This is a genomic window from Gemmatimonadaceae bacterium (assembly GCA_035606695.1).
Classification (GTDB): domain Bacteria; phylum Gemmatimonadota; class Gemmatimonadetes; order Gemmatimonadales; family Gemmatimonadaceae; genus JAQBQB01.
Genome location: DATNEW010000022.1, coordinates 1 through 82,730 on the forward strand (window position 1 = coordinate 1; position 82,730 = coordinate 82,730).

81 protein-coding genes, 6 tRNA genes and 1 rRNA gene are annotated in these 82,730 nt (G+C 66.2%); 67 read left to right on the plus strand and 21 right to left on the minus strand.

Translation table 11 applies throughout. From position 1 onward, the window contains the following. The 7 genes from VN706_09380 to VN706_09410 form a co-directional block, all read left to right on the plus strand. The coding region (locus VN706_09380) for a SelB C-terminal domain-containing protein (GenBank protein HXT15831.1) at positions 1-1,616 on the plus strand (1,616 nt) is incomplete at its 5' end. A gap of 464 nt (positions 1,617-2,080) precedes the next feature. Beyond that, positions 2,081-2,230: a hypothetical protein gene (locus tag VN706_09385; protein ID HXT15832.1), complete on the plus strand. Its 150-nt coding sequence runs from the start codon at positions 2,081-2,083 to the stop codon at positions 2,228-2,230. Positions 2,231-2,681: 451 nt separating this feature from the next. Continuing rightward, the gene (gene clpB / locus VN706_09390) at positions 2,682-5,291 is read left to right on the plus strand and encodes an ATP-dependent chaperone ClpB (protein HXT15833.1); all 2,610 of its coding nucleotides are present in this window, start codon (positions 2,682-2,684) and stop codon (positions 5,289-5,291) included. Positions 5,292-5,597: 306 nt separating this feature from the next. Further along, the gene (tadA, locus tag VN706_09395; GenBank protein HXT15834.1) at positions 5,598-6,080 is read left to right on the plus strand and encodes a tRNA adenosine(34) deaminase TadA; all 483 of its coding nucleotides are present in this window, start codon (positions 5,598-5,600) and stop codon (positions 6,078-6,080) included. 16 nt (positions 6,081-6,096) lie between these two features. Further along, positions 6,097-6,186 (plus strand) — tRNA-Ser (locus VN706_09400). Between the two features lie 103 nt (positions 6,187-6,289). After that, positions 6,290-6,673 carry a hypothetical protein gene (locus tag VN706_09405; protein HXT15835.1) on the plus strand — a complete coding sequence of 128 codons (384 nt, stop codon included), beginning with the start codon at positions 6,290-6,292 and terminating at the stop codon, positions 6,671-6,673. Positions 6,674-6,733: 60 nt separating this feature from the next. Next, a tRNA-Ser gene (locus VN706_09410) sits at positions 6,734-6,820 on the plus strand. Positions 6,821-6,864: 44 nt separating this feature from the next. Here VN706_09410 and VN706_09415 read toward each other — a convergent pair. The 4 genes from VN706_09415 to VN706_09430 form a co-directional block, all read right to left on the minus strand. Next, the gene (locus VN706_09415) at positions 6,865-7,275 is read right to left on the minus strand and encodes a hypothetical protein (protein HXT15836.1); all 411 of its coding nucleotides are present in this window, start codon (positions 7,273-7,275) and stop codon (positions 6,865-6,867) included. Positions 7,276-7,358: 83 nt separating this feature from the next. Next, positions 7,359-9,734 carry a PAS domain S-box protein gene (locus VN706_09420; protein HXT15837.1) on the minus strand — a complete coding sequence of 792 codons (2,376 nt, stop codon included), beginning with the start codon at positions 9,732-9,734 and terminating at the stop codon, positions 7,359-7,361. 167 nt (positions 9,735-9,901) lie between these two features. Beyond that, positions 9,902-10,270: a hypothetical protein gene (locus tag VN706_09425; GenBank protein ID HXT15838.1), complete on the minus strand. Its 369-nt coding sequence runs from the start codon at positions 10,268-10,270 to the stop codon at positions 9,902-9,904. A 67-nt stretch (positions 10,271-10,337) separates the two neighbouring features. Continuing rightward, positions 10,338-10,568: a winged helix-turn-helix domain-containing protein gene (locus tag VN706_09430; protein ID HXT15839.1), complete on the minus strand. Its 231-nt coding sequence runs from the start codon at positions 10,566-10,568 to the stop codon at positions 10,338-10,340. Between the two features lie 116 nt (positions 10,569-10,684). Between VN706_09430 and VN706_09435 the strand changes: the two genes are divergently transcribed. The 6 genes from VN706_09435 to VN706_09460 all read left to right on the plus strand — a co-directional run bounded on the left by VN706_09435 (position 10,685) and on the right by VN706_09460 (position 15,924). Next, the gene (locus VN706_09435; protein HXT15840.1) at positions 10,685-11,479 is read left to right on the plus strand and encodes a Crp/Fnr family transcriptional regulator; all 795 of its coding nucleotides are present in this window, start codon (positions 10,685-10,687) and stop codon (positions 11,477-11,479) included. A 64-nt stretch (positions 11,480-11,543) separates the two neighbouring features. Then, entirely contained in the window at positions 11,544-12,098 is a 555-nt protein-coding gene (gene pyrR, locus VN706_09440; GenBank protein ID HXT15841.1) for a bifunctional pyr operon transcriptional regulator/uracil phosphoribosyltransferase PyrR, read from the plus strand. Continuing rightward, positions 12,095-13,060: an aspartate carbamoyltransferase catalytic subunit gene (locus VN706_09445; GenBank protein ID HXT15842.1), complete on the plus strand. Its 966-nt coding sequence runs from the start codon at positions 12,095-12,097 to the stop codon at positions 13,058-13,060. The genes pyrR and VN706_09445 overlap by 4 nt, the downstream gene beginning before the upstream one ends. Beyond that, a complete protein-coding gene (locus VN706_09450) occupies positions 13,053-14,354 on the plus strand; it encodes a dihydroorotase (GenBank protein ID HXT15843.1) in 1,302 nt (433 codons plus the stop codon). The genes VN706_09445 and VN706_09450 overlap by 8 nt, the downstream gene beginning before the upstream one ends. Then, positions 14,351-15,004 carry a class II aldolase/adducin family protein gene (locus VN706_09455; GenBank protein HXT15844.1) on the plus strand — a complete coding sequence of 218 codons (654 nt, stop codon included), beginning with the start codon at positions 14,351-14,353 and terminating at the stop codon, positions 15,002-15,004. Before VN706_09450 ends, VN706_09455 begins: the two co-directional genes overlap by 4 nt. Continuing rightward, the gene (locus VN706_09460) at positions 15,001-15,924 is read left to right on the plus strand and encodes a zinc finger protein (protein ID HXT15845.1); all 924 of its coding nucleotides are present in this window, start codon (positions 15,001-15,003) and stop codon (positions 15,922-15,924) included. The genes VN706_09455 and VN706_09460 overlap by 4 nt, the downstream gene beginning before the upstream one ends. Before the next feature lie 18 nt (positions 15,925-15,942). Here VN706_09460 and rpsT read toward each other — a convergent pair whose 3' ends face one another. Next, on the minus strand, positions 15,943-16,182 hold the full coding sequence (gene rpsT / locus VN706_09465; protein HXT15846.1) for a 30S ribosomal protein S20: 240 nt from the start codon (positions 16,180-16,182) through the stop codon (positions 15,943-15,945). Between the two features lie 250 nt (positions 16,183-16,432). On the opposite strand from rpsT, the gene VN706_09470 reads away from it, so the two are divergent. The 19 genes from VN706_09470 (at position 16,433) to VN706_09560 (ending at position 38,000) form a co-directional block, all read left to right on the plus strand. Further along, a complete protein-coding gene (locus VN706_09470; GenBank protein HXT15847.1) occupies positions 16,433-17,116 on the plus strand; it encodes a site-2 protease family protein in 684 nt (227 codons plus the stop codon). Between the two features lie 27 nt (positions 17,117-17,143). Beyond that, positions 17,144-17,884, plus strand: coding sequence for a segregation/condensation protein A (locus VN706_09475; GenBank protein ID HXT15848.1), 741 nt, complete (start codon positions 17,144-17,146; stop codon positions 17,882-17,884). Next, positions 17,859-18,449: an SMC-Scp complex subunit ScpB gene (gene scpB / locus VN706_09480; GenBank protein HXT15849.1), complete on the plus strand. Its 591-nt coding sequence runs from the start codon at positions 17,859-17,861 to the stop codon at positions 18,447-18,449. Before VN706_09475 ends, scpB begins: the two co-directional genes overlap by 26 nt. After that, the gene (locus VN706_09485) at positions 18,449-19,168 is read left to right on the plus strand and encodes a pseudouridine synthase (GenBank protein HXT15850.1); all 720 of its coding nucleotides are present in this window, start codon (positions 18,449-18,451) and stop codon (positions 19,166-19,168) included. The genes scpB and VN706_09485 overlap by 1 nt, the downstream gene beginning before the upstream one ends. Before the next feature lie 239 nt (positions 19,169-19,407). Next, positions 19,408-20,382, plus strand: a complete 975-nt coding sequence (locus tag VN706_09490) for a MoxR family ATPase (protein ID HXT15851.1) — start codon at positions 19,408-19,410, stop codon at positions 20,380-20,382. A 71-nt stretch (positions 20,383-20,453) separates the two neighbouring features. Beyond that, positions 20,454-21,443 (plus strand): DUF58 domain-containing protein, encoded by a 990-nt coding sequence (locus VN706_09495; GenBank protein HXT15852.1) that lies wholly within the window; start codon positions 20,454-20,456, stop codon positions 21,441-21,443. 125 nt (positions 21,444-21,568) lie between these two features. Continuing rightward, positions 21,569-22,477: a hypothetical protein gene (locus VN706_09500; GenBank protein ID HXT15853.1), complete on the plus strand. Its 909-nt coding sequence runs from the start codon at positions 21,569-21,571 to the stop codon at positions 22,475-22,477. Further along, positions 22,474-23,466, plus strand: coding sequence for a VWA domain-containing protein (locus VN706_09505; GenBank protein HXT15854.1), 993 nt, complete (start codon positions 22,474-22,476; stop codon positions 23,464-23,466). Before VN706_09500 ends, VN706_09505 begins: the two co-directional genes overlap by 4 nt. After that, positions 23,463-25,169: a VWA domain-containing protein gene (locus VN706_09510; GenBank protein ID HXT15855.1), complete on the plus strand. Its 1,707-nt coding sequence runs from the start codon at positions 23,463-23,465 to the stop codon at positions 25,167-25,169. The genes VN706_09505 and VN706_09510 overlap by 4 nt, the downstream gene beginning before the upstream one ends. Further along, on the plus strand, positions 25,166-27,559 hold the full coding sequence (locus VN706_09515; GenBank protein ID HXT15856.1) for a BatD family protein: 2,394 nt from the start codon (positions 25,166-25,168) through the stop codon (positions 27,557-27,559). Before VN706_09510 ends, VN706_09515 begins: the two co-directional genes overlap by 4 nt. A gap of 32 nt (positions 27,560-27,591) precedes the next feature. Beyond that, complete coding sequence (gene mutL, locus VN706_09520) at positions 27,592-29,370, plus strand: DNA mismatch repair endonuclease MutL (protein HXT15857.1); 1,779 nt, start codon at positions 27,592-27,594, stop codon at positions 29,368-29,370. Positions 29,371-29,389: 19 nt separating this feature from the next. Continuing rightward, a complete protein-coding gene (miaA, locus tag VN706_09525; GenBank protein HXT15858.1) occupies positions 29,390-30,283 on the plus strand; it encodes a tRNA (adenosine(37)-N6)-dimethylallyltransferase MiaA in 894 nt (297 codons plus the stop codon). Next, complete coding sequence (gene bshA, locus VN706_09530) at positions 30,280-31,461, plus strand: N-acetyl-alpha-D-glucosaminyl L-malate synthase BshA (protein ID HXT15859.1); 1,182 nt, start codon at positions 30,280-30,282, stop codon at positions 31,459-31,461. The genes miaA and bshA overlap by 4 nt, the downstream gene beginning before the upstream one ends. Further along, positions 31,458-32,288 carry an undecaprenyl-diphosphate phosphatase gene (locus tag VN706_09535; GenBank protein HXT15860.1) on the plus strand — a complete coding sequence of 277 codons (831 nt, stop codon included), beginning with the start codon at positions 31,458-31,460 and terminating at the stop codon, positions 32,286-32,288. Before bshA ends, VN706_09535 begins: the two co-directional genes overlap by 4 nt. Before the next feature lie 20 nt (positions 32,289-32,308). Then, positions 32,309-33,037 (plus strand): biotin--[acetyl-CoA-carboxylase] ligase, encoded by a 729-nt coding sequence (locus VN706_09540; GenBank protein ID HXT15861.1) that lies wholly within the window; start codon positions 32,309-32,311, stop codon positions 33,035-33,037. Next, the gene (locus VN706_09545) at positions 33,034-33,816 is read left to right on the plus strand and encodes a type III pantothenate kinase (GenBank protein HXT15862.1); all 783 of its coding nucleotides are present in this window, start codon (positions 33,034-33,036) and stop codon (positions 33,814-33,816) included. The genes VN706_09540 and VN706_09545 overlap by 4 nt, the downstream gene beginning before the upstream one ends. 212 nt (positions 33,817-34,028) lie before the next feature. Continuing rightward, complete coding sequence (locus VN706_09550; GenBank protein ID HXT15863.1) at positions 34,029-34,313, plus strand: co-chaperone GroES; 285 nt, start codon at positions 34,029-34,031, stop codon at positions 34,311-34,313. 51 nt (positions 34,314-34,364) lie between these two features. Next, positions 34,365-35,999 carry a chaperonin GroEL gene (groL, locus tag VN706_09555; protein HXT15864.1) on the plus strand — a complete coding sequence of 545 codons (1,635 nt, stop codon included), beginning with the start codon at positions 34,365-34,367 and terminating at the stop codon, positions 35,997-35,999. Positions 36,000-36,080: 81 nt separating this feature from the next. Further along, a complete protein-coding gene (locus VN706_09560; GenBank protein HXT15865.1) occupies positions 36,081-38,000 on the plus strand; it encodes a Xaa-Pro dipeptidyl-peptidase in 1,920 nt (639 codons plus the stop codon). A gap of 12 nt (positions 38,001-38,012) precedes the next feature. Here VN706_09560 and VN706_09565 read toward each other — a convergent pair whose 3' ends face one another. The 4 genes from VN706_09565 to VN706_09580 are packed head-to-tail and all read right to left on the minus strand — an operon-like array spanning position 38,013 to position 41,036. Then, the gene (locus VN706_09565) at positions 38,013-38,228 is read right to left on the minus strand and encodes a hypothetical protein (protein ID HXT15866.1); all 216 of its coding nucleotides are present in this window, start codon (positions 38,226-38,228) and stop codon (positions 38,013-38,015) included. After that, the gene (locus VN706_09570) at positions 38,225-38,746 is read right to left on the minus strand and encodes an ABC transporter permease (protein ID HXT15867.1); all 522 of its coding nucleotides are present in this window, start codon (positions 38,744-38,746) and stop codon (positions 38,225-38,227) included. Before VN706_09570 ends, VN706_09565 begins: the two co-directional genes overlap by 4 nt. Further along, a complete protein-coding gene (locus tag VN706_09575; GenBank protein ID HXT15868.1) occupies positions 38,743-38,874 on the minus strand; it encodes a hypothetical protein in 132 nt (43 codons plus the stop codon). Before VN706_09575 ends, VN706_09570 begins: the two co-directional genes overlap by 4 nt. 23 nt (positions 38,875-38,897) lie before the next feature. Beyond that, on the minus strand, positions 38,898-41,036 hold the full coding sequence (locus VN706_09580; protein ID HXT15869.1) for a right-handed parallel beta-helix repeat-containing protein: 2,139 nt from the start codon (positions 41,034-41,036) through the stop codon (positions 38,898-38,900). A gap of 145 nt (positions 41,037-41,181) precedes the next feature. Here VN706_09580 and VN706_09585 point away from each other — a divergent pair, with 145 nt between their 5' ends. Further along, positions 41,182-43,584 (plus strand): BTAD domain-containing putative transcriptional regulator, encoded by a 2,403-nt coding sequence (locus VN706_09585; GenBank protein ID HXT15870.1) that lies wholly within the window; start codon positions 41,182-41,184, stop codon positions 43,582-43,584. On the opposite strand, the gene VN706_09590 is transcribed toward VN706_09585, so the two are convergent. Genes VN706_09590 through VN706_09610 form a run of 5 tightly spaced genes read right to left on the minus strand, consistent with a single transcriptional unit; the run spans position 43,581 to position 47,462 of the window. Next, the gene (locus VN706_09590; GenBank protein ID HXT15871.1) at positions 43,581-44,390 is read right to left on the minus strand and encodes an MBL fold metallo-hydrolase; all 810 of its coding nucleotides are present in this window, start codon (positions 44,388-44,390) and stop codon (positions 43,581-43,583) included. The genes VN706_09585 and VN706_09590 overlap by 4 nt on opposite strands. Continuing rightward, positions 44,387-45,634: a putative sugar nucleotidyl transferase gene (locus VN706_09595; protein HXT15872.1), complete on the minus strand. Its 1,248-nt coding sequence runs from the start codon at positions 45,632-45,634 to the stop codon at positions 44,387-44,389. The genes VN706_09590 and VN706_09595 overlap by 4 nt, the downstream gene beginning before the upstream one ends. After that, positions 45,631-46,689 (minus strand): sugar phosphate nucleotidyltransferase, encoded by a 1,059-nt coding sequence (locus VN706_09600; GenBank protein ID HXT15873.1) that lies wholly within the window; start codon positions 46,687-46,689, stop codon positions 45,631-45,633. Before VN706_09600 ends, VN706_09595 begins: the two co-directional genes overlap by 4 nt. After that, positions 46,686-47,102 (minus strand): response regulator, encoded by a 417-nt coding sequence (locus VN706_09605; GenBank protein HXT15874.1) that lies wholly within the window; start codon positions 47,100-47,102, stop codon positions 46,686-46,688. Before VN706_09605 ends, VN706_09600 begins: the two co-directional genes overlap by 4 nt. Positions 47,103-47,108: 6 nt before the next feature. After that, a complete protein-coding gene (locus VN706_09610) occupies positions 47,109-47,462 on the minus strand; it encodes a roadblock/LC7 domain-containing protein (GenBank protein ID HXT15875.1) in 354 nt (117 codons plus the stop codon). Positions 47,463-47,601: 139 nt separating this feature from the next. On the opposite strand from VN706_09610, the gene VN706_09615 reads away from it, so the two are divergent. The 7 genes from VN706_09615 to gatB are packed head-to-tail and all read left to right on the plus strand — an operon-like array spanning position 47,602 to position 56,242. Further along, complete coding sequence (locus VN706_09615) at positions 47,602-48,207, plus strand: hypothetical protein (GenBank protein ID HXT15876.1); 606 nt, start codon at positions 47,602-47,604, stop codon at positions 48,205-48,207. 4 nt (positions 48,208-48,211) lie between these two features. Beyond that, positions 48,212-49,486: a serine--tRNA ligase gene (gene serS, locus VN706_09620; GenBank protein ID HXT15877.1), complete on the plus strand. Its 1,275-nt coding sequence runs from the start codon at positions 48,212-48,214 to the stop codon at positions 49,484-49,486. Between the two features lie 11 nt (positions 49,487-49,497). Beyond that, a complete protein-coding gene (locus VN706_09625; GenBank protein HXT15878.1) occupies positions 49,498-50,667 on the plus strand; it encodes a HAMP domain-containing sensor histidine kinase in 1,170 nt (389 codons plus the stop codon). 52 nt (positions 50,668-50,719) lie between these two features. Then, positions 50,720-53,059 (plus strand): UvrD-helicase domain-containing protein, encoded by a 2,340-nt coding sequence (locus tag VN706_09630; protein ID HXT15879.1) that lies wholly within the window; start codon positions 50,720-50,722, stop codon positions 53,057-53,059. Next, complete coding sequence (gene gatC / locus VN706_09635; GenBank protein HXT15880.1) at positions 53,059-53,370, plus strand: Asp-tRNA(Asn)/Glu-tRNA(Gln) amidotransferase subunit GatC; 312 nt, start codon at positions 53,059-53,061, stop codon at positions 53,368-53,370. Before VN706_09630 ends, gatC begins: the two co-directional genes overlap by 1 nt. Then, a complete protein-coding gene (gatA, locus tag VN706_09640; GenBank protein ID HXT15881.1) occupies positions 53,367-54,776 on the plus strand; it encodes an Asp-tRNA(Asn)/Glu-tRNA(Gln) amidotransferase subunit GatA in 1,410 nt (469 codons plus the stop codon). Before gatC ends, gatA begins: the two co-directional genes overlap by 4 nt. Beyond that, positions 54,773-56,242 carry an Asp-tRNA(Asn)/Glu-tRNA(Gln) amidotransferase subunit GatB gene (gene gatB, locus VN706_09645; protein HXT15882.1) on the plus strand — a complete coding sequence of 490 codons (1,470 nt, stop codon included), beginning with the start codon at positions 54,773-54,775 and terminating at the stop codon, positions 56,240-56,242. The genes gatA and gatB overlap by 4 nt, the downstream gene beginning before the upstream one ends. On the opposite strand, the gene VN706_09650 is transcribed toward gatB, so the two are convergent. The 3 genes from VN706_09650 to VN706_09660 all read right to left on the minus strand — a co-directional run bounded on the left by VN706_09650 (position 56,212) and on the right by VN706_09660 (position 58,235). Then, the gene (locus VN706_09650) at positions 56,212-57,132 is read right to left on the minus strand and encodes a zinc dependent phospholipase C family protein (GenBank protein ID HXT15883.1); all 921 of its coding nucleotides are present in this window, start codon (positions 57,130-57,132) and stop codon (positions 56,212-56,214) included. The two genes, gatB and VN706_09650, sit on opposite strands and share 31 nt — an antisense overlap. A 31-nt stretch (positions 57,133-57,163) precedes the next feature. Beyond that, complete coding sequence (locus VN706_09655; GenBank protein HXT15884.1) at positions 57,164-57,454, minus strand: hypothetical protein; 291 nt, start codon at positions 57,452-57,454, stop codon at positions 57,164-57,166. A gap of 64 nt (positions 57,455-57,518) precedes the next feature. Beyond that, a complete protein-coding gene (locus VN706_09660; protein HXT15885.1) occupies positions 57,519-58,235 on the minus strand; it encodes a DUF948 domain-containing protein in 717 nt (238 codons plus the stop codon). Between the two features lie 147 nt (positions 58,236-58,382). Between VN706_09660 and murA the strand changes: the two genes are divergently transcribed. After that, positions 58,383-59,774 (plus strand): UDP-N-acetylglucosamine 1-carboxyvinyltransferase, encoded by a 1,392-nt coding sequence (murA, locus tag VN706_09665; protein HXT15886.1) that lies wholly within the window; start codon positions 58,383-58,385, stop codon positions 59,772-59,774. A gap of 43 nt (positions 59,775-59,817) precedes the next feature. Continuing rightward, complete coding sequence (locus VN706_09670) at positions 59,818-60,567, plus strand: polyphenol oxidase family protein (protein ID HXT15887.1); 750 nt, start codon at positions 59,818-59,820, stop codon at positions 60,565-60,567. A 20-nt stretch (positions 60,568-60,587) separates the two neighbouring features. Here the strand turns inward: VN706_09670 and VN706_09675 are convergent, their stop codons facing one another. After that, entirely contained in the window at positions 60,588-61,634 is a 1,047-nt protein-coding gene (locus VN706_09675; protein ID HXT15888.1) for a S41 family peptidase, read from the minus strand. Positions 61,635-61,636: 2 nt separating this feature from the next. After that, positions 61,637-62,491, minus strand: coding sequence for a hypothetical protein (locus VN706_09680; protein HXT15889.1), 855 nt, complete (start codon positions 62,489-62,491; stop codon positions 61,637-61,639). A 251-nt stretch (positions 62,492-62,742) separates the two neighbouring features. Between VN706_09680 and rimP the strand changes: the two genes are divergently transcribed. Then, positions 62,743-63,183, plus strand: coding sequence for a ribosome maturation factor RimP (rimP, locus tag VN706_09685; GenBank protein HXT15890.1), 441 nt, complete (start codon positions 62,743-62,745; stop codon positions 63,181-63,183). Positions 63,184-63,279: 96 nt separating this feature from the next. Continuing rightward, complete coding sequence (gene nusA, locus VN706_09690; protein ID HXT15891.1) at positions 63,280-64,617, plus strand: transcription termination factor NusA; 1,338 nt, start codon at positions 63,280-63,282, stop codon at positions 64,615-64,617. Positions 64,618-64,688: 71 nt separating this feature from the next. Here nusA and VN706_09695 read toward each other — a convergent pair whose 3' ends face one another. Further along, positions 64,689-64,985 (minus strand): hypothetical protein, encoded by a 297-nt coding sequence (locus VN706_09695; protein HXT15892.1) that lies wholly within the window; start codon positions 64,983-64,985, stop codon positions 64,689-64,691. Positions 64,986-65,044: 59 nt separating this feature from the next. Between VN706_09695 and infB the strand changes: the two genes are divergently transcribed. From infB to murI, 12 genes are all read left to right on the plus strand, one after another. Further along, positions 65,045-67,834: a translation initiation factor IF-2 gene (gene infB / locus VN706_09700; protein HXT15893.1), complete on the plus strand. Its 2,790-nt coding sequence runs from the start codon at positions 65,045-65,047 to the stop codon at positions 67,832-67,834. A 7-nt stretch (positions 67,835-67,841) separates the two neighbouring features. After that, positions 67,842-68,249, plus strand: a complete 408-nt coding sequence (gene rbfA / locus VN706_09705) for a 30S ribosome-binding factor RbfA (protein ID HXT15894.1) — start codon at positions 67,842-67,844, stop codon at positions 68,247-68,249. Next, positions 68,209-69,126 (plus strand): tRNA pseudouridine(55) synthase TruB, encoded by a 918-nt coding sequence (truB, locus tag VN706_09710; protein HXT15895.1) that lies wholly within the window; start codon positions 68,209-68,211, stop codon positions 69,124-69,126. Before rbfA ends, truB begins: the two co-directional genes overlap by 41 nt. Then, positions 69,116-70,045 (plus strand): bifunctional riboflavin kinase/FAD synthetase, encoded by a 930-nt coding sequence (locus VN706_09715; protein ID HXT15896.1) that lies wholly within the window; start codon positions 69,116-69,118, stop codon positions 70,043-70,045. The genes truB and VN706_09715 overlap by 11 nt, the downstream gene beginning before the upstream one ends. Before the next feature lie 300 nt (positions 70,046-70,345). Continuing rightward, positions 70,346-72,043, plus strand: coding sequence for a protein translocase subunit SecD (gene secD / locus VN706_09720; protein HXT15897.1), 1,698 nt, complete (start codon positions 70,346-70,348; stop codon positions 72,041-72,043). A gap of 9 nt (positions 72,044-72,052) precedes the next feature. Further along, on the plus strand, positions 72,053-73,057 hold the full coding sequence (secF, locus tag VN706_09725) for a protein translocase subunit SecF (protein HXT15898.1): 1,005 nt from the start codon (positions 72,053-72,055) through the stop codon (positions 73,055-73,057). Between the two features lie 98 nt (positions 73,058-73,155). Beyond that, complete coding sequence (locus VN706_09730) at positions 73,156-73,950, plus strand: TatD family hydrolase (protein HXT15899.1); 795 nt, start codon at positions 73,156-73,158, stop codon at positions 73,948-73,950. Positions 73,951-73,997: 47 nt separating this feature from the next. Then, positions 73,998-74,381: a RidA family protein gene (locus tag VN706_09735; GenBank protein ID HXT15900.1), complete on the plus strand. Its 384-nt coding sequence runs from the start codon at positions 73,998-74,000 to the stop codon at positions 74,379-74,381. 5 nt (positions 74,382-74,386) lie between these two features. Next, positions 74,387-75,442, plus strand: coding sequence for a selenide, water dikinase SelD (gene selD / locus VN706_09740; protein ID HXT15901.1), 1,056 nt, complete (start codon positions 74,387-74,389; stop codon positions 75,440-75,442). 7 nt (positions 75,443-75,449) lie between these two features. After that, positions 75,450-75,547, plus strand: a tRNA-Sec gene (locus VN706_09745). 54 nt (positions 75,548-75,601) lie between these two features. Then, positions 75,602-76,138, plus strand: a complete 537-nt coding sequence (locus tag VN706_09750) for a hypothetical protein (protein HXT15902.1) — start codon at positions 75,602-75,604, stop codon at positions 76,136-76,138. Continuing rightward, positions 76,138-76,941 (plus strand): glutamate racemase, encoded by an 804-nt coding sequence (gene murI / locus VN706_09755; protein HXT15903.1) that lies wholly within the window; start codon positions 76,138-76,140, stop codon positions 76,939-76,941. Before VN706_09750 ends, murI begins: the two co-directional genes overlap by 1 nt. Here murI and VN706_09760 read toward each other — a convergent pair. Continuing rightward, positions 76,882-77,661, minus strand: a complete 780-nt coding sequence (locus tag VN706_09760; GenBank protein ID HXT15904.1) for a UDP-2,3-diacylglucosamine diphosphatase — start codon at positions 77,659-77,661, stop codon at positions 76,882-76,884. The genes murI and VN706_09760 overlap by 60 nt on opposite strands. A 63-nt stretch (positions 77,662-77,724) precedes the next feature. Here VN706_09760 and VN706_09765 point away from each other — a divergent pair, with 63 nt between their 5' ends. The 11 genes from VN706_09765 to VN706_09815 form a co-directional block, all read left to right on the plus strand. Further along, positions 77,725-78,156: a thioesterase family protein gene (locus VN706_09765; protein ID HXT15905.1), complete on the plus strand. Its 432-nt coding sequence runs from the start codon at positions 77,725-77,727 to the stop codon at positions 78,154-78,156. After that, positions 78,153-78,806, plus strand: a complete 654-nt coding sequence (locus VN706_09770; GenBank protein HXT15906.1) for a hypothetical protein — start codon at positions 78,153-78,155, stop codon at positions 78,804-78,806. Before VN706_09765 ends, VN706_09770 begins: the two co-directional genes overlap by 4 nt. Then, entirely contained in the window at positions 78,778-79,272 is a 495-nt protein-coding gene (gene lptE, locus VN706_09775; protein ID HXT15907.1) for an LPS assembly lipoprotein LptE, read from the plus strand. Before VN706_09770 ends, lptE begins: the two co-directional genes overlap by 29 nt. Further along, on the plus strand, positions 79,269-79,619 hold the full coding sequence (locus tag VN706_09780; GenBank protein ID HXT15908.1) for a hypothetical protein: 351 nt from the start codon (positions 79,269-79,271) through the stop codon (positions 79,617-79,619). The genes lptE and VN706_09780 overlap by 4 nt, the downstream gene beginning before the upstream one ends. A gap of 35 nt (positions 79,620-79,654) precedes the next feature. After that, entirely contained in the window at positions 79,655-80,107 is a 453-nt protein-coding gene (locus tag VN706_09785) for an adenylyltransferase/cytidyltransferase family protein (protein ID HXT15909.1), read from the plus strand. Positions 80,108-80,123: 16 nt separating this feature from the next. Beyond that, the gene (gene rph / locus VN706_09790; GenBank protein ID HXT15910.1) at positions 80,124-80,825 is read left to right on the plus strand and encodes a ribonuclease PH; all 702 of its coding nucleotides are present in this window, start codon (positions 80,124-80,126) and stop codon (positions 80,823-80,825) included. A gap of 54 nt (positions 80,826-80,879) precedes the next feature. Then, complete coding sequence (locus VN706_09795; GenBank protein ID HXT15911.1) at positions 80,880-81,491, plus strand: non-canonical purine NTP pyrophosphatase; 612 nt, start codon at positions 80,880-80,882, stop codon at positions 81,489-81,491. Positions 81,492-81,626: 135 nt separating this feature from the next. Then, a tRNA-Pro gene (locus tag VN706_09800) sits at positions 81,627-81,700 on the plus strand. Positions 81,701-81,793: 93 nt separating this feature from the next. Then, a tRNA-Arg gene (locus VN706_09805) sits at positions 81,794-81,870 on the plus strand. Positions 81,871-81,954: 84 nt separating this feature from the next. Next, a tRNA-Lys gene (locus VN706_09810) sits at positions 81,955-82,027 on the plus strand. A gap of 480 nt (positions 82,028-82,507) precedes the next feature. Continuing rightward, positions 82,508-82,730: ribosomal RNA gene (locus tag VN706_09815) — 16S ribosomal RNA — on the plus strand; the annotation flags it as partial.

Sequence of the window (82,730 nt, forward strand, 5' to 3'; positions counted from 1 at the left end):
CAGGGATCGACCTCGCGCTGCTCGTCGTCGCGGCCGACGAAGGGGTCATGCCGCAAACGCGCGAGCATCTCGCGATTCTTCAACTCCTGGGCGTGCGGCGCGGCGTCATCGCACTGACGAAGCGCGACCTCGTCGATGACGAATGGTTGGCGCTCGTGGAAGACGAGGTGCGCAGCGCGAGCGCGCAGGCGCTGCCCGGTGCGGCGATCGTCGCGACGTCGGCGACGACCGGCGAGGGAATCGATGCACTGCGCGCGGAGCTTGCGCGGCTGGCGGGTTCGCTCGTTCCGCGCGACGACAGCGATCTCTTTCGCCTCCCGATCGATCGGGCCTTCACGATCAAAGGCACGGGCACGGTCGTCACGGGCACGGTCTGGTCGGGCCGTCTGTCGCGAGACGAAACGGTTCGCATTCTTCCCGGCAACAAGACGGCGCGCGTGCGCGGCGTTCAGGGACATGGCGCACAACTCGAGCGCGCGCTTCCCGGGTCGCGCTCGGCGATCGCGCTTGCCGGCGTGGACGTCGAGGACGTGCCGCGCGGCTCGACGCTCGTGTGCGACGCTGACTGGCATGCCACGCAGCATGCGCGCGCGGACGTCACGCTCGTTCCCGATGCCGACATCGAGCTGCGTCCGCGTGCCTGGCTGCGTGTGCACGTCGGCACGTCCGAGGTCGGCGCGCGCATCGTCACGCGCGCCGCAAGCGGTGGGACCTTCGCCGCGCGCATCATCTTCGATCAAGCGGTGGTCCTGCGCGCCGGCGACCGGTTCGTCGTGAGGACGAGTGCGCCGCTGAACACGATCGCCGGCGGCGTGATCACGGACCCATACGCGCTGAAACGCGCGAAGCTGTGGCCTGTCGGGCTTGGCGTTGCCGATCGCCTGGCGCGTCTGGTGTCGGAAGCGGGTGGGCAGGGCGTACCGTTCGCGAGCATTCCGGTACGCGCCGGCGTGTCGCCGGTTGCGGCGCGCGCGCTCGTCGCCGAGCCGGCTGTGGGCGCAGAGCTGGTGGCTGGAAAGCTCGTGGTCTCGCGCGAACTTCTGCAGGCGCTCGACGCTGCTGCTCAGGCTGCGGTGGCGGAGTATCAGCGCATGCATCCGCTCGAAGGCGGCGCGCCGGCGCAGGTGTTACGGACGGGGTTGGCGGCAGCGCCGGACATTGCGGACTGGGTGATCCAGCAGGGTCTGGCATCCGGGCGTCTGAAGAGCACGAGCGGGCTGATTCATGAACCAAATTGGTCCCCAACATTATCCGGCTCAAACGAATTGCTCGCCGGGCGTGTTTTGAGCGAACTCGACTCGGCAGCGATCGAACCGCCGTCGGTCCAGGAATTGAGTGGTACGATCGGGGAGGATGTGACGGCGATTCTTCGCTATCTGGAGCGCCAGGGCGAGGTCGTGCAAGTCGAGGCGGAGCGGTACTATAGGGTGCAACACTTGAAGTCGCTTATCGATCGGTTGCGGGCGGCGATGGCGGGCGGGGTCGAGGCGTCGCCGTCGGAGATCCGTGAGGCTCTGGGGGTTTCGCGGAAGTATTTGGTGCCGTTGTTGGAGTATTGTGACCGGGTGGGGTATACAAACCGGCATGCAAACGGTCGAGTCTGGGTAGGCACGTAAATTCCATTGGGACAAGGGTATTCTACGCCACGGCTCGCTTGACACACCCTTGTCCGAACCGTACCTTCGAGGCACGTGGCAGTATCTCGTTCACCCATTCAGGAGCTCTTGTAACGGTCCTGTTTCGTTAGCGCGGAGACAACATGTTTCACCGCTGGGCAGCACTAGTGCTCGTGCTCGCCCTTTGTGCGATGTCGCCAAAGAATGCGGCGGGACAGACTACATCGTCCCGAGGGCACGGTGCGCAGGGCAAAGTCGGATCCAACTATCCGAATCCCTTCAATCCGGACACACGAATCAACTTCAGTGTAGGCGCGGACGATTGCACGCCAGGCACTGAGCAACACGTGGTGACCATGAGGCTGCTGAATATTCTTTCACAGCCTGTGGCGTATCCTGTGATGTTAGCGGCGGACGGGTTCTCGAGCTTCCCTTCGGGGCTCCGGAATCAGCCGATTCTGAACGTGACGCTTGCTTGTGGCAATTACGTCGCGTACTGGGACGGCACGGTCAGTCGCACGGGAAAAGAGGCTCCATCCGGCACGTACGGCGTCCAGTTGTTCATCGACAACGTCTTGCAGCCGGGAATTACGAGAGTCTTCCACTCGAAGTAAGACGAACTTGACGGAAGGATATTGGACACGCGCCCGGGAAGTTGGTCCCGGGCGCGTGTCTTTTTTTACCACGGACGAACGTCGGACGACTGCTTTACCACGGACGGACGTCGGACGATCACGGAAAGGCACGGAGACGGCGTGAACTGCCGTTGACTGCAGTTTCATGATTTTTTAACAAAACCCTCGGGACGTTCCGAACCTCGAAGCATCCTAGGGGTTTTCTAAAAGAGCTCACGTCAAACGCAGCTTCAAACGATAAACGCCGTCTCCGTGCCGATCGGCTGTTGTCCGCCCTTTGTCCGTGGTCAGCGACCCGCCACGACAAGCCTCCGCGCGAGTCCGTGGTGCCGAAGAGGCAGAGGCCCTACCTTGTCGAGCATAGGCCGATCGCTCGAATTCGGCCGGAATGGCGCAACGGAAAGGCATCGCGGTTGCTCCTCAAGGCGACATGATCAATCCAGAGAAACTCACCGTAAAGGCCGGCGAGGCGTTCAACGAGTCCGTCAATCTCGCGCGCCGCAACGGCAATCCCGTCGTCTACGATCTCCACCTGCTGTCGGCGCTCCTCGACCAGGATGAGAGTATCGTCGTGCCGGTGCTCCAGAAGCTCGGCGCCAGCGTCGCTCAGCTGCGCGAGCAGGTCGCGCGCGAGACGGGGCGCTACCCCAAGCAGAGCGACGCACAGCCGACGCTCTCGCGCGAGCTGAATCAGGTCTTCGACAAGGCGGAGTCCGAAGCGAAGGCGCTGGGCGACGAATACATCTCGACCGAGCACCTGCTGCTCGCGCTCTCCGATACCAAGAACACGGAAAGCAAGCTCCTGCTGAGCGGCGTCGGCGCGACGCACGAGGCGTTGCTCCGTTCGCTCGAGCAGGTGCGCGGCACGCATCGGGTGACCGACCAGAATCCGGAGAATCAGTACCAGGCGCTCGAGCGCTACACGCGCGATCTCACCGACGCGGCGCGCAAAGGCAAGCTCGATCCCGTCATCGGCCGCGATGAAGAGATCCGGCGCGTCATTCAAGTTCTCTCACGGCGCACGAAGAACAATCCCGTGCTCATCGGTGAGCCGGGCGTCGGCAAGACGGCGATCGTCGAAGGCCTGGCGCAGCGCATCGTGAACGGCGACGTGCCCGAGGGCTTGAAGAACAAGCGGCTCGTGTCGCTCGACATGGGCTCGCTCATCGCCGGCGCCAAGTTCCGCGGCGAGTTCGAGGAACGGCTCAAGGCCGTGCTCAAGGAGCTCACGGAAAGCGAAGGGCTGTTCATCACGTTCATCGACGAGATGCACACGATCGTCGGCGCGGGCAAGGCCGAGGGCTCGATGGACGCGGGCAACATGCTCAAGCCGCTGCTGGCGCGCGGCGAGCTGCGCGTGGTCGGCGCGACCACGCTCGACGAGTATCGCCAGCACGTGGAAAAGGATCCGGCACTCGAGCGCCGCTTTCAGCCCGTGTACGTCGGCGAGCCGAGCGTCGAGAGCACGATCGCGATTCTGCGCGGCCTCAAGGAGCGGTACGAGGCGCACCACGGCGTCCGCATCACCGACGACGCGATCATCGCGGCCGCGACGCTGTCGCATCGCTACATCGGCGACCGGTTCCTACCTGACAAGGCGATCGACCTGATCGATGAAGCCGCCTCGCGCCTGCGCATCGAGATCGACTCGATGCCGCAGGAGATCGACGAAGTCGAACGGCGCATCATGCAGCTCGATATCGAGCGGACGGCGTTGTCGAAGGAAAAAGACCGGCCCGCCATCGAGCGGCGCGAAGAGATCGAACGCGAGCTCGCCGAGCTGCGCGAGCGCTCCAACAGCATGAAGGCGCAGTGGCAGCAGGAAAAAGAAATGCTCGGCGGTGTCGGCAAGATCAAGCAGGAGATCGAGCAGGCGCGCATCGAGGCGGAGCAGGCGACTCGGCAAGGCAATCTGCAGCGTGCCGCGGAGATCACCTACGGGCGCATCCCCGAGCTCGAGCGCCGCATGAAAGACACCGAGCAAAAGCTCACGGCGGAACGCGGGCGGCCGAAGTTCCTGAAAGAGGAAGTGACGGCCGACGACATCGCGGAAGTCGTCGCGCGCTGGACGGGCATTCCCGTGACGCGCATGCTCGAGAGCGAACGCGATCGGTTGACGAAGCTCGACAAGGAGTTGGCGCGGCGCGTGATCGGACAGCAGGAGGCGGTGGAAGCGGTGGCGAATGCGGTGCGCCGTTCGCGCGCGGGTTTACAGGATCCTAATCGGCCGATCGGCTCGTTCATTTTCCTTGGACCGACCGGCGTCGGCAAAACGGAGACCGCGCGCGCGCTCGCCGAATTCCTGTTCGACGACGAGCACGCGATGGTGCGCATCGACATGTCGGAGTACATGGAGAAGCACGCCGTCGCGCGCCTGATCGGCGCGCCGCCGGGGTACGTCGGCTACGAGGAAGGCGGTCAGCTCACCGAAGCGGTGCGGCGGCGTCCGTACTCGGTCGTGCTCTTCGACGAGATCGAGAAGGCGCATCCCGACGTGTTCAACATCCTGTTGCAGATCCTCGACGACGGGCGCCTCACCGACTCGCAGGGCCGCACGGTGGACTTCCGCAATGTCGTGATCATCATGACGTCGAACGTCGGCTCGCATTTCATCCTGGAGAACGCGAAGGGCGACTGGGCCCTGGTCGAGACGCAGGTGATGGCCTCGCTGCGCAGCCAGTTCAAACCGGAATTCCTCAATCGCGTGGACGACATCATCATCTTCCATCCGCTCAGCACGGAAGACATCACGCGCATCGTCGATCTTCAGCTGGCGCGTCTCACGAAGATGCTTGCCGAGCGGAAGATCACGATCGAGGTGACGGACGACGCGAAACGCTTACTCGCCGAGGAGGGTTACGATCCCGCGTTCGGCGCTCGGCCGCTCAAGCGGTCGATCCAGCGGCTCATTCAGAATCCGTTGGCGCTTGCGGTGCTCGAGGGGAAGTTCGGGGAGGGCGACGCGATCGTGGCGCGGCCGGACGGGAAGGGGGGATTAGCGTTCTCTAATGAGCCGGCCCGGGAGACTGTCGGGGCGTAGATGGAACGGCGGCGGCAAAAAGAGGCTACCACGGACGAACGTCGGACGTCCACGGAACGGCACGGAGACGGCGTCAACTGCCGTCCACCGCCGTGTGATGATTCTTTTGGAACACCCTCCGGATGTTTCGATCGGAGAAACCTCCAGAAGGTGCTTTGGCGATCGAAACTGTGCGCGCGGTGTTAGCGGTGTTAGCGGTGTTAGCGGTGTTAGCAGAAAACGATATTGACGGCCGTTGACGGCAGTTTTTTTCGCGCCGTCTCCGTGCCGTTCCGAGTTTGTCCGCCTTAGTCCGTGGTGATAGCGATGCGTCCCGATGACGACCACTTCATGGGCCTCGCCCTCGACGAGGCCCGCATCGCCCGCGACGCGGGAGAAGTGCCGGTTGGCGCGGTGATCGTCCGTGGGACCGAGGTGATCGCGCACGCGTCGAACCGCACGCTTCGCGATCAGGATCCCACGGCGCACGCTGAAGCGATCGCCATCCGCGATGCGGCGGCCGCGCTCGGTTCGTGGCGGCTGGATGGCTGCACGCTCTATGTCACCCTCGAGCCCTGCGCCATGTGCGCGGGGGCCATCGTCCTGGCCCGGCTGGACCGGGTCGTGTTCGGAGCGTGGGATTCGAAGGCCGGGATGGCGGGTTCGATCGCCGATCTGTTGCGGCATCCCAAGCTCAACCATCGACCCGACGTGTTGGCCGGTATTCGTGCCGAAGAAGGGGGCGCGCTGCTCACGGAGTTCTTCCGGAATCGGCGCCAAGTCGTTGACGCGCCAGCGTCTACGATCTAATTTCATTGGCTCCCCCGGACAGGTGGCCGAGTGGTTGAAGGCACCGGTCTCGAAAACCGGCATACCGGTGAACCCGGTATCGTGAGTTCGAATCTCACCCTGTCCGCCTTTGTTGTTCTTTCGATGAACCCGGCGCGGCGGCGTCTGCCGCCGCGCCGGGTTCAGTTGCACTTGGCACCGTTTCCGCGACGAACGCCGCGGGAGTTCCCATGACCAGACTGTCGATCGTAATCCTTGCCCTGGCGGCGGCCGCGTGTCAGTCGTCCCAGTCCTCGCCGTCGTCGTCCGCACCCCGGCAGGCGGCGTCGAACATCACGACCTGCGACGGCGAGCCCTATCTCGATGTCAACAACAACACGGGCGCACCCGTCGACATCTACGCGTATCTCGGGACCGCGGCCGGGACATTTATCGCGTCCGCCTCGACCGGTTTCTCGCGCGTGTCGCTCGTGGGCACGCGCGCCGAGCGTGCCAATGGCAGTTTCTACGCGATGCAGAATGGTCGCAGCGTGACGAACGCTGGTGTTCCGAACTCCACGGTCTCTATCACGCGGCGATGCGACCGCGCGGCCGCGAAACCACCGGAGCACTAGAACGGTCTGAAACGGTGTGACTCCCGTCGCGCGATACGCGCGACTAGGATATCAAACTCTGGATGGGTGGCCGAGCGGTTCAAGGCGCACGCCTGGAAAGCGTGTTTCGGTGAAAGCCGATCGCAGGTTCGAATCCTGTCCCATCCGCTCAGCGCCGGCCCGAGCTCACGCTCGGGCCGGCGCGTTCACGTTCACTGCCGCTTATACAAAAACACTGATGTCCCGCTCGTCGCGGTGAACGTGTCGCCGCTCGCGGAGGCCGACGCCGACGAGCCGTCGCTCGCGAAGTGGAACGTCACATTGTTCCCGCTCACGACGTACGTGCCGCTATCGGTTCCCGCGGTCGTCGTCACCGCCCCGGCGGCGTCGGTCGTTCGAAACGACGAGGCTTCGACGAACGTCCCGGCGGCGGCCATCGTGAACACGTCGCTCACCAGCTCGACCTTGGGCGGCGTCGAGACGACGATCGGCAACGCGACGCCGCTGACGGACTGGAGCGACCACGTGCCCGTCATCGAGGCGTTGGGCGGCGCGTCCACGATGCCGGTGCCGGCACAGGCGGACGCGAGTACGAACAAGGCACCGATGAAGCGGCGGCGCATGGACGGATCCTTGGGTTGGTGGGTGGACCAAACTACAAGGACCGCGCCGCCCCCGCATCGTGTCCCAAGTGATTACTCGAGGATTACTTCATCACCGCGATCTCACCCGCCGAATCGGCGACACCCGCCTGTCGGGGACCGTCCAAGACGGCGCGGATTCGCGCCGCCAAGTCCGGAATCATGAACGGCTTGAGGAGCAGGGCGGTGTCCGGCATCACGACCCCGTAACTGGCGACCGCCTGTTCACTGTAGCCGGTGATGAACAGCACCCGGAGCGTGGGATACCACTCGCGAAGCTGCGCCACGAGCGTGGCGCCGTTCATCTCCGGCATTACTACGTCCGAGAGAACGAGATGCACCGGCGCGTTGTGGCGCTCGAGCACCGTGAGCGCGTCGTAGCCGTTGCGCGCCTCCAGCACGGTGTAGCCGAGATCGCGGAGCGCGTCGGCGATCTGATCGCGCAGCACGCGCTCGTCCTCCACGAGCAAAATCGTTTCGCGGCCGCCAGGCGTCGATGCGGCGTCCGTTCCCGGCGGTGATTGCAACGAGGGAAGGTCGGTGGCCGGCAGCAGAATGGTGAAGACCGAGCCCTCACCGGGCTCGCTCTCGACGTCGATCGTGCCATGGAACCGCTCGATGATCGAGTGCACGACCGACAGGCCGAGTCCCGTGCCCCAGCCGAGCTTGCGCGTGGTGAAATAGGGCTCGAAGAGTCGCGCGCGTGTTTCGGCGGTGATACCAACGCCCGTGTCCGTGACCGTGAGCGCGACCTGCCGCGCACCGGTCGCGGTGGCGTCGCCATCGTCCGCCGTTTCGATCGTGAGCGTCCCACCGTCCGGCATGGAATCGCGCGCGTACACCGCGAGACTCACGATCACCTGCATCATCTGCGCGCGATCGACGTACACGCCCTTTCGCGCGCGCAGCGAGATGTCGAGGTGAACGTCTTCTCCGATGAGTCGCGCGAGCATCGGCTCGGTTTCGCGAACGATGTCGTTGAGGCGGCAGTTCTGCAGTGTCACGACCTGCTTTCGTCCAAACGCGAGCAGCTCGCGAATGACGCCCGACGCCCGGAAGCATTCCTCACGCACCTGCGAAAGGCGGCGCTGCGCGCTCGTGTCGAGATCGCCCTTCTGAATGACGAGATGCACCCCCGCCATCATCGCGGTGAGGATGTTGTTCAAGTCGTGCGCGACGCCGCCGGCGAGCTGACCCACCGCCTCCAGCTTCTGCGCTTCGTGCAACTGCGCTTCGCGAAAACGTTCGGCCGTGATGTCGCGTTCGATGGCCGAGAGTCCGATGACGCCGCCCGTTGCGTCGCGAATCGGCGAGAGCGTGACGGCGACGATCAGCCGGCGGCCATCCTTCGCGAGCCGCTCGGTGACGATGTTCGAAACGTCGCCGCCATGCCGCGCGCTCTCGAGCAGCGCCGCTTGCTCGTTGGCCTGGTCGGGGGGCACGATACGAAATACTGAATCGCCGACCATTTCATCAGCCGTATAGCCGTAGATGCGTTCCGCGGCTGCATTCCAGTGCGTGACGACGCCGTCGGGCGCCTGCGCGATGATGGCGTCGTTCGACGACGCGACCAGGGTGCTGAGCCACGCGCGATCCTCGAGCTCGCGCATCTCCCGCGACAGATCGGTGAGCACGCCGAGGAGGCGAACGCCGCGCGGCGGCTGCTCGCTGCGCGAGTCGTCAGCGTCGAGAAACCGCACGCCGCCGCGAATGCCCACCCAGATGGCGGGCCCCGACGGGCGACTGACGCGGAACACGCCGTCGAGGGCGCCGCTGCCCCCGGGATCGAGCGATCGTTCCACGGCAAACCGAAAGCGCTGACGATCCTCGGGTTCGATCGCCGACTCGATCATGTCGATCGTGACGTCGGCAGTCTCGGACAGGCCCAGCAGCTCGCGGCCGCGTGAGTTGATGTCGATGTGATCGGTGTCGAGCGCCCAATCCATGGTGCCGGCACGTGCCGCGTCGACGATGAGCCGAATGCGATCGGCCGCGTCGCGCAACGCGGCGTCGGATCGCTTTTGCTCGTCGATGTTCGACGCGATGCCGATCCACCCCTTCACTCGGCCGCGGCGGTTGCACACGGGCTCCGCGCGAACGCGGAACCACTCGTGCGATCCGTTGTTCAGGCGAAGCCGAAACTCCGTGTTCAGAATTTCCTCACCGGCCCGCGCCTCGGCCCAATCGTTGGCGACGCGCGCGCGGTCGGCTTCGTGCACGCACGTGAGCCAGCCGCCGCCCTGCATGTCGGCCTGCATCTGACCGGTGACGAGCGTCCAGGTTGGCGCGACGATGCGCTCGCCGTCGGCGCTGACGCGCCACACGATCTGTGTGAACTCGCCGGCGAGACGCCAGATCTCGGAGTCGGAAATGCGATCGGATATGCGGCGCGACGGGCCCGACACGATTGGTCGGCCCGACGGGACTTCTTTGGATGACACGCGGCCTTCTGAGGCGGAACGCGCACAGCGTGCGCAGGGCGTGCGATAGCCGGCGGCGGCTAGGGTAGGAACAACGAAGAACTCCGCCTCGCCTGCACTATGAGACGCAAACGGGATTTGCGCCAGTTGCGTTTTGTCCGAACGTTTTGAGTTCGGATGGCGTCGTGTCAGCGGCGCGCGACGAGAAACGACGGAATCTCGGGGCTCGGCGTCGCCGACGTGCCTCCGAGATCGTGCCATGCGGCTTGCACCAACTCGGTGATCAAACGTTCTTCCTGGCCGTAGAGGCGGCGGCCCAGGTCAATGGTCGCCAATCGGCGGAGGACGTCCTGTATCTCGTGAACCGGCAGATCGGCCTTCGCGACGTTCGCGATGCGATGCCGATGCTTGCGAATCCAGCGCTGCGACTGCGGCCACATGGCGCGCGCATACCGCTCGTAATCTTCGCCCGGGATGGCGCGCGGAAAGCGCGAATCGAGCGGAGCGGAGTCCGATGTCGGCCAGAACGTGATTGGTTGGCGGCGGCGCCAGGTCATCGGGGGCTCCAGAGAAGGTCGGTCTGCCACAGAGTGTCGGCAGGTCCCCGTGCCAGTTTGAGGGCGATTACGCCCAGCGCGCGAGCGACCAGGTGCCGCGGCCGGTGCGCCGAAATCGGCCGGAGGAGTCGTCGTGGAGCACGCCGTTCAGCCGTGCCGGTGGGTCGTCGGACAAGCCGAGCCGGGCATAGACGTGGGCGGCGAGGGCGGAGAAGTGCATGGCGGAGCCTTGCTCCTCGAGCACGGAGGCGGCCGCATCGAGAAGCCGCTGCCGCTTGGTCGGAACGGAACGATCCATGAAAATGCAAACGGCCGCTTAGGTGAACAAATGGCGTAGACGGATGCACGAGCTTGAACTATGTTGACCTCAATCGAAGGCAACTTCAAGTGCGCCAAGAACTTAGGAGGGCCGCTGTGTACGCTACCGTACCTACTGACGCTTCGCTGAGCAAGAATCGCTTGGTGGCCGCGTTGCCCGAGGCGGAGCGCGAGTTGCTGGAGGCGAACGCCACGTTCGTCGAATTGCCGCGTAAGCGCCTGTTATACGACGCCAACCAGCCGATCGAGGCCGTGTACTTTCTCATCGACGGAATCGCGTCGGTGCTGAGTGTCATGGTCGACGGCACCGCGGTGGAAACCGCGACGATTGGCCGCGAGGGCATGATCGGGATGGCGCGCTTCCACGGCGTCGACATGACGCCCGAGCAGGCGATGATGCAGGTGTCGGGACGAGGCTACCGCGTCGACGCGGAAACGTTCGCCGCGCTCCTGCCGCAGCTGCCCGCCCTCACGGCGCTGCTGCACCGGTTCTCCGTCGTCATGTTCACGCTCGCCGCTCAGAATTCCGGCTGCAACCGCAAGCATTCGATCGAGCAGCGGTGCTGTCGCTGGCTGCTGATGGTGTACGAGCGACTCGAGCGCGACACGTTCGACCTCACGCACGATTTCATCGCGCAAATGCTTGGCGTGCGCCGCGCGAGCGTCACCGAGACGCTCGGCCTGTTCGAGAAGCGCGGCTTCATCGAGATGGGCCGCGGGCGCATCAAGGTGATCGACCGGGCGGGACTGGAAGGCTGTTGCTGCGAGTGCTTCTCCGTCATTCAGAGCGTCGTCAGACGGCTGCTGCGCGGCGAAGCGATGCGGAATCCGCTCGCGGGCGTGAAGACGTCCGAGGACGGCGAGTCGACACTGGGCCCGCCGTTCGGCTGATCGGCATCTTCCAGCACGAGCCTCGCTACCATTGGCCGCCCGATTGTCGCATATTGGGCGCACCATGGCAGCGGCAAAACCACAAACGGTGCTCGATGCGCGCGCGTTCGATCGAACGCTCCGGCGCATGGCCGACGAGATCGTGGAGCTGAACAACGGCACCGAGAATCTCGTCATCGTTGGGATTCAGCGCCGCGGGGTTCAGCTCGCGGCGCAAATCGTATCCACGATCTCCGATCGCGAAGAGACGGACGTTCCCCACGGCTCGCTCGACATCACGCTCTACCGCGACGATCTGCAGACCGTCGGTCCGCGGCCGGTCGTGGGACAGACGCGCATTCCCGTCGATGTCGAGGGGAAAAACGTCATCATCGTGGACGACGTGCTCTACACCGGACGCACGATTCGCGCGGCGCTCGACGAGCTCGCGGACTTCGGGAGGCCGGGGCGAATAGCCCTGGCCGTCTTGATCGACCGCGGCGGCCGGGAGCTGCCGATTCAGCCGGACGTCGTCGGCAAGACGATCGCGATTCTCCCGACGCAGCGCGTGGACGTCCTGGTCGAGGAGCTGGACGGCAAGAACGGCGTGATCGTGACCGACAAGGAGTCCGCGCCGTGACCCTGTCGCTCGGCAAGGATCTGCTGGGACTCGAGCCGCTGTCGCGCGAGCAAATCCAGTTGATTCTCGATACCGCCGAGCCGTTCAAGGAAATCAGCCAGCGCGCGATCAAGAAGGTGCCGACGCTGCGCGGCGCGACGATCGTGAATCTGTTCTTCGAGGCGTCGACGCGCACGCGCGTGTCATTCGAGTTTGCTGAAAAGCGTCTGTCGGCGGATGCGGTGAACGTGGCGGCCTCGGGCTCGAGCGTGTCGAAAGGCGAGACGCTGGTCGATACGGCGCGCAATCTCGAGGCGATGCGCATCGACATGGTCGTGATTCGCCACGGCGCCTCGGGCGCGGCGCAGTTCCTGGCGGAGCGGATCGAGTCGAACGTGATCAACGCGGGCGACGGGACGCACGAGCATCCGACGCAGGGCCTCCTCGATTTATTGACACTTCGCGACCATTTCGGCCGTATCGACGGCCTCAAGGTCTGCATCGTCGGCGACGTGCTGCACTCGCGCGTGGCGCGCTCGAACATCTGGGGGCTCACGAAGATGGGCGCCGAGGTGGGGGTGTGTGGCCCCCGGTCGCTGTTGCCGAACGCGGTCGAGGAGCTGCCCGTTACGGTGTTTCGCCGCGTCGAGGAGGCGATCGAGTGGGCGGACGCGCTCAACATCCTGCGGCTGCAGCTCGAGCGCATGACGGCGGGATACATCCCGAGCCTGCGCGAATACAATCGTGTCTTCGGTGTCTCGCGCGAGCGGCTGGAGCGCGCGCCGAGGGACGTTCTCATTCTTCACCCCGGCCCCATGAATCGCGGCGTCGAGATCGACTCCGACGTGGCCGATGGACCATTCAGCGTGATCCTCGATCAGGTAACGAACGGCGTGGCGGTGCGCATGGCCGTGCTGTACATGCTGTCGGGCGGCAAGCCCGAGTTGGCGGAGGCGGCGAAGGGCCGCGGCGGCAATGAGTAAATCCTTATTGCTGCGCCGCGGGCGCGTGATCGATCCGTCGCAGTCGCTCGACGAGACGGCGGACGTGCTCATCGTCGACGGCAAGATCGAAGCGGTCGGCGTACGGATTGCGGACGAGACGCGGAACCGCGACGACCTCGAGACGATCGACTGTACGGGGCAGGTGATCTCGCCGGGGTTCGTCGACGTGCACTGTCACCTGCGCGAGCCGGGGCGCGAGGAAGTCGAGACGATCGCGACGGGGGCGCGTGCCGCGGCTGCGGGCGGATTCACCGCCGTCTGCGCCATGCCGAACACCGATCCGGTCACCGACAATCAGGCGGCGGTGGGATTCATCATTCGCCAGTCGCAGATCGCCAATGCGGCGCGCGTGTATCCGATCGGCGCGATCTCCCTGGGCCAGAAGGGTGAATCGCTCGCGGAATTCGGCGAGATGATCGGCGCGGGTGCCGTGGCGTTCAGCGACGACGGCAAGCCGGTGGCGAGCGCGCATCTGATGCGCACGGCGCTCGAGTACGCGCGCACGTTCGGCGTGCCGGTCGCCGACCACTGCGAGGAGCCGACGCTCGCCAAGGGCGGCGCGATGAACGAAGGCGTCGTCAGTGCGCGGCTCGGGCTGAAAGGGGTGCCGAGCGAGGCGGAAGAGATCATGGCGATCCGCGACATTCTGTTGGCGCGGCGCACCGGCGGCCACGTGCATCTCTGTCACATGAGCACGCGCGGTTCGGTCGAGCTGATTCGGTGGGGGAAGGAGCGCGGGATCAACGTCACCGCCGAAGTGTGCCCGCATCACATTTCTCTAACAGAGGACGCGGTCGAGGACTACGACACGAACGCGAAGATGAATCCGCCGCTGCGCACGGCGGCGGACGTCGCCGCGCTGCAGGAGGCGGTGAAGGACGGCACGATCGATCTCATCGCCACCGATCACGCGCCGCATCACTACGACGAAAAGGAGCGCGAGTTCGCGGATGCCCCCAACGGCATCATCGGGCTGGAGACGGCGCTCGCGGTGAACATCACGTGGCTCGTCGAAGCGGGCATCATCGATCTGCCGCTGCTCGTCGAGCGCATGTCGTGCGCGCCGGCGAGAATCTTCAAGCTGCCGGGCGGCACGCTGCGCCGCGGCACCGACGCCGACGTCACCGTGTTCGATCCGACGATGGCGTGGCTCGTCGAGCCGTCGCGCTTCAAGTCGAAGGGGCGGAACACGCCGTACGCGGGCCAGACGCTCACCGGCCGCACGCGCTGCACGATCGTCGGAGGCCGCGTCGCCTACCGCGCCGACGCGTGACGCGCGACGAGGCGGCGCGCGGCATCGTGCGCGTCTGCCGCCGCTTGTATGAGCGCGGGCTGATCGCGGGGCCGGATGGCAACGTGTCGGTGCGGCTCGACGACGGATCGATTCTCGCGACGCCGAGCATGATGTCGAAGGTGAATGTCACCGAGGACGATCTCGTGCGGGTCGCGTCCGACGGACGTGTGCTCGATCCACAGGGGACAGCGTCGAGCGAGCTGCGCATGCATCTGCGCATCTACGAGCGACGCGCGGACGTGCGTGCGGTCGTCCATGCGCATCCGCCGACGGCAACGGGGTTCGCCGTGGCAGGCGAGGGGTTCGTAGCGCCCGTGCTGCCTGAAGTTATCTTGCAGATGGGCGAGGTACCCGTTGTGCCGTACGCCACACCGGGAACCGACGCCCTGCCCGATGTTATGGAGCCGTATCTCGCGCGACACGACGCATGGCTGCTCGCGAATCACGGTGCGACGACGGTGGGACCGACGCTCGAGGTGGCGCATCAACGCATGGAGAGTCTCGAGCACGCGGCAAGGATTCTGCTCACCGCGCGGTTGCTCGGGAGCGTGAACGAGTTGAGCATGGACCAGGCGCGCGCGCTGCACGGGATGTATGGGCTGCGTTCGCCGGATGAGGATCGACGATGACGGATGCGAACCGCCCGGCGCAGGAACTGCCGGCACTGATCGAAGAACGCCGCCGCTACGAGTCGTGGCTGGCCGCGCTCGACGCGCGCCGTGACTCGACGCCGCAGCACGTGTTCGATCGCGTGCACTCCGACTACGAGGGTCGGCTGCGCCAGGTTGACGAACAGCTGAGCGCGCACCGGCATTCGATTCAGGAAGAAAAGACGAGTCTCGAGTCGCGCCGCGCGCTGCTCGAGGCCGAGGAGCAGTTGCGTCGCGATGAGCGCGCGGAGTTGGAGTTGCGCGCGCACGTCGGTGAGATCGCCGGGAACGAAGCAGACGACGCGTTCCGCACGGTCGATGAATCGATCGAGCGGCTCGGCGTGGAGAAGGCCGAGCTCGTGAAGCGGATCGAGGAGTTGAGCGGGTTGCTGGACAGTCCAGCCGCGGCGGCGAGTACGCCGCCAGCCGCGCCAAGCGTCGAAGCAGCGAGTACAGCGAGTACGGCAGCGAGTACGCCGGACGCGTCGTCGTCCGAGCCGCCGGATCTGGCGGAGACCGAGTCGCTGCACGACGCGCTCGCGGAGTCGGATGCGCCGTTGCACGCGCCGTTGCACGCGCCGGTCACGGAGGAGAAAGTCGTGCTCGACGGCAACGCGCTGCATACGCCCGGCGGTTCGTTCGACGAGCTCGCGTTTCTCAGCACAGTGGTCAACGAGGGCGATTCGCGACGAACGGCTCCGGTCGAGGCGTCACCAGCGCCGGCGCCCTCGAGCGAAGGGCCGCTGGGGGCCAACGTGCCGGGGCATACGCCGATCGTGCTGCGCGCGTCGGGTGCAATCGAGCAGTCAAAGACGCTCAAGTGCAGCGAGTGCGGCGCGATGAATTATCCGACGGAGTGGTACTGCGAGCGGTGCGGGGCCGAGCTGGCGGCGCTGTAAGCGCCGCGTTGACGGTGACTACGCCGTCGCGGCCTTGCTCAGCCTGCTCTTGTTGCGGGCGGCGTTGTTCTTGTGGATCAAGCCCTTCCGCGCGGCGCGATCGAGCAGCCTGGTCGCGGCGAGCTTCTGCTCGGCGGTGGCACCCGGGGCCTGTGCCTTCTTGAGCGCAGTCCGCAAGGCGGAACGTTGCGCACGGTTGCGCACGGTCGCCGCGCGCGACTTACGCATGTTCTTTTTGGCGGATGCGATATTCGGCACGAAATAGTCTCGAAAACGAGGAAAACACGAAAAAAACGAAGAAAAACTCGCCCATGTGGCGAGCTGATTTGCGGACGTGGAAACTAGATTTCGATAGCGCGAAAGTCAAGGCGCTATAACGCTTTGCTAACGCTTGCCCACGTTGGCCGGCGCTTTGACACGTGTTCCGCGGTCCACTACGTTTCGCCCATTCCGATCCTCGGCCGGCATGGGCGTCGATCGCTTGTCCCGGCCCCCGCCTCGTACCGACTTGGACTTTCGGCTGATTCTGTTGATCGCGCCGGTGATGCTGTTCTCGGTCATCGCGCACGAAATCGCGCATGGGTACGCGGCGCTCCGTCAGGGCGACACCACCGCGCGCGACATGGGCCGGCTGACGTGGAATCCGATCAAGCACATCGATCTCTGGCTCACGATCATCCTGCCGGTGATCCTGTTCCAGACGATGCACATGGCGATCGGCGGCGCGAAGCCGGTGCCGGTCGACCCGCGGAATTACCGCAACTATCGTCGCGGCGACATCATCGTCTCACTCGCCGGCGTCGCGACGAATCTCGTCATCGCGATCGCGTGCACGATCCTCGCGGCGCTGATCGGACTCGCCGCGCACGCCGCCGAAGGGCTCGTACCGGTCGCGGCCATCGCGCAGGCGATGATGCTCTGGGCCATTTACCTTAACCTCGGCCTCGTCGCGTTCAATCTCATTCCGGTGCCGCCGCTCGACGGGTCGCACGTCGTCAAGTATCTGCTGCCTCCGGCCTGGGCGGCGCAGTACCAACGCATAGGATTCGCCGGCATCGTCCTGCTGATCCTGATGGTGAAGTTCAATTTTCTCGACTGGTGGTTCAAACCCGTCGAGCTCGCGGCACAGGGCTTGTTCCATTTCATCTCGCGCCTCGTATTGCCCGAGACGACCCAGGACTGGTTCCGTTAGCCAACGCACGCTCGCCTTTGCCTTTCCATGACGGCTGCCTACGCTCCAGATCCGAACGCTCCGGAAGCCACCTTCCTGGTCGACGTCCCGAGCTTCTCGGGACCGCTCGACCTGTTGCTCTCGCTCATTCGCGAGGAGCAGGTGGACATCTACGACATCCCGATCGCGCGCGTGTGCGAGCAGTTCGTGCTGCGCATTCGCGAGCTCGGGCTGAACGAAGCCGCGGAGTATCTCGAGATGGCGGCTCGGCTGCTGCGCATCAAGGCGCAGATGCTGCTGCCGCGCGCGGACGTCGAGGCGTGGGAAGATCCACGCGCCGAGTTGGTGCGGCGGCTGCTCGAGTATCAACAGATGCGCGAGGTGGTCGATCTCCTCGAGCGGCGCGGCGAAGAGCGGCGCAACCAATTTGCGCGCGCGTATCTGCCGCAGGCCCCGGCGCCGCCGATGGCGCCATTGGCACTCTCGCTCTCGGAATTGCTCGCCGCGGTCGATCGCGTGTTGCGCGCGGTGACGCCGGCGAACATGCACGAGGTCATTCCGCGCGCGATCGACATTCCGGGCGCGGTGAAGGTCATTCGCGCCGTGCTCGAGCTCAAGGCGCGCATTTACTGGACGGACATCGTCGAGCGCGGCGCCGAACCGTGGCAGATTCTCTCGACGCTCCTCGGACTGCTGGAGCTGGCCAAACTCGGCGAGCTTCGTGTCGCGCAGCCCAAACCATTTGCCAACGTGGAAATCTCTCGTGACGCCGCTAGCGAAGCTGCTTGAAGCGGCGATGTTCGCCAGCGCCCGCCCGATCGCAACCGACGAGCTGGCGACGCTCGACCCCGACGCCTCGCCGGCCGAGCTGCAGGCCGCGCTCGACGAAGTGCGCGAGCACTACGACGTCGAAGGACATGGCGTGGAGCTCGTGGAGGTGGGCGGCGGCTGGCAGATCCTGACGCGGGCTGAATACACCGAGGCGATCGAGCGCGCGCAGCTTGCGGCGCGGCCTGCGCGCCTGTCAGGTGCGGCGCTCGAGACGCTCGCGATCATTGCGTATCGCCAGCCGATCAGCCGCGCCGAGATCGAGGAGATTCGCGGCGTTGCGGTGGGCAGCATGCTCAAGTCCCTCCACGAGCGCGGCCTGATCGACGTCGTCGGACGCGCCGAGGGATTGGGACGTCCGCTGTTGTACGGGACGACGCCCTTGTTCCTGGAGCATTTCGCGCTGCGGCATCTCGAGGAGCTGCCGCGCGCCGACGAGTTGGCGATCGCGCTGCGCGCGCCGGAGCGTCCGGTCGCCGATCATTCGGCGGACGGCGCCACGGTCGTCGCCGAAGTGAGCGAGTGATGTCCGAGCCGATGCGCATTCAGCGCGCGCTCGCCCGCGCGGGAGTCGCATCGCGACGCAAGGCCGAGGAGTTGATCGCGGCCGGTCACGTGCGCGTGAACGGCGCCGTCGCGCAGATCGGACAGATCGTCGATCCCGACAAGGACGCGATTGCGGTCGACGGCAAGCCGATCGCGGCGCCGAAGGGCGTGGAGTGGATCGTTCTCAACAAGCCGTCGGGAGTGATGACCACGCGGTCCGATCCCGACGGTCGCAAGACGGTGTTCGACTTCGTGCCGGCGACTCCAGGTCTCACGTACGTGGGACGGCTGGACTATCTGACGGAAGGCTTGCTGCTGCTGACGACGGACGGCGCGGCGGCGCACCACCTGTCGCATCCGAGCAGCGAGATCGAGCGTACCTACGTCGCGACCGTTACGGGAAAGGGCGACGAAGCGGTGTACGTCGCGCGCGAGGGTGTGATGCTCGACGATGGTCCCGTGCAGCCGCGGCGCGTCGTGGCGCGCAAGCTTGGGCGCGACCGATGGGACTTCGAGGTCACGATCACCGAAGGTCGCAAGCATGAAGTCCGTCGCCTGTGCGCGGCGCTCGGCCTCGGGGTCGAGCGGCTGGTGCGTGTCCGATACGGGCCGATCGAATTGGGCAATTTGCCGAGCGGCGAGACGCGGAAGTTGACGTTGCTCGAGCGATCGGCGCTCAAGAAACTGGTGTCCGCGTGAAAAGCAGCGCGTCTTTCCGAGCGAGCGTAGCGAGTCGAGGGACCCCCATCTCAGCGGGGTGCTGCAGAGGACTCCGCCGTCGGGACGGGGGTCCCTCGACTCCGGCGCCGCGCGCCTTCGCTCGGGATGACACCTAGTGCATTTGCCGGTGTAGGAGCAGTTCAGAGGACAGGCTGGCTCGACGGTTGCAACTCGCATCGTCGAATCTCAACGGCAACACACCTCAACCTGCGTTCATCGTGGCAACACAAGTCTCCACGGCGGCGGACTCGCGCCTCGTTCAGGATGTCGCACGCCAGGTGGCGCGGCGTGTGGTCGGCCAGGACTACATGGTCGACCGGCTGCTCATCAGCCTGCTCACGGGCGGGCACGTGCTGCTCGAAGGCGTGCCGGGTCTGGCGAAGACGTTGACCGTGCGCACGCTCGCCGAGACGATCGATACGACGTTTCATCGCATTCAGTTCACGCCCGACCTGTTGCCGGCGGACGTGCTGGGTACGCAGGTGTACGATCAATCGTCGGGCAAGTTCTCGGTGAAGCAGGGACCGATTTTCGCGAACATTCTGCTCGCGGACGAGATCAACCGCGCGCCGGCGAAGGTGCAGGCGGCGCTGCTCGAGGCGATGCAGGAAAAGCAGGTGACGATCGGCGGCACGACGTTCAAGCTCGAGGAGCCGTTCCTCGTGCTGGCGACGCAGAACCCGATCGAGCAGGAAGGGACGTATCCGCTGCCGGAAGCGCAGGTCGACCGCTTCATGCTGAAGCTGCGCGTCGGCTATCCGACGCGCGATGAAGAGAAGGAGATCATGCGCCGCATGGCGGGCGGGGAGCCGATCGACGTGCAGGCCGTCGCGACGCCGGGGCAGATTCTCGACGCGCGCCATCGCATTTCCGATCTGTACATGGACGATCGGATCATGGACTACATCGTCGACATCGTCCTGGCGACGCGCGAGCCGCAGGCCGCTGGGCTTGGCGATCTGGCGCCGCTCATCGAATTCGGCGCGAGTCCGCGCGCGACGATCGCGCTGGCGCAGGCGTCGCGCGCGCATGCCTTTCTGCGCGGCCGCGCGTTCGTCACACCGGACGATGTGAAGGCGATCGCGCCGGACGTGCTGCGGCATCGCGTGCTCACGACGTATGAGGCCGAGGCGGAAGAAGTGACGAGCGATCAGATCGTGCAGCGGGTCCTCGCCAAGATCGAGAGCCCATGATCGCGATGGGCGATGGGCGCTCCGCGATGGGCGATGGGCGATGGGCGATGGGCGGCGCGCAGGCGTAGAGCGTGTTCGACTTTCTTCGGCGGCGCACGGCGCACAGCACGGCCAGCGGCCAGCGCGCAGCGCAAAAGCGCGCATCCCCCAACGCGCAACGCCCAACGCAAAAGTCGCCGGCGGTACCGCCTGAAGTCCTCCGCCAGGTCAAGCTGCTCGAGCTGCGCACGCGCGGGCTCGTCAACTCGCTCTTCACCGGCGAGTATCGCTCGGTGTTCAAGGGGCAGGGCATGGAGTTCGCCGAAGTGCGCGAATACCAGCCGGGCGACGAAGTGCGGTCGATCGACTGGAACGTCACGGCGCGCATGCAGCGGCCGTACGTCAAGCGCTACATCGAAGAGCGCGAGCTCACCGTCATGCTCGCGGTCGACGTGTCGGGCTCGGAGCGCTTCGGTACGCGGCGGCGCTTCAAGAGCGAAGTGGCGTCGGAGCTCGCGGCGGTGCTCGCGATGTCGGCCATCCGCAACAACGATCGCGTCGGCTGCCTCATGTTCACCGACGTGATCGAACACGTGGTGCCGCCGCGCAAGGGCCGCCGGCACGCACTGCGTCTCATCCGGGACATTCTCGCCTTCGAGCCGAAGAATCGCGGCACCGACATCGGCGGCGCGACGGAATACCTGAACAAGATGCTCTCGCACAAGGCGATCATCTTTCTCGTCTCCGACTTTCAGGGCGCGAGCGTCGAGCGGCCGCTCAAGCTGCTCGCGCAGCGGCACGACGTCGTTGCGGTCACGGTCGAGGATGCGAGCGAACGGTCGCTGCCCGACATCGGTCTCGTGCGGCTCGTCGATCCCGAGACGGGACAGACGATCGACATCGACACGAGCGATCCCGAGGTGCGCGCGCAGTTCGACGTCCAGGTGACCGACGACGCAAAGGCGCGCCGGCATCTGCTGCGGCGCTTGGCGATCGATGAGATTCCTGTCAACACCGACACGGGCATCATGGATCCGCTGCTGCGATTCTTCCGCTCGCGCGAGACCAGGCTTCGGAAATGAAAAACGTCGTCATTCCGAGCGGAGCGAGGAATCGTGTGTCACGGATGAGGGGCAGATCTCTCTGCCGGGATGTTAGATCCCTCGTCGCTGCGCTCCTCGGGATGACAATCGCTGCGCTCCTCGGGATGACAATCGCTGCGCATACAGCCCGAGCCCAGACCATTCAGGTGAAAGCCGGCGTCACCGTCGCGCCCGACTCCGTGCGCATCGGCGATCCGTTCCGCATCACCGTCGGCATTCGCGCGCCGCGCGGCGCGACGATCGACTTCCCGCGCATGACGGATTCGACGTCGACCGTGCAGTCGCTCGATCCCGTGGCCGTGCGCACGACCGGCGACACGACCGCGATCGAGCAATACGCCGACTATCGCGTCGCCGCGTGGGACATCGGATCGCAGCCGATCAAGCTCGACGACGCCATCGTGCACTTGAACGGCGTCGAGCGCCGCATTCCACTCGGCGGATATTCCGTATTCGTGCGCAGTCTCCTGCCGAAAGACAGCGCGCAGCGCGTAGCGAAGCCGCCTCGCGAATTGTTCGAGTCGAACATGTTTCCATGGTGGCTGTGGGCATTGATCGCGGCAGCGATCATTGGCATCGGCACGATCGTCTGGTGGTGGATCAAGCGGCGGCGGCGTCCCAAGCCCGTCGTGATCGTCGATCCGTACGCGCGCGCGGTGGCCGAGTTCGAGCGCATCGATGCGTTGGGGCTGCTCGATGCCGGTGAGCGCGGACGCCATGTGACGCTCGTCGTCGAAGTGCTCCGCGACTATCTCTCGGCGCGCTATGCCGTGGCGACGTTGTCGCTCACGAGCACGGAGTTACAGCGCACCGCGCGCGAGCTGCCGCACGTGCCGCAGGATCGGTTGACGCGGCTGCTCACCGAAGCGGATCTGATCAAGTTCGCGCGGCGTCCCGTGAGCTCGGAGCGAGCGCGCGAGATTGGACGTGAGGCGCGCGCGATCGTCGAGCACGAGCATCAGGCGTCGCAGCCGCCGGCGGCGACGGCATCGCCTCAGGAACGCGCCGCATGATTTCCCTTGGCTCCGTGCAATTCGCGACGCCCTGGGCGCTGCTGTTGTTGCTTGCGCTGCCGATCTGGTGGATCGTGCGCCGGCGCCGCCGTCCGGCGGCGATTGTGTTCTCGCGGGTCGCCGTTCTCGCCGCGGGCCCGCGTGCCGGTCGCGCGACGACGCTGATGTTGTTCATTCTGCGCAACCTGCTTTTGGCTTCGACCATCGTCGCATTGTCGCGTCCGCGGGCGGGCGCGCATGCTGAGGACGTGACGAGTGAGGGCATCAACATCGCGCTCGCGATCGACCTCTCGAGCTCAATGCTCGCGCAGGATTTCCAGCCGCAGAATCGGCTGGAAGTCGCGAAGGACGTCGTGAAACGATTCATCGCGGCGCGCACCAGCGATCGCATCGGCGTCGTGGCGTTCGCGTCCGAGGCGTTGACGCAGGTGCCGTTGACGACGGACTATCCGGTCGTCAACGCGGCGGTCGACAATCTCGCGGCGGGGCAGCTCGAGGACGGCACGGCGATCGGCACCGCGATCGCGACGGCAGCGAACCGATTGCGCGATGCGCCCGGCCGTTCCCGCGTCATGATTCTGCTCACCGACGGCGAGAACAATCGCGGGTCGATCGATCCACGCACCGCGGCGAAGGCGGCGGCCGTGTTCGGCATCAAGATCTACACGGTCGGTGTCGGAACCGAAGGCATGGCGCCGGTTCCGGTCGGCCGCGGACTCTTTGGCTTGCGTTACGAAAATCGGCTCGTGCGGATCGACGAGCCGCTGCTCGCCGACATCGCGAAGACGACAGGCGGCCGCTACTTCCGGGCGCGCGACGCCGCGGCGCTCGATCGCATCTATCAGGAGATCAATCAGCTCGAGCGCGAGCCGGTGCGCACGCGCTCGTACGTGCGCTACACGGAGCTGTTCCGCTGGCCGCTCTTTTTCGCGGCGCTGGCGCTCGTGACCGAGCTGTTGCTCGCGGCGCGTCGAGGACCGCTGCCATGAACGTCTCGTTCGCCGGCGTGGTCTTCGACTATCCGTATCTGCTGCCGCTCGTGCTGCTGCTGCCGCTGCTCGCGTTCTTCGTGTTGCGGCACTCGTATCGGCAGCGCAAGCGCCGGCTCGAACGGCTTGGCAATTTCGACGTGATCGCGCGGCTCATTCCCGCGAATACGCTCACGCCGCCGGGCTGGCGCATGGCGCGGCTCTGCGGCGCCAGCGCGCTGGTTGGACTCGCCGTCGCCGGCCCGCGATGGGGGGAGGAGCGCGACGTCGTGCGCTCGCGCGGCATCGACATGGTGTTGGCGCTCGACGCGTCGCTCTCGATGATGGCACAGGACGAGCGGCCCAGCCGCCTGGAAAAGATGAAGGAAGAAGTACGGCGTTTGCGCGCGCTCTCACCGGGGGATCGCGTCGCGGTGCTTGCGTTCGCTGGGCGCAGTTACGTGCTCTCGCCGTTCACCATCGACGCCGGCGCACTGGATCTTTTTCTGGACAACCTGGATCCTTCGGTGGTGGGGCAGGCGGGCAGCTCGCTCGCGCGCACCATTCGGCAGGGTGTCGACCTGGCGACGGTCAGCACGGGTGGCTCCGACAAGGCGTTGGTCGTCATGAGTGATGGCGAGGCGTTCGAGCCGCTCGATGACATCGTTACCGAATCCAAGCGGGCAGGCTCGCAGGGCATCAGCGTCGTCACCGTCGGTTTCGGCACCACGCAGGGCACGACCATTCCAATCAAGAATCCCGACGGCACCATCGGAACGAAGAAGGATGAGAATGGAAACACGGTGATCACGAATTATCATCCAGAAATTCTCAAGGCCGCGGCGGATGCCGCGAACGGCACCTTCATTCCGGCCGAGGCCACCGACAAGGCCGCACGCGTGAAGTCAGCGCTTGCCACGCTGCGTACGCAGGCGCGTGCGTCGGCGGGCGGCGAGACCAAGACGCCTCGGTATCAGTGGTTCCTGTTCCCCGCGCTCGTGCTCCTGTTGCTCGACACCGCGCTGATGGAGCGCCGCGGTCGTCGTCGCCGGCGCGCTGCGTCAGCCGAAGCCGCTGTCGCCGCGACGCTGTTGTTCGCCTTCTCGCTCAACGGCTGCGCGGGATTGTCGCGCAATCAGGCCGCCGTCACCGCCTATCATCGCGGTCAGTTCAGCAACGCCGCCTCGCTCTTCCGCGACGCGATCACCGCCGGCGACAAGTCGACGCAGACGATGTACAACTTCGGCACGTCGCTCGTCGCCGCCGACTCCACGCAGAGTGCCGCCGAGGTGCTCGGCCGACTCTCCGATGACAAGGACGAGGAGCTCCGCTTCCGCGCGCTGTTCAATCTCGGGCTCGCGCATCTCAAGCCGGGACTGGCGGCGCAGGCGGGGCAGGATAACGGCGAGCTCGATTCGACGCTCGCCGTCTACAAGAAAGCCATTCTGATGCGCCCGAACGATCTCGACGCCAAGTGGAATTACGAGCTCGCGCTCAGGAAGAAGCAGAGCGGTGGTGGCGGCGGTGGAGGAGGAGGTGGCGGGGGAGGTGGCGGCCAGTCGAACAAGTCGCCGCAAGGCCAGGCGCCGCAGCCGCAGGGTGGTCTCGGACAGCAGCAGGCGGATCAGCTCCTCGGCAGCGCGGCGCGTGAAGAGCGCGACGTGCAGGCGAAGAAGCAGAAACAAAACCGGCAAGAGCCGCCGCCGGGAGGAAAGGACTGGTGATCGGCGCGCTGGCGCTGTTCGCGCAGCTCGCGATCGTCGCGCACGCGCCGGACAGCGCCGCCGCGTGCGAGGCAATCGAGGTCAGTGTCGCGGTGCGGGCTCCTGGCCGCGTCGCGCCGCAGCTCGTCTCGCCGTCGTTCTATCCGTTCGACGTGCTCCGGTCGTCCGCCGTGCCGCACGTGACGTACGATCAGAATTCTGTGATTGCCGAATATCGGTATGTGTTGACGACGGATCGCATCGGAACGTTCTCGATCGCGCCGTTCGAAGCACGGCTGAACGGTGCGAGCACGCGCTCGCGCCTCGTGCAGATCTCGGTGCGGAGCGGTGCCCGGGCGAACGTACCGACGGTCGTTGCCCGCGCGCGCATCGACACGAGCCTCGACGTCAATTATCGAGCGCTCACGGTGCCCGAGACCGTCTATGTCGGACAGCAGGCGAACTACGAAGTCGCGGTGTTTCTGAATCAAACGGTGCGCGACCGGCTGCGCCGCAACCCCACGTTCTTTCCGCCCGACATGCAGTCGATGCTCGCCTACGATCTGCCGGCGCGTGGTGAGAGTGCGCACCGGACCGGCGGATCGCACTGCTTCGACGCGCTCGTGTATCAGCGCGCGCTGTTCCCGCTCATGCCGGGCCGCTTCGCGATCCCACCGGCGCAACTCGTCTACTCGCTGCCGTTGTCGGCCAGCTTCTTCAGCCGCGAGGAGACGCACGAGCTGCAAACGGACAGCACGATCATCGTCGCCGTCGAGCCGCCGCTGAGCGGCCGGCCCGCCGACTACGGCGGCGCGGTCGGCAATCTGCGCCTCGCGGCCAAAGTCGATACGTCAACGTCGCGCGTCGGCGATCCGGTCGTGCTGACGGTCAGCGTGTCGGGTACGGGAAACGTGAAGCTCTTTCCGCGACCGAACGTCGGCTTGGGCTGGGCGACGCTCGTCAAAGGCGACGAACGCGTCGACGTGGACACCACCGCGCGCAAGATCGCCGGTTCCAAGGAATTCGATTGGGTGCTGACGCCAAAGATCGCGGGTGAGCTCGACGTCCCGCCGATTCGCTACAGCTACTTCAATCCCGAAACCCGGCGATACGAAGTCGCGGCCACGAGCACGACGCACATGCATGTGGCGCCCGGCGCGCTCGCGTCGGCCGATACAGCGCGTACAGAGAATCTGCTGTCGCTGCGCACGCGATACCGCGGCGTCGCGGGCTCGCCGTTGCACGAGCATCCGGTCTTCTGGGCCGTGCTCGCGCTGTTGCCCGTTCCCGCGCTGACGCTCCGTTCCCGCGATCGTCGCCGGCGCGCGATACCGATGTCGGCGTCAGCGACGGCGCGACTCGCCACGCTCGCGCGCGAAAGCAATGCGGCGCGCGATCCCTGCGAGGTGCGGCGGACGTTCACGCTCGCCCTTGCGGATCGACTCGGGCTGCAACCCGAAAGCTTCACGCGCGCCGGCGGGTTGGCGCGCGCGCTTCGCCGGCGCGGTGTCTCGACCGACGTCGCGCTCGATGCCGAACGTTTTCTGCGCGAGCTCGACGAAGCGGCATTCTCGTCGTCGGGCACGCTTGCGCCCGACGCGGCGGATCGCGCGAGCCGGATCTATCGCACGGTGGATGAGGAAGCATTGCCTCGCACGCAGATCGCCGCGCCGGTATTCGGGATCATCGTCGCGATTGCCTTGAGCACCGCCGCCGCCGTGCACGCGTTCGACGGCGTGAATGCTCGCCGCCTCTTCGACGCCGGCGTCAGCGAGTACCAGCAGCACAATTTCGTCGCGGCGCGCGAGTCGTTCATCGCCGCCGCCCGTGCGGAGCCGCGAGCGCCGGACGCGTGGGCGAACGTCGGCACGGCGTCGTGGGCGGTGGCCGACACCGCGCGCAGCGTTGGCGCATGGCAGCGCGCGCTGCGACTCGAGCCGTTGGCCGCCGACCTTCGCGAGCGCGTCGAGCTGGTGCACGCGCTCCCGTGGACGTCCGCCGGGTATGTTCCACCACTGCCGCCCGCATGGGTGTTCGACGTCGCGGCGCTCCTCTGGTGTCTCGCATGGGGCGCGGCGGCCGTGCGTGCGGCGCGCGGTCAAATCGTCGGCGCACGTGAAACGGTAACGCTCGCCGTGATCGCGGTGCTCGTCGCGATCGGCGGATTCGCGCTGCAAGAGAAGATGTCCGGCCGCCACGTCGCGGTCATTCGACACACCGCGTCGTTGAGCAGCGACCCCGAGCTCGGCGGGGATCGCGGCGCAACGGCCATCATCGGCGAAGTGGTGCGTGTCGCCGGCCGACAGGGCGCGTGGACGCGCGTGGTGCTCGACGACGGCCGCGACGGCTGGCTGGAGAACCCATCGCTGATCTCCCTCGACGCCGTCGACACGTCGGCACTCGCCAATTGACCGAGCGCGCGCCGCACCGGTAGCTTTGCGCGGTGTCCGCCGCGCCGCAGTCTCCGCCAGCTTCGCCGAACTCGCGCATCGCCGTTCTGCCGAGTGCCGTCGCCGATCAAATCGCGGCGGGCGAGGTGGTGGAACGTCCGGCGTCCGTCGTGAAGGAGCTCGTCGAGAACGCGCTCGACGCGGGCGCGCACGCCGTCGATCTCGCGATCGAAGATGGCGGCCGACAGACCATTCGCGTGAGCGACGACGGCAGCGGCATGTCGCGCGAAGACGCGGTGCTCTCGATCGAGCGTCACGCCACGTCGAAGATTCGGAGCGCGCACGATCTCGTCGGCGTGCGGAGCTTCGGGTTCCGCGGCGAAGCGCTTGCCGCGATTTCGTCGGTATCGCAGCTCGAGCTGGAAACCGCGACCGATGACGGCGCGGGTACGCTCGTGCGTGTCGAGGGCGGACATGTGCGCGAAGTGACCGACGCCGCACGCCGGCGCGGAACGACCGTCCGCGTCGCGCGGCTGTTCTACAACGCGCCGGCGCGCCAGAAATTCCTGCGCGGCGCGCGCTCGGAGTGGCGCGCGATTCTCGACGTCGTCGGCACGATGGCGCTCGCTCGGCGCGACGTGCGTCTCGATGTTTCGCACGACGGCAAGCCGATGCTCAATCTCCCGGCCGCCGCCTCGCTGCGCGATCGACTGGCCGCGATTCACGGCGGCAGCGTCGCCGGACGATTGCTCGGCGTCGACGAGGTGAGCGGGACGACGCACGTGGCGGGACTCGTCGAGCGACCGGCCGACGTCGGCACGGCGACGCGGCGGATCTTTCTCTCGGTGAACGGCCGCGCGGTGCGCGACATCGGTATCGTGCGCGCCGCGGAAGCCGCGTATCGCTCGACGATTCCAGGCGGCGTGCGTCCGACTCTGTTTCTCGAAGTCGTCGTCGCGGCAGACATGGTGGACGTGAACGTGCATCCCGCGAAAGCTGAAGTACGATTCCGCGATCGCTGGCAGGTCGAGCAGACCGTCGAACGCGCGGTGCGCCGCGCACTCGGCACCTTCGACGCGGGGGCGACGTTCGGTCGGAGCGTGTGGCCCGCCGCCCTCGCCGGCACCGCCCCGGCTCCCGCGGAACCGGTCGACGTCGAGTCGCTCCAGCCGACGACGACGACGAGCGACGGATTGTTCGCCGCGTCTGATTCCGCGTCGGCGTCCGCGGCCGCGCTGCCTGAAGCGTCGCGCCCTGTCTCCGACATTCCTCCGCTCATTCAGCTGCAGCGGACCTATCTGATGTTCGAGCACGAACACGGTGTCGTGCTCATCGATCAGCATTCCGCGCACGAACGCGTGCTGTTCGAGCAGTTCATGAGAACACTCGAATGTGGCGAGCAGCCGTCGCAGCGATTGCTCTTTCCGATGACGCTGCACCTGGGGCCCGCTGAGAGCGAAGCGTTCGAGACACATCGCGAGCTCTTCGAGCGGTTGGGGTTCGAGATCGAGGGCTTTGGCGGGCACACGCTCATCGTGCGGGCCGTGCCGATGCCGCATCCACGCTTCGATCCCGAACGCTGTCTGCGCGAAACGCTCGCGACGCTCACCGGCGATCGCGAGACGGGAGCGCATGCGCGCCATGAACGACTCGCCGCGACGGTCGCGTGCAAGGCGGCGATCAAGGCGGGCGACTCGCTGTCGCCGGGAGAGATGCGCGCGCTGTTCGTCGCGCTGCGCGATACGACGCTTCCCGCGCACGACGTGCATGGCCGCGCGACGATCGTGCAACTCACGTGGGACGAGATTGAGCGACGCTTCGGCCGCAAATAACTCGACCGACCGCGGTGACGTGCTCGTCATTTGCGGACCGACGGCGGCGGGGAAGACCGCGATCGCGCTCCGGCTCGCCGAGGAGACGCCGTCGCTCGTCGTGAGCGCCGATTCGCGCCAGGTATATCGCGGCTTCGACGTCGGCACCGCGAAGCCGACGCGCGAAGAGCTCGCCGGTGTCCCGCACCGCGGCATCGACGTCGCCAACCCAACCTCGCGCTACACGGCCGCACTCTGGGCACAGCGCGCGGACGCATGGATCGCCGAGGCGATCGCGGAGGGACGGCGGCCAATCGTCGTCGGCGGTACGGGACTCTACGTGCGCGCGTTGTTCGAGGGCTTGTTCGAGGAGCCACCGCTCGACGTCGAACGCCGCCGCCGGCTCGAGGCAATCATCGGCGCGTTGCCTGTCGACGAACTGCGCCGTTGGGCGATGCAACTCGATCCCGGCCGCGCGCATCTCGGACGCACGCAACTGCTGCGGTCGATCGAGATCGCGCTCCTCACCGGACGCCGGCTGAGCGAATTGCATCGCGAGCGGCCGCGGTCGACCCGTTGGCGCCCGCGCTATCTTGTGGTGGATCCCGGCCCCGCGCTCGCCGACCGAATTGGTGCGCGCATCGACGAGATGCTCGATCACGGCTGGCCAGACGAGGTGCGGCGCTTGATGCAGACGATTCCGGCGGACGCGCCGGCCTGGAACGCGACCGGATACGACGTCGTGCGACGGTTGGTGCGCGGCGAGCTGACTCGCGACGCGGCGCGCAATCAGATCCTGATCGATACGCGACAGTACGCCAAGCGGCAGCGCACGTGGTTTCGGCATCAGCTGCCCGAAGGCTCGGTCACGCGCGTGAACCCGCTCACCGACGGTTGGCGCGCGATCGTGCGCGAGTGGAGCCGCCCCAAGTGAAGATCGGCATCACGTGCTATCCCACGTACGGCGGTTCAGGCGCGCTCGCGACCGAGCTGGGCATCGCGCTCGCCCGGCGCGGACACGAGATTCACTTCATCACCTACGCGCAGCCGTTCCGGCTGCCGGCATTCTCGCCGCGCATCTACTTCCACGAAGTGGACGTCGGACGCTATCCGCTGTTCGAGTATCCACCCTACGACCTCGCGCTCGCGGTGCGCATGCACGAGGTGGTGCTCGATCACGGGCTCGACCTGTTGCATTGCCACTATGCCATTCCGCACGCCACGAGCGCGTGGATCGCGAAGGAAATGCTGCGGACGGCGCGGCCGGACATTCGCGTCGTCACGACGCTGCACGGCACGGACATCACGATCGTCGGCCAGGATCCGTCGTTTCGGCCGATTACAAAATTCTCAATAGAAAAGTCTGATGGCCTGACCGCGGTGTCGCGCTATCTGCAGACCGAGACGCTCACCACGTTCGGGTGCACGGCCTGCCGCATCGAGGTCATTCCCAACTTCGTCGATCCCGAGATCTACGACCGCACGCGCTATACCTCGATCCTCGACGAACAGGTCTCGTCCGAGACGCGCGTGCTCATGCACGTCTCGAACTTCCGCCCCGTCAAGCGCGTGCGCGACGTCGTGAAGATCTTTCACCGCGTCCAGGAACAACTGCCCGCGGTGCTCCTCATGGTCGGCGACGGCCCCGACCGCGTGGACGCCGAAGCCGAAGCCCGCGAGCTCGGCGTCCACGAAAAAGTCTTCTTCCTCGGCAAGATCGACGCGGTCGCGCCGCTCCTTGCCGGCGCCGATCTGTTCCTGCTGCCGTCGAAGAGCGAGTCGTTCGGCTTGAGCGCGCTCGAAGCGCTGGCGTCCGGCGTGCCGGTCATCGGCTCGAATACCGGCGGGCTGCCCGAAGTCGTGAAGCAGAATGAGACCGGCGTGTTGTGCGAGGTCGGCGACGTCGAAGGGATGGCGGCCGCCGCGATCGACATCCTGCGCGACGAGCCGCGCTGGCGCGCCATGAGCTACGCCGGCGCCGCCGACGCGCGCGCACGGTTTTCGCTCGACGCGATCGTCGCCGAATACGAAGCCTTCTACGAACACGCCTTGTCTCTGCCGTCGCTCACGCAACGCGCCGGCAGCCCCGACCCCCGACCCACGCCGACGTGACGATCCCGCCGCCGCACCTCCTGCAAGCCATTCCCGCCGCGCCCGCCGTTGCCGCGACCACGCTGTCGATCGGGCAATCGATCATGCTCGGCATCGTCGAAGGGATCACCGAATTCCTGCCGGTCTCGTCCACCGCGCATCTCATTCTCGCGACCAACGCGCTGCGATTGGCCGAGACGGAATTCATGAAGAGCTTTCAGATCATCATTCAGTTCGGCGCCATCCTGTCGGTCGTGATCCTGTACTGGCAGAAGTTCCTGAACATCGAGGTACTGAAGAAGCTCGTCGTGGCCTTCATCCCGACGGGCATCATTGGATTGACGGTTTATAAAATCCTCAAGCAATATCTTCTGGGAAACATTCACGTCATCCTGACGTCGCTGCTCGTGGGCGGCATCATCCTCATCATCTTCGAGCGCTTCAGCAAGCGCGAAGAGACGGACGTGGATTTCTCCGAGATCACGTATGGCCGTGCGCTGCTGATCGGTCTCTTCCAGGCGATCGCGATCGTGCCCGGCGTCTCGCGCTCCGCCGCGACGATCGTCGGCGGCATGGTGCTGGGCATCAGCAAGCGCACGATCGTCGAGTTCTCGTTCATGCTCGCCGTGCCCACCATGCTTGCCGCCAGCGGCCTCGAGCTCCTCAAGAACCATTCGGCCGTCTCCGAGAACATTCCCGCGCTCGCGGTGGGGTTCATTATCAGTTTCCTCATGGCCATCGTCGCGATCAAGTCGTTCCTGGCCTACCTGAAGAAGCGGGATTTCCGCGCGTTCGGCTGGTATCGCGTCGTGCTGGCGATCGTGTACTTCTTCGTGTTCGTGCGGTAAACACCGGTGAAGCGTCGCCGTTGACCGACTCACCATCGCCGATCTTTCTTCCCGAAGTCACGTCCACGCTCGACGTCGCGCACGACCTCGCGGCGAAGGGCGCGGCGCCTGGTACGCTGATCGTTGCCGACAGGCAAACCGCCGGGCGGGGGCGCATGGGGCGAAGCTGGCGCTCCGAACCGGGCGCCGGCATCTGGTTGACGCTCATCGAGCGTCCGTGCGATGCGTCGGCGCTCGAGGTACTGTCGTTGCGCGTGGGACTCGCGCTCGCGCCCGCGCTCGATGCATTCGCCGAGTCGAGTGTTCGGCTCAAATGGCCGAACGATCTCTACGTGGCCGATCGCAAGCTTGCCGGAATTCTCATCGAAGCCCGGTGGCGGGACGCCAAGCCGGAGTGGATCGCGATCGGCGTCGGCATCAACCTGCGTCCGCCGGCGAGCGAACCCCGGGCCGGCGGTCTGCGCGACGGTGTCACGCGCGACGATGTCCTCGCGCGCATCGTCGCGCCGCTCCGTGCGGCCGCGGCGTGCACAGGTCGGCTCAGCGACGATGAACTCTCGGCGTTCGCCGCGCGCGATCTGGCGCGCGATCGCCGGTGCGTCGAGCCCGTGGCCGGCGTGGTGCGTGGCATCGACGCGAGCGGAGCGCTCGTGGTCGACGTAGCTTTGTCGGAGACCGGACCGGCGCAGGTCACGACGGTGCGCGCCGGATCGCTCGTGCTCGCGGAAGCCGTGAAGGAGAACTCGTGATCCTGGTTTTCGACGTCGGCAATACGGAGTTGACGATCGGCCTGTTCAGCGAGGCCGATCTGCGCGGGCATTGGCGCATCATGACCGACGTCGCGCGCACGCCCGACGAATTCGGCATTCTGCTGCGGTCGCTGCTCGCGGCCAGCGAGTTCACGCCGGACATGGTCGACGGCGTCGCGATTGGGTCCGTCGTGCCGCGCGTGACGGGCTCGTTGGCCGAGTCGTGCCGCCAATACTTCGGCGTCGGCGAGCCGCTGATCATCGACGCGCGCGCGAAGCTGCCGATCACGCTCGACGTCGACGAGCCGATGACCGTCGGCGCCGACCGGTTGATCAACACGCTCGCCGCGAGCCGGATCTTTGCGTGCGATGCGATCGTCGTGGACATGGGCACCGCGATGACCTTCGACTGCATTACCGCGGAGGGGGTTTTCCTGGGCGGCGTGATCGCGCCGGGCGTGATGACGGCGTCGGAGACGCTGACGCGCCGGACGTCGAAGCTGCCGGCGACGGAGCTCGAGATTCCGTCGCGCGTGATCGGCCGTCGTACCGAGGAATGCATTCGCGCGGGCGTGATGTTCGGCGCCGCGGAGGCGATCGACGGCATCGTCCGCCGCATTCGGGCCGAGTGGCCTCGTCTGTCGGAACCGATGGTGATCGCGACGGGCGGGTTCGCGGAGACGATGGCGAAGCTGTGCACGTCCTTCGATCGGGTCGAGCCGTATCTGACGCTGCAGGGGCTTCAGATCGCGCACACGCTGCTGAGGGGCTCAGACTGATCCGTCGCGGCTGTGGTTATCGTAAGTAACATTATGATAAATACTTACGCAGACACGGTCACGACTGGCGGAGGCCTTGACGGTCGCCCCGGACCCGCGTAGAATTCGATTCTGTTAGCACTCCCCGCTGGTGAGTGCTAACCATTCGTTCTCATCGATTTTCACCGCAGCGATAGACAGGAGGCGCATTCCGTATGGCCACCAAGACCGGTGTGAAGGTGCAACCGCTGGCCGACCGCGTCGTCGTCCGGGCCCTCGAGGAAGCCGAGACGATGCGTGGCGGCTTGTACATCCCCGACACGGCGAAAGAGAAGCCGCAGCAGGGCGAGATCGTCGCCGTCGGCCCCGGCCGCTTCGAGAAGGACAAGCGCGTCCCGATGGACGTCAAGGTCGGGGACAAGGTGCTCTATGGGAAGTACAGCGGCACCGAGGTCACCGTGGACGGCGAGCAGCTGCTCATCCTCCGCGAGTCGGACGTCCTGGCGGTCCTCGCCTAGGCCCTCGATTTTAGATCTCTAATATTCAACAACTAACATCAAGGTTCTCATATGGCTGCCAAGGAACTCCATTTCAACGTCGATGCGCGCGCGGCGCTCAAGCGCGGTGTCGACCAGCTCGCGGAAGCGGTCAAGGTCACCCTCGGCCCCAAGGGCCGGAACGTCGTCATCGACAAGAAGTTCGGCGCGCCGACCGTCACCAAGGACGGCGTCACCGTCGCCAAGGAGATCGAGCTCACCGATCCGCTCGAGAACATGGGCGCGCAGATGGTGAAGGAAGTCGCCACCAAGACGTCGGATAACGCCGGCGACGGCACCACCACCGCGACCGTGCTCGCCCAGGCGATCTTCCGCGAAGGCCTGAAGAACGTCACCGCCGGTGCCAACCCCATGGCGATCAAGCGCGGCATCGACAAGGCGGTGCAGGCGATCGTCGACGAGCTCAAGAAGATTTCCGTCCCGACCTCGGGCAAGAAGGAGATCGCGCAGGTCGGCACCATCTCGGCCAACAACGACGCCGAGATCGGCAACCTCATCGCGGAAGCGATGGAGAAGGTCGGCAAGGACGGCGTGATCACGGTGGAAGAGGCCCGCGGCCTCGAGACCGATCTCGACACCGTCGAGGGCATGCAGTTCGATCGCGGCTACGTCTCGCCCTACTTCGTCACCGATCCCGAGAAGATGGAAGCGGTGCTCGAGGATGCGGTCATCCTCATCCACGACAAGAAGGTCTCGTCGATGAAGGACCTGCTCCCGGTGCTCGAGAAGGTGGCGCAGCAGGGTCGCCCGCTGCTCATCATCGCCGAGGATGTCGAGGGTGAGGCGCTCGCGACGCTGGTCGTGAACAAGCTGCGTGGCACGCTCAAGGTCTGCGCCGTGAAGGCGCCGGGCTTCGGCGATCGTCGCAAGGCGATGCTCGAGGACATCGCGAAGCTCACCGGCGGCCAGGTGATCAGCGAGGAAGTCGGATTCAAGCTCGAGAACGCGGTGATCACCGACCTCGGTCGCGCCAAGCGCATCGTCGTCGACAAGGACAACACCACGATCATCGACGGCGCGGGCTCGGAAGACGCGATCCAGGGCCGCATCAAGGAGATCAAGGGCGCGATCGAGAGCTCGACGTCGGATTACGACAAGGAGAAGCTCCAGGAGCGTCTGGCGAAGCTCGCCGGCGGCGTCGCGGTGATCAACGTCGGCGCGGCGACCGAAGCCGAGATGAAGGAGAAGAAGGCGCGCGTGGAAGATGCCTTGCACGCGACGCGTGCGGCCGTGGAAGAGGGCATCGTCCCGGGCGGCGGCGTGGCGCTCATCCGTGCGCAGCGCGCGCTCAAGGGCCTCAAGTTCGACGAGGCCGACGAGCAGATCGGCGTCGACATCATCCGTCGCGCGATCGAGGAGCCCATCCGCATGATCGTGCAGAACGCGGGTGGCGAAGGCTCGATCGTCGTCGAGAAGGTGCGCGGCTCGAAGGATGACGCGTTCGGCTACAACGCGCTCACCGACACGTACGAGAATCTCGTGCAGGCCGGCGTCATCGACCCGACCAAGGTGACGCGGACGGCGCTGCAGAACGCGGCGTCGATCGCGGGACTGCTGCTCACGACGGAAGCGTTGATCGTCGAGAAGAAGGAGAAGGAAGCGCCGCATGCCGGCGGCCCGCCGGGCGGTATGGGCGGGATGTACTAAGCGAGACTCGGGGATCCGAGACTCGAACTGCGAAACGGGCCGCCGATTGGCGGCCCGTTTTGTCTTGTCTCATATTCCCGCATGCTCTCATATCGTCTCGCCCGCCGCACGTGGCTCATTGTGCTGGCGCCGCCGTCGCTCGCCGCCGCGCAGTCCGCGCCCAACGCCACGCCCGTCTTCACCAACGGCATGGCCCAGATCGTCCCCGCGTTCGCCGACTCCACGCAATGGATCCGCCAGGAACTGTGGGTCGAAACGAATTTCGACTCCGACCACGACGGCAAGCCCGATCGCATCCACGTCGACGTCACGCGGCCGCGACAGACTGAGACCGACGGGCTCAAGGTCGCCGTGCTGTACGGCGCGAGTCCGTACTACGCCGGCACGGCGCGCGGGCAGGTGAACTGGGACGTCCATCAGGAGCTCGATCAGCAACCGACGCCGCGCGAGCCCATGGCGAACCCGCCCTACCGCGCCGATCGATCACGAATCTCGAATGCCCTCGTGAATGAGTGGGTGCCGCGCGGCTTCGCGGTCGTCCACTCCGAGCAGCCGGGCACCGGGCGCTCGCAGGGATGTCCCACCGTCGGCGAGATCCCCGAGCGTATGCCGATGAAGTTCGTCGTCGATTGGCTCAACGGCCGCGCGAAGGGCTACACGACCGAGACCGGCAACGACGAAGTCAAAGCCACGTCGTGGTCGACCGGCAAAGTCGGCATGATCGGCACGTCGTACGAAGGAACGCTGCCGTTGGCCGCCGCGACGACAGCGGTGCCGGGGCTCGAGGTCGTCGTCCCCGTGTCGCCCAACACGTCGTACTACCACTACTATCGCTCGAATGGTCTCGTGCGTTCGCCGGGCGGTTATCTCGGCGAAGATGTCGATGTGCTCTACGACTTCATCGCCAGCGGCGACTCGACGAATCGCGCGAACTGCGATCGACTCTACAAGAACGGCATCTTCGCGGGCTCGCACGGCCAAGATCGGGCCACCGGCGACTACAACGATTTTTGGGCGGTCCGCGATCTCTTGCCGTTCGTGAAAAACATCAAGGCGGCGGTGCTGCTCGCGCACGGATTGAACGACTACAACGTCGTGCCCGAGCACAGCGTGCGCATCTACAACGAGATGAAGGCGCGCAAACTCCCGGTCTCCATGTTCCTGCATCAAGGCGGGCATGGCGGCAATCCGCCGGCGGACATGCTGAATCGCTGGTTCAGCCACTATCTCTACGGCGTGAAGAACGGCGTCGAGCACGACGCGCCGATCTGGATCGATACGTCGACTGCCGTGCGGCCCAGAGGGCGCGGTCGCCAGGCGGGACCGCCGCCTCCACCGCCACCGCCGCCGCTGCCATTCGCGTCGTTCCCGGTCCCGGGCTCGGTGCCGCTGGTGCTGCACCCGGCCGCGGGTGGTCGCGCGATCGGCGCGTTGACGACGCGCGCGGCGGCAACCGGAACCGAATCGCTCGTCGACGATGTCGCGTTCAGCGGCGCCGCCGACGCAAGTGCGAACGAGTCGTCGCACCGCCTGCTGTATGCGACGCCCGCGCTGACCGACACCGTGCACATCTCGGGCACGCCGCGCGTCACGCTGCGGATCGCATCGAGCGCGCCGGCGGCGAATCTCAGCGTGTGGCTCGTGATGCTGCCCTACGACTCGAGCCGCGTGGGATCGGAGAGCGCGAGAGGCTTGATCACGCGCGGCTGGGCAGACATCCGCAATTACAAATCTCTAACGAAGGGCGGCAACTACGGGTCGAAGGTTCCGGGTGAGCCGCTCACGCCCGGCAAGTTCTACGATCTGACGTTCGACCTCCAGCCGGACGACGAGATCGTTCCACGCGGCAAACAGCTCGCGGTCATGATCATGTCGAGCGACCGCGAGTTCACGCTATGGCCCAAGGCGGGCACGGAGCTGACACTCGATCTGGCGCACTCGTCGTTCACCATTCCGATCGTCGGCGGAGCTGGAGCGTTGCGCGCGGCGGGATTTCGCTGAGTGTGTCCTGCCTCAATCCGCGCGCAGGGTGCGGGCGGCATCCAGGCGCGTGGTTCGCCACGCCGGGACACCGCTCGCGACGATCGCAACGGCCGCGACCAGCGCGGCGGCGGCCGAACAGGGCACCAACTCCACCGCTCCCAACCCGCTGAACATCGATCGCAGCATCCGGATCGCGAGAAGCGACGCCACGCCGCCGGCCGCCACGCCAATCGCCGTCAGCGTCACCCCGTCGCCGAGCACGAGCCAGACCAGGTGGCGCGGAGCGGCTCGATGCCGCGCACGCTCGCCGCGGGCGCGATCGGCTCGAGCACGCGGACGAGCGCGCTGTCGCGCATCGGCAGGCCGTTCCGCCCCCGCACGACAAGCGTCAAGCGGCCGAGATCAAAGTTCTGGAATACTGGAATGAACATGGTCGGCCCGGGACCCGCGCGCATGCCCGCGAAGCGCAGATCGCCGCCGACGCCGACGACTCGCATCGGCGGCCGCGGCGCGCCCGTCGATCGCGGACGCACGAGATAGCGGCCGATCGGATTCTCCCGCGGCCAGAGCGCGTCGGCGAGACGCTTGGTCACGACCACGACGGGTTCTGAGCGATCGTCGTCGCGCACCTCGATGGCGCGCCCCAACAGAATCGGGATGCGCAACGCATCGAAGAATCCGGGCGACACGTCGTCGAAGAACGCGCGTACCGCGCGTCCATCGCCACGATCGAGCGAGCGGCGCGCCCGGCGGCGGCTCCTCACCGCGACGAAATACCCGAGCCGGTCGCGCCCAATACGCCGGCGGCGATCGAATCGCGGAACGACATCGACGTGCCGTCGTAGAGCGCGAGGCCGTTCAGCGAGCGCGCCGCGCTTACAACTGATGGCACCGGCCGTCGCCGGCCACACCCGGCTACAGCCGCCCCGCAAGCTCGATCAGCATCGCCGCGACGTTCGCCGGGATCTTCTTGCCGGATTGCGCCCGCACTTCGGCGACGAACGCCTGGTACTGGCCGTGTTGCAATTTAGCAATTAATGAATTGGCAATACCGGATTCGGTGACCAGGCGTGCCACGAGTGCCGTGACGCCCGCCGGCGTCACGGTCACCGTGTATGTGACCGCGGCGGTGGCCGGCAGGCCGGCGTTGTTCGTCGCCGCGGCCTGGAGCGTATGCGACCCGACGCCGGCCGCGAATGCGGGACCGGTCGCCGACGGACAGGCCTGCGTCGCGATGCCCGAGGTTGCGTCGCTCGCGGTACATACAATCGCGATGTCCTGATCGACGGTGTAGCTCGTCGGACCATCGAAGGCGATCACCGGTGGCGACGCATCACGCTTGATCGTGACGGAGCTCGAGCCCGTGCCGCCGGCCGACGTGGCCGTACAGCTGATGATCTGTCCCGGCGTGTCCGCCGTGACGCTCGACGCGCCACATCCGGTCCGCGAGGTGATCGCGGATTCCGCGTCCGACACGTTCCATGCGACGCTCACGTCGCTCGTGTACCACCCGTTCGTGCCGAGCGTGCCCGTGAGCGTGGGCGTGATGACGGGCGGTGTGCCATCCGCGATGATGTCGTAACCCATCGTGCCGCTGCTCGCGGCGGGGAACAGCGCGGCGCTGGCCGAACGCGAGAGATCCGGCCCGGTGTAACAGGCGAGAATCGTATGATGTCCGGCGGCCAACGTCTGCGTCGTGACGGACACGGGGGCGGCGGCGATCGCCGCCGAGCCGAGCGTGGCGCCCGGCGCGGCGCAGCTTCCGTCGGCGACGATCGTCATCGTCCCGCCGAAGATCGTGTTGCTGCCCGATCCGTCTGGCAGGGACACCGTCGCGGTGAACGTCACCGTCGCACCGACGCCGGTGCTCGATGCCGGCACCGCTGTCACGGTCGTCATCGTTTGGAACGTGCCCGGTATTTCGGCCGCGCCCGCGTCGCAGGCGTCACCGTGCGGCCGGCCGAACCCGCGTTGATCGCGCGACGCGCCGCAGCCTTCCAGCTCTCCCGCCGGCATGATGTCGATCGCCGGGCTGCCGGGCTGCGGCACGTGCGTCAGCGTGTTGCCGCCGTTATCGGCCAGCGGCCCGAGCTTGGGATCGACGCCGATCCGATTACCGCCCGCATCGGGCAAGCCGCAGCCCGTGCCGCCGATGACGGAAAACTGCTGATGCCCGAGCGGGCTGCCGGCGACCAGGCAATCCGTCCCGGCGTTCCCCGCGACGATCGACTCCTCGAGGTTGAGCGTCGCGGCGTCGCCGACGCTGACGCCTTCGCCGGCGTTGCTCGTGACCGTGACATAAGAGAAGTGTGAAACCCCGCCAGCCACCGAGACCGCCGCCCGGCCGTCGTTGCCGCTGATCGTCACGTTTTGCAGCGTGACGGTCCCGGTGGCCAGGAGCCCGCCCGGCGTTTCGTCGAATCCCACGTGATTGAACGCGATCACGCTTCGCTCGATGTCGGCGTCGCCCTCGAGCCACAAGCCGCCGGCGCCATGATCGCCCGTGTTGTCGCGAATCGTCGAGCCGGAGATCGTCACGCTCGTTCCCGGGTGGCTCATCAAACCGCCGGGGCCGAGCACGCCTTCATTGTTCGCGAGCACGACGTCGCCCAGCGACAGGGACGCGGGAGGGAAGACGTCAATCCCACCCGCGAAGTGATCCGACCCGGCACCGTCGCGAATCGTGAGCCCGGTGATGTTCACGGTGCCGTTCCTGACAACGACGACGCTGCCTTCGTGATTCGCGCTGAGCGCAAGCTTGGCGCTCCCGGGTCCGTTGATCGTCACCGACCGAGTAATGGCGAGCGTGCCTCCCTGATCGATCTGCCCGGGAAGGATGCTTGGGTCGAAGCTGATCGTGGGGCACGCCGCGTCGGCCACCAACTCGCTGAGAGATCCGGCGCCGGCCGCGGCGAGTGTGGTCACGGTGCACGGCGACGCGGCGGCGTCGCGGCGCGCGGCGGGGTGCATCCCCGTCCGAGTGGGGGCGTTGAGGTCCGTACACGCAACGGCGAACAGTGCGAGGGCGAGCGCCGTGGGTCGGGTGTAGCGCATTCGAGATCTCCGTGTAATGAAGGCGTGGCGCCGCCGCGCTTGCGGGGCATCCGTGGCACGCCGACATTACCGCAAGACCGTTGGCTACCCGTTGGCCGAGCGTTATCACGGCCGTTAACCGGTTCCGCAGCTCCCGCCGCACCCGATGATTGAGCTTCGAACGCTCGGCACGCTCTCGCTTCGCGCCGACGACGGCGAAGAGATTCGCACGATCCTCGTCCAGCCGAAGCGATTGGCCTTGCTCGCCTATCTGGCGCTCAAGGAACCGACCGGCTTCCAGCAGCGCGCGGCGCTTCTGCCGTTGTTCTGGCCGGAATCGGACGAAGCCCGAGCCCGTCTCTCGCTGCGGAGCGCCCTTCATGCGCTCCGTGCCGCGCTCGGCAATGACGTCATCGTTGGTCGTGGCGACGAGAGCGTCGGCCTCAATGAAGATCGCGTTCGGTGCGATGCGCTCGAGCTCGAGCGCGCACTGGCGGAAGGGCGCGTCGAGGATGCGCTCGCGCTCTACCGCGGCACGTTGCTCGAGGGTTTGTCGATCGCCGAGCTGCCGGCGTTCGACGAGTGGCTGGACGCACGCCGCGCTTCGCTGACGCAGCGTCTCTTCGACGCCGCGATGACGCGCGCGCGAGCGCGAGAACGAGACGGACACACGCAGGAAGCGATCGCCTTGGTACGGCGAGCCGCGGAGTTGATGCCATATGACGAGACGGCGATTCGCGGCGAGATGGCGCTATTGGCATCTCGCGGCGATCGCGCCATGGCGGTCGCGGCATTCGATCGATGGGCGGCGCGGCTCGAGCGCGAGCTCGAGGTGCATCCGTCGCCGGAGACGACGACTCTTGCGGCGCAGCTCCGATCGCGCGACGCGGCCGGATCCGCGGCGCCCGAACCCGCGACGCTCGGACCCGCGGCCGTCTCGTCGACCGTGAGGTCGGCCGAGCCGTTGCCACGCCGCCGACCACGCAACGTGCGGACGTTGGCCGGCGTCGCGGCGATCGTCGTCGTCGCCGCGGCGATGACGCCGTTCTGGATGCGCGTGCGCCGCGCGCAACCGGAGCTCGAGCCGCGCACGCCGTCGGCACGCGCCGAGTTTGCGCGCGCCGAACAGTTGGAGGCGGCCGGCGAGTATGCGGCGGCGCTCGAGACGTATCGCCGCGTCTCCGCGGACGAGCCGGACTTCGCGCGTGCGTACTACGGAATGAGCATCGCCGCGCAATGGGCGGGCCGGACGGATTCGGCGCTCGTCTATGCGCGCCGCGCCGCCGGAATGCTCGATCAGCTTCCGGCGATGGAACGCGCGTCACTTCCCGCGTGGCGCGCGTTTCTCGATGCGCGCATCGGCGATGCCGCGGACCTGTACGCGGCCGCGCTCAAACGCTACCCGGACGACGCACGCTCGTGGATGCAATTGGGCGAGCTGCGCTTCCATTGGGGGTCGGCGTTCGGCGTTCCCTCCGCGAGCGCGGCTGACGCGTTTCGGCAGGCGTTGCGGCTTCAGCCCACGAACGGCGCGGCGATCGTTCACCTCGCGCGATTGACGGGGCGCTCCGGTCAGACGGCGGCCTTCGATTCATTGGCGCTGCTCGCCGACTCCCGCGCGCTCTCCACGACCGAGCGGCTCGAGCTTCACGCGTTCCGGGCCGTGCTTCACGACAACGCGGCCGGCCGCGTGCAACTGCTCGGCGAAACGATCGCCACCGGCGCGTCCGCGGTCGTTGAACTCGCGCGGCTGATCGCGCCCGTCGATTCGGCGTTGACCCGCTCGCTCGCGCACGCGTTGACCAGCGCGTCCAATCGGATCGAGACGCGCGCGCTTGGATATGTCGTGCTCGCGCATCTCGAGATTGCCCGTGGCCGCGTCAGCGCGGCGCGCGCGTGGCTCGATTCACTCGGCGTCGACCTACCGGCGCCGGGGGCGGAGCAGCTCGGCGCGGTCGCGACGCTCCCGTGGATGACCGCCGATACCGCGTTGGCGCGAGTGGCCCTGGCGGCGATCGATCACGCGCCCCGACAGCAACAATACGTGCCGCTCCTGCGCGGTGAAGCCGGAATGCGATCGAACGAAATCCGCACCGCGCGGCGTCTCTACCTCACGGCGCTGCTCCGTGCGCAATTGGGCGACACCGCGGCGGCGGAACGCGATGCGGAGCAGCTGGAGACGCCGCCGAAGTCCGATTCGATCGAGCGAGACAATGCCCGCGAGCTGGCGTCGACCGTGCGCGCGATCTGGGCGTTCGACCGCGGCGACGCCGCGCGTGCGCTCGCGTTGATCGGCGAGCCCGGTACGCAACTCGACGCGTCGATCGGCGACTTCACCGCCTACCCGAAGGCTCGCCGGCGCTATTTGCGCGCGCAGGCGCTCGAGCGCCTTGGCCGGCCCTTGGATGCGGTCGCGTGGTATTCGACGTTTCCGGATCCGTCGTCATATGACATTGCGTATGTTGGTCCGGCGATGCTCGGCGCCGCGCGCGGTTATGCCCGGCTCGGCAATCCGACGCTGGCGGATTCGCTCACCCGCGTGGCGCGTGGGCGCTGGTCCGCGCGCTAAAACAAGGCGTACTGGACCGGCGCTTCGGCGCGCGCATCGCCTGGCGTGAACGGTCCGACGACGGCGTCCTGTTTCGCGGCGGTGACCGTGCCCCTGAATCGCGTCCGCACGAGCGCGCCGCGCATGTTCGTGAGCGCGATGTTGGGCGAATTGCAGTTCTCGCTCAGGTGCGCCAGCACGAGGTGCTGCATCTCCCGCGTCACCGCGTCGCGCGCGAACACCCCGGCGTCGCGATTCGACAAGTGCCCCGTCTTGCACGCGATCCGCTGCTGCAGCCACCGCGGATAGGGCCCGTTCCGCAGCATGTCGTCGTCGTGGTTCGATTCGAGAACTAGTATATCAAGACGCTCACAAGCGTCCGCGACGGCGCGCGACACGTGCCCCATGTCGTAGAACAGGCCGGCCCGCGCGCCCGTCGAGTGGCTCTCGACCACGAACCCCACCGACTGATTCGCGTCATGCGGGGTCGCGGTGCTCGTCACGGTCATGCGCTCGAACTCGATCGTCATTCCCGGCTCGAACAGATGCACCGGCGCCTCCGCCAACTCCGGCGCCTTGGCCGTGCCCGGCGTCGCGAACACGCCCCAACCCCATTTCTTCGCGGCGGCGCCGGCGCCCTTCACGTGATCCGAATGCTCGTGCGTGATCAGGCAGCCCTCGATCGACTCGGGAGCAATGCCGATCGTCGCCAGCCGGCCGGCCAGCGTCCGCGTGCCGAAGCCGCAGTCGATCAGAATACGGCTCCCGTCGCATTCGACGAGAATCGCATTGCCGCTGCTGCCGCTTCCGAGCATCCAAAGCTTCACGACTCGTCCGTCTCCACGGTCCACCGCCCCGCGTGCACACTCATGAGATGGCGACGGGCCCGGTCGCTCAGCTCGACATGGCGGCGCGCCATCATGCGCGCCGCGGTCTCGACGAATTTATCGGCGCGATACGTCTCGTAGGGAGGTTTGCCGCCCCACGAAAACGGCGCGACGACCTTCGGCGGCATCTGATCGAACACGTTGGCCGCCGCGCCGAGCACGCAGCCCGTCGTCAGCGTCAGTCCGATCCCGGTTTTCACATGATCGCCGAACAACGTCCCCAGAAACTGCATTCCCGTATCCCGAACGCCGCTGGGCGTCCACAACGCCACGGTACCGTACGTGTTCTTCAGATTGCTCGTCACGGTGCTCGCGCCCAGATTCACCCAGCGGCCAAGGTACGAGTGGCCGACGAATCCGTCGTGCCCCTTGTTCGAGTAGCCGAGAAAGACCGTATTGCTGAGCTCACCGCGGACCTTGCAGACGTCGCCGATTGAGCAAACGCTAATGTCCCCGCCCATGACTTGAACGTCGCGTCCGATGTAACATGGGCCGGTGATGCGCGTGAACGAACGAATGTGCGCACCGGGCTGAATGAGAATCGGGCCCGCGGTCGCATCGAGCACGACGTATGGCTCGATCACCACGTTCTCGAGCACGATGATGGGTTCGGCGCCCAGCACCGTCACATGCGTCGGAAGCGGCGGCTGCTCGAGCCACGGCCGCGACGCCACCTGGCGAATGTCTGCCGAGAGCTGGTCGGGCAGCAGGCGGACGAAATCCCAGACGTCCCACAACCAGCGGCCGTCGACGTTGCCGATCGACCCGGTGCCGACCTGCACTTCGTCGAGGGGCAGCGTGCCATCGGCGAACTGCCACACGCCGACGGGATCCTTGAGGCGCACCGCAACGAGCTCCGTGCCGTTGCGCCACAGGCTCGACGACGCGTTCATGCGACCAACCTTCGTCGGATCGCGTGGCACTGCCGGTACGAAGCGGCTGTTAACAACGATCGCGCCGGCGGGAATCGTCGTGTCCGCGGGGCGCGTTCCAGGTTCGTCGAAGTCGGCGTGGCGATCGCCCGCGATGAAGAATGCGTCGCCCTGAAGGCCGAGCGCCGCCATCCATCGCTCGCGAATGAGCGCCGTGCCCGCGCGCATCTCGGAGATCGGGCGCGTCGAGGCAAACGGCTCGAACGTGCGCGCGTGCGCGTCGTCGTAGAGGTAGAGCCGAGCCGTGCTCACGTGCGCTCCGTCACGCTGCGGGGCAGCGCTTCGATGAGCTGCTTGAGATTCAACGAACGCTCGGCGGTCGTCACGAGCACCATGCCGTTCTCGACGACGACGACGAGATCCGATACGCCGTACAGCACCACGGATTGTCCGGGCGCGTGAACGACGTTGTTCGCCGCCCCGACAGAATGGACATGGCCCTGCGTGGCGTTGCCGTGTGCGTCCGTAGGACGGACGCGGCGAAGCGCGGCCCACGTGCCAACGTCGTCCCAGCCGAAATCGCCGGGCACCACCGCGACGCGGTCGCTGCGCTCGAGCACGCCGACGTCGACGGCGATCGGCGTCACGGCGGAGAAGAAGCGCCGAATGTCGTTGGCGTGCGCATGCAGCGCCGGGGCGATCTCGGGCGTCAGGCGCCGCACTTCGTCCAGGAAATCGCCGACGCGCCACGCAAAGATTCCTGAATTCCACAAGTATCCGTCGCGGGTCATCTCGATCGCGCGCGCCATGTCCGGCTTCTCGACGAACCGCGCGACGCGCCGCGCATTGCTGTCGATCTCGTCGCCAGGTTGAATGTGGCCGAGCCCGGGATCCGGCCGATCGGGAACGACGCCCACGGTCACGAGCGCGTGATGCTGTTCGGCGACGTACGCCGCGCGCGAAAGCGCCTGTTGAAAGCGGTGATCATCGCGGATGGCCGAGTCGGCGTGAATCGAGATCATGACGGCATTCGGGCCGGCGCGGCGCGCGATCTCCTGGGCGCCCCACGCGAGCGCCGCCCCCGTTCCGCCGGCCCGCGGCTCGGCGATGAGGTTCTCGCGCGGAATGTTCGGCAACATTTGCGCGATGGTCGGCACCAACGTGGCGTTGGTGAGTATCAACACCCGTTCAGGCGGCACGACCGGACCGAGCCGCTCGACCGACTGAACGAGCAGCGGATCTTCAGTGACGAGAGGCAGGAGTTGCTTCGGACGTGACGGTGTGCTCAGCGGCCAGAAGCGAGAGCCGACTCCGCCGGCGAGAACGACGGCCCAGCGCGTCGTCGGCGATGGCGTCGACGCCGTCATGCGGAGCCGGCCGCGGATTCGTCGGGGCCAAGCCCGACGAGCTCGGCCGCGCGCGCGTACAGCTTCTTGGGGCTGAACGGCTTGGTCAGGAAGTCGTTCGCGCCAAGTCCCATGGCGCTGGTATGCTGCTGTTCCTGGCCGGCCGCGGTGAGGATGATGCAGGGCAGCTCGCGCCACCGCGCATCGTTGCGCATGGCCGCGAGGACGTCGAGACCGCTCAAGTGCGGCATCATGAGATCGAGCAAAACGAGGCGGATGTCGGATTCACGCTCGAGCACCTGGAGCGCTTCGCGGCCGTCATAGGCGAGCGTGACGCGAAACGGGCCTTGCTCGAGTTTCATTTTGATGATGCGGCCGATGTGGGGCTCGTCATCGGCGACGAGAACGTGCCAGCTCGGGTCGGGGTTGGACACGTGACGTCAAACGAGAGCGGCGATGTGTTCGCGATTTCGGCGCAGCTCGAAGAGCAGTTGGCCAATGTTCGCGCGCGGCGTGACGAGCACCAGGAGAATGGCTTCGGCGGACAAAACGGAGATGATGGCGAGCCCGTTGCGGTGTTCCAGCACCGCGGTCAGCAGCTCGCCGCGGTTGGTGGCCGAACCGAGGTCGTCCGCGGGGCCGATGATCGCGGGAATGCGGGCCGCGATATCTTCGGCCTCGAGTCCCGGTGCCAGTTGACTGTCGATCAGCAGCCCATCGCGTCCGAGCACGATGGCGGCGTCGACACCTTCACGCTGCCGAATGGCGGCAACCAGATCACGAATGCTCGGCATGTGCCGGTCCCAACTCCCCCCGCAAAAGACTTGCAAAGTCGTGGCGAAGCTAGAGATGAAGATAGTCGAAGTCAAGCGATCACAATCGCTTGAAGAATGCGTCGCCGCTCCGTATCCTTCGCCCTTGAGCTCCCCAAACATGACTCGTCCAACTCTTCGTCCGCGGCTGTCGATCTTCGCGTGCGCGGCGGCTGTTTGTGCCGTCGCCGCGTTGTCCGCTGCGGCGTGCGGCAACTTCACGGGCGTCCCCGCCTCGCTGCCCACCATCAGCGACACGGGAACCGTCTTCGCGCTCAATGGCGCGCCTCCCGGCGCTCCGACGGCCCTGCACGTGTTCAGCGGCGCGCTGACGTCGGCCGACGCCAACTTCATCTTCGACGTTGCGTTCGACATCGATCCCAGCGGCACCATCGTTGTGCTGCCGCAGCGCGCGGTCGCGAGCGGCCTGGCGGCGACGCACACGGTCTCCCTGCAAAAGGACACCGTGAACTCCTTCGACCAGTTGACGCGCGCGCCGGCGAACGGCTATCGCGCCGACACCGCGATGACGATCAAGCCGAATCAGGTGATTCTCGTGCAAAGCGCGGACGCGAACGCCTGTGGTGTGTCGCTCACCGGTACGACGATCTATGCCAAGATCGTGATCACGGCCGTCGACAAGGCTGCCCGCCAGCTCGCCGTGAAGTACACGACGGATCCGAACTGCGGCTTCCGGTCGTTCGCGACCGGCATTCCCAAGGACTGATCGCGTGCACGACGTCCGCGTGCTTCGCGAGCAGGTCGACGTGCTGCGCGAAGGGCTCGCGCGGCGCGGCGCGCTCGACACGTTGGCGCCGGTGGTCGATCGCGGCGTCGACGCCGAACGCGAGCGGCGGACGCTCATCCAGGCGGTCGAAGAACGAAAGGCGGCGCGCAACGCGAACGCGCAGGAAGTCGGCAAGCGCAAGAAGGCAAAGGAAGACGCCGACGAACTGATCGCGCGCGGCAAATCGCTCGGCGACGAGATCGCGAAGCTCGAGACGGAGCTCGCCCAGGTCGAAGCGGAACTGCAGCGCACGGTGCTGGAGATTCCGAACATCACGCTCGCGAACGTCCCCGCGGGCGGCGAAGAGAACAACGTCATCGTCAAGACGTGGCGCGAGCCGCGAACGTCCGAGGGCGTCAAGCCGCACTGGGAGATTGGCGCGCGGCTCGGCATGATCGATCTCGAACGCGCGGCGAAGGTGTCGGGTTCGGGCTTCGTGTTCTATCGAAAGTCCGGCGCACGACTCATTCGCGCACTCGTCAACTACTTCATGGACACGCATCGCGAGGAACACGGCTACGAGGAAGTCTGGCCGCCGCTCCTTGTGAATCGCGCGACGATGACCGGCACCGGCCAGCTGCCGAAGTTCGAGGACGATGCCTACGCCACGAAGGGCGACGATCTGTTCCTCATCCCGACGGCCGAAGTCCCGGTGACGAATCTTTACCGCGACGAGATTCTCGATGCGGACCAGTTGCCGATGGCGTTCGTCGCATACAGCAAATGCTTTCGCCGCGAGGCCGGTTCGGCGGGGAAGGATACGCGCGGCATTTTGCGAACGCACGAATTCGACAAGGTGGAGCTGGTGCGATACGTCACGCCCGAGACATCGGGCGAGCAGCACGAAGCGTTGACGCGCCACGCGGAGTCGATCCTCGAACGCCTCGGAATTCCGTATCGGCGGAAGCTGCTTGCCGCCGGCGACACGGGCTTCAGTTCGGCGATGACGTACGATCTCGAGGCGTGGGCGCCGGGCGTCGGCGCGTGGCTCGAGGTGTCGTCCTGCAGCAACTTCACCGACTATCAGGCGCGCCGGGCGAATATTCGCTATCGCCCCGCCAAGGGCGAGAAGCCACGCTTCGTGCATACGCTCAACGGCTCGGGACTCGCGTTCCCGCGCACGGTCGCGTGCATTCTCGAGCATTATCAGAATGCTGATGGTTCGGTGACCGTTCCCGACGTCTTGCGGCCGTATCTCGGAACCGACGTTCTCCGCTGAACGGAGGTGCTATGCGCATGATGCGCCGCGGCAAGCCGGAGCTCCTGGTTGCCACGCTCATCCTGGTGCTGCTGGGGGCGTACGTGTGGTACACCCAGCGGGTCGTCGCGGATTTGCGCGCCGATGCCGCGAATTCGATCGACATGTATCGCCGCGTGTATCGCGCGATCAACGATCCCCGGCCGGGTGTCGCCGATCAGGCGCTGTTCGACCTCTCGAACAGCATCGTGAAGCAGGGCGTGCCGTTGATCGTGACGGACCTGAGCGGCAAGGTCGCGTTTCACGCCAATCTCGTCTTCGATCGTAGCGGGAATCCGGTCACGAACGACGACCCGCGCGTGGCGCAGTACATCCCCATTCTCGAGGCGCAGCACAAGCCGATCGTCGATTCGCTCGTCGGCACGAAAGTGTACTTCGGCGATCCCGCGGTCGTGCGGGGCTTGAGAATCATTCCGGCGTTGTTCGCGATCAGCGCGGCGCTGCTCGTGCTGTTCGCGCTGTTCCTGATTCGCTCGCGAGGCGACGCTGCGCGCGAACGACTGTGGGCCGGCATGGCGCGTGAGTCCGCTCACCAGCTCGGCACGCCGCTCTCGAGTCTTTCAGGATGGATCGAGCTGCTCGAGGAGCGCGCGAACGACGATTCGTCGCAAGCCGCCGTGCGCCACATGCGCGGCGATCTGGAGCGGCTCGATCGCGTGGCGCACCGCTTCGAGCGCATCGGGCGCGAGCCCAAGTACGAGGAGATCGATGCGGCCGGTATTGTCGCGCGCATCGCGAAATACTTTCAGGCGCGCGTGCCGACGCTGGCGAACACCATCGTCATCGACTCGGCGATCGCGCCCGACCTGCACGTGGTGCACGGCGATCCCGTGCTGCTCGAGTGGGCGGTCGAGGTGCTGACGAAGAACGCGATCGATGCCTTGGCCGGGCGCGGCGGTCGCGTCTCGCTCGCCGCGGAGCGCGGGCCGGACGATGCGGTCGTCATTCGCGTCGCCGACAACGGCCCCGGCGTCCCGCGCGAGCTGCGCGCGCGGATCTTCGAGCCTGGGTTCTCCACTAAGAAAAGTGGATGGGGCATTGGCTTGTCGCTCGCCAAACGCATCGTGGAAGAGAACCACGGCGGCAAATTGATGCTGGTGCCGGCGGAGCAGGGCGCGACGTTCGAGATTATTCTACACTGATGCATATCTGCGGAATTCCGAGCGGAGGTGCGAAGCGCCGAAGTGAGGAAGCATGACCGAAGAAGAAGAACGCCTCGCCGGCCTCAACCCGGCGCAGCGCGAAGCTGTCCTGCACGTCGATGGCCCATTGCTCGTGCTCGCCGGCGCGGGATCGGGCAAGACGCGCGTGCTCACCACGCGCATCGCGCGGTTGATCGACGTCGAGGGCGTCGATCCGCGGCAGATTCTCGCCGTCACGTTTACCAACAAAGCGGCCGGCGAGATGCGCGACCGGATCGGCCGCCTGCTCGGCGCCGATCCGTCGGGGATGTGGGTCGGCACCTTCCATGCGATCGGCGCTCGGATGTTGCGCATGTCCGCGCATCTGGTCGGCCGCACGCCCGCCTTCACCATCTACGATCAGGACGACTCGCTCGGCGTCATCAAACGGTTGATGGAGCGGCACGACGTCTCGCCGAAGCAATTCACGCCGCGCGCGGTGCAGTCGGCGATCTCCGACGCCAAGAACTCGCTCGTCACCCCGCCGGAGTACGAGCGATTGGCGATGGACATGTTCGCCAAGGCGGTGGCGCCGGTGTATCGCTCGCAGGGCGAAGCGCTGCAACTCGCGAACGCCGTGGACTTCGACGACCTGCTCGTGCTGCCGGTGCGCATGTTGCAACAGCACCCCGAGCGGCTCGCCTATTACCGCGGACGATTCCGGTATATTCTAGTTGATGAATACCAGGATACTAATCGCGCGCAGTATGAGCTGATCAAACTGCTCGGCGGCGAGCACGGCAACGTCTGCGTGGTCGGCGACGACGACCAGTCGATCTATGGCTGGCGCGGGGCGGACATCCGGAACATCCTCGACTTCAACAAGGACTTCCCGAACGCGGCCATCGTCCGGCTCGAGGAGAACTACCGCTCGACGCCGCAGGTGCTGGCGCTGGCCAATCTCGTGATCAGCGCCAACACCGGCCGCATGGGCAAGACGTTGCGCGCCACGCATCCGAGTGGCGAGCCGGTCACGATCGTCCGGTGCCTCGATGAGCGCGATGAAGCCGACTTCGTCGTCGGCGAGGTCAACTCACGGCGCGCGCAATCGTCGCGATCGTTGAACGATGTCGCGGTGCTGTATCGCACCAACGCGCAGAGCCGCGCCATGGAAGAAGCGCTGCGTCGCTACGCCGTGCCGTATCGCCTCGTCGGCGCCGTCCGCTTCTACGACCGGCGCGAGATCCGCGATCTCATGGCGTATCTCAAGCTCATCGCGAACCCCGCGGACGACGAAGCACTCCGCCGCGCCGTCGGTGTACCGAAACGCGGACTTGGTGAAACCACGATCGAGAACCTCGCCGAGCAGGCGCGGCAACGCGGGTTGCCGATTTATGAAGGTGCGCAGCTCGCTGAAATAACGACCGGCATGCGTCCGGCGGCGCGGACCGCACTTGCTGAATTCGTGAAGTTGATCCAGACGCTGCGCGAGCGCGCGAGCGAGGCGGCGGTCGACGAGCTGCTCCGCGAGCTCGTCGAAGCCATTCGCTACGGCGACTATCTGCGCGCCGAAGGACCGGAATCCGCCGAGCGTCTGGACAACGTACGCGAGTTGATCACCGGCGCGGCGGAGCAGGTGGCCGACGACCTTGGCGAAGTTGGCCTGCGCCCGCTCGATCACTTCCTGCAGCGCGCGCAGCTCGTCGCCGGGGCGGACGACTTGGGGAGCGGCGCCGACGACGCCGTGACGTTGATGACGCTGCACAACGCCAAAGGGCTCGAGTTTCCCTTCGTGTTCATCACCGGCATGGAGGACGGACTGTTTCCGCTCGCCAAGGCGTTCGATGATCCCGCGCTTCTCGAGGAGGAGCGGCGATTGTTTTACGTCGGCATCACGCGCGCCGAGCGGAAGTTGTACGTCACGCACGCCGAGGAGCGGCGGCGCAACGGCGAGCTGTTGCCGTCGCGCCAGTCGAGCTTTCTCGACGGCATTCCCGACGACATGGTGGAGCGAAAGAGCACGATCAAAGTGCGCAGCTCCGGCCGGTCGGTCATGCGTGCAGGTGGAGACTGGGGCGGCTCGAGCAGTTATGGCAGCAAATTTGGCACGAGCGCGCGCTCGAGCCGCGACGCCGAAGATTTCTTCAGTCGTCCGTCGGCATCGTCGCGGCGTCCGGGACAGCCGGTCGGCGGGTTCGGCGGCGTCTCGATCTCGGTCGAGGACGAGTCGCAGGATGCACCGATGTTCGTGGTCGGTGCGCGCGTCAAGCATCGCAAGTTCGGCACGGGAACGATCGCCGAGCTGTCGGGCATCGGCCGCGACGCGAAGGTGAAGGTGGACTTCGACGACGAGGCCGTTGGTCGCAAGACGCTGGTGATCGCGCAGGCGAATCTCGAGCGCGGAGACGACTGATGGCGGTGACCATCGATGACGTCCGGCACATCGCGGCGCTCGCGCGGTTCGGACTCGGCGACGAGCGCATGCAGTCGCTCGTGGGCGAGCTGAACACCATCCTCGCGCACATGGACGTGTTGTCGCAGGTGAACACGGACGGTGTCGAGGCGATTGATGGCCTGGGCGCCGCCGCCGCCCCGTTGCGCGCGGATGCCGGACCACCGATTCCGCTCGCGCGCAGCATCGACGCCTTCGCGCCAAAGGTCGAAGGCGGATTCTTTCTCGTCCCGCGGTTGTCGACGCACGAGGATCCCGAGGCCGCGTCGTGACGTCTGGCCGATCGCGGGCTGAGGAGAGCCTGCGTCGCGCGCGCGAGGTCGGCGCGTTCGATCGGGCTGGCTTGAACATTCTGTTATACTCGGATGCTAAAGACCTCCGTGCGCAGGTCGAGCGCGTCGAGGAGCGGCGTGCGGCGGGGATGACGGATTCGCTCGCCGGCGTGCCGGTGGTGATCAAGGACAACATCGCGACGCGGACGTTGCCGACGACCTGTGCTTCGCGCATCCTCGAGGGCTACGTCAGCCCGTTCGATGCGACCGCGGTCGCGCGCCTCCGCGATGCGGGGGCGGTGATCATCGCCAAGTCGAACATGGATGAGTTTGGAATGGGCTCGTCAAATGAGAACAGCGCGTTCGGTCCGGCGCGGAATCCGCTCGATCCGGCGCGCGTGCCCGGTGGATCCTCCGGCGGGTCGGCCGCGGCCGTCGCGGCGGGGATCGTCGACATCGCGCTGGGGTCGGAGACGGGCGGGTCAGTTCGGCAGCCCGCCGCGTTGTGCGGCGTCGTCGGTGTCAAGCCGACGTACGGCCGCGTGAGCAGATTTGGCCTGGTGGCGTTCGCGTCGTCCCTCGATCACATCGGCGTCTTCGGCCGCACGGTGGACGATGCCGCGCTCGGTCTCCAAACGATCGCCGGCCACGATCCGCTCGACTCGACGTGCGCCGCCGAGCCCGTCCCCGACTATCGCGCGGCCGCGCGGGGTGCGCTGACCGGCGTCGTCATCGGCAAACCCAAGGAGTATTTCCCCGACGATCTCGATCCGCAGATCCGCGCGCGATGCGACGCGGCCCTGCACGCGCTCCGCGAGCTGGGCGCCGAAATTAGAGAAGTCTCATTGCCGCACACCGGCCTCGCGATCGAGGTGTACTACATCATCGCGCCGGCCGAAGCGTCGTCCAACCTGGCGCGCTTCGACGGCGTGCGGTATGGCGCCAGACAGGCCGCACGCGGCGGCGACGGACTGCGCGGGATGTACGAGGAAACACGCTCGCGCGGCTTCGGCCCCGAAGTCACGCGCCGCATTCTCCTGGGCACCTACGTGCTCTCGGCAGGCTACTACGACGCGTACTATCGCAAGGCGCAGCAGGTGCGCGCGCTGATCGCGCGCGATTTCGCCAAGGTGTTCGCGCGCGGCGTGCATTTGCTCTTCACACCCACGACACCGACGACCGCGTTTCCGATCGGGGCCAAGTCCGATCCGTACGAGATGTATTTGAGCGACATCTTCACGTGTACGGCGAATCTCGCCGGCGTGCCCGCGATGTCCTTGCCGATCGGGAGGGTGGACGGTCTTCCGGTCGGCGGCCAGTTCATCGCGCCACACTTCGACGAGCGGCAGATGTTCGCCGCCGCCTACGCGCTGGAGCGCGTCCTCGGCGAGGACGCGCACCGATGACCACCGCCGCGTCAGGGAAGTGGACCGACCGGTACGAGATGGTCGTCGGCCTCGAGGTGCACGTCCAGCTCAAGACGGCGACCAAGATTTTCTGTCGCTGCTCGACGGATTTCGGTGCGTCGCCCAACGCGAACACCTGCCCGGTGTGTCTCGCGCTGCCGGGGGCGCTGCCCGTGCTCAACGAGCACGCCGTGGAGCTGGCGATTCGCGCGGCCCTCGCTCTCGAGTGCACGGTGAACACGACGTCGGTGTTCGCGCGGAAGAACTATTTCTATCCCGACTTGCCGAAGGGGTATCAGATCTCGCAGTTCGACAAACCGATCGCGAGCGGCGGGTGCGTCACCATCGGCGCTCGGCGCGATGGGTCGGACGTTCGCATTGGGCTGACGCGCGCGCACATGGAGGAAGACGCCGGCAAGTCCGTTCACGACCGGTTCTCGGGGTTCACCGGCGTCGACCTCAATCGTGCCGGCGTGCCGCTGCTCGAGATCGTCAGCGAGCCCGAGATGTTCGACACGGCCCAGGTCGACGCATATTTGAAGACACTCAAGCAAATTCTCGAATACACGCGCGTCAGCGACGTCAACATGGAAGAGGGCAGTCTTCGCGTCGACGCCAATATCAGCGTCCGCGAGCGGGGCGAGACGAACCTCGGGACCAAGACCGAGCTCAAGAACTTGAACTCGTTTTCGAACGTCGTCCGCGCGCTCGAGGTCGAGTTCGCGCGGCAGTGCGCGCTGATCGACGCCGGCGGCAGAGTCGAACAACAGACGCTGTTGTGGGATGAGCACGCCGGCGACGTCCGGCCCGCGCGCTCGAAGGAAGGCAGTCACGATTACCGCTACTTTCCCGAGCCCGATCTGCCGCCGCTCATCATCTCGGGCAAACGACTCGATCACATCAGGCGACACCTGCCGGAGCTACCGGCCGCCCGGCGCGAGCGATACCGTCGCGAATACCCGGTGCTGACCGACTATGACCTCCACGTACTCACCGCCGGCCCAGCGATCGGTGAATACTTCGAGCAGGTGGCGCGGCAGAGCGACGACGGAAAGACCGCCGCCAACTGGATGATGGGCGAAGTGCTCGCGGCGCTGAAAAGCACCGGACAGTCCGTCGAGCACTTCACGGTGCGTCCCGCCGATCTCGCACAGTTGCTGAACCTCGTTCGCGACGACGTCGTGAGCCACACGGCGGCCAAGCAGATTTTCGCCACCATGGTCCGCACGGGCGATCCGCCGGCGCAGATCGCCCAACGCGATCGACTGCTCAAAATCAGCGACGAGAGCGCGCTGTCGGATTGGATCGACGAAGTGTTCGCCGAGCATCCGGACGAAGCGCGGCGGTTCGTCGGCGGCGAGAAGCGGTTACAGGGTGTGCTCGTCGGCTTCGTGATGAAGAAATCCAGCGGCAGCGCCGACCCGAAGCGGGTGAATCAGTTGCTTGCCACGCGCGTCGGAACGTAGAGCGGATCGGCGAGGTTCCGCGAAAACGGCAGCGTCGTGTCGGGCATCCCGAATACGCGATCGGCTTCTTCATGGAGCCGATGGTCGCCCACTTCACGCAGCGTCTTGCGGCGCACCTTCTTCGCCAGGCGCAGTGCTTCGTCGCCCGACGGATCGAGGCGGAACGGCTCCGAGCGATCCATGCGCTGCAGCATGTCGATGATGAAATCGTACGAGCGCGCGACGTACGCGCCGACTTCGTCATCCGGCAAATCCCAGCGGCTGTTCTCCTTCATGAGCTGGAAGATGCGCTGCCACGACTCGTTGTCGGCGACGATGACCATCCCGCGGAAGATGCGGCGGTTGGTCGACGTGCTGAAAATCGTGGGACTCAACACGCGGTCGAGCAGGCCGTCCGAGCGCGAGTGATCGAGCAGAATGAGCTCGCGCGCGCTGCGTGCGCACGCGGTGCCCAGGTGGGTCTCGAACCTGCTCTCCCAATACGAGTGTCCGAGCCCCGACGTGCTCGACGTGACCGCGAGTTGCTTCGGTACGAAGTAGTTGTGCGCCACGGAGTCTGCCGCGAGATGCGACAGGTATCCCAACCCGAACGCGCGGAGCGGATCATCGCCCGCGCCGTCGAGAATCTCCATCCCGACGTTCCATGAGTGACAGTGGCGGCCGACCGGCACGTACTTCTTCGCAATGCTCGTGTCCGCCGCGATCGACCCATACAGAAAGTCGTACGGGAATTCCTTGAGCAGCGCGGCAATCGACGGCGGCAGGAGCGCCAGCGATCGCATGACCGCTTCGCCGAGGTAGACGTGCGTACCCGGCGTCCAGGCGTGCGCGACCGCCGGCGCGACAATCAGGAACACCAGGGCGAGCGCGACGGCGCGCCGGGCTGTCACGAGCCGCCCAACGCCCGGCGCCCAACGTCCATCACAGACCGAGACGCTTGCGCTGCCGCCGAATGGAGCGACGCAAGTCCTTGAGCTCGGACTCCACCGCGTCATCGATCGCCTCACGTGCGCGGCCGAGATACTCCGACATGTGATCCGAGATCTCGTCGCGCGGAATACTGTCCCACACGTCGTGGCCGCGGCGCGCGGCCCACCGGCCGCCTTGCTTGCCCCACCGCGATGCATGCCGGCCGGCCCACTTCGCGCCTTGACCCAAGCCGCGCATGACCGGCGACACCGGACGCGACCCCGACGGGCCGCGCCGCAACATGTACGTTAACCCCGCGCCGAGCGTCGCGCCGATGAGCGCCGCGGTGAGCAGGTCGTATTCGCGATCATATCCCTCCGAGGCCGCCTCGTCCGCTCCGCGGATGGCGGGCCCGCGGCCGGACGCGCGGGACTGCTGTGAAGCCGCCTGCCGCCGGCTCCGCGGACGGTTGGGAGCTGCCGTCGTGGCCATCGTCTTCCTCCTCGCTTTCCAATTGGCTTTCGATTGCATCGGCCAGAACGGCCGGATCGAGCTCGTCTGACGCAAGGTCCATCCCACGGCGTCGGAATGCGGCCGCTCCGCCGCGAACTCCGCGGACGGCAGAGGCCGTGGACACGAACACCTGCTCCGCTTCGTCCTGCACCACCGCGAGCAACGCATTGAATTCGTTCAGGCGTTCCTCGGTCAGCGCCACGGCGTGCTGCACGCGCTCGTTGGCGGCCACGATCGTCGCATTCACCTTCTGCACGTCGGTCCGGATCGAGGTCGTGACGAAGTTGACGTTGTCGGTGATCACGCTCAAGTGATGCATGATGGGCGTGATGTCGCCCTGCATCCGGTCGAGCAGATGGCTGACCTTGCGATACACCTTCCGGAAGTGCCAGGCAACCGGAACCGCCACGACGACGAGCACGAGCAGCGCGAGTGTGATGATCGCGCTCGCGATCGTCGTGATCTGCTCGAACACCCCGTGCGCCGGCAACACCGGCTTGACCAGCAGCGTGTCGTGGGTCGCCGCGGCCGCCTGCATCAGAAATGGTCCCAGCGAAAAAAGTGAAGCCATTGCGATTCCAGGAGTGCAAGCCAAAGGCCAAGCATGCTCGGCCGCATGTGCTGCTGTGGGGACGCGTCACCGCATGCTACGCCAAGCTGGCGTACGAAGCAACCAGAATGAACCAACGGCGCGCGCTGGTCGCACGGAACGTGCGCCATGCCACGACTCCGCCATTGCTTTTCGCGCGGGGCCCCGGACATTCTTCGCTCGATTCCGACCACGACCACCAGCTACGCCTCAGCCACGCACATGAGCGCTCTGCAGTTCATCGTCCAAGGTGGACAACGCCTGTCCGGAACGATTCGCCCGTCCGGCAACAAGAACGCCGCGCTGCCCATCGTGTGCGCGGCCCTGCTCACCGAACACCCGGTGACGCTCGAGAACGTGCCGCGCATTCGCGACGTCGAGACGCTGGTCGAGCTCATCGCCACCCTGGGCGTCGACGTCGCGTGGTCGGAGCGCAACACGCTTCAGATTCATGCGAAAACCGTAAAGTCGGCGAGCCTCGACCCCAAGCTGTGCCGAAAGATTCGCGCGTCGATTCTTCTGGCCGCGCCGCTCCTCGCGCGCTGCGGCGAGATCGAGCTGCCGCCGCCGGGCGGCGACGTCATCGGCCGCCGCCGCGTCGACACGCATTTTCTGGCGCTCGAGCGCCTCGGCGCCCACTTCGAGCTCGATGAGAGCTTCCATCTCTCCACGAAAGGCCTCCGCGGCGCCGACGTCTTTCTCGATGAGCCCAGCGTCACGGCCACCGAGAACGCGATCACCGCGGCCGTTGCCGCGAGCGGCACCACCATCCTCCGCAACGCGGCCAGCGAGCCACACGTTCAGGACCTCTGCCACTTTCTCATCGCGCTCGGCGCCGACATCGACGGCGTCGGCACGAACAAGCTGACCATCGAAGGTGGACGACAGCTCGGCGGCGCGACGCATCGTATCGGCCCGGACCACATCGAGGTCGGTTCGTTTATCGGCATGGCGGCCGCCACGGGATCGGAGCTGCGCATCGCGGACGCCGGCATCGAACATCTCCGGTCGACGCTCATGGGCTTCGCGCGCCTCGGCGTCTCGTGCAAGATCGAAGGAGCGGATCTCGTCGTGCCCGCCGAGCAGGAAAAGGTCATTCAGAGCGATCTCGGCGGGCACGTGCCGAAGCTCGAGGATCAGCCGTGGCCGGCTTTCCCGGCGGACACGATGTCGATCGCGCTCGTCGCCGCGACGCAATGTACCGGGCTCATTCTGATCCACGAGAAGATGTTCGAGTCGCGCCTCTTCTTCGTCGATAAGCTGGTGGGCATGGGCGCGCGCATCGTGCTGTGCGATCCGCACCGCGCGCTCGTCTCCGGTCCGTCGCGGCTGCGCGGCAGCACCGTCGATTCACCCGACATTCGCGCCGGCATGGCGATGCTCGTCGCCGCGATGACGGCCGACGGCGAGAGCACCATCAACAACGTCGCCCAGATCGAACGCGGCTACGAGCGCATCGACGAGCGGCTGCGCGCGCTCGGTGCCAAGATCGAGCGCGTGGAAGACCGCCGGGCAAAATGAGCGTCGCATTGTCATCCTGAGCAAAGCGAAGGATCAGCTTTTTGTGACGATTCTCGAACAATCGGAAGTCATCGGCGACTTCGCGGAGTTCGGCATTCGCGCCTTCGCGACGTCGCGTGATGCCGGAACGTTCGGCGTAAATGGCGGTGAGCCGGTCAGCGAGGTGATGGGCCGATGGAACCAGCTGCGCCAGGAGCTCGCGCCAAGCAGCGCGGGAATCGCGGGAACCGCGGGGACCGCGGGAACCGCGGGCGGTGTGCGGCTCGCGAGCGCGTCACAGGTCCACGGCAATCGCGTCGTCGTCCATCATCGCGGCTGGGAGGGCTGGCTGCGCGGCGATGCCGCCGACGGCCACGTTTCGATCGAGCGCGGCACCGCGCTGGCCGTGAGCGTCGCCGACTGCGTGCCGGTCTTCGTCGCGCATCCGTCCGGCGCGATCGCCTTGCTGCATTCCGGCTGGCGAGGCACGGTGGCGCGCATCATCGAGCGCGGGATCGAAGCGCTGATTCATCGCGGACTCCCGGCCAGCGAGTTGCGAGTACACACCGGCGTCGCGATCTGCGGAGAGTGCTACGAGGTGAGCCCCGATGTTTACGGACAGCTCACCGGCAAGGTCGTCGACAAACCGGCCACCGTCGATTTGCGCGCCATCATTGCCGACCACGCGCGCGGCATGGGTGTCAGGCACATCACGTCGAGCCCATCGTGCACGCGATGCGACAACGCGCGTTTCTTCTCGCACCGTGCCGGCGATTCCGGACGCCAGCTCGGCGTCATGTTCGCCGACGAATGACCGCTCGCCGCTGATTCGAACTATTTGATGGCGGCCGAGTTGACCGCGGTCGAGGCGAGCGCGACCGCGCGCTCGAGCGCGGCATCGACGCCGCGCGTGGCATCGGCGGCCGTGGCCTTCACGACGATGTCCGGCGCCAATCCAACGCCTTCGAACGTGGCGTGGTCCGGCGTGTACTCGATCCATTCCGAGAGCTGAAAGCTCCAACCATTCGGAAGCTCTCGGGTGATCGGACCGCCCGACGCACCGCCCGTGGTATCGCCCACGACAGTTGTCGCCGGGATCGTGCGCATGGCGAGCACGAAGTCCTCTCCGCTGCTGAACACGTGGCGGTTCGTCAACACGATCACGCGGCCGGCGAAGTGCGTGCCTTTGGGCTCGATCGTTTCCGCCATGTCCGCCGTGAAGTCGGCGTGCGCGGGGCCGTTCCTGCGCCGCACGTAGCCGTACGTTCGCTTGCGGTCGGCGAAGCGGCCGGCGACGTCCGCCGCGAGCAGATAGTTGCCGCCGCCGTTGTCACGAACGTCGACGATCAGCGCGTTCGCGTTTCCTAATGCGCGAACGACGGCGTCCATGTCGCCGGCCCATCCGTCGCCCTGAAAGCTGGCGATGCGAACATACCCGACCGTCGGCGCCACGTAACCGTACACGAGCTCACCGTCGGGCGTCGAATCGGTACTCGTGACGTACCGCGCCATCGTCCGCCGTTCATCATGAAACGTCGGCGCTGCCTCGGCGTGCGAGATGTACCGCATCGTGGTGGTCGCGCCTAGCGGCGTCAGGGAGACGTGAACGTCGTGCAGCTCGCTTAGCAATTGCGACAGGACCGTGGCGAATTGCGCGTCCGTCGTCGCCGCGAGCGCGATCGGGCGGTAGTGCGCGCCCAGCGAGTCCCAGTCGATGTGCTTCAGGTCGAAGTACGAATAGTGGAGGTCGACCTGATGCCAGAGATCGTCGAAGACGGTGCCGTGGTCGGCCACGGAATTCGTGCCGACGATCGAGTCGGCGCACCCGGCGGCGAGCAGCAGCGTCAGGCCGGCGACGAACCCGCGCGAAGTCAGGCGCACGGTCAGCGCGGCCCGCGCGCGCCGAAGCGCGTGGCGAATCCAATGGACAGCGACTGCGTCGCGGCCTCGAACGGCTGCACGTCGGCAAAGCGCAGAAGCGAGAAGCGATACGCCACGAGCAGGCCGGCGCGGCGTGTCGATGCGGGCGCGAACGTGATCGAGCCATCCAGCGCACGAAGCGTGTTGAACGACACCGTCCGGATCGCCACGGGCGTGTAGTCGACTTTCGCTTCGGAGTACGGATGATCGACGAGCCCGGCGATCGGGGTGCGCACCTCGACACTGGCGACGCCCGAGCGCATCCGCTCGCGCCATACGACGTCGGGGCCGAGTGTGGCCGAAGCCATGAGGAAGTTCGCGGTGGTTTCGGTCGGCGTCGCGTAGGCGTGCTGGTTCGAGATGACGCCGCCCGCGAGCGCCAGACCGACGCTCAGAGACCGTGCGGCGTTGTCGACTCCGATTACAGTGCGCAGCACCGAGACGTGCGCGCCCGCCTCGATGACGTTCTCGCGCGCGGCACTGGCTGCCGTTCCGAGGCGATGTGTTCCGCCGGCGATGCCCGCGTCGAACGCGAAGGTGCGACTGAGCGCGCGCGCGTACGTTGCCGCGCCGTCGAAGCCCGAGCCGCCGAAGACCAGTGGCGACGCCGTCACATCGTGTTGTCGGCGTTGCGAGACGCCCACGAGCAGCGTGAGCTCAGTTGGCCGGCGCGTCACGGAGTCCGACTGCGCACGGGCAGGCGACGCAAGGGAACCGAGCATCGACAGCGCGGCCAGCGTTGCGACTGCCGGGACGCGTGCGATGCGCACCGCGACACGGCGGCGCCAGGCCGGCATCGGCTTGGCTGAATGACTCATTTGTCTGGGGCGCGGCAGGAGGAGGGAACGACGTCGGTACTTGGTCCTATGGAAAAGACGAGCGCGCGCACGCTTGGTCAATCCCGCACGTGCCCCTTCCCGCATGCACTGGAGGGCCTTACTTTACTCTTGCTACGCGACTCTTGTGGTCGCGAGTGAAATGTGGGGGAGGCTCCCCACATTTTTTTGTTCTTGGGTCTTTCTTGCTTTCGCCTCGACTCGATGTGAAGGACGCGCTGGAAGATGTTGTCGTGTCGCAGCTTGACGCGGTCGGGTACGATCTCGTGGAGCTGCGGCGTGGTGGAACGAAGAGTCGGCCGTTGCTCGAGGTTCGCATCGATCGGCGCGACGGGCAGGCGGTGAGCGTGGACGATTGTGCCACGGCGTCGCGTGCGCTCGAGGCGCGGTTGGATGGCAGCGAGCTCGTGTCGCCGCAGTATGTGTTGCAGGTCTCGTCGCCAGGCGAGCGGCCGCTGAACGGGCCGTCCGATTGGCGACGTTTCGTCGGTGAGTGGGCCAACGCGCTGGCGCCGGATCACGGCGGCCGGTTCGAAGGACGGATTGTGGCGGTCGAAGAAGAAGACGCCGGACGGGCGGTGGTGGTGCTCGAGCTGAATCAGAAGGGGAGGAAGGTCCAGCGCCGAATTCCGCTGGCTGACGTCAAGGAGGCGCGGCTCGCCTTCAAAATCTAGAAAGTCTAAAACGCGGAATTCCGGGCGTCGGTGCGAAGCGCCGTAGCGAGGAAGCATCAGGACCGCGACAAACTGCAATTCAAGAGGGATTTCTGGATGGTCAGTTCTGCAGAGATTCTCGCCGCGTTTCGCGAGGTATCGAACACCAAGCAGCTCGATCGCGCGGAACTGTACGCGTTGCTCCAGGACGGCATTCTCGCCGCCCTCGCCAAGAAATACGGGCCGAACGTCAAGGCCGAAGTCGACATCGATGACGGCAAGGGCGACATTCGCATCGTCCTCCTGCGCACGGTCGTCTCCGACGTTCAGGATCCCAGCAACGAGATCTCGATCGACGACGCCAAGGCGTTCGACGAGTCGTTCGAGATGGGCGACGTCATGGAAGAGCCGGTGGACTTCGCCGTCTTCGGCCGCGCCGCCGTGCAGGCCGCCAAACAGCGCATCATTCAACGCGTCCGTGAAGGCGAGCGCACGCGCATTCGCGACGAGTTCGCGACGCGCGTCGGCGACCTCCTCTCGGGCGAAGTGCAACAGATCGAGCGCGGCAAGCTCGTCATCATGCTCAACAAGTTTCGCGAGGCGGAAGCCATCATTCCGTATCGCGAGCAGAATCATCGCGAGCACTTTCATCAAGGCGAGCCGATTCGCGCCGTCCTGAAGCGCGTCGAAGAAACGCCCAAGGGGCCTCGCCTGATCTTCAGCCGCGGCGATCCGCTCTTCGTGAAGGCGCTGTTCAAGCTCGAGGTGCCCGAGATCCAGCAGAACATCGTGGAGATCCGGGCCGCGGCCCGCGAAGTGGGCAGCAGGACAAAAATTGCGGTCTTCTCGCGCGACGATTCGATCGATCCCGTCGGCGCATGCGTCGGGCTCAAGGGCTCGCGCGTGCAAGCCGTGGTGAACGAGCTGAACGGCGAACGAATCGACATCGTGCCGTGGTCGCCCGATCCGGAGCGCTTCGCCAAGCTGGCGCTCGCGCCGGCCAAGGTGGCGCGCGTGTTCAGCGATCCAACGTCCAAGACCATTCAGGCGGTCGTGGACGAAGACCAGCTCTCACTGGCGATCGGCCGCAACGGACAGAACGTTCGTCTCGCGTCCGAGCTCACCGGTTGGAAGATCGACCTCTACTCGAGCCGCGAGTGGCTGGAGCGCGGCGGCGAGGGTCAATTGTTTCAACCGCTGCCCGAGGAAGGTGAAGAAGTGGCCGACGTTCGCCTCTCGGACATCGGGGGCATGCCGCCGGCCACCGTGGCGGTGCTCGAGGACGCGGGTTATCGCACGCTCAACGACATCATTGACCTCGAGCGCGAGGATTTCCTCAAGCTCCCGGGCATTGCGCCGGAAGAGGCCGATCGCATCATGGCGTTGATCGATGAGCTCACGACGGATGATGGTGGTGAAGAGCAAGGCGGGGGAGAGGGTGATAGCGCGGCCTGAGAGTGGGATTCCGAGCGGAGGTGCGAAGCGCCGCAGCGGGGAACGATCACGAGGGCAGGGTACCCGAACAGTCAGAGAGTTTTCTCCTCATGGATGATCGGGTACGCCAGCACATCATGCGGTTGTTGGGCCTTGGCGTCCGATCCCGAAACGCCGTGATCGGAGTCGAGCAGGTGCGCGAAGGTGCAAAGCGAAATAAGATCGCCTACGCCGTCGTGGCGAGCGATGCATCGAGACACAGTCTGGACAAGCTCGTGCCGTTGCTCAATGCTCGGCGCGTTAGGTTTATAGAAGTCCCATCGGCTGCCGAACTCGGCGCCGCCGTAGGGCGGGAAACGACGGCTGTAGTCGGTATTGTCGACCGCCAATTGGCGGCCGGCGTTCGTGAATTGGCGGAATCGTCCCGGCAGGGATCTGAGGAGGATGTTTGAGCAAGCTTTCGGTCAGTGAGTTGGCGAACGAATTCGGCGTGTCGACCGAAGAGGTGCAATCACTTCTTCGGTCCATGGACATTCCCGTTCGCAGCCACATGAGCATGCTCACCGACGATCAGGTCGCTCGCATTCGCGCCCGCTGGGAGCGGGAAAAGCGCGTGCGCGCCGAGAAGCAGGCCGCACCGGCGCCGACCACACGTCGCCGTCGGACGGCGGCCGCCGAACCCGCGCCGGTCGCGGCCGCGCCGGCGCCCGCCGCCGCCGGCGAAGCGCCGGTCCGCCGTCGCCGCAAAGCCGCCGACGTGCAGGCCGCCGCCGAAGAGCAGGCGGCAGCCGCCGCCGCGGCCGCTGAAGCTGAAGCGAAAGCCACGGCCGAGCGTGAAGCGGCAGCCGCGGAAGCCGCCCGCCAGGAAGCCGCGCGCATGGATGCGCTGCGTCTCGAGGAAGCTGCTCGCGCCCAGGCCGAAGCGGCACAGGCCGCGGCAGAAGAGCGCGAGCGCGCCACGATGGAAACCGAAGTGCCGCGCACCGTCAGCGTTGGCGATGGCGCACGTTCCGCGGCCGCCGCCAGCTCGACGCCCGCGGCACCGGAGCGTCAGCGCCCCCGTCCGGTCACGCCGGGCGCGCCACGTCCGCGTCCCGTCGCCAGCAGCGGATTTCCGCCGCGACCGATCGCCTCGGCCGCGCCGGGCGGTGGCCCCGGCGGTGGTCGTCGCGACGACAAGCGTCCGCAGGGTGGTGGCGGAGGCGGCGGTGGGGGTGGCGGCGGGGGTGGAGGAGGCGGCGGTGGTGCCGGTGCAGGCGCCGGCGTGGCCGATCGTGGCGGGCGTCGCAAGAAAGGCAAACGCGGAGCCGTCGACCAAGAGGCGGTGGATGCAAACATCTCCAAGACGATGGCCGCGCTGCGTGGCGCGCCGTCGCGCCGTACGGCGAGCGACATGCGCCGCGGCACGCGCGAAGATATGGAGGCCGCGCGCGCGGCGGAGGCCGAGCGCGAGCGGAAGACCGTGCGCGTCAACGAATTCATCACGGTCTCGGAGCTCGCGCAGATCCTGAAGGTGCCGGCGACGGAAATCGTGGCGTTCGCGTTCAAGAATCTTGGATTGATGGTCACCATCAACCAGCGCCTCGACTTCGATCAGATCGAGCTCATCGCCGGCGAGTTCGGCTTCCAGGCTGTTAGAGAAGACGAATACCAGGCCGAAGAAGCCGGCGTCGCCGCGGAAGTCGACCAGCCGGAAGACCTGGCGTGGCGTCCGCCCGTCGTCACCATCATGGGCCACGTCGACCACGGCAAGACGTCGCTGCTCGACTACATCCGCAAGGCGAACGTCGTCGCGGGCGAAGCGGGCGGTATCACGCAGCACATCGGCGCGTATCACGTCTCGCTGCCGAGCGGCAAGAACATCACGTTCCTCGACACGCCGGGCCACGAAGCGTTCACCGCCATGCGCGCCCGCGGCGCGCAGGTGACCGACATCGTCGTGCTCGTCGTCGCCGCCGACGACTCGGTCATGCCGCAGACGATCGAAGCGATCTCGCACGCGAAGAATGCCGGCGTGCCGCTCGTCGTGGCGATCAACAAGATCGATCTTCCGCAGGCGAACGCCAACAAGGTCAAGCAGGAGCTGCTCCAGCACTCCGTCGTGCTCGAAGAGTTCGGCGGCACGACGCTCTCGACCGAGATCTCGGCGAAGAAAGGCACGAACGTCAACACGCTGCTCGATCAGATCCTTCTCCAGGCCGAAATTCTCGACCTCAAGGCGAATCCGAATCGTCGCGCGATCGGCACGGTGGTCGAAGCGCAGCTCGATCCGGGCAAGGGCCCGGTTGCCACGGTGCTCGTGCAAAACGGGACGCTCAAAGTCGGCGACGACTTCATCGCCGGCATGTATTCCGGCCGCGTCCGTGCGCTGCTCGATGAACGCGGCAAGGCCATCAAGTCGGCGGGTCCGGCCATTCCGGCGCAGATCCTCGGCTTCGCGGGCGTGCCGATGGCGGGCGATCAGCTCGTGGTCGTCGAAGACGCGGCCGCGGCACGCGAAGTCGCGCAGCGTCGCGAACGTCTCGATCGCGAAGCGAAGAGCCGGCGCGGCACGCGCGGCGGAGTCACGCTGGAAGACTTCATGGGGCAGGTCGCCTCGGGCGGCGTGCACACGCTCAACATCATCATCAAGGCGGACCAGGGCGGCCCGGCGGAAGCACTCGCCGACGCATTGATCGGCCTGTCGACCGGCGAAGTGAAGGTGGACGTCGTGCATCGCGGCGTCGGTGCCATCACCGAGTCGGACATTCTGCTCGCGCGCAGCGCCGGCGCGATCATCATCGGCTTTCACGTGCGCCCGGACAACAATGCGCGCACGGCGGCCGAACGCGAAGGCGTCGACATCAAGCTGTACCGCATCATCTACGAGGCGGTGGCGGACGTCCGCGCGGCGATGGAAGGCATGCTTCGTCCGGAAGAGCGCGAGGTCATCAGCGGCGAAGCCGAAGTGCGCGACGTGTTCAAGGTCTCGCGCATCGGCACCATCGCGGGCTGCTCGGTGCGCAGCGGCGTGATCAATCGCCAGGGTCGCGTGCGCGTCGTCCGCGACGGCGTCGAGATCTTCGACGGAACGATCGCGTCGCTCAAGCGCTTCAAGGACGACGTCCGCGAGGTGCGCGAAGGCTTCGAGTGCGGCATCGCGGTGGAAAACTTCAACGACATCAAGGTTGGCGACGTGATCGAGTGCTATCGCACCGAGTCGGTCGCGCGCACCCTCGAGTCGCCGATCCCCACCTGATCGCGACATGCCCGGTGCACGCAGTGGCGGCGGGGGCGCTCCCCGCCGCGCCGATCGCGTGGCGGAAGCCATTCGCGAAGAAGTGGCGCTGTTCCTCGCGAACGACGCCAAGGATCCGCGCATCTCGCGACTCGTGACCGTCACGGGCTGCGAAGTGACGCGCGATTTGCGGCACGCCAAGGTGTTCGTGAGCGTGATGGGCTCGGACGCCGAGAAGAAGGTGACGTTCGAGGGACTGGCGAGTGTGGCGCTGCACCTGCGCTCGCGCGTCGGACGTGCACTCCACCTGCGCCTGGCGCCGGAAATCGTCTTCAAGCCGGATGAGAGCATCGCGCGCGCGACGCGCATCGAGGATCTCCTTGCTCAGATCAAGGATGGGACGATCCCACCCGATAGCGGCGACGCCGACGACTGAGCCGCCGGCAGCGGATCGAGTCGGGTCGCCCAACGCCCTCCTCCTCGTCGACAAGCCGGCGGGCCTCACCTCGCACGACGTCGTCGCCCGCGTTCGCCGCGCGCTGCGCACGAAACGCGTTGGCCACACGGGAACGCTGGACCCGTTCGCGACGGGACTGCTCGTCGTCTTAATTAGTCGCGGAACGCGACTAATTCCGTACGTCGAAGGCGAACCCAAAGTCTACGAGGCAACCATCCGCCTCGGTTCCGAGACGGACACCGACGATCTCACGGGCACTGTGCTTCGCCAGGCAGAGCCGCCGAGCGACGCGGCGATCGCCGATGCGATCGCTCGGCTCACCGGCGCGATCGATCAGATTCCGCCGTCATTCTCCGCGAAGCAGGTCGACGGCCAGCGCGCGTACGACGCCGCGCGAAAGGGCACGCCGCTCCACCTCCCGCCCGTCCGCGTGACGGTGCACGAATGGACAATCCTCCACCGTGCCGGGAATGACCTCGCGGTGCGCATCACGTGCGGCGGCGGCACGTACATCCGCGCCCTCGCGCGCGACCTCGGCCGCCTGTCCGGCAGCGCGGCGCACCTGGCGGCGCTTCGTCGCACGCGGAGTGGTCCGTTCGACGTTTCGAGCGCCACGACACTCGACGACATCGATCGCGGCCAGATCACGCTCGCCCCGCTCGGCGACGCCATTCCGGCCATGCCGCGCCGCACCATCGACGCGGCCGAGCTGACTCGCGTGCTCCATGGCAACAGCATCGATGCCCGAGGTGAGTCGGGCAGGGTGGCCCTCGTCGATCATGACCATTCTCTTATAGCGATCGCCGAGCGCGAGAACGACGTGCTCCGGCCGAAGCTGGTGCTCCATGACGCCTGACGCGCTGGGGCTTCCCGCGCTCGCGCAGGGATGCGTCCTCACCGTCGGCACGTTCGACGGCGTGCATCTCGGCCACCGCGACATTCTGCGCCGCGTGCATGAACGCGCCGACAGCACGCAGCTTCCCGCGGCGCTCGTCACGTTTCGGCCCCATCCGCTCGAGGTCGTCAACCCGAGCGCCGCGCCGATGCTGCTCACGCCGGACGACGAACAACTCGATGCCCTCGCCGACAGCGGCCCGCTCGACGTGATCGTGCTGCCGTTCACAGCCGATTTGGCGGCGCGATCGGCCGAATCGTTCGTGCTCGATCTCCTCGTGCGACGGTACCGCATGCGCGAGCTCGTCATCGGCTACGATCATGGGCTGGGCCGCGGCCGCCATGGCGATGCGTCGTTCCTCCGCGCCCTTGGCGCCGGGCACGACTTTGCCGTCGACGTCGTTCCCGCGACGCTCGACGCGAACGGCGCGCCGATCTCGAGCAGTGCGATTCGCACGTCCGTCGCGCACGGCGATCTGGAGCGGACCGCGCGAGCTCTGGGACGCCCTTATGCGTTCCGCGGACGCGTCGTTTCCGGCGAACAGCGTGGGCGATTGATGGGTTATCCGACGCTCAACGTCGCGCTGCCGTCGCCGCGCAAACTTCTTCCGCCGGACGGGGTATACGCGGTCCGCACTCGCACCTCGCGTGGTTCGTTCGGCGGGATGATGAACCTCGGCGGCCGGCCCACGTTCGGCGATGCGACGCGGACGCTCGAGGTGCACTTGTTTGATGTGTCCGGTGACTGGTATGGCGAAGCTGTATCGGTGGAGTTGATACGTCGTCTACGGGACACAACCCGTTTCGCGAGCGTAGAAGCCCTTGTTGCACAGCTCGGCCGCGATGCCGAGAGCGCTCGCCTCGCGTTGACCCAAGCCTAAGAGCCAGTTAACGTTATAGGCTCGACGAAATACTCCTGCCGGCACACGGTTTATCGCTTCGGCGCTTCGCACCTTCGCTCGGAATTTTCGCTCTCTACTTGGACGACATAGTTCCTCGCTTCGGCGCTTCGCACCTTCGCTCGGAATTTTCGCTCTCTACTTGGACGACATAGTTCCTCGCTTCGGCGCTTCGCACCTTCGCTCGGAATTTTCGCTCTCTATCTGACGACATAGTTCCTCGCTTCGGCGCTTCGCACCTTCGCTCGGAATTTTCGCTCTCTACCTCCTCCCCGCAGTCGTATGCCCCTGAAGTGGCGTGTTACGATCATCGTCGCCCTCTCCTTGCTGTCGATCTGGGCGCTCATTCCGCGCGACGTGACTACCCGCGAGCGCGACGCCAACGGCGTTCTCCAGGACGTGACGCACCGTCGCGTGCCGCTCAAGGAGGGTCTCGACCTCAGCGGCGGCATGTACGTCTCGCTCGAGATCAACGACGAGAAGCAGGCGATCCCGGCTTCGCAGCGCGGTGAAGCGATCGACCGCGCGCTCAAGACCGTTCGCACGCGCATGGAAGGGTTCGGTACGTCCGAGACGGTGGTCGAGAAGGAAGGCAACGACCGTATCGCGGTGCAGGTGCCGGGCATTCAGGATCCCGAACGCGCGCGCGCGCTGCTCCAGGAGCAGGCGGTGCTCAAGTTCGAGATCACCGACAAGACGCAGGCGCTCGAACGCTCGCTGCCGAAACTCGACCAGGTCGTGAAGGCGCGGGGTCTCAGCAAAGTCGCGTCGACCGCGGGCGTTGCCGACACGTCGAAGAGCATCGCGAACAAGGGACTTCAAGGTTTGCTCAAGACGGCCGACACGACGAAGGGTGCGGATTCGTCGAAAAAGCTCGCCTCGGCGGCCGGCAAGGACACCGCGTCGGCCGATTCGCTCAAGCTGCAGCCGGGCGGCGCGTTCTCGAGCCTGATTCAGCAGGGCGGCATGCCCGGCGAGTTCTACGTGGCGATGGACCAGATCCCGACGCTCGATCGCTACTTGAGCGACAGCGCGGTCAAGGCCGCGTTGCCGCCAGGCAAGGAGCTGCTGCCGAGCACGGACACGGTGTCGCTGCAGAACAAGTGGTATCGCGCGTACTACCTCGTCGACGCGAAGCCGATCATGACGGGCGATCACTTGACCGGTGCGCAGCCGAACCAGAGCAGCACCGACGGCACGGTCGTCGAATTCCAGCTCGATAACGAAGGCGGCCGCCGCTTCGGCAACGAGACGGGCAAGCACGTCAACGACTACATGGCGATCATCCTCGACGATCGCGTGATGGGTCGTCCGCCCGTGATTCAGAGCGCGATTCGCACGCGCGGCCAGATCACGATGGGCGGCAAGTCGCTCGCCGATGCCCAGGATTTGGCGCTCGTGCTTCGCGCCGGCGCGCTGCCCGTACCGCTCCGCGTCGCGCAGACGCAGGCGATCGGTCCCAGCCTCGGAAAGGATTCGATCCACAAGGGTTTGACGGCTTCGATCATCGCGGTCGCGCTCGTCGTCATCATCATGCTCGTGTATTACCGCTTCTCCGGCTTCCTGGCCGTGTGCGGTTTGACCCTCTACATGCTCTACACGCTCGCCGTGCTCGCTGGATTCGACGCCGTGCTGACGTTGCCCGGCATCGCCGGCTTCGTGTTGTCGATCGGTATGGCGGTCGACGCCAACGTGCTGATCTTCGAGCGCATTCGGGAAGAGCTCGCCCGGGGCAAGACGGTGCGCACGTCGATCGATGAAGGCTTCCGCCACGCCATGCCGGCGATCGTCGACTCCAACGTCTCGACCATCCTCACGGCCGCGGTCCTCTACCAGTACGGCACGGGTCCGGTGAAGGGATTCGCCGTCACCCTGATCGCCGGTATCGTCGCCTCGCTCGTCACGTCGATCTTCGTCGTGCGCACTTTCTACATTCTGTGGCTCAACCGCTCGCGCGGCGCCCAGACGCTGAGCATCTAAGGGTCATCCATGCTGCGCATTCTTCACGACACCAAGTACGACTTCATCAAGCACTGGAAGACCGCCGTCATTGCGACGGTCGCGTTCATCGTGCTCGGCCTCGCGCTCCTCGTCGTGCACAAGGAACGGCACGGCAGCGCGCTGAACTACAGTGTCGAGTTCACCGGTGGTACCGCGATTCAGCTGCATTTCGCGCAACCGGCTCCGGCCGACGTGGTACGCGGCGCCGTCGATCAGGCGGGATTCGCCGGCGCGGAAGTGACATCGTTCGGCGGTCCGAACGACTACATGGTCAAGGCGCCGCTCAAGCAGGGGCTCGCCGCGACGAACGCGGATAGTGTTGCAACGTCCATCAAGACGGTGCTCGCCGCTCGCCTCCCGGGCAACACGGTCACGTCGTCGGAGCAGTCGGTCGGTCCGCGCGTGGGCGACGAGCTGCGCAACAAGGCGATCACCGCCATCCTCATCTCGTTCGTCGTCACGCTGATCTATCTGGCGTTCCGCTTCGAGTGGCGCTTCGGCGTCGCCGCGGTCGTCGCCACGGCGCACGACATTTTCACCACCATGGCGTTCCTCGCCATGCTGCGGCTCGAGATCTCGCTGACCGTCGTCGCGGCGATCCTCACCGTCATCGGCTATTCGTTGAATGACACGATCATCATCTTCGATCGCGTGCGCGAAAACTTGAAGAAACAGCGCAAGGAATCGCTGCGCGACGTATTGAACCGCTCTATCAACGAAACGCTGCCGCGCTCGGTGCTGACGCATGCCACCGTGCTCGCGGCGACGCTGGCGCTGCTGCTCTTCGCCGGCGAAGTAATCCGCCCGTTCTCGTGGATCATGGCGTTCGGTGTGTTCACCGGTACGTTCAGCTCGATCTACGTCGCTGGTCCGATCCTCCTCTACATCGAGCGTCGCTGGCCGCGTACACCGGACGCCGAGCACAAGGGTACGTCGCGCGCGTTGGCCGAGGGCCGTCGTCGCGAGCGTCCGTCCCCCGTCGGCGCTCCGTAAGTCGGTCTTCTGCGCAGTTTGAGCCGGCCGTCGCGTTTTCGCGACGGCCGGTTTTGTTTTCGCCCATACGCCCATACGCCCATACGCCCACACGCCCGATGTTCATCGACAGCCACTGCCATCTCGCCGACCCGGCGTTCGACGACGACCGCGATGCCGCGGTCGAGCGGGCACGGATCACCGGCGCGCTGGCGGTCGTCTGCATCGGCGAGTCGATCGCGGCGGCCGAACGCGCGGCGTCGCTGGCGGCGACGCATCCCGGGTTCGTGTTCGCCACCGTCGGCGTGCATCCGCACGACGCCGCGGACTTCGATCCGGCGCGCGACGAAGCGGCTATTAGATATCTCATATCGCGCGGCGCGCTGGCCATCGGCGAGTGCGGCCTCGACTCCCACTACGACCATTCGCCGCGCGACCGCCAGCGCCGCGCGTTCGCGGCGCAGCTCGCGCTGGCGCGGGAGCTCGGCCGTCCGGTCATCGTCCATACCCGTGACGCCGAGGAGGACACGCGCGCCATGATCGTCGAGGCGGGCAGCGCCGGTGTTCGTGGCGTGCTGCACTGTTACACCGGTTCGCACGCGCTCGCGGAAGCAGCCCTCGGCGTTGGTTGGTACGTGTCGTTCAGCGGTATCGTCACGTTCAAGAAGTGGGACGACGACGCGCTCATTCGCCTCGTGCCGGACGATCGGCTGCTCGTCGAATCCGATGCACCGTACCTGGCACCCGTGCCGAATCGCGGGAAGCGCAACGAGCCTGCCTGGGTTAGCTTCACCGTCGCGCGCGTTGCCGCCGCACGCGGCGTCGATCCATCGGCGCTCGGGCGTCTGACCGCGCGCAACACGATTCGTTTTTTCAGTCTTCCGATCGATCATCCCGCTACGGCGGTTCCGTAACGTTCGAGTTCTCTCGAACTCACTCGAACTCTCTCGAGGAGCGATTTGTGAGCTTGAAGATCGTCCAGACCGACAAGGCGCCCGCCGCCATCGGTCCGTATTCGCAGGGCGTCGTCGCCAATGGATTCCTGTTCACCGCGGGCCAGATCGCGCTCGATCCGGCAACGGGCCAGGTCGTGCAGGGCGACGTCACGGCGCAGACGCAGCAGGTGATGGCGAATCTGTCCGCGGTGCTCGCTACCGTCGGGGCCACGTGGAAGGACATCGTGAAGACCACCGTCTTTCTTCACGACATGAACGAGTTTCCGCGCGTCAACGAGGTGTACGGCAAGGCACTCGGCGACGCGCGTCCCGCTCGCTCTACCGTGCAGGTCTCCGGCCTGCCGCGCGGTGTGCTCGTCGAGATCGAGGCCGTGGTCGCAATTCCTTAACTCTCATGAATGACACGATCGATCGGACGAACAGCCGGGAGCAGCTCTTCCGGTTGACCGCGTTCGCCCGATGCGCGGGCTGAGCCGCCAAGCTGGGTCCGGGTGACCTCACGCGCGCATTGAGTGGGGTCCCCGTGCGGTCGGATCCGCGCCTCATCGTTGGGCGCGAGACCTTCGACGACGCGGGGGTTTTTGTGCTGTCGGACGACCTCGCGCTCGTGCAAACGGTCGACTTCTTCGCTCCCATCGTCGACGATCCCTATCTCTTCGGACAGATCGCCGCGGCGAACGCGCTGTCCGACGTGTACGCCATGGGTGGCGAGCCGATCACCGCGCTCAACATCGTCGGATTTCCATCGGGGAAGCTGCCGATGGACGTGCTCACCGAAATCCTGCGCGGCGGCCAGGACAAGGTGCACGAAGCGGGGGCGCTGGTGGTCGGTGGCCACAGCATCATCGACGAAGAGCTGAAGTTCGGGCTCGCCGTCACGGGTCGCGCGCACCCGAAGCGCATTCTCAGCAACGCCAATGCGCAAGCCGGCGACCGACTCGTGCTCACGAAGCCGCTCGGCACCGGCATCCTGGCGACGGCCGCCAAGCGCGACGAGCTGGGAACAGATGAGCGCTCCGCGTTGTACGCATCGATGTGCACGCTCAACGCAGGCGCGAGTCGCGCGGCGCTCATGGTCGGCGCCGTCTGCGCCACCGACGTGACAGGATTCGGCTTGCTCGGTCATGCGAATCACATCGCCGAAGCGAGTCGGGTGACGCTCGTCATCCGCGCCGCCGATGTGCCGGCGCTGCCCGGCGCTCGCGACGCGTGGGCGCGCGGCATCCGCACCGGCGGCGCGGAGCGCAATGACGAGTACCTCGCCGAGCGAGTCGAGTGGGGCAGTGTGGCGGCCGTCGACCGCGCGTTACTCATGGATCCGCAGACGTCGGGCGGCATGCTCGTGCTCGTGCCTGCCTCCCGCGTGGCCGAGTATCTTTCGTTGGTGCCCGGGGCGGTCGAGATCGGCGAAGTGGTCGCGCGTCGCGCTCGCGGTCTCGTGCTTGCGTGATACCTACGGGAGTGGATGCAGCCTGGTGGCTGTCTCAGTCTTCAAAACTGCTTGCGACCTGACTTCGTCGGGTTGGGTGGGTTCGATTCCCATGCACTCCCGCCACTACGTCATCCTCGCGAGCGCTCGCGAATGCGAGGCGAGTCGAGGATCTGCTTTATGAACATTCTTAAGACGCTCATTGCAGTCGCGATCCTGGCCGCGCCCCTTGCCGCGCAGCGTCCTGATTCGATCAGCGGCCGCATCACCACGATCCCAAATACGGTCGATACGACGCTCAAGCCGCCGATCTCACCGCGCCGCGCGTTCTTCTACTCGTTCCTCGCGCCGGGCTATTCACAGACGCGCTTGGGCCGTCACAAGGCCGCCGCCGCATTCATGCTCGTCGAGGCGATCAGCATCGGCATGCTGCACGAATCCGCTGCCGACGCGCACGAAGCGCGGCGCTTCGTCGACGATTCGATCGTGCAGTCGTACCAGGGCACGGCTGCCACGATTCAGGATCCGCGATTCACCTCGCGCGAGATTCGCTCGCGCGACGCGCACGTCGAGGACTGGGCCGCGCTGCTCGTGGCGAATCATCTCTTCGCCGGCGCCGACGCCTTCGTTGCCGCGCACTTGTGGGACGTCCCCGTGAAGCTGGGCCTGCGGATGACGCCGCGCGGCACCGCGCTCACGGCGTCGCTCAGACGCTGATGGGGAGCGTCGCACCCGTCGGCGTGTTCGACTCGGGCATCGGTGGTCTCACCGTGGCCCACGAAGTGATTCGCCAGCTGCCGCACGAGAGCATCGTCTACTTCGGCGACACCGCGCGCGTGCCGTACGGACCCAAGAGTCCCGATACCGTGCGCCGCTACAGTCGCGAGATCGCCAGCTTTCTCAGCGATCAAGGCGTGAAGGGCATCGTCATCGCGTGCAATACCGCGACGGCGCACGCGCTGAATGTATTGCGCGATGAGATGGACATGCCGGTGATCGGCGTCGTCGAGCCCGGAGCGCGCGCCGCCGTCGCCGCGACGAAACAGGGACACATCGGCGTCATCGGAACCGTCGGCACGATCAAGTCGGGCGCCTACGAGCGCGCGATTCGCGCGATCAATCCCGACGTCATGATCACCGCGCGCGCCTGCCCGCTGTTCGTGCCGCTCGTCGAGGAAGGGTGGACCGAGCACGATGCGACCCGCGTCGTCGCTCGCGAGTACCTCGCGCCGCTGCTCGCGGCCGAGATCGATACGCTCGTGCTGGGCTGCACGCATTATCCGTTGCTCAAGCCTGTCCTGCGCGAGGTGCTTGGCGAAAGCGTGAAGCTCATCGACAGCGCCGAGGAGACCGCCGCGGAGACGGCGCGCATGCTTGCCGCGGAAGAGATCGCGGCACCGATGGACGCCGATCCGACGTATCGCTTCGTGGCGTCCGACGATCCGCTGATGTTCCTGCAGCTAGGCCAGCGATTCCTTGGCGGAACGATGGAGGGTGTGGAGATCCGCACTCTCGGCTGATCCGAGCCACTGGCGCATGGCGACGCGCTCGTCGTCGATGACGAGAAAGGTTGGCGCATCGAGCCACGAGCCGGGATTCGCGTATACTGGGCCGGCCGCAAGCCGCTCGAGCGTTGCGACGTGCGAGTGACCGAACACGATCAGGTCGAGCGACGGATCAGCCGCCGCAACGCGTTCCGCGGCGTCGCGAAGCCCGCGGCCGCCGTCGCGCGCCGTGTAGGTGCGGCTCGTGTTCGAGCTGTGTGTCGCGAGCGGCGTCGCGAGATCGGGATGCAGCCAGCGATAGGCGCGAATCGCCAGCCTGTTGCGCAACACGCGCCGCAATGCGCGATACCCCTTGTCTTCGGCTGGTCGCAGTCCATCGCCGTGATCCACGTGTGTCTTCCAGCCGCCGATGTCGGCGACAAGTGGACCGAAACGATAGTCCACACCGACGTCGTTGCGCAGCACGTCGCCGCCCCAGCAATCGTGGTTGCCGGCGATCATCGTCACTGGAACGCCGGCGTCGACCACGTCGGCGAGCGCCGCAACGGCGCGAAACGCGCGGCGCGGAATGACGGTCTTCCATTCGAACCAGAACTCGAACAGATCGCCGTTGATGAGCAGCGAGCCCGCGTGCGTCGCCACGTGGCGAAGAAACGCGATGACCGACCGTTCGACGTCGTCGTGCGCGAAGCCGAGGTGTGCGTCCGACAGAACGTAGCAGGGCGCGTTGAGCACGCGCGAAGTGTAGTTGTGCGGCGCTCGCTTTACAAACGTTCGCGTGCCAGGGATCTTTTCATCGTGACGAATCCATCATCCGCGGCCGATGCCCAGCCGCTGCACCATGACGTCGAGTTTCGCGTCCGCTACGCCGAGACCGACCGGATGGGGGTCGTCTACCACGCGAACTACCTCGTCTGGTGCGAGGTCGGGCGCACCGATTTCATTCGCGCGCGCGGCATGAGCTACGCCGACATCGAGCGGGCTGGCATCGGTCTCGCGGTGTCGGATTTGTCGGCGCGCTTTCATGGCGCCGCTCGCTACGACGATCTCATTCGGGTCCGTACGACATTGGCTGAAGTGCGCTCGCGCGGCATCACGTTCGATTATCTCATCACGCGCGCCGACAGCGGCGAGCGACTCGTGACCGCGCGCACCGCGCTGGTGTCGATCGACACGCAGGGTCGCCTGGTGGCGCTGCCCGGAAACGTTCGCGCGCTGTTCGTCCCATGAAACGAGTCGCCATCGGCATTGCATGCGTCGCGTCGACGCTCGGAATCATCGCGTGCGTGCCGCGATTGTCGCCGCTCGAGGGCGAGGCGCGGCCGGCCGCACGCTTGCCCAAGCCGGCGCTGTCGGGACACCAGCACATCATGTTCAACTGGGAGCTCCAGGATCGCGAGATGTTGGGCCGCGGGGATGGCGCGGCGCGACTGGCGGCACCGGACAGCGGACGCCTCGACTTTTTTCTCGCCGGCGGATTCGGCGGCGGCGCGGCGGTGCTGATTGGCGATTCGCTGCGCTTTCCCGCGTCCGCGATGACCGATCTGGTCAGCCGCATCGTCCCGCCGCCGCCGCTGCTCTGGGCAGCGCTCGGCCGCGTCGCGTTGCCAAATTTGCCGGACACCGTCATCCGTGTAGAAGGCACGACGATGCGCGCCGACGTGGGTTCGCCAGTGGCGTGGCGGCTGACCTTTCACGGCGACACGCTGGTGCGCGCCGAACGCGTGGTCGACGGCCGGGTAGTAGAGTGGGTGGATCGTACCGATCCGGCGCACGTACGTTATCGTAATGAGAGCGCTCGGCGGTCGCTCACGCTCACGGTCACTCGCACCTCTGAGGTTCCTGGTTTCGATGCGTCGATTTGGCGGTTTGATCGGTAGCGCCGCGCTGCTGCTCGCGAGCGGGTGTTATCACTTCACGGGTGGCGGACTGCCGTCCAACATCCGCACGGTCGCCCTGTCCACGTTCGACAATCAGACCGCGTCGCCCGATCTGCCGAAGGAGCTGTACGACCAGTTCCACCGCGAGCTGCGTCGTCGATTGGGATTGCGCGACGCGCCAACCGATCGCGCGGACGCGCTCGTGCACGGCGTCATTCAATCGTATGACGCCGACGTCCCCGTGGGCTTCAGCGCCGATCCGAATCAGACGCTCACCGCGCGCCGCCGCTTGCAGATCACGATCGAGATCGAAATCGTCGATCAGTCGAACGGCCACGTGTTGTACGCGAACAAGGGACTGCGAGAGGAAGCCGACTACGACGAGCGCGCCGAACCGCAGGGCCGCACGCAGGCGATCACGAAGATCGTGCAGAAAGTGATCGAGGACGTGCAGAGCAATTGGTGACTCGACGCCGCGGCGCCAGCTCCGTCGGGTGCTTGTTCACCCTCCTCATCGTCGCCGCGGTGATCTACTTTGGCGTCAACATCGGCGAAGTCTACTGGCGCTACTACGAATTTCAGGACGCCATGCGACAGGAAGTGCGATTCGCCGCGCATAGCCCCGTCGACAAGATCGTCGCGCGGTTGCGCGCGAGCGCCGATTCGCTCGACCTGCCCGACGACGCTCGGCAGATTTCGGTGCGGCGCAGCAACAGCGACATTCGCATCGAGGCGGAGTACTACGAGCGCATCGAGCTGCCGATGTACGCGCGCGACGTGCTCTTTCATCCGCACGCCCAGGGGCCGCTTTGAGCGATCCACGGCGCGCCCCGCCGCTCGACAAAATCATGACCTGGGACCGCGCGCGAGCATGGCGCGCGAATGTGCGCGGGCGCGTCGTCCTCACGAACGGCGTGTTCGATCTGCTGCATCCGGGACACGTCGATCTGCTCCTTGGCGCCGCGAGCCGCGGCGATGCGCTGCTCGTCGCGGTCAACAGCGACGACTCGGTGCGGCGGCTCAACAAGGGACCGGAACGGCCGATTCGCAACGCCGCCGAGCGATGCTATGTGCTCGCCGCGCTCGGGATGGTCGACGCGGTCGTTGTCTTCGAGCAGGACACACCGTTCGAGCTCGTGAACTGGCTGCGGCCGGATGTGCTGGTGAAGGGCGGCGATTATGATGAATCGACGATCGTCGGCGCGCACGAAGTTCGAAGCTGGGGCGGCGACGTCGTCGTGATTCCGCTGACTCCCGGACATTCCACCACCGCAACCGTCGAGCGACTTCGTGGCCGCTGAAACTGAATCACCGCGCGTGAACCGTCGAAACGATGAGACGCGTCCGATCACCCTCGAGCGTCATGTGGCGCCGTATGCGGAGGGCTCGTGTCTCGTCTCGTTCGGCGCGACGAAAGTCTTGTGCACCGCGTCGGTCGAAGAGGGCGTGCCGGGTTGGAAGCGCGGGCGCGGCGAGGGTTGGCTCACGGCCGAATACGCGATGCTCCCGCGCGCGACGAAGACGCGAACGTCGCGCGAGCGATCGCAGGTCGGCGGCCGCACGCAGGAGATTCAGCGTCTCATTGGCCGCAGCATCCGCGCGATGCTCGACGATTTTCGGTTCGGCGAGTACACGGTGAAGCTCGACTGCGACGTGCTCGTCGCGGACGGCGGCACACGCACCGCGTCGATCACGGGCGCCTGCGTCGCCGCCGTCGACGCGTTCGACTGGCTCGTGGAAAGTGGACGATTGCCGACGACCCCGGTGAAGCGCCGCGTCGCGGCGATCAGCGTTGGTGTCATCGGCACGACGCCCCGGCTGGATCTCGACTATGAGGAAGATGTGCGGGCCGCGGTGGACATGAACGTCGTGATGAGCAGTGAGGCGCGCTTCGTCGAGGTGCAGGGTACGGGCGAGCACGGCACGTTCGATCGTGGGGAGCTCGACCAGCTGCTCGATCTCGCGGTGAAGGGCCTGCACGAGCTCGACGCGGCGCAGCGGCGCGTCCTCGGCGCCTGAGGGCTGTTGCGGGCTGCTGATGCCGGTGAAGGCGGCGTGACCCCCCGGATGTCCGTGAGGCGTGTCCTGCTGGCGACACGCAGCGCGGGGAAGCTGCGCGAGCTGCGGCCGCTCTTCGCGGCGCGCGCGATCGACGTGATCGATCTCTCCCACGCCGGCGTGATGGAGACCGCGGAGGAAGACGCGCTCGAGGTCTTCGACACGTTCGAGGAGAATGCGCTCGCGAAAGCACGATTCTTTAATAAGAAAACAGGAATGCCGACCGTCGCCGACGATTCCGGGATTGGCGCCGTGGCGTTGGGCGGCCGACCGGGGGTGCACAGCAAACGGTGGAGTGGCCGCACCGATCTGAGCGGACAGGCGCTGGACGATGAAAACAACCGCCTGCTGCAGGAGGCGTTGCGCGAGGCCGCGGATCGACGGGCGTACTACGTGTGTGCGGCGGCGTACGTCGACGGGGTCCGGGAGCTGGTCGAGCGGGGTGAGGTGTATGGTTGCATCGTGGCCGAGGCGCGGGGCAGCGAAGGGTTTGGCTACGATCCGTATTTTTTCGCCGATGAGTTGGGTCGCACGTTTGGCGAGGCGACGCGTGAGGCGAAGGCGCGTGTGAGTCATCGCGCGCGTGCGTTTGGTGCGTTGCTCGATCGCTTGCCGAGCGAGGGGTAGGCGCGCGTCGTCGCGGCGCGTAAGCTCGCCCGGGGGACGGGGTTGCGAGCCGACCGGGAGGGCGGCGGACAGGGGATGGGAGCGACCGCGGCCCAGTTGCGCTCCGTGTTTGGCCTGGATACATTCGAAGGCTCGCGGGGCGTAGCGTAGCCTGGTATCGCGCCTGCTTTGGGAGCAGGAGGTCCCCGGTTCAAATCCGGGCGCCCCGACCTGCAACGAGCGGCAAAGCGCAGCATCACGCGGCGAAGAGCTGCAAAGACCTGCGGTATCCTGTGGGTGCGCGGTGCACCAGTGTGGATGAAGCGCCAGTAGCTCAGTTGGATAGAGCAACAGCCTTCTAAGCTGTGGGTCGGGGGTTCGATTCCCTCCTGGCGCGCCACAATGCTTTTGGTGGGCGCGCGGTGGTCCTGCGGTGGTCCTTGGGTGTGGGGACCGGCGGGGAAAAAGGCTGTTTCACTGCTCTGGGCCGTTAGCTCAATTGGCAGAGCAAGCGACTCTTAATCGCTAGGTTGTAGGTTCGATTCCTACACGGCCCACTGGCTCGATTTCGTAGGGTGTAGTTTGGTGAACTGTGGTGTGGAGTTTGTGTCATCTGCGGGTTGTTTTGCACGGTAGAAGTGTTTACTATTCGGACCCGCCGCGAATTGGTTCGATGTGATTCGGGCTGAAGGATGTGCGGTGGGTGTTGGGCTGAGTCGGTCTGGCTGAATGGTATGTATGGCTGGGTTTGATTCTGGTGTGGTGGGTGGGGCGAGCTGAGCGGTGAAAGCGCTTGCATCACTTGACTATGCGTCCTGACTCTTGTATGATTAAAGGCTGTCGCTGAATGCGACGCACTGAAGGTGTAACGCTGTTTGATAATTGAATTTGGGAAGAACGGATGTGCGAGGCGAACTCGATGATCCTTGAGCGTTCAGGCGCTTGGGGGGAGAGTTCAGACCTGAACATTTCTGTGATTCGGACACGCTGTCTTCACAGCGTGGAGACAGCTGTTCGGTAGAGCTATTTCAAATACTCCATTGGAGAGTTTGATCCTGGCTCAGGACGAACGCTGGCGGCGTGCTTAACACATGCAAGTCACGGGGGCTCAGCAATGGGCAACCGGCGAACGGGTGCGTAACACGTGAGCAATCTGCCGATGTCTGGGGGATAGCCGGCCCAACGGCCGGGTAATACCGCATACGCTTGCTTTGAGGAGTCTCGAGGCAAGGAAACCTCCGGGGGACATCGAGGAGCTCG

Excerpts from the sequence above, each read along its gene's own strand:
- VN706_09460 (HXT15845.1), top strand. The coding sequence starts at position 15,001 with ATGACGGATGCGAACCGCCCGGCGCAGGAACTGCCGGCACTGATCGAA.
- VN706_09730 (HXT15899.1), top strand. The coding sequence starts at position 73,156 with ATGTTCATCGACAGCCACTGCCATCTCGCCGACCCGGCGTTCGACGAC.
- tadA (HXT15834.1), top strand. The coding sequence starts at position 5,598 with ATGCGTCCCGATGACGACCACTTCATGGGCCTCGCCCTCGACGAGGCC.
- VN706_09405 (HXT15835.1), top strand. The coding sequence starts at position 6,290 with ATGACCAGACTGTCGATCGTAATCCTTGCCCTGGCGGCGGCCGCGTGT.
- VN706_09475 (HXT15848.1), top strand. The coding sequence starts at position 17,144 with ATGACGGCTGCCTACGCTCCAGATCCGAACGCTCCGGAAGCCACCTTC.
- VN706_09630 (HXT15879.1), top strand. The coding sequence starts at position 50,720 with ATGACCGAAGAAGAAGAACGCCTCGCCGGCCTCAACCCGGCGCAGCGC.
- lptE (HXT15907.1), top strand. The coding sequence starts at position 78,778 with ATGCGTCGATTTGGCGGTTTGATCGGTAGCGCCGCGCTGCTGCTCGCG.
- nusA (HXT15891.1), top strand. The coding sequence starts at position 63,280 with ATGGTCAGTTCTGCAGAGATTCTCGCCGCGTTTCGCGAGGTATCGAAC.
- pyrR (HXT15841.1), top strand. The coding sequence starts at position 11,544 with ATGGCAGCGGCAAAACCACAAACGGTGCTCGATGCGCGCGCGTTCGAT.
- VN706_09580 (HXT15869.1), bottom strand. The coding sequence starts at position 41,036 with ATGCGCTACACCCGACCCACGGCGCTCGCCCTCGCACTGTTCGCCGTT.
- VN706_09615 (HXT15876.1), top strand. The coding sequence starts at position 47,602 with ATGACTCGTCCAACTCTTCGTCCGCGGCTGTCGATCTTCGCGTGCGCG.
- murA (HXT15886.1), top strand. The coding sequence starts at position 58,383 with ATGCCACGACTCCGCCATTGCTTTTCGCGCGGGGCCCCGGACATTCTT.
- VN706_09610 (HXT15875.1), bottom strand. The coding sequence starts at position 47,462 with ATGCCGAGCATTCGTGATCTGGTTGCCGCCATTCGGCAGCGTGAAGGT.
- truB (HXT15895.1), top strand. The coding sequence starts at position 68,209 with ATGGGACGATCCCACCCGATAGCGGCGACGCCGACGACTGAGCCGCCG.
- clpB (HXT15833.1), top strand. The coding sequence starts at position 2,682 with ATGATCAATCCAGAGAAACTCACCGTAAAGGCCGGCGAGGCGTTCAAC.
- VN706_09785 (HXT15909.1), top strand. The coding sequence starts at position 79,655 with ATGACCTGGGACCGCGCGCGAGCATGGCGCGCGAATGTGCGCGGGCGC.
- VN706_09600 (HXT15873.1), bottom strand. The coding sequence starts at position 46,689 with ATGACGGCGTCGACGCCATCGCCGACGACGCGCTGGGCCGTCGTTCTC.
- VN706_09415 (HXT15836.1), bottom strand. The coding sequence starts at position 7,275 with ATGCGCCGCCGCTTCATCGGTGCCTTGTTCGTACTCGCGTCCGCCTGT.
- VN706_09560 (HXT15865.1), top strand. The coding sequence starts at position 36,081 with ATGCTCTCATATCGTCTCGCCCGCCGCACGTGGCTCATTGTGCTGGCG.
- VN706_09750 (HXT15902.1), top strand. The coding sequence starts at position 75,602 with ATGAACATTCTTAAGACGCTCATTGCAGTCGCGATCCTGGCCGCGCCC.
- VN706_09585 (HXT15870.1), top strand. The coding sequence starts at position 41,182 with ATGATTGAGCTTCGAACGCTCGGCACGCTCTCGCTTCGCGCCGACGAC.
- groL (HXT15864.1), top strand. The coding sequence starts at position 34,365 with ATGGCTGCCAAGGAACTCCATTTCAACGTCGATGCGCGCGCGGCGCTC.
- gatB (HXT15882.1), top strand. The coding sequence starts at position 54,773 with ATGACCACCGCCGCGTCAGGGAAGTGGACCGACCGGTACGAGATGGTC.
- VN706_09770 (HXT15906.1), top strand. The coding sequence starts at position 78,153 with ATGAAACGAGTCGCCATCGGCATTGCATGCGTCGCGTCGACGCTCGGA.
- VN706_09625 (HXT15878.1), top strand. The coding sequence starts at position 49,498 with ATGCGCATGATGCGCCGCGGCAAGCCGGAGCTCCTGGTTGCCACGCTC.
- VN706_09450 (HXT15843.1), top strand. The coding sequence starts at position 13,053 with ATGAGTAAATCCTTATTGCTGCGCCGCGGGCGCGTGATCGATCCGTCG.
- VN706_09500 (HXT15853.1), top strand. The coding sequence starts at position 21,569 with ATGACAATCGCTGCGCATACAGCCCGAGCCCAGACCATTCAGGTGAAA.
- VN706_09680 (HXT15889.1), bottom strand. The coding sequence starts at position 62,491 with ATGAGTCATTCAGCCAAGCCGATGCCGGCCTGGCGCCGCCGTGTCGCG.
- VN706_09425 (HXT15838.1), bottom strand. The coding sequence starts at position 10,270 with ATGACCTGGCGCCGCCGCCAACCAATCACGTTCTGGCCGACATCGGAC.
- gatC (HXT15880.1), top strand. The coding sequence starts at position 53,059 with ATGGCGGTGACCATCGATGACGTCCGGCACATCGCGGCGCTCGCGCGG.
- VN706_09655 (HXT15884.1), bottom strand. The coding sequence starts at position 57,454 with ATGTTGCGGCGCGGCCCGTCGGGGTCGCGTCCGGTGTCGCCGGTCATG.
- rbfA (HXT15894.1), top strand. The coding sequence starts at position 67,842 with ATGCCCGGTGCACGCAGTGGCGGCGGGGGCGCTCCCCGCCGCGCCGAT.
- murI (HXT15903.1), top strand. The coding sequence starts at position 76,138 with ATGGGGAGCGTCGCACCCGTCGGCGTGTTCGACTCGGGCATCGGTGGT.
- VN706_09660 (HXT15885.1), bottom strand. The coding sequence starts at position 58,235 with ATGGCTTCACTTTTTTCGCTGGGACCATTTCTGATGCAGGCGGCCGCG.
- secF (HXT15898.1), top strand. The coding sequence starts at position 72,053 with ATGCTGCGCATTCTTCACGACACCAAGTACGACTTCATCAAGCACTGG.
- VN706_09430 (HXT15839.1), bottom strand. The coding sequence starts at position 10,568 with ATGGATCGTTCCGTTCCGACCAAGCGGCAGCGGCTTCTCGATGCGGCC.
- VN706_09510 (HXT15855.1), top strand. The coding sequence starts at position 23,463 with ATGAACGTCTCGTTCGCCGGCGTGGTCTTCGACTATCCGTATCTGCTG.
- secD (HXT15897.1), top strand. The coding sequence starts at position 70,346 with ATGCCCCTGAAGTGGCGTGTTACGATCATCGTCGCCCTCTCCTTGCTG.
- VN706_09485 (HXT15850.1), top strand. The coding sequence starts at position 18,449 with ATGTCCGAGCCGATGCGCATTCAGCGCGCGCTCGCCCGCGCGGGAGTC.
- VN706_09715 (HXT15896.1), top strand. The coding sequence starts at position 69,116 with ATGACGCCTGACGCGCTGGGGCTTCCCGCGCTCGCGCAGGGATGCGTC.
- VN706_09505 (HXT15854.1), top strand. The coding sequence starts at position 22,474 with ATGATTTCCCTTGGCTCCGTGCAATTCGCGACGCCCTGGGCGCTGCTG.